The organism is Glycomyces sp. NPDC047010, from assembly GCF_040644205.1.
Classification (GTDB): domain Bacteria; phylum Actinomycetota; class Actinomycetes; order Mycobacteriales; family Micromonosporaceae; genus Glycomyces.
Genome location: NZ_JBEYVY010000011.1, coordinates 167,826 through 264,193, shown reverse-complemented (window position 1 = coordinate 264,193; position 96,368 = coordinate 167,826). Strand labels below are relative to the sequence as shown.

Genomic DNA, 96,368 nt, shown 5'->3' with positions numbered 1-96,368 from the left:
GCGCGACACCGTGTACCGGTCGTGGAACTCGGACATGTCGAGCTGGATGAGCGAGTCCTCGGAGCCGAACAGGAACTCCGCGAGCGCCTTCGCCAACTCGGTCTTACCCACACCGGACGGGCCGGCGAAGATGAACGAGCCGGACGGTCCAGGCGAGTGGCGCCCTTGGATGGTATGTGGATAAGGCGACCGCTAGTGTGCTGTATCCACAGGTAGCAGGCAATATTTCAAGCCATAGGTTCTCGGTTCGAGTCCGAGGGGGCCCACCATCTTGGACGGTGCGGGCGGTTGGCCCGCGCCTTTTTCTCTGCCCCCGGACGGGAGTCGCCGGGCGGCGGGTTCGGGGGCGGTCGGGTGTGACCGGCGGCATGATCGGCACCTCGGTGTTCACGAGGCTTGCCCGAGGGTTTCCTGGGGCGTAATGAGCCGGTGACACCGGACGGGCAGAGTAGTCGGCGAGGCCCCGGGGGACCGCGATCCGGTCGGGCCTTACGCCGCACCGGCGCGGCACGCGAATCTGCATCACCGCCCGGAAGGAACCACCATGGACCACTACGCGATTCTCGCCATCCCGATGATGAAGACCGAGGCCATGTCGGCCCTGCCCGACGCGCCCGTGGTCGAGGACCGTCCCACCCTCCTCGACCGCATCGTCGGCGGCTTCGCCGCCGCACGGCACGGGTTCATCGCCCGCGACCTGCGCGTCCGCGGCGAGTTCGCGGCGCTCCCGTCGCGCGCCGACGTCCGCCGCGCCGCCTAGGCGGCAACGCGGGGCGCCTCTACAGCGAACACGGCAAGGGCCCGGAAGGCATCGCCTTCCGGGCCCTTCCCGTTGCCTCAGTTGACCTGCACGCCGTCGATGTACGCGCGCTCCACGGTCGAGTAGTAGTCGAGCGGGTCGCCCGACCACACGCAGAAGTCGGCGTCCTTGCCCGCCTCAAGGGAGCCGAGCCGGTCGGACACGCCGAGGACCTCGGCGGGGTTGATCGTCACGGACCGCAGCGCGGTCTCGCGGTCCAGACCGGCCTTGACGCACTCCATGACCTGCACGATCAGGTACTGGATCGGCACCACCGGGTGGTCGGTCATGATGACGAGCTTGACGCCCGCCTCGGCCATCTTCACGGCGTTCGAGGGGAACCGCTTCGCGGTCTCGACCTTCGCGCGCGCGGTCAGCAGCGGCCCGAACAGGACCGGGATGCCCTTGTCGGCGATGACGTCGGCAAGCAGGTGCGCCTCGGTCCCGTGGTCCAGGACCAGGTCGTACCCGAACTCGTCGGCGACGCGGATCGCCGTGGCGATGTCGTCGGCGCGGTGGCAGTGCTGGCGCCAGGGGATCTCGCGGTCGAGGACCTTGACGAGGTTCTCCAGCTTCAGGTCCCGGTCGGGGTCCTCGGCGGCGCGGTGCTTCTCGGCGGCGATGAACGCCGACCGGAGCACGCCCGCGGTGCCCATGCGGGTCTTGGGGGTCTGGCCCTTCTCGCCGTAGACGCGCTTCGGGTTCTCGCCGAGCGCCGACTTGATCCCGGCGGGGGAGCGGACCACGAGGTCGTCGACGCGGCGGCCGCCGGCGGTCTTGACGACGACGCACTCGCCGCCGATGACGTTGCCGGAGCCGGGGTTGATGCACGCGGTGAGCACGCCGCCGGTGAGCGCGTCGGCGAAGCCGGGCTCGGACGGGTTGATGCCGTCGAGGGCCCGCACGTGCGCGGTGTTCGGGTCGGTCATCTCGTTCGTGTCGTCGCCCGCCCAGCCCTCGCCGGTCTCGTGGACGCCGAGGTGGGTGTGGGCGTCGATGAGGCCCGGGACGATCCACTTGCCGGCCGCGTCGATCACCTCGGTGCCCGCGGGGATCGCGAGGCCGGGGCCGCCGACGGCGCTGATGCGGCCGTCCTCGACGAGGATGACGCCCTGCTCGATCGGAGCCGACGTGATGGGGACGATCGTCGCGCCTGTGAGCGCGAACGCGGCATGGGACATGGACCCGCCTTCGGATTGGACAGCAGCTTGCCGCCCAATCCTGCCGCACGAACTAGCCGAGCGGCTAATTGTTGACCGTATTGTGACCGGGGCTCACCCGGATCAGTGAAGATCGCTCAAGGCGTCCGAGCGGCCGCCGCTCACGACGCCCACCGGATGATCTCCTTCGTCACCGTCTCCGGCGCCTCCTGCTGCGGGAAGTGCCCCACCCCGTCGAGGAGCTTCCACTCGTACCGCCCGTGCACGTACCGCCCCGAGCCCTGCGCCGTCCGCGGCAGCACGCACGTGTCGAGCGCGCCGTGCAGCTGGAGCACCGGGACCGGCGTCGGCCGCTGGAGCAGCTTCACGAACCGCCGCCCCGCCAGCCCCACCGACGTGCGGAACGGCCACCGGAACGCCTCCAGCGCGCAGAACGCGGCCTGCGGGATCTGGATGACGTCCCTGCACGCCCGCACGTACTCCTGGAAGTCCCGCGTCCCGCGCCAGCCCGGCCCCGACCACGCGTACATCAGGTCCGCCACTTTGCGTGCGTCCCAAGCGGTCAGCTTGTGCTCGTAGCGGGGCATCTGGAACGCGAACAGGTGCCTGGACGCCGACAGTTGCCCCTTCGGGTCCACCGCGAGCGCCGCCCGCTGGCGCAGCGGGTGCGCCGCGCCGAGGACCACCAGGGACTTGAACTGCCTGGGGTGGAACGCGGCCGCCGCGAACGCGAGGATGCCGCCGAGGTCGTGCCCGACCACCGTCGCCTCCCGCTCGCCGAGGGCCCGCACGAGCCCCACGACGTCCGCGGCCATCGTGTACGCGTCGTACCCCTTCGGGGGCTTGTCGGAGGCGCCGTAGCCGCGCAGGTCGGCGGCGACGACGCGGAAGCCCGCGTCGGCGAGCGCGGGCATCTGGTGGCGCCACGCCCACCAGAACTCCGGGAAGCCGTGCAGGAGCAGGATGAGCGGGCCTTCTCCGGCCTCGGCCACGTGGAAGCGCGAGCCGTTGGCGTCGACTTGCCGGTGGGTCCAGGGGCCCTGCTTCAGGGCGGCGCTGTCGGCGAAGGTCTTGCGGGTCACGCGGACAGCGTACGAGGTGACGGAAGGGTCACGGCGGGCCGCCGGGCGCGGGCGTGGCCCGGGCCGTGGTCCCGTCCCCTCCCGGAACGGGACCACGGCCCGGAGCGCCTAGTCCTCTTTGCCGCCTTGCAGGCCCGTCTTGATGCGGCTCATGACGGTGTTGTCGGCGAGGGTCGTCACGTCGCCGATCTCGCGGTCCTCGGCGATGTCGCGCAGGAGCCGCCGCATGATCTTGCCCGAGCGGGTCTTCGGCAGCTCGGCCACGATGATGACCTGGCGCGGCTTCGCGATGGCGCCCAGCGTCTTCGCGACGTGCGCGCGCAGCTCCGCGAGGTGCTCGGGGCTCGACTCGGACTGCCCGCGCAGGATCACGAACGCGACGATGCCCTGGCCCGTCACCGGGTCCGACGCCCCCACGACCGCCGCCTCGGCGACCGTGGCGTGGCTGACGAGCGCCGACTCCACCTCGGTGGTGGAGATGTTGTGCCCGCTGACCAGCATGATGTCGTCGACGCGGCCGAGGAGCCACAGGTCCCCGTCGTCGTCCTTCTTCGCGCCGTCCCCGGCGAAGTACATGCCGTCGAAGTGCGCCCAGTACGTGTCGAGGAACCGCTGGTCGTCGCCCCAGATCGTGCGGAGCATCGACGGCCACGGCTCGCGGATCACCAGGAACCCGCCGCCGCCGTCCGGCACCGACTCGCCCTGCTCGTCCACGACGTCGACGCTGATCCCCGGGAGCGGCCGCTGCGCCGAACCCGGCTTCGTGGACGTCACGCCCGGCAGCGGCGACACCATGATCGCGCCGGTCTCGGTCTGCCACCACGTGTCCACGACAGGAGTCTTCCCGCCGCCGATGTGCTCGCGGTACCAGACCCACGCCTCGGGGTTGATCGGCTCGCCGACCGACCCGAGGACCCGCAGGCTCGACAGGTCGAACTGCGCGGGGATGTCGTCGCCCCACTTCATGAACGTGCGGATCGCCGTCGGCGCCGTGTACAGGATCGTCACCCCGTACTTCTGGACGATCTCCCAGAACCGGCCGGTGTGCGGCGTGTCCGGGGTGCCCTCGTACATGACCTGCGTGGCGCCGTTCGACATGGGCCCGTAGACGATGTACGAGTGCCCGGTGACCCAGCCGATGTCGGCGGTGCACCAGTACACGTCCGTCTCCGGCTTCAGGTCGAACACCGCGTGGTGCGTGAACGACGCCTGCGTCAGGTACCCGCCCGAGGTGTGCAGGATGCCCTTCGGCTTCCCCGTCGTCCCCGACGTGTACAGGATGAACAGCGGGTGCTCCGCGTCGAACGGCTGCGCCTCATGCTCATTCGAGGCCCCGCCGACGGCGTCCTCCCACTTGACGTCGCGCTCGCTCCACGCCACGTCCTGCCCGGTGCGGGTGACCACGAGGACCTGCTCCACCGACGGGCACGACTCCAGCGCCTCGTCCACGGTGGGCTTGAGCGCGAACGCCTTCCCCTTGCGGAACCCGCCGTCGGCGCAGATCACGAGCTTCGCGCCCGCGTCGTCGATGCGGCTCGACAGCGCGTTCGCGCTGAACCCGCCGAACACCACTGAGTGCGGGGCGCCGATGCGCGCGCACGCGAGCATCGCCACCGCGGCCTCGGGGATCATCGGCATGTAGATGACGACCCGGTCGCCCGCGCCCACACCGAGATCGGTGAGCGCGTTCGCGGCCCGCTTGACCTCGTCGAGCAGCTCCGCGTACGTGACGGCGCGCGTGTCGCCCGGCTCGCCCTCGAAGTGGATCGCGACCCGGTCGCCCAGGCCGTTCGCCACGTGCCGGTCCAGGCAGTTGGCGGAGACGTTCAGCTCGCCGCCGGTGAACCACTTCGCGAACGGCGGGTCGTCCCAGTCGAGGACCCGGTCCCAGTCCTTCGCCCAGTCGAGCCGGCGGGCCTGGGCCTCCCAGAACGCGAGGCGGTCGGCGGCGGCATCGTCGTAGGCGGCCGCCGTGACGTTCGCCGCCTGGGTGAACTCGGGGGACGGCGGGAAGGTCCGGTCCTCCGACAGGAGATTGGCAAGCGTCTCTTGCGGGGTATCTGCCACTGGTATTGGCTCCTTACAGATCTACGCGCCTGTGCGCGACTGTGAGGCGGGTCTATGTCCGGTAACACTACCGCGAACAGGGCGACACGGAACGTGCCCCTGAGGCGCCACCGGCATCTGGGACCTGCCGGCGCCGAACGGCCCGCAGGCGGGCGCCCGGCGGCCGCCGAGCGGTCGGATTCGTTCACCTCGGGGACCCTTGCGCGCCGATTCGCCGGGTATCGTCGGAGCGGTGTCGACCCGCGAAGTCCGATACTGTTCTGTGACTGCCCTCTAGCCCGCCCGGTGCGCCGTTTGCGTGCTCCGCACTAAAGGTAAGGTTCCGCCCGTGGATCCTCTCGCGCCTCTCCTCGAACTCTCCGAGGTCGCCGACGCCCTCGAGAACGCCCGAGCCGGCGTCGACCGTATGCTCTGGCACGAGGCCCTGCGCGGCGGTGAGGCGGGCGAAGCCCTCGTCGAGGCCGAGGTCGCACTGCACTCGGCGTCCGCGACGCTCGCCCTCGACGGGTACGACTGCGACGTGGAGCGCCTGCGCGCCGGGGACTTCGACGACCCGGTCGTCTCCGGGGTCCTCGCCGTCACCGACGCCCTCCCGTCCCTCGCGGGCGTCTGGCCCGTCTCGCCCCGGTACGTCCTCGCGAAGCTCCACCTCCTCGCCACCCGCGACCTTCCCGACGCCGGCGTCGACTTCGAGCCCGGCCGCATCGAGGTGGACGAGTCCGGGTCCGCGCGCATCAACGCCCTCTGCGCCCTCGTTACCAACCCCACCAAGGAGATCCCCGCCGCGATGGCCGCCGCCGTCGTCCACGGCGAGCTCCTCTCGGTGCGCCCGTTCCCCGTGGCCAACAACGTGGTCGCCCGCGCCGCCGCGCGGCTCGCGCTGGCCAGCAAGGGACTCGACCCGAAGCTGCTCATCACCGTGGACGCCGGGCACCTGGAGCGCCAGCCGGAGTACGTGGGCGCGCAGCGCGCCTGGTCCACCGGGACGCCCGACGGGGTCCGGTCCTGGCTCAAGCACTACGGGAAGGCCCTGGAGGCCGGTGCGGGCGAGACGCTCCAGATCTGCTCCGAGCTGATGAAGGACGCGTAAGGACCCGGAAAGCCTTGTAAGGACGACGAAGGCGCCTCATGAGGTGAGTCCCTCACCCCATAAGGCGCCCCGAGTCCCTTACTCGCCGGCGAGTTCGGCGCGGAGCCGCTCCTTCTCCTCGCGGCGGCGCTTCACGCCCGCGTCGATGTGGTCGATCATGGCCTCGCGCTGCTTCTTCAGCAGCACGAACCCGAGGACCATCGACACGAGCAGGCCCGCGGCGACCGCGAGCAGCGCGTTGATGAAGAACATCAAGGGGATCGCGACGACGGCGACGAGCGCCACCCGTGCGAGGTAGAACTTGGCGACCGGGTTCATGCGGGCCGCTCCTCTCCGAAGGTGCGGGCCCCTGCGTACCACAGGGGCGCGTAGACGAGTGCTGCGGTGAGTCCGGCGAGGCCGCCGGCGAGCATCGGCGGCCACGTCGGGGGCAGCAGCACCCCGACGGCGAGCCCGGCGCCGAGGCCGAGGACGACGCCGACGAGCATGACGCCCCAGCGGGCCGCGCCGCCGTAGCGCCGGAACTGCTCGGTGTACGCCCACACGGTCGGCAGCGCGGCGATCCACCCGGAGGTCTCGCCGAACGGCCGCCCGCTGGGGAACACGAACAGCAGGTCGATGACGGCGAGGACGACCGCGCCCATCACGAAGTACGCGAGCGCGGTCCCCACCAGCTGGCCGAGCGTCGCGGCCGCCTTGGGCTCCTGCGGTTTCGGCTGCACCACTAGAACGCCCGCGCCACTAGAACTTCACGGACTGCGGTTCGGCCCGGCGCTCCGCGATCGTCTGGGGCCCTTCGTACTCGCGCACCACGTCGTAGCGGGTGTTGCGCTCGACGGGCTGGAACCCGGCGTCGCGGATGAGCTCCAGGAGGTCGTCGCGGGTCATCTTGTCGGGCGTGCCGTACTCGTCGGCGTCGTGGGTGATCTTGTACTCCACGACCGAGCCGTCGAGGTCGTCGGCGCCGAACGACAGCGACAGCTGCGCGACGTCGAGGCCGTGCATGACCCAGAAGCACTTGACGTGGTCGAAGTTGTCGAGCAGGAGCCGCGAGACGGCGAAGACCTTGAGCGACTCGGCCGGGCTCGCCATCGTGGTGCGCGCCTGGAGCTTGTTGCGGATCTTCCCGTCCTTGGAGTCGTGGAAGTCGTGCTGGTAGCGCAGGGGGATGAACACGGCGAAGCCGCCGGTCTCGTCCTGGAGCTCGCGCAGGCGCAGCACGTGGTCGACGCGGTGGCGGGGCTCCTCGATGTGGCCGTACAGCATGGTCGCGGGGGTGCGCAGGCCCTTCTCGTGGGCGAGGCGGTGGATGCGCGACCAGTCCTCCCAGTGGCAGGCGTGGTCGACGATGTGCTGGCGGATCTCCCAGTCGAAGATCTCGGCCCCGCCGCCGGTGAGCGACTCCAGGCCCGCCTCGATGAGCTCGTCGAGGATCTCGCTCGCGCCCAGGCCGGAGATCTTCTCGAACCACTGGACCTCGGTGGCGGTGAACGCCTTCAGGTTCACCTCGGGGAGGGTCTCCTTGAGCGCCTTGAGGACCCGCGGGTAGTAGCGCCACGGGAGGGTCGGGTGGAGGCCGTTGACGATGTGCAGCTCGGTGGGGGCGTCGCCCTTCATCTGCTCGGCGAGGGCCACCGCCTGCTCGACGCGCATCGTGTACGCGTCGGTCTCGCCGGGCTTGCGCTGGAACGAGCAGTACGCGCAGGACGCGGAGCACACGTTGGTGAGGTTGAGGTGGCGGTTGACGTTGAACATGGTCCGGTCGCCGTTCTTGGCGGTGCGGACCCCGTGCGCGAGGCGCCCGAGCCACGCGAGGTCGTCGACCTCGTACAGCCCGACGCCGTCCTCGAAACTCAGCCGCTCGCCCGCGGCGAGCTTCTCCTCGATCCCGGCCTTGAACCTGGCGGTGTCGTCCATGGCGCTCCCAACGTTGTCGCGTTCGGTGCCAGCGTAGCGCCGCCGCCACGCAGCGGCTTCCGGGCACGATTCGCTTGTGAGGCCGTGGGCGCGGCGCGGTTGCGGTGGGGGACGCGGCGGGGCGGCGCCGGAACGCGAACGGAGGGTCCCGGCATATCGGACACCCGGGGACCCCCATTTCAAATCTACCCGGAGGGTGTGACACGGGTGCGGGGCCGATTCGGGCGGTTTCGCCGGAGTGGTCCGAGATCGAGTGGCGGGCAACACGATCGGGGTCCGGGGGCAACCGTGGACGCGAGACTTGCGTGTCTTCGGTACAGTATCCGTGGCTTCCCCCACAGAAGGACACCTCACATGCGCGTTTCACGGTTCGGTGCCCGCATGATCGCCGCCGCCAGTGCGGCGGCCGTCGTCTTCGGCGGGGCGCTGCCCGCGTTCGCCGAACCCGGCGTGACGGTCCCCGACGACGGCTCGCGGCCCCTCGGCGGGGCGGGCGACGATACCCCCGTCACCAACCCCGAGACCGCCGACGGCCCCCTGGGCGACCAGGTCACCGCCGCCTCGATCGACCTCGCGCAGCTCGCCGAGGAGACCACCGCCGCGCAGGACGAGTGGACCGCCCGAGAGACCCGCCTCGCCGCCGCCCAGACCGAGTGGACCGCGACGACCGGCGAGCTCGCCGCCGCGCAGGACGCCCTCGACTACGCCGCGGGCGAGGCGTACGCCGACACCGCGGGCGTCCCCGCGGCCGAGCTCCCCGACCTGTCCGGGCTCGCGCCCATCGGCGGCGAGTGGGACCTGCCCGCGCTGTCCGCCGACCTTGACGACGCCGCCACCGCCGAGCAGGTCGCCCGCGCCGCCTACGACGCCGCCGTCCTCTCCGCCGACCGCGCCGAGACCCGCTACCTCGCCCTCGACACCGAGTTCGACACCGCCCAGGCCGCCCTCGACCTGCTCGTGGAGCAGAACCGCGAGGCCCTGGAGCAGCTCGAACGCGAACACGAGGCCGCCGCCGCCCAGTACTCCGACGACTTCTCGTCCGAAGTCGACGGCTGGGACGCCGCCCCCGAGGCGAAGAAGGCCGTCGAGTACGCGCTCGCGCAGCTCGGCGACCCGTACGTGTGGGGCGCCGAAGGACCCGACTCCTTCGACTGCTCCGGGCTCGTCCAGTCCGCGTACGCCTATGCGGGCGTGAGCCTCCCGCGCGTCGCCGCCGACCAGTACAACGCGACCCGCGACAAGCCCGTGGACGTCGAGAAGCTCCTCCCCGGCGACCTCCTCTACTGGTGGGACGACCCCGGCAACTGGCAGTCCGTCTACCACACCGGCATGTACCTCGGCGACGGCAAGATGATCCAGGCCCCGCGCACCGGCGACGTCGTGAAGATCTCCTCGATCTGGTTCACCAACTTCGCGGGCGCCCACCGGGTGGTCGACGCGATCCAGACCGACCCCGACGCCGAGAACCCCACCCAGACGCCCGGCGAGCCCAGCTCCCCGGACGACGACCCGACTTCGAGCACGCCGCGGCCGACGCCCAGCGAGACCGACTCGCCGAGCCCCGACCCCGAGCCGACCGACAGCGAGTCGCCGTCCGAGTCGCCCTCGCCGAGCCCCACCGACGACCCGCAGACGCCCACCGAGGACGAAGGCGAATCGCCGACGCCGACGCTGGCCGACACGGTCGCCGGGGTGCTCCTGCGCGGGACCGCGGCCTGAGGGGCGTCCCCGGGTAGTGGGAAGGCGTGCACGCGACGCGACCGGTTGATGGCACGATGGTCACCGAGGTGCCCGATTGACGACGCTCCAGCCCCGAGGAGGCTTCCGTGGACGGAAACAGCTGTAGCTCCTGCGGCCAGCGGCTCACGTCCGGGCAGCGCCGCTGCCCCCAGTGCGGCGCCCCCCTGCCGCCCCCGATGGGCGGCTTCGCCGCGGAGTCGAACTACCCGCCGCCCGCCGGGTACGGCGCGCCCAACTACGCGCCCCCGGGTGCGCCTCCCGGTGCGCCCCAGGCGTACGGCGCGGCCGCGGTACCCCAGTACGCCCCGCCCGGCGACCCCCAGGGCTACGCGCCCCCGCCCGAGCCCCAGTACGCGCCGCCCGGCGCCTACCAGCCGACCGCCCACCCTCCTCAGCCCGAACCGCCCCTGAACCAGGGCTACGCGGCCGTCCCGCCCCCGAACCAGCCGTACGGCGCCCCGCAGCAGCAGTGGGCCCCGCCGCCCGCCCAAGGCTCGGCCGCCGTTCCGCCGCCCATGCCCCCGCAGGGCCAGGCCGCGGTTCCGCAAGCAGCAGTCCCGCAGTACGGCTCCGCACCGGTCCCCCCGCCGCCCGCGTACGGCGCCGCGCAGGTCCCCGCCTACCCGCCGCCCCCGCAGCAGGGCCAGTACCCGCCCTACCAGCCGCCGCAGTCGCCCGGCCAGCCCTACCAGTCGGCCCCGCCGCCGTACCAGTCCTCGCAGTCGCTGCCGCCCGTCGCCGCCGCGCCCTCGACGGTCCCGCCGGTCTCCCCGCCGCCCCCGGCCTTCCCGCCGCCGGCCGCGAACCCGACGTTCACCGAGCCGCCCTCGGCGTCCTCCCCGGTCACCGGCCCGCCCTACGCGCCGCCCGCGAGCAGCGGCTTCAGCCTGCCGTCCGCCGACTCCGGCATGTTCGCGCCGCCCGGAGCCCCGCCCGCGCCGGAGCTCCCGGCCCCGGCTCCTGACGGCACCCAGATCCTGCGCCGCACCCCGCCGCCCCTCGAAGCGCCCTTCGCCGACCCGGGCCCGACCGCGCCCGCCGTCCCCGAAGCCGCCCCGCCCGGGTTCAGCGTGCCCTCCTCCGAGAGCAGCCCCGGCGCCGTGTACGCCCCCGGCTTCACCGTCCCTGGCGCCGAACCCGCCGAACCGGCGGTGTCGTTCAGCGCCCCGGCGTTCAGCACCCCGGCCGCGGAGACTCCCTTCAGCACCCCGGCCGCCGACAGCGCCGCGTTCAGCGCGCCCGCTCCCGAGCCCGCACCGGCGCCGCCCGCCGCACCGCCGGCCCCCGCGCCGCTCGCGGAGGACGACGACGAGGACGGCGCCTGGGACACCCTCCCCGACCCCGAGGAGCCCGACGACGACGCCGAGCTCAGCGAGGACGACGAGTCCGCGCTGGCGGGCCTCGGCGACGAGGTCCCCGGCGAGTCCCTGCCGCCCGCCCCGGCGGACGCGCCCGGCCTCGGCGACGACCCCGAGTCGGTCGTCGAACCGGAGCTGGAGGAGGCCCTCGCGGTCGCCGCGGTGGTGGAGGCCCCGAGCCCCGGCGCCGACCTGGTCGAGACCGCCGGTGCCGCCGCCGACCTCGCGGGCGTCCCCGTCGAGGACGTCCCCGAGCCGGTGATCGGCCTGGGCGCCAAGGCGTTCAGCGACGCCGTGATGAACGAGGCCGTCGCGAAGGCATCCACGGACCTCGAATCCGGGGTCACCGTCAACGAGCGCACCGCCGACCCGGTCGCCGCGGACCCGGCCCCCGAGCCGTTCCCGGAGCCGACGCCGCCGCAGCCCCTCCCCACCCCGCCGGTGCCCGACCCGCTCCCGCCGGAGCCGACCCCGGTCCCCGCGCCGGAACCGGTCCCGCACCCCGAGCCGACGCCGCCGCAGCGCCCCGAGCCCGGCCCCGTCCCGGACCCCGAGCCGGTGCCGCGCCCGGAGCCCACGCCGCCGCCGTCGTACCTGTACGCCGACGACAGCCCGTTCTCCGACGCCGCCCCGTACGAGGAGCCGCTCCCCGCGCCCACGCCCGCCGCGGCCCCCGAGGCCCCGGTGGAGGCCGACACGCCCCCGTCAGAGGCCCCCGAGGAGGGCCCGCCGACCGAGGCCGAGTCCTCGCGCAAGAAGATCGTGAACGCGCCCGACATCAGCCTCTTCGAGGAGCCGACCACCAAGACCGGCGCGCACAAGCTGCCCCCCGCGTCCTGGCCGCCCGCCGAGGACGAGGGCTACCGGCGCGGCCGCGCCCGCGTCCAGAACCACCTCGACCGCGCCGAGCTGCCCGACCACATCCCGCTCCCGCGGCCCACCGTCTACGGCGCCAAGCCCGAGGACGGCGAGCCCGAGGGCTGACCGCTCTGTCCCGCTTCCCGCTGCAATAGCCCGAAAACGCGCCCGCCGTCCCCGCGCCCGGTCCATGCTGTTGCTGGAGGGCCGCCGCGGCGGCCCCGCGGCGGCGACCACCAGGTCCGGGCGCCGCCGAACCGGGGGAGGGGAGCAGCATGGCCGAGCGCCGTGTGAAAGTGAGCACAGAGGTCGGGATCCAGGCGCGGCCCGCCACGGTGTTCGTGGAGACCGCGGCCTCGTCGCCCGGCGAGGTGACCATCGCGAAGACCGGCGAAGACGGGGCCCACGACGCGAAGTCGATCCTCCAGGTGCTCGTCCTCGACGTGCGCCCCGGCGACGAGATCGTCCTGACCGGCGACGACGAGGACGTCCTCGACCGGCTCGTCGCGCTCGTCACCGACGCCGAGCACGCCGGATCGGACGGCGGGAAGGACCTCGCGGACATCGACGAACGCTGAAGCGTTGGTGACGCCGGCGACGCCGCCGCCCTCTCGGGACCGTCCTAGGACTCCGAGGGGGGATACGGTCGGAACCGTGAACAATGCGCGACGCCCGAGGGTCGGCCACATCGCCTTCCTCAACTGCATGCCCATCTACTGGGGACTGGCCCGCACGGGCGCGCTGCTCGAATTCGAACTGCGGCGCGACGCGCCCGACGAGCTGAGCCGCCTCCTCGTCGAAGGCGACCTCGACATCGGCCCGATCACCCTCGTCGAGTACCTCAAGCACTCCGACGACCTGCTGCTCATCCCCGACCCCGCGGTCGCCGCCGACGGCCCGGTCCTCAGCGTCAACCTCGTCTCGAAGGTCCCGCTCGCCGACCTGCCCGCCGAGCCGCGCGTCTCGCTCGCGTCGTTCTCGCGCACCGGCGTCCTCCTCGGCAAGATGCTCCTGGAGGACCGCTACGGCCGCAAGCCCGCCTACCGGGTCACCGCGCCCGACGTGGACTCCGCGCTCGACGGCGCCGACGCGGCCGTCCTCATCGGCGACGAGGCCCTCCGCGTCCACCACGACCCGCAGGGCACCCACGTCCTCGACCTCGCCGCCGAGTGGAAGGACTGGACCGGCCTGCCCATGGTCTTCGCCGTGTGGGCCGTGCGCCGCGACTACGCCGAGGCCCACCCCGGGCTCGTCAAGGACGTCCACCTCGCGTTCCGCGACTCCGTGCGCCTCAGCCGCGCCGAGATCGACGCGGTCGTCGCCTCCGCCGCCCGCTGGGAGCCCTTCGCTCCCGCCGCGCTCGCCGAGTACTTCGACCGCCTCCAGTTCGGCCTCAGTGAGCGGCACCTCGCGGGCCTGCGGGAATTCGCCTCCCGCGCCGCCCGTTACACGGAAGTGAAGGACCTTTCGCCCGAAGGGCCCGAATTCTTCGAGAGCGATATCTGAACGACGGCGACATCTGCACGACAGCAATCGCTGCACGACGACGACGTCTGACCGGCAGAGACATCTGCGCGAGCGCAGCAACTGCGCGACCGCACCCGACCGACACCCCGCGCGACGAGAGGACCGCCCCGTGGCCATCGAGCTGAAGCAGCCCCGCAAGAACCGCCCCGCGTGGCACAAGCTCACCGTCAGCGCCGTCCGGGCCCTCACCGACGACGCCGTGGAGGTCACGCTCGCCGTCCCCGAGCACCTGCGGCCCGCGTTCGACTTCAAGCCCGGCCAGCACCTCACGTTCCAGCGCGTCGAACCCGACGGCGCCGAGGTCCGCCGCTCCTACTCCCTCGCCTCCACCCCGCGCGAACTCGCCGCACAAGGCACCCTGCGCCTGGGCATCCGCTCGATCCCCAAGGGCTCCTTCTCCGGGTACGCGAACCGGAGCCTCCTGCCCGGCGACGTCCTCGAAGTGCTCCCGCCGCTCGGGAACTTCTGCACCGACATCCGGCCCGAGCGCCACTACGGCTCCGTCGTCGCCGGGTCCGGGATCACCCCGATCATCGCGATCGCCACCGCCGCCCTCGAATCCGGCGCCACCGTGACCCTCCTGTACTCCAACCGCACCGAGGACACCACCATGTTCGCGCCCGAACTGCGCGAACTCGAACGCGTCCACGGCGACCGCCTGCGCCTCCACCACGTGCGCACCCGCACCGACGGCCCCACGCCGCTCCTCACCGGCCGCCTCACGCCCGAACGCCTCCGCGAGGTCCTCGGCACCGTCGTCGACGCCCGCGAGGTCGACGAGTGGTTCCTGTGCGGCCCCTACGAGATGGTCCTCGGCGTCAAGGAGGTCCTCGAAGCGGCCGGGACCGGCGAGATCCACACCGAGCTGTACACGGTCTAGGGGCACGGCCCGGCGGCACCGGCGGGGTAACCCACGAGTCAATCCGCTCGGGCGCACTGTCCCGGAGGGCCCCACGGCGGATACGCTTCGTGCATGGCCGAGATCGACGACATCCTCGCCCGCGCCGCCGACGGCGGCGCCATCAGCGCCGAGGAAGCCCTGCTGCTCTACACCGAAGCGCCCTTCCACCCCCTCGCCGAGGCCGCCGACACGGCCCGGCGGCGCGTCGTCGGCGACAACATCGTCACCTACATCATCGACCGCAACATCAACTACACGAACGTGTGCGTCACCGCGTGCAAGTTCTGCGCCTTCTACCGCGCCCCCAAGCACGACGAGGGCTGGGCCCACCCCATGGAGGAGGTCCTGCGCCGCTGCGGCGAGGCCGTGGGCCTCGGCGCCACGCAGGTCATGCTCCAGGGCGGGCACCACCCGGACTTCGGCGTCGAGTACTACGAGGAGCTGTTCTCCTCCGTCAAGCGCGAGTACCCGCAGCTGATGATCCACTCGATCGGGCCCTCCGAGATCGCGCACATGTCGAAGGTCTCCGGCGTCGAGATCGACGAGTCGATCCGCCGCATCAAGGCCGCCGGGCTCGACTCGATCGCCGGCGCTGGCGCCGAGATGCTCCCGGCCCGGCCGCGGACCGCGCTCGCGCCGCTCAAGGAGTCGGGCGAGCGCTGGCTGGAGATCATGGAGGCCGCGCACGGGCAGGGCCTCGAATCGACCGCGACGATGATGATGGGCACCGGCGAGACCGCGGCCGAGCGCATCGAGCACCTGCGGATGATCCGCGACGTGCAGGACCGCACGGGCGGCTTCCGCTCGTTCATCCCGTGGACGTACCAGCCGGAGAACAACCACCTCAAGGGCCGCACCCAGGCGACGACCCTGGAGTACCTGCGCCTGTTGGCGACGGCGCGGCTGTTCTTCCACAACGTGAAGCACCTCCAGTCGTCGTGGCTGACGACCGGGAAGGCGTCGGGGCAGCTCAGCCTCCACCTCGGCGTGGACGACCTCGGCTCGATCATGCTGGAGGAGAACGTGATCTCCTCGGCCGGTGCCCGCCACCAGTCGCGCCTCTCGGAGCTCATCGGCCTCATCCGCTCCGCCGACCGGATTCCGGCGCAGCGCGACACGCTGTACGAGCGCATGGCGATCCACTGGACGCCGGAGGACGACCCGACCGACGACCGCATCCGCTCCCACTACTCGACGATCGTCGCCGAGTTGCAGGTCAAGTAGGCGAACGCCCGAACGCGAACGGCGGTTCCGGGCAAATCGGACGCCGCGAGGCGCCCCCGGTTCAACAGTGCCCGAGGGGTGCGACAAGGCTGCGCCGCAGGCGAATGTGAGCAGCGGTGAATGTGAACGGCGATTCTTCGCGAATCGGACATCCGAGGCGCCCCCGAATCAAGGGTGCCTGCGGGGTACGACAGCGGAGTGCATACGACAGCGGCGGGGGGGGGGGGGCGGGGGCCCCCCCCCCGTCCGGGTTTCCTGGTGAGGCGAGGTCTGGGTCAGCGCTTCCCGGCGTGCGACTCCAGGTAGGCCGCGATGGCGGCGGGGTCGTCGGGCCCGGCCCAGCCGATGTAGCCGTCGGGGCGCACGACGCGGGCCGTGCCGTCGGGCGCAGCGGTGGCGAGCGCGCCGTCCGCGGCGCTGTCGAGGACCGCGAACCGCCCGGCGCGCAGGACCTCGTAGAGGCGCGTGCCGTCGGCCAGCGCGAGGTCGGCGGCGCGGGCGCCGGTGAGGCGGTGCTCGCCGTGGGCGTGGGGGTAGTGGACGTCGATGCCGCTGATGAGGCCGGTGATCTTGTGCTGCACCGGGTCGAGCTTCAGGGCGGTCCCGAGGACGGCGCCGCGCACGGCTCCGACGACGCGGGACTTGTTGGCGGCCACGCGGATGATGCGGCCGCTGGCGCGCAGGACGGCCTCGCCGACGGGGTGGCGCTCGGCCGCGTAGGTGTCGAGCAGTGCCGGGTCGGCGCCGCGCAGGACTGCGGCGAGCTTCCAGGACAGGTTCGCGGCGTCCTGGATGCCGGTGTTCATGCCCATGCCCCCGGCGGGCGAGTGGCAGTGGGCGGCGTCGCCCGCGAGGAACACGTTCCCGGCGCGGTAGGCGGTGGCCTGGCGCTCGTCGGAGTGGAAGCGCGAGGACCACTTCGGTTCGTGCATGCCGAAGTCGGTGCCGAACGCGAGCTTGAGGGCGGTGCGGATCTCGTCGGAGGAGACGGGCGCGTCGTCGTCCTGCTGGTCGGCGGCGTTCCAGCCGATGACGCGCCACAGGCCGTCGCCGAAGTCGGCGAGGAAGCAGAACGCGCCGTTCGCGCCGCTGACGGCGGGGCTGTCGGCGGGCGGCTCGTCGAGTTCGACGTCGGCGAGCATCATCGAGCGGAGCACGGCCTCGCCGGGGAAGTCGATGCCCACGGCCTGGCGGACGGCGGAGCGGACGCCGTCGGTGCCGACGACGTAGGCGGCGGTGAAGTCGCCCTGGTCGGTGCGGACGGTGGCGCGGCCTTCCTCCTGGTCGATGCCGGTGACCTTGCAGCCGAAGCGGAACTCGGCCCCGGCCGCGGCGGCGCGTTCGCGCAGGACGCGCTCCACGTTGTACTGCGGGGTCATGAGCACGTACGGGAAGCGGGAGTCGAGGCCGCTGAGCTTGACCTTGGCGCGGCCGAAGAGGAACAGCTCGCCGAGCTTGCGGCCGCCGAGGGCGAAGAGGTCGTCGGCGAGGCCGCGGGCGTCGAGGACTTCGAGGGTGCGGGCGTGGACGGCGAAGGCGCGGGAGAGGTTCGAGATCTCGGCGCCGCGCTTCTCCAGGACGGTGACCTTGACGCCCGCTGCGGCGAGGTCGCCCGCGAGGAGGAGCCCGGTGGGGCCCGCGCCGACGACGATGACTTCGGTCTGCTGCTCGTTCATGACGGTCTCCTCGGGGGTGGGCCGCGGCTGGAAATTCATCACTTGATGAATTCAATGTATGCGGAATTCCCGCGGAAGGGAAGGGGGCACGCCGCAGTGTGACGCAGGAGATGGTCGGGCGCAACGGATTCCGGGCCCTGGAACGCAGTTAGGGCCGCGAGAGGTGAGAGACTCGCGGCCCTAGTTCGAACTGCCGAGGATAGGTTAGCATAACCTAACTATCGACTCAAGGGGCCTTCACCAGCGGAGGAACGCCCCGACTCCCCCGGCGTCCTTCCCCAGGTCGACGCCTTCGCCGAGGATCGACACGCGGGCGTCGGACGCCAGCGCCATCTCGATCATCGCCTCGCCGAGCTGCGCCTCGGCGACGGCCGTGGCGACCTCCGGCTCCCCGGGCGCGACGGCGTCGGCGAGCACGGCGCCCTCGGGGATGCGGCGGGCGCTCCACACGGAGTCGCGCTCGATGAGCAGCCGGTCGACGCGCCCGCCTTGCAGCGCGTCGAGCACCTCCTCGGAACCGATGGCGGCCTTGGGGAGCGCTTCGGCGAAGTCGGCGGCGAGCCGCGCGTCCCTCGCGTGCCTGGCGGCGGCGATCTCGGGTGCGATCGCCTGCTGGATCATCGCGGGCGACTTCTGGCTGAGGACGAGCTGCGAGGGCACGACCTCGGCCTTGACGCCGTTGCGGAGGTGCTTGGAGGCGGCCTCCACGAGCTCGGGTTCGCCGGTGACGACCAGGAGCTCCCAGCCGTACTCGCCGACGTGCTCCTCCAAGGTGGCGTGCGCGGCGGACAGGAACTTCTGGAGGTGCTCGGCGACCCTGAAGTCGAACAGGTCGTACTGCGTGGACGTGCTGTGGAAGTCGCGCCCGCGCCCGCCGGGGCCCTTCATGACGCGCCAGTCCTCGGTGGCGAGCTCGAAGGAGAGCCCGGAGACCTCCTCGCAGACGCCGAAGCGGCTGTCGAGCAGGCGCATCCCCTTGCCGTCCACGACGGCGACGCCGACGGGCGAGCCCTCGGCCCACGCGCCGAACATCGGGGCGATGTGGGACCTGGGGGCGAGGGCGACGCGGTCGGTCAGGGGCGTCTGCAATGCGACGCTGTAGGTCTCGCCGGTGCCGAGGGCGACGAAGAGCGCCCGTCCGATCCCGGGCGAGCCGGGGTGGACGAGCGCTTCGATGTCGATCTTGAGGTCGTCGACGCGGCGGCCGAGCATGGAGCCGGTGCCGTTGCCGACGGCTTCGCGGAGCTGCTTGAGGCCCTGGTCGAGCCGGGTCTTCCAGGGCGGGGTCGTGCCTTCCTGCCGGGGGTCGGCATTGACGTAGAGCGAGAGCACGCCGGCGTCGTCCCGCAGGTTCACCAGCTTGAGCTGCGTCTCGCGATCCATGGGCATGGCTACCGCCTCCTCGTTGTCGGAATTCGCCTCAGGATATGCCGGGGCGCGCCGAATCGTGAAGGTTTCGCCAGTTCCGCCCCCTAAGTTGCGGGCTGCCTTTCGTCCCAGGCTTTTTCGAGGACTTCCGCGAACAGCGCGGTCGGCTGCGCGCCGGACACGCCGTACTTCTCGTCGATCACGAAGAACGGCACCCCGGTGGCCCCGAGCGCGGCGGCCTCGGCCTCGTCGGCGCGCACTGCCTCGCGGTACCGCTCGGGGTCGTCGAGCACGGCGACCACGTCGGCCTCGGCGAGCCCGGCGCCGACGGCCACCTCGATGACCCTGTCGCGCTGGAAGATCGACGCCTCGTCGGCGAAGTTCGCGGCGTAGAACGCCTTCCACACGGGAGCCTCAAGGCCCCGCTCGGAGGCAAGGTGCAGCACTCGATGCAGATCGAAGGTGTTGCCGTGATCGCGGCCTTCGGTCCGGTACTCCAGCCCCTCCAGCTTCGCCAGGTCCCCGAGCTTGTACTCGTTCGCCTGGGCCTGCGCGGGGCTGATCCCGTACTTCTTCGCGATCATCGGCACGACGGCGTCCACGTCCCCGGGTTCGCGGTCCGGGTCCAGCTCGAAGGACCGGTGCCGCACCTCGACGGCGACCTTCCCCTCCAGCTCCGCCACGGCCTTGTCGAACCGGGCCTTCCCGACATAGCACCAAGGGCAGGCGATGTCCGACCAGATGTCCACTCGCAGCACGTTCTGTAGCTCAGTCACCTCAAGGCCAACACTTGAAGCTTCCACTCAATTCCGCCTGTGCACCATCTCTCGCCGCGATTCCCCACGTAGACCCGCACTCGCGCCCAAGCCCCCGTTCAGGTACCCTTTCTCAGGCTCGGCGCGCCCCCCGCGCCCCAGGGTGCTTAGCTCAGCGGTAGAGCACCTCCCTTACAAGGAGGTGGTCACAGGTTCGATCCCTGTAGCACCCACCAGAAAACAGTTCGTCAGCCGGATTTGCGTTGCAGGTGGCGTTCCATTCCGTCCAGTAGCAGTCGCAGTCCGAGCTGGAGTCCGGCGAACATCTCCTCTTCTGGATCGAAGCCGCCGGGTGGCGGGTCTGTGGGGAGGAGGCCGTGCAGGATCGGGAAGCGGTCCGGGGTGGCGAGGCGGCGCAGGGCGTCGTTGGTCTCGGTGGAGAGGCCGGTCTCGCCGGTGGCGAGGTCGGCGGCGATGGCCGCTTGGCCGCGGGTCGATGCGAGGAGGTGCTGGGCGACCGCCATCACCTCGCCCCCTACGAGTCCGCCGCGGCTCAGGGATTGCAGGAGGGACTCGAACCACGCCATCTGATTGGGTCCGAGCGGGGCGTTCACCGGGGCCTTGAGGATCCACTTGTGCGCGCGGTAGAGGTCCCAGGTGGCGCGCACCCATTGCTCAACCCCCTCGCGCCAGCCGTCGCCCTCCTCCGGAGCGGGCGGCTCCGGTGTGGCGGCGTCGATCATGAGCTCGATCAACTGGTCCTTGCTCGGGATGTAGTTGTACAGCGACATGGTCGTGTACCCCAGGTCCTTGGCGACGCGCTGCATTGAGACAGCGCCGAGGCCCTCGGCGTCGGCGATCGCCAGCGCGGCGCGGGTGATGCCCGGTACGGACAGGCCCGGACGCGGCCCGCGGGCGCCGCGCGGCGAGCCCACTCCCCAGAGGAGCTCGATGGTGCGCGCCGTGCCACCCGTGTCGCGGGGCATCGCTTCTCCAATCGTCGCAGCTCGGTCCATCTTAAAACTCTGTATGCGATACACTGATTTATCTGCGACATACAGAGTTTTTGCTCGAACGAACGGAACCCCCATGAGCAGCACCGTCGAACGAACGCCCTCGAAGATCTCACCCCCGAACGCGCCCCGCACCCGCTTCTGGCGCCGCCCGTGGATCGGCCCGCTGATGCTCCTCGCGGCGACCTTCCTGGGGCTCGCCGTGCCCCGCTACCTCACCTTCGACCCCGCGCAGGCGAACGTGCCCGCACCGGAGGGCTTCGAAGCGCATTACGGGCTGCTGGTCGCACACGTCCTGTGCGGCACCGTCGCCATGGTCACGGCGTGCTTCCAGATCTGGCCCGCGTTCCGCGCCCGCCACCCCGGCGCGCACCGCGTCATGGGCCGGGTCTACGTGCTCGCGGGCGTGCTCCCGGGCGGCCTGCTCGCCATCGCGGTCGGCTCGCTGAGCCCGTTCGGGCCGGTCGTGCGCGCCGCCAACATCACCCTCGCCGTCCTGTGGCTCACGGTGACGCTCATGGGCTTCCGCATGGCCCGCCGGCGCCGGATCGCCGAGCACCGGCGCTGGATGGTGCGGAGCTTCGCGCTGACGTTCGCGATCATCACGACACGCGTGGTCGGCATGATCGTCGGGTTCGCCATGTACGGCGAGCAGATGGCCGAGATCAGCGGTCCGACCGACCCGCGGATGCAGATGTTCAGCGGCATCGGCGTCTGGGTCGGGATGATGCTCAACATCGTGATCGCCGAATGGTGGCTGGAGCGCGGCACCGCGTCCCAGCGCGCCGCACGCCGGAGACGCGCCGTCCAGCGGTAGCCGGGCGTCAGAGGGCTGCGAGGCCCTTGCCGATGAGGACCGTGCCGAGGACGAGCAGGACCGTGAACATGACGGCGGCGTTCTCGCGGGTGAGCCAGTCCTTGAGGCGGGCGAGGGGTTCCCTGATGCGGTCGCGGAGGCACAGGTAGACCGCGACCGGGACGAGGACCGAGCACGACGCGAGCAGCGTGAAGGCGATGAGCGCGCCGATCTGGGCGGCGCCGTCGGCTCGGGCGAGGGAGAGGCCCGCGGCGAGGGCCAAGGGGAGGTTCTTCGGGTTGAGGGCCGAGAGGCCCGCGCCGATCGCGAAGGCGGGGCCGGGCCTCATGCGGTCGACGCCGGACATCCACTTGGGAAGCTCGGGAGTGTCGCCCGGCTTCGGGCGCTTGCGCCACTGGCCCAGGGCCATCACCAGGAACAGCGCGCCGAGGGCGAGCTTGACGACCGCGACCGCGGTGCCTCCCCCGCCTTGGCCGGAGGCGGCCGAGGCGGGGACGAAGAGCATCACGGCGAGCGCGACGACGAGGATGCCGCCGGTCCAGCCCGCGGCGAAGGCGGGCGCGGTGCGCCCGGCGCGCGGGGACAGGAGCATGAGGATCGCCGCGATGATCGGGATCGGGCTGAGCGCGATCCCGATCGCGGGCGAGAGGACGTCCCCCAGGACCTGGCCGAACACCGAAGTGCCCTACCGGTCGGCGGGGACGCGGCGGAGGTCGCCGGGCTTCCAGGTGCCGTCGAACGCGGCCGCCTCGGGGCCGTAGATGCGGATGTAGGCGAACCAGCCGCGGCCCGGGACGGTCTTGAGCCACCGGTCCTCGGCCCCCGCGGGCGGATTGGGGCCGAAGTAGAGGTCGACCGGGGCGGCGGGGTCGGCGCCGGCGAGTTCCACGAGGGACCGCAGCGCGCCCTGGTCCTGGTCGGTCTGGACCTGGGAGCGGGTGCGGGCGTCGTAGGCGGTGACGGACCAGAACAGCTTCCCCGGGACGGGCGCGGGCAGGGTCAGTCGGTAGTCGGTGCCGCCGTCGAGGTACTCCCCGTCGGCGTCGCGGTGCCCGAGCCAGTAGAGGGACCCGGCGCCCTCGACGCGGCGGAACATCGCTGGCGAGGCGACGATCGCCTGGTAGAACCAGCGGTCGCGGGCGTCCAGGTCGAGGCCCTCGGGGGTCTCGAAGTTCGGGTCGTCGGCGACGAGGCCGACCCATTCCCAGCGGCGGTCGGGCCAGGCGATGCGGTCGGGGCGGTCGCTCGCGAACGCGGCGGCCCGCATCTGGTCGAGCCCGGCGCGGGCGGCGCGCTCCAGGAGGCGCGCGGTGGCCTCGTCGGGGTCGAACTTCTGGCCCTTGCCGATCCCGAGCGCGGTGAGGAGCCCGTACATGGGCCGGAACTCGTCGGTGACCGGCTCCTCGTTGACGACGCGGTTGAGCACCCGCCAGAATTCGAGGTCGTCCTCCCATTTGAGGCACGAGTTGTCGGAGGCGCGCTCGGTGATGTCGGTGTAGCCCATGAGGTCGCCGGGACGGTCGAGCGGATACACCTTGACCGCGCGCAGCGCCTCCAGGGCCTTGCCCATGTCGCCGCCGACCGGCAGCGCGCGGAGGGCGAGCAGGTTGATGTTCGTGTTGGACCGGGCCGCGTAGTACCCCTCGGGCACGTCCCCCGTGTGGCCGGGCGGGAGGACGAGGTGCCTGCCGCCCTTGCCGCCGTCGGGTCCGGGGATGCCCATGTCGAGGACCCACCGCTGGTGGCGGTCGTCGACCAGGCCGATGTAGGGGCCGGGCGGGAGCTCGATGACGACGGGGCCGCCGCGCAGGTCGATCGCGGCCGCGCCGTACGGCGTGTCGGAGTTGAGGGTGAAGCCGACCTGGCGGGGGCCGGTGGCGGCGATGCCGACGGTGGCGCCGTCCTCGATGCCGATGTCCCGGTTGCCCTGGAAGATGCCCTCGACCGAGACGGTCGGGTACCAGAACCGGTACGCGGTGACCGCGCGCTGGAACCGCGCGTCCTCCCGTACCGCCGCGACCTCGGCCTCCGCCGGGTATCCCCCGGCCTGCGCGGTCTCCCCGACCGAATCGACCCCGACCGTCTGCGTCATCGCGACCTCCCTGGTGCGGCCCCCAACCGGGCGACATCTGGGACTGTAGAGCACTCGCGTCCCAGTGGGAGTCGTATTCGCGAGCGTCGGTCGCTTTTTCGGCGAACGACCGGGAGGACCGGCCGCGACGCGGCGTCAAGCGTGCTCGGAGGCCGCGGGCCGGTCTGGCCCGCGGCTTCGGGGCTCGGTCAGTTGGCGGCCGGGCGGGCCGACCACTGGGTGCGCAGGGCCGCGAACATGGGCTTGCGGGACGGGGACTCGGTGAGGCCGCCGTGGAGCATCGCCGTGATCGCGGCGGTGGCCGCGGCGTTGTCGGCGGCGCTGACGCCCTGGGCGAACATGGTGAGGACCTCGTCGGCGGCGGCCGCCACGAGGTCGGCGTCGCCCTTGCGGGCCGCGCGCGAGAAGTCGACCGCGAGGTCCTTGTCGCCGTTGATGTTCCGCGCGGCGCACGTGTGGAGCCGCTGCCCGTAGCCGATGCCCTCGATCCAGCACTCGGCGAGGTAGACGAGCGTGCGGGCCGACTGGTCCCACCGCAGGTCGCTGCCGATCAGCTCCGACAGGGCCGGGAGCTGGCGCGCTTGGGGATAGGTCGATTCGAGGAGCGCGTCGGCGTCGGCGTCGGTCAGGTATCGATAGGTCATCCTTGAACGGTAGCCCGCCGGGAGCCCGCCGCCGCGCTGCGCCGGGGGTTATCTGCCTCGCGCGGGCGCGCGGGGCCGCCGAGATCACTCTCCGCGGCCGTGCCGGAGCGCCCCGGCGCCTCGCGGCGGTCGGTTTCGGATCGAATGACCGGGATACGATGAGTCGGTTTCGCGAACTAGAGGGAGAGCCCATGGCCGAGGCAGACGAGAACGCGCGGCGACTCGCAGAGGCGCGGGCCGCGCTCGCACAGGTGAGCGCCGCGCCAGAGGAGGCGCAGGCCGAGCCCGTGACGGTGGAGGCCGCGAAGGGCCGCATCCGGGTCACGCTCGGCGTCGACGGGCGGGTCGCGGAGATCTACGCGGACCCGAAGGCGATCAAGGAGGGCACCGACTACATCGCCGAGCACGTCCTCGCCGCGCTGAACGAGGCGCTGGACAAGCGCGCGGCGATGGTCGCCGCGCAGGACGCCGCGCCGGACCTGAACGCCCTCAACGAGTCCCTCGCCGCCGTGCAGGACGCCGGGGTGCGCCAGTTGCAGGCGTTCACCGCCTCCATCGGGCAGGTCATGACCAAGCTCAACCGGAACGCCTAGGGGGCCGCGTGTTCGGAGAGGACCAGATCGCGCAGCAGCTCTCGGCCACGCGCGACACGCTCGCGGAGGCGCCCGCCGCCGCGGGCGGCCAGGCCGGGCCGATCCTGACCGAGGGGGCCGACGGCCGCATCAAGGTCACCTTGGGCGCCGACGGCCGGTTCGAGCGGATCAAGATGAGCCTCAGCGCCCTCAAGGACGGGCCCGAGGCGCTCCTGGACCAGCTCGCCTTCGCGCTCAACACCGCGCTCGACCTGCGGAGCGAGCAGACCGCCGTGCCGGTACCCGCCGCCGGCATGGCCGACGTCAACGAGCGCGTCGCCCGCATGCAGGACGCCTCGCTCCGGCAGTTCAAGGACATGGACGAGTCGGTCCGCCAGCTCATGCGCCAGATCCACGGCCGCTGACCGCGCCGGGCGCCTCGCGCCCGGCGCCCCCGCAAATCGGATGCGGCCGCACCGCCCCGCATGGCACGATCACGGCTCCCCCACCGCAACGGAGACCGCATGACCGAGCCGACCGCGGACCTCGCCCGCGCCCTCGTCGCCGAGCAGTTCCCTCACTGGGCCGGCCTGCCGGTCCGGCCCGTCGAACGCCAGGGCTGGGACAATCGGACCTTCCGGCTCGGCGACGACCTCACCGTGCGCCTCCCCACCGGCGCCACGTACGCGCTCGCCGTCGCCAAGGAGGACCGGGTCCTGCCGCTCCTCGCCGCGCACCTGCCGCTGCCCGTCCCCGCGCCGGTCGCCACGGGCGCGCCGAACGCGGACTACCCGCACCCGTGGTCGGTGCGGCGCTGGCTCACCGGGACCGCCGTGCAGGACGCCGACCTCGACCGGACCGCGCTCGCACGCGACCTCGGCGCCGTCCTGACCGCGCTGCGCGCCGTTCCCGCCGCGGGCGGCCCGGCCGCCGGGCGCCACTCGTTCCACCGCGGCTGCCACCCGAGCGCCTACGCCGACGAAGTGCAGCTCGCCCTGCATCGCCTCGACGGCGAGATCGACACGGCCGCTTGCGAAGCGGTCTGGGACGCCGGGATGCGCACGGTCTGGCGGGGGTCACCCGTCTGGTTCCACGGAGACGTCTCCCCCGGCAACCTCCTCGCCGAGCACGGGCGGCTCTCGGCCCTCATCGACTTCGGCACGTGCGGCACCGGCGACCCCGCCAGCGACCTCCAGATCGCCTGGGGCTACTTCACGCACGAGGAGCGCCGGGTCTTCCGCGAGGCCGCGGGCCTCGACGCGGACACCTGGGCGCGGGCCCGCGCCTGGACGCTCTGGAAGGCGCTCATCATGATCGCCGAAGTCTCCGGCTCCGACCGCGACGGCGCCCAGCGGCGCATCCTCAAGGCGGTCCTGGACGATCCGCTAGACTAGGACGGACCGCAAGCGACGGAAGGGAGGTGGCACACGTGTCGAGTCAGAACGTACCGGTGTCCCCCTCCCGTAGCGTGCGCTGAAGCAGCGGCTCCACGGGCGGGAAGGCACCCGCGAACCTGGAGTACCGCATGAGACGCCAACCGGCGCAACATCAACCTGTCGACGAGCGCACCGCGCTCTCCGAGCGGCTGCGCTGGCAGCGCCAGACCGTCCGCAAGAAGGCCGAGGGGCTCGCTGAAGCCGAGGCCCACCGGTCCTACCTCCCGTCGCCGCTCATGACCGTGGCGGGGCTCGTGTCCCACCTGCGGTGGAACGAGCACGCCTGGTTCGAGGTGAGCCTCCTCGGCGAACCCGACCGCGGGCCGTGGACCGACGACGACCCCGACGCGGAGATGCGCGTCGACGGCGTGCCGCTCGCGCGGCTGCTCGACGAGTACGACGAGCAGTGCGCGCGGTCGGTCGCGATCGCCGACTCGCTGGCGCTCGACGCCCTGGAGAAGGGCGCGCCGCCGGAGAGCGAGCCGTGCTCGCTGCGGTGGGTCCTCCTGCACATGATCGAGGAGACCGCCCGCCACAACGGGCACCTCGACGTCATCAGGGAGCTCGCCGACGGCGTGACCGGGGAATAGCCGCGAGGGGCGGCGCGCCGTACGGCGTGCCGCCCCTTGTTCAGCCCACCGCCGCCGGGACGCGCGGCACCGGTTCGGGCGCCCTTGGTTCCGGCGTGAGGGCCCGGACTGCGGCGGCGCCCGCCAGGCCCACGGCGATGAGGGCGAGCCACGGTAGCGGGCCTCCCGTGCGGTCGAGGGCCGCGCCGATGAGGAGGTTGCCGCCCGCGATGGCGATGCCGGTGATCGTGGAGTAGCAGCCGTAGTAGGTGGCGGTGCGGCCGTTCGCCATGGCGGACACCGTGTCCATCTCGAACGGGTAGGCGATCATCGTCCCGGCCGCGAGCAGCGCCGCGCACAGCACCGCGGCCGCCGTGCGCCAGCCGAGTCCCGCATGGACGAGGAGGAGCGGCGGCAGGAACGCCGCGGCCATGACCGCGAGGCCGAGGGGCATCGCCCGCCGGTGTCCGAGGCGCCGCTTGCACCACGCGGTGGTGCGGGCCTGGCCGAGGATCGTGACCAGGGCCGAGGCCGCGAACAGCGCCGTGATGGCAAGGGGCGCGCCGCCGACGAGCCACGGCAGCGCGAGGTACACCTGGAATCCGAGCACGTAGGACGCGGCCATGGCGAGGCTGAACGCGAGGAAGCGCCGGTTCGCGGCGACGGCGCGCCAGTCGGCCCACACGGTGGTCGCCGGGCCCGCGGGGCCGGTGTCCTGTGCGGGGAGGCGGCGCACCTGGGCGACCGTGAGGACCGCGAAGACGGCGGCCGCGGCCAGGCACGCGTACCGGAAGTCGAAGGCCGTCAAGGCGACCCCGACGATCGGGCCCGCGAACAGGCCCGCCTGGTAGAACACGTTGAACAGTGCGAACGCCTCGACGCGGTCGTCCCCGGCGCGCGCGGCGATGTACCCGCGCACGGCCGGGTTGAACAGGGCCCCGGCGACGCCGGTGGCGGCCATCGCGGCCACGAGGACCGGGACGTTCGCGGGGAGCGCGAGGGCTGCGAACGCGGCCGTGCGCAGCGCGCATCCGGCGACGATCATCGGCTTGTGGCCCAAGCGGTCCGCGAGCGTGCCGCCGACGAGGAACAGGCCCTGCTGGCAGAGGTTGCGCACGCCGAGGAGGAACCCGGCCGCGCCCACGGCCATGCCGACGTCCCCCGTCAGGTACGCGAGGAGGTACGGCATGAGCATGTAGAAGCCCAGGTTGATGCCGAACTGGTTGACGCACAGGAGCCGCACGGTCGGGTCGGCGGCCCGCAGGCCCGCGGCGGGGCCCCTCACGCCCGGCCGCCGAGCGGGTCGACCACGGTGGCGCAGCGGGTCCATTGCAGCACTTCGCGTTCCGCGGGATGCGCGATCACCGCGGGTTCGGGCGGCGGGGTGCCGAGGAGCCCGTTGGCGCGGCAGTAGTCGTCGTTGAAGACGGTGTCGGCGTAGCGGTGCGGGCCGTCGGGGAAGACCGCGGCGATCACCGCCTCGGGCGGGAGGGTGCGCGCGAGCCAGTCGGCGGCGAGCGCGACGGCGCCGACGCTCCACCCGCCGGAGACGTACGCGCCGGAGGCGAGGCGGCGGCTGGTCGCGACCGCGTCGGCCGCGGGCACCCAGTGGACCTCGCTGAACGCGGCGTAGTCGACGTTGCGCGGGTGGATGCTGGAGCCGAGGCCGCGCATGAGGCGGGTCCGAGCGGGCTGGCCGAAGATCGTGGAGCCGCAGGCGTCGACGCCGACGAGGCGGCACCCGGGCGAGAGCCGCCGCAGCACCCCGAAGGTCCCGGCGGAGTGGCCGCCGGTGCCGACGGCGCACACGAGGACGTCGATGCGGCCGAGCTGGTGCGCGAGCTCCACGGCGAGGCGCCCGTACCCGGTGACGCAGTCGGGGTTGTTGTACTGGTCGGGGCACCACGAACCCGGTTCGGCCGCAACGAGTTCGGCGACGCGGCGGCGCCGGGCCTCCTGCCAGCCGCCGTCCGGGTGCGGCGCCGGGACGAGGTCCACGGTGGCGCCGTAGGACGCGAGAAGCCTGCGCATCGGCGGCTCCAGGCCCGGGTCGGCGACGATCGTGAGCGGGTGCCGGTAGGTCATGGCGGCCAGCGCGAGGCCGAGCGCGAACGTGCCGCTGCTGGATTCGACGATGGGTGCGCCGGGCGCGAGGTCGCCGCGCAGGCGGGCGCCCGCGACCATGTGGAGGGCGGCGCGGTCCTTGATGCCGCCGGGGTTGGCGCCTTCGAGTTTGGCCCAGTAGCCGCGGCCGGGCCCGGCCTCCATGCGGAGGACGGGGGTGTCGCCAACGAGGGCGACGGGCGTGTGGTGGACGCCGGCGCCGCGGACGGCGGGCAGCGTGAATTCGGTGGTGGACATGGAGATGCTCCGGTTTCGAGTGCTGGCGGATGGAAGGTCGACGCGGAGGTCGGCCTAGATCCGCCAGACGCAGAGCACTGCGGCGTCGGGGGCGAGGAGGGGGTCGTTCGCGGCGGGGCGGGCGCGTTCGGTCCCGGCGTGCGGCTCGGGTCCGGTGGTGCCGGAGTCGGGGAGGTCGGTGTCGTAGGCGTTGAGGAGGTTCGCGGCGGCGGCGGTGGCGGTCTCGTCGTGGCGCTGGTGGTGCTCGCCCTGGCAGTCGGCCTGCACGGCGGCCGCGGCGGGGGGGTGGGGCTCGGTGCGGTGGAGGCCGCAGAGGTCGGCGGCGGTGAGGAGCAGGAGGAGGACGGCGGCGAGGACGGCGAGGCGGCGGTGGGTGGGGTGGCGCGCCGCTGTCATGTGGCCGAGGCTAGCGGCCGCAGGGCGCGGATCGGGCCGACACGCCGTGGCGGGGCGCGGGAACGGTGCCGCGCGTTCGCGGATGCGGCCTCGGGCCGGACGTAGAATCGGCCCATGCCCGATCGCGAATCCACTGCTCCTGCAAGCGGCTTGCACCATGCCCCGAGCGGGGAGCAGTTCACGGCCGCGGCGTCGGTGTTCGCGCTGCTCGCCGATCCGACGCGGCTGCACCTGCTGTGGGAGCTCGCGGAGGGGGAGGCGGACGTGACGGCACTGGCGGAGCGGACGGGCGCGGCGCGTCCGGCGGTGAGCCAGCACCTGGCGAAGCTGCGGCTGGCGGGGCTGGTGCAGCCGCGGCGGGAGGGGCGCCGGGCGGTGTACTCGCTGACGGACGGGCATCTGCGGCGGCTGGTGGTGGAGGCGCTGAGCCGGGCGGACCACCAGGTGACCGGGGAGCCCTGGCACGCCTAGAAGCGTTCGACATGTGCGCAGGTGCGCACACGTATGGTACGGTCGGGGTCCTTGTCGCCCCGGACCTAGGAACTGCCCGTGCTCGCCGTGCTGCGCCACCGCACCTACCGCCGCCTGTTCACCGCGCAGGCGGTGGCCCTGGCCGGGACCGGCCTCGCCACGGTCGCGCTCGGCCTCCTCGCCTACGACCTCGCCGGGGCCCGCGCGGGCGCGGTGCTCGGCACGGCGCTCGCCGTCAAGATGCTCGCGTACCTGCTCGTCGGCCCCGCCGCGACGGCCCTCGCCGAGCGGCTGCCGCGCCGGACCCTCCTCGTCTCGATGGACGTCCTCCGGGCGCTGGTCGCCCTCGCGCTGCCGTTCGTGACGGAGGTGTGGCAGGTGTACGGCCTGGTCCTGGTGCTCCAGTCCGCGTCGGCCGCGTTCACGCCCACGTTCCAGGCGGTGATCCCGGAGATCCTGCCCGACGAGGCGGACTACACGAAGGCTCTGTCGCTCTCGCGCCTCGCGTACGACATGGAAAGCCTGTTCAGCCCCGCGCTCGCCGCGGTGCTGCTGTCGCTGGCCGGGTACCAGTGGCTGTTCACCGGGACCGCGGCCGGGTTCGCGGCCTCGGCGCTGCTGGTGGTCTCGGTGGTCCTGCCGAAGCTGCCGCCGCGAGGGAAGGTGAAGCGCGCCAACGGGTTCCGGCTCTATGCGGCCGTGCCGCGGCTGCGGGGCCTCATCCTCGTGCACCTGGCCGTGGCCGCCGCGACGGCGATGGTCGTCGTCAACACCGTGGTCCTCGTGCAGGACGGGCTCGGCCGCAGCGCCGGGGACACGGCGGTCGCCTTGGGCGCGTACGGGGTCGGGTCGATGGCCGCGGCGCTCGCGCTGCCGCGGCTCCTCGGGAGGATCGGGGACCGGTCCGTCATGCTCCCGGCCGCGGCCGTGCTCGCCGCGGGTTTGTCGGTCCTCGCCGCCGCACTGCGGTGGGAGCTGCTGGGCTGGACGGGCCTGCTGGCCCTGTGGGCGGTCCTCGGAGCCGCCACCGGTGCGATCCTCACCCCGACCGGGCGGCTCGTGGCCTCGGCCGCGGCGCCGCACGAGCGGCCCGCGGCGTTCGCCGCGCAGTTCTCGCTCTCGCACGGCTGGTTCCTGCTCACCTACCCGGCCGCGGGCTGGCTCGCGGCGCAGGCGGGGACGGGAACGGCCGCGGCGGCACTGGCCGCCGCGGCCGTCGCCGCATGGGTCGTCGGGGTGCTCGCGTGGCCCGCGGAGCCGGTTACGCCGACGCCTTGCGGCGCCGGTTCACCAGCACCGCGACGCCGATCGCGACGGCCAGCAGCACCAGGAGCGCCCCGGCGATGACCGCCGCGTTGTTCCCGGAGTCCTCCTCGGCCGCGGCGACCTCGGAGGTCGACTCGGTCTCGGCGGGCTCGGACTCCGCGGCGGTGGTCTCGGCGACGCTCGTCTCGGTCTCGACCGGGTTGAGCGACAGCTCGTTCGGGACCTCGGCGACGGTGAAGCTCACCGCGCCGTCGATGCGGTGGCCGTCCTCGGAGATGACCCGGTACGCGACGGTGTACTCCCCCGGCTCGCCGTAGAGCATCGGCTGTGTGAACGTGTCGCCGTCGAAGACCGGGTCCCCGGCCTCGATGACGGCCCCGTCCGGGCCGGTCACGGCGATCTCGGTGGAGGGCCCGTCGAGGTTCTCGGAGAACGTGGCGGTCACGGACGCGGGCGCAGTGTCGAGCTCGGCGCCGTCCTCGGGGTCGGTGCCGACCAGGCCCGCGTGAGCGGAGGCCGGGGCGGCGAAGGCCAGCGCGAGCGCGAGGCCGGAAGCGGCGGTGAGCGCGGCGCGCAGGGCGGATCGGTGGACTGCGGTCATGGTGTGCCTCAAAGGTCTCGGAGCGTTCGCCCGCCGCAACGGCGGGAGCGGTCGGCGGATTCGCGGGGCTAGGCCGCGAGCGCTCCGAGGGGCGGACCGCGCCGCGGTGCGGCGGCGGCGAAGAGGCGGGGCCGGGGACGGGGGGCCGCATGGACGGGGACGGTCCGCACGGGCACGGCCGGGACGGCGGCCACGAGCAGGGCCAGGGCCGGGGCGGCGAAGAGGGTGAGGAGGTCGGCGAGCGCGGCGAGGGCGGCGTCCCCGCGGGCGAGCCACAGGGCCGTGGCGGCGGCGGCGAGGAGGTGCACGCCGGTCATCGCGGCGCCGGGGTCGAGGTGTTCGAGGTGCCCGGAGGCGAGGGTGAACCACACGTGCAGGACCGCTTGGGCCGCAGTGCAGGCGGCGACGAGGGCGACGGGGCCGCGCTGGCGGCTCCCGAGCGGGACCGCGGCGGCGGTGACGGCCGCGACGGCGACGGCCAGGTGGCCGGGGGCGAAGACGTGCCCTCCGGCGGCGAAGTGCAGGACGGCGGTGACGCCGGTGCAGGCGACCGCGAAGACGAGGGCGCGGAACCCTCGGATCAACGGCCTGCCGACATGCACCGAGCGATTCTCGCACAACCTCGTGCCCGTGGCACGAAGCGACCGCTCCCTGTGAACGGGTCCGCCGGCCGGCTGAAGCGCCCCTCCTCGGGGCGCTCCCTCCCCAGCCGGTCCGGCGGGTTCCCCATCAGGAAGCGGTCGGGGCGCCGACCTTGGCCGCCGTCACCACGGGCGGGTCGAGCACGGTGTCGCTGTGGCTCTCCCGCCACCAGCGCACCAGGTTGCGGATGTAGATGATCTGGAGTCCGATCACGAGCGGGGCGAGGCCCCACACGTCCCAGACGACGATGAACGCGATCCAGGGAATGCCTCCGAGGACGCCGAGGAGCCAGCCGAAGTTGTTCTTGTTGCCCGCGAGCCAGTAGGCGACGAGTTGGTTGGCGCTGAGCAGTATGGCGACCGCTTGTCGGACGAAGTCGCCGTCGAAATCGAGTGCCATCTAGACCTCCTGGGTCCAGCAGGTCATGCCACCGGCGGGTGCCGCGGCGGTGGAGGGCGCCGGCGGTCCGGCGAGAGTCCGACCGGGTGTACCGGCGGAGGTGTTGGTGTCGGCCGGTCGGTGGACCGGCTCCGGCGGGGGAATGTTGGCGGGGACCATGATCGAATCCTATGAAGGATTCCGGAACGTGAGTGTCAGGTTACTCACTCCGGGTGATGTCGGATCATGGACGCAAGCCGTTCCGGGCATTTCGGGAGGGGCTTCGCTGCTGCCGCACGGGGCTTCTGGAGCCGCAGCCGTGACGTGCAGTCCTCCAACATGTGTTGTCGGAATGCGCAAGCAATGTGGATCAGCGTAACGCCCCCGGCCCCGAAAAGCGAGACCGGGCGGGGGTTATTTCGGGCCCGCCCGGAAGAGGCGTTCGACCAGGTCCTGCCAGGCGTCGGCGAGTCTTTCGGCACCTCCGTCACGGGCGTCGCCGGGGGCCCGCGGAGACGACACGTACAGCAGGAGCGGGCCTTCGAGCGCGGCGGAGAGCTGGAGGGCGAGGCCCTCGGTGTCGCGCACGCCGATGTCCGCCCGGTTCAGGAGCATCCGGATGTGGAGGCGCGTCATGTCGACCTCGACGGCGGGGGCCGCGATGTCGCGGTCCATGCCGGCGCGGGCGACGGCGAGGTTGTCGGCGAGGAACCCGATGCGCGCGCGCCCGTACGCGATGAGGCGCTCGGCGGGGCCCGCGCCGGGGCCGAGCGGCGGGGGCCCGGAGAGCACGAGCTCCTGGAAGCGGTGGGCCTCCTCTTCGAGGAGGGCCTTGAAGATCCCGGCGCGGGTGCCGAAGCGGCGGAAGACGGTGCCCTTGCCGAGTCCGGCGCGCTCGGCGAGTGCGTCCATCGTCACATGCTCGGGCCCGCACTCGTCGAGCATCTCGCGCGCGACGGCCAAGAGCCGCAGGCGGTTGCGCTTGGCGTCCGCGCGCTCGGCGCGCGGTCGGCCCAGGGGTACGACGGGTCGGTCCACGGGATCACTCTACCGGCCGGAAATATAAACGGGGTAAAGTCCGTTTAGTTGGCGAGGGGCCCGACGGCGTGCCCCTCCCGAGACGACCGCGACGCCCGCGAGCGCGGTCCACCCGCTTCAAGGAGCCATCCGCATGAACCTGTTCCGCCTGGACGCCAGCATCCTCCCCGGCGCCTCCACCAGCGCCGAGATCGCCGACCTCGCCGAGGCCGAGTGGTCCGCCGCCCACCCCGGCGGCACCGTCGTCCGCCGCCACCTGGGCACCGACCCGCTCCCCGCCGACGCGTGGACGAACGCCACCCTCGGGGCGTTCACGCCCGAGGACCAGCGCGCCGAGTCCCACGTGCAGGCCCTGGGCCTGGCCGCCGAGCTCGCCGAGGAGCTCCAGGCCGCCGACGCGGCGATCCTCGCCGTCCCGCTGTACAACTACGGCGTCTCGCAGCACTTCAAGACCTGGGCCGACCTGGTCATCTCCGGCGCCGGGCCGACCACCCCGGTGCTCAAGGGCACGCCCACCGTCCTCGTCACCTCGCTCGGCGGCGGCTACGGCCCCGGCGCGCCCCGCGAGGGCTGGGACCACTCCACGCCGTACCTCCAGCGCGTGCTCGGCGACATCTGGGGCGCGGACCTGACGATCGTCAAGCGCGAGCTCACCCTCGCCGCCACGACCCCGGGCATGGAGGCGCTCCGCGACCTCGCCGCCGACCAGCACCGCCAGGCGCTCGACGCGGGCCGCGAGGCCGGCCGCGCGCTCGCCGGGAACTGAACGGGAGCATCAGGAGCAGGGCCCGGCGGGTGCTCACCCGCCGGGCCCTGCCGCGTCCCCAACCGGCACAACAGGACCGGCAACACAATATCGTCCATTGTGCTCAAACAGAACATGAACTGCCACAAGGGATCTGGGCGGCTTCATCTGGCATCGGCGGTTTATCCTCTTAGCAGCCCCTTCGCCGATGCCTGACAGGGACGGAGACCCCCCTTGACTGACACCGACCCCCCGCCGCCGACACACACCAGCGCGGACGGCGGCGTCACCGTCGTCGACGGCAACGGCACCCCCGTCGTCCACCTGACGGCCGACGCCCTGCGCCTGCCCGCCCGCGAACTCGCCGAGCTCGTCACCTGGACCGCGCGCGAGGCCGCCGACGCCGTCAGGGCCGCCGAGGCCCACGAGTCCCGCTCGGCCGCCGACGCCCTCGCCGAGCTGAAGAACCTCCGCGACGGCCTCCGCCAGGACGGCCTCGAAGCCGTCATCGAGCGCAAGCGCGCCGAGTACGGCGCCGACCAGGACGACCTGCCGCCCGAGGACCCGAGGGCCATGTCCCGCATGGGACTCGCGGGCGAGATCCCCACCGCGGGCCTCGACGCGGCGATCCGCGTCCTGGAGCGGTTCCAGCCCCGCCCCGGCGCCCCCACCGAGCTCGTGCCGGTCACCGGGCGCGCCACCGGCCCCGAGGAGACCGTCACCGTCGAGTCCACCGGCGAGTACCCGATCGCGGGCGTCCTCCTCGGCATCCACGCCCGCGCGCTCGGGCCCGAGGCGCTCGGCAAGGAGATCACCGAGACCGCCGCCAAAGCGGTCGCCGACCTGAAGGACCGCCAGCGCACCCAGATCGACGGGCTCGACCTGCCGCTCACCATGGACCAGGTCGACGGCCTGCCCGGGGAGATGGACGCCTACGGGCAGAAGGTCCGCGGCCAGTACGAGTACCTGCGGCGCCAGCACGACGACATCATCCGCCGACTGCACGGGAAATGAGGACGCCATGACCAGGATCGACCCCGCCGCGCTGCGGCAGCTCGGCACCGACATCCAGGCGAACGTGACGCCGACCCTGGAGGAGGCCAACGAGATCCTCCCCAACCTGCGGAGCATCGACCAGACGCTGTACACCTCGGTCGCGCCGTCCCTCGCGATGGTCTACACGACCGCGGTGAGCTACATGAACGAGATGGTGCAGGGCGCGGCCGAGTGCTTCACCACGATGAACGAGAACCTCGACGCCTGCGCGACCACCTGGGAGGACACCGACCAGGCGTGCGCCTCCCAGTTCAAGTGACCGCCCGAACCCGATCTCTCCGAGCCGCAAAGGAATCCGCGCAATGTCAATCGGCGCACCCGATCCCAAGAGCTTCCAGGGCATGATGGACACGTTCGCGATCGTCGCCCCCGCCGCGGCCGTCGAGATCGTGCTGCCCGCCTTCACGTTCGGGCCCTCCTGCACGCAGATCGCCCGCATCGTCTACATGAACCAGTGCAACCCCGGCCAGCTGATGATGGTGGGCGCGTACTGGTTCCAGCTGGCCGAGAAGTACATCACCGCGGGCAAGGGGCTCGACGAGGAGGTCTCGGCGATGGACGCCGAGGCGTGGGAGGGCGACGACTGCGAGGCGTTCCGCGAGCAGTCGGGGAAGGTGGGCACGCAGCTGTTCACGATCGCGGCGTTCGCGATCGAGGTCGGCGTGGGCCTGTTCACCATCGCGGCGCTGCTCGCGGTCATGGTCACCGCCTATGCGGCGCTCGCGACCTGCCTCATGGCGATGGCCGTCGTGTACTGGCCGCTCCAGGCCGTCCCGTTCACCGCCCCCGCGGCCGCCGCGGTCCGGACTGCGGCGATGTCGATCGCCGCGATGGGGCTGGGGGTGCTGCAATCGCTCGACAACGCGCTCAAGGTCACCGGCAACGCGATCGCCGCGGCCATCGGCGGCGGCATGACCGTGTCGTGGACCGTGCTGGCCTCCCAGGGGAACGTCGTCAACCCCCTGGAGATGGTGGGCCCCACGGCGTTCAACATGATCCAGGGCCTCGCCCAGCTGGGCCTGCGCAACGCGGCCGCGCCCTCCGGCGGCCGGCACGTCGCGGGCGGCCTCGGGCACCTGTTCGTCGGCGGCCAGGGCGCGTACAACTTGGGGCTCAACGCGAACGACATCGCCGGGGACGGGGACGTCAACGGCGCCGAGGACCCGCGCTCGAAGTACGGCCTGGACCCGGGGAACCTCGACTTCATCCCCGCGATCGACCCGCCGGAGTGGGCCGACGACGACGCGCCCGACTGGGGCGGGCGGTAGCAGTGGCGTTCGCACTGGCCTGCGGCGTGCTGCTCCTGGCCTGGCCGGTGCTCCCGGGGCTGCGGCGCCTGGCCCCGTTCAAGGTGTTCCCGCCGTTCCGCGCCTGGGCCGCGCGGCCGCATCCCGATGCGGCCGTACCGGTCCGGGCCGGGCGGCGGTTGGACGAGCGCACCGACGCCGCGGCCGCGGTCGTGGCGGTCCGGACCGCGTGGCGCAACCAGGACTCGCGGGAGGCGCGGCCCTCGCTGCGCGCCTCCCGGCCGCTCGTCCCGGTGGTGGCCGTCGACGGCGTGCCCGCCTCGTGGGGCTGGGGCGCGACGGAGCTGACGCTGGCCCCCGGGCCGCATCTCATCGCGGTCGCCGCGGGCCACTCCCGCTGCTACCGGCGGGTGGACCTCAAGGCGGGCGACCGGCTCGAACTCGACCACGCGGGCGTCCTCGGCGACACCGCCGACCGGTTCGCCCTCGCCGGGGAGCTGCGGGACCCGGTGTCGTTCAAGGAGCGGCGCCGCCCTGAGGCGGTCGGCCGGTACTACCTGCTGCTGCTCGGCGGCGCCGCCGCTGCCGCCGCACTGACCTGGACCGTCCTGGCGAGCCCCAGTGTCCTGACCGCAGCCCCGGCCGCCGCGATCACGATCGGACTCGGCATCGGCGCCATCGCCATCGCCGCGGCGCTGCGGAAGCAGGCCCGGCTGCGGCGCGTCGTCGTCGCCGCTCCCCCGGCCCCGGGCGATGCGCCATTGGTCCTCGACGCCGACGAGCCCGCCCGCACGGCCCCCGCCCCCGGCTGGGCCGGACTCGGCCTGCACCTGCGGTACACGCTCGACCGGTACCCGCCCGAGGCCGTCGCGGCCCTGGCGGGCGGGAAGCCGAACCTGTTGCAGCGCTGGCGGACCGTCAGGATCGGCGAACCCGAGGCGCCCGCGTGCCGCCCCTGGGTCCCGGCCCCGGAGGTGCTCCTCGACGGGCGGCCGCTGGACGCGGGCTGGACGCGCTCCTGGACGCAGCTCGCGCCCGGCGAGCACGAACTCCTCGTGCGCGTCCCGGCCTCAAGCCAGGCCGGGCCGGGCACGGCCGTGGACCTGAGCCGCGCCGAGCACCGGAGCGTGTTCCTCGCCGAGGCCGGGGAGACCACGTGGATCGCCTTGCACGCCAACGTGAGTGCGGTACCCGGCGCGGACGGTCCGCACCTCGCGTCCTACGCCCCGGTGCTCCACTAGCAGACCCGCGGCCATACCCGGCCAGGGTATCGACGCCGCAACCGTTCGCACACGTGTGCTTGAATACGCCCGTGCATGGAGAGAAACTCGGAGCCGTGATCGGCTTCATCGGCGGCCTGGTGTTCGTCCTCGTCAACGCGGGCGGGCTCCCCGGCCCGCTGCCGCTCATCGCCCGGATCGCCGGCGTCGCCGCGTTCATCGCGGCCGTGTGGGTCGTGATGCGCCGCAAGCTCCCCGCGGGCCGGCCCCCGGCGCGCGAGTCGCTGCGGACCTACTGGATCGCCGTGGCCGCCGAGGTCGTGGCGATCATCGCGGGCGCCAACGTCATCAACCGCGTGTTCGAGCAGCCGGACCTGACGGTGTGCTGGGTGGTCCTCGTGGTGGGCGTCCACTTCCTGCCGTTCGCGAAGGCGTTCGACGCGCCCGTGTTCACGCCGCTCGCATGGACCCTCATCGCCCTCGGCGTCGCGGGCGGGGCCCTGACGCTCGCGACGACGGCGACCGCCGCCGCGGCCACCGCGGTCCTCGCCGGGTTCGTGCTCCTCGGGTTCTCCTCGCTCGGCTCGCTCCGCAAGGCCCCCGGCGCGGCCTAGAGCGCGGGCAGGACCCGGGTGGTCACCAGGCCCACGTCCCGCATGAACCGCTCCAGGGCGACCGCGGCGATCCCCTCCATGCCGGAGCTGCGCGAGAGCTCGATGCCGAGCTCGGCCGCGGCGTCGCCGGGGGCGTCGGCGCGGACTCGCTCGCGCACGGCCGGGAGCAGGCGCTCCCCGAGCGGGAACGTGGTCCAGCCCGCCAGCGCGAGGTGCTCGGGGTTGACGATCGCGACGAGGTCGGCGAGCGCGGCCCCGAGGTACTGAGCCGTGCGGTCGACGGCCGCGACCGCGGCCGCATCGCCCGCGTCGGCGGCGGCGCCGAGCGCCTCGACGAACTTCGCGCCCTGCACGTCGGCGACCGGGTGCCCGGGCTCGATCTCGGTGAGGGTGCGCCGGATGCCCGGCACGCCCACGTACGCCTCCACGCAACCTCTGCGGCCGCACTGGCATTCGCGCCCCTCGAACGCGAGCAGCGAGTGCCCCCACTCGCCCGCGGTGCCGGTGGCGCCGCGCATGACCGTGCCGTCCTGGACGATCCCGGCGCCGACGCCCTCGCCGAGGTTGACGACGACGAGGTTCGCGTGGCGGCGCCCCGCGCCGAGCCACAGCTCCGCGGTGGCGACGGCCTTGAGCGGGTTGTCGACCACGACGGGCAGGCCGAGGCGGTCGCGGAGGCGGTCGAGGTGGAGCCAGATCGCGTCGGAGGCGAGCGCGGACTTGACGGGCCGCTGCATGCCGCCGGGCAGGAGCACGCCGACGCCGAGGAGGTCCTCGCGGGAGGCCGCGGCGTCGCCGAGGGCCGCGTCGAGGATGCGGCCGGTCCAGTCGATCACGGCGTCGGCGGTGTCGACGGGCTCGGTGGCGCGGATGCGGACGTTCGCGAGGCGCTTGAGGGACGTGTCGAACACGGTGGCCTGGAAGTAGCGGTCCTCGACGTAGACCCCGGCGACGAGGCCGCGGTCCGCGTTGAGCCGCAGCCCGGTCGTGGGGCGGCCGATGCCGCTGCTGAGCAGGCCGGTCTCGGCGGCGATCCCGTACTTGAGGAGGTCGCCGACGACGGTGGAGACGGTGGCGGCGCTGAGCCCGGTGTCCTCGGCGAGCTCGTTGCGGGTGGTCTCGCCCGCGGCGAGGAGCGCGCGCACGACGATGAGGCGGGACTCGCTGCGGATGTCGCGGGACGTCCGCCTGGCGACGGGCATGAGTGCTCCACATGGCTCGGTTCGCGGTGACGGGGAAGCCTAGCAAACCGCGTGGGAGCGCGGCGCCGCTCGCGCGACTCCGTCGGGGGACGCCACTTGGGGGCGGACCGGGCCGACCGGGTACAAATAGGGGGAGCGGATCAACCGTCAGGTGGGGGGAAGCGAGCACACCAATGCACGGCATCGGCGAATTCAGAGACCACTTCGGCGACGACCGGTACCGGACCCCGGTGCGCCCCACGTACGCCCCCCCGCGCCGCGTCCCGCTCGACGACGAGCCGGAGCGCGAAGCGCGCCTCGGGGACGCGCAGGTGCGGGCGCGGCGCATCGCCGCCGCGGCGGCGGCCGTGTGGAACCACGACGGGGTCCAGCTCGGCGGCGCCGACTACGCGCACCCGGTGGACCGGTCCTGGGCCATGGAGGCCACCGGGCCGGTGGTCGCGGACCTGCTCGCCGTCCTCGAAGAGCACGGCTGCGACGTTGACGACGAGCAGATCCAGGACGCCGCGGGCGCCTTCGCGATCCTCGCGGCCCGCAACTCCGCCGACTGACCCCCGCTAGCCCTCGATCGCCCGCTTGAGGATCGCGACGCCGCGGTCGATCTCCTCGGGCGTGATGACCAGCGGCGGCGCGATGCGCACGGTCTTGACGTGGGTCTCCTTGCACAGCAGGCCGAGCCGCGCGGCCCGCTCGCACACCTCGCGGGCGCTGGGGCCGTCTGCGGCGAGGTCCACGCCCGCCCACAGCCCGCACACCCGCACCTCGTCCACTGTGGCCGGATCGAGCACCGCGAGCGCGCCTTCGAGGTGCTTGCCGAGGTCGCGGGCGCGGGCCTGCCACTCGCCGGTGGCGAGCATGGCGACGACCTCGGTGCCGACGGCCGCGGCGACCGGGTTGCCGCCGAACGTGGACCCGTGGGTGCCGGGCGTGAACACGTCCATCACCTCGCGGTCGGCCACCACCGCGGAGACCGGCACGACCCCGCCGCCGAGGGCCTTGCCGAGCAGGTAGACGTCGGGCACGACGTCCTCCCGGTCGCAGGCGAACGTGTGGCCGGTGCGGGCCAGGCCCGACTGGATCTCGTCGGCGATCATCAGCACGTCGTTCTGGTCGCAGGCGGCGCGGACGGCGCGCAGGTACCCCGCGGGCGGGACGAGGACCCCGGCCTCGCCCTGGATCGGCTCGATGAGCACGGCCACGGTGTTCGGCCCGATCGCCGCGTGGAGGGCCTCGATGTCGCCGTAGGGGACCGAGTCGAAGCCGCCGTCGTAGGGACCGAAGCCCTCGCGGGACTCACGATCCGAGGAGAAGCCGACGATCGTGGTCGTGCGGCCGTGGAAGTTCCCGTCGAACACCACGATCCGGGCCTTGCCCGCGGGCACGCCCTTGCGGGTGTAGCCCCATTTGCGGGCCGCCTTGATCGCGGACTCGACCGCCTCGGCTCCGGTGTTCATCGGCAGCACCGCGTCCTTGCCGCACAGCTCGGCGAGTCCGGCGAGGAACGGGCCCAGCACGTCGGTGTGGAACGCCCTGGAGGCGAGGGTGATCCGGTCGAGCTGGGCCTTCGCCGCAGTGATGAGCCGCGGGTGCCGGTGCCCGAAGTTGACCGCCGAATAGGCGGCGAGCCAGTCGAGGTACCGGTTCCCGTCGGTGTCGGTCACCCAGGCGCCCTCGCCCTCGGCGAGGACCACCGGCAGCGGGTGGTAGTTGTGCGCGCCGTAGCGGTCTTCCAATGCGGTCGGGTCGGTCGCTTCCATGTACTCCCTTTCGGTCAGCCTTGCGGCGCTTCGATGTCGGACAGCGGCTCGGCCGCGACCATGTGAAACAGGCCGCGCACCGCCTCCCGCCGCTCCCCCGTCCGGAGGGTCTCGGCGACCACGACCACCGAGACGGTCATCGAACGGCGCCCCCGCCGCTCCACGACCGCGGTCGCCTCCACGAGGTCGCCGGGGCTGATCGGCTGCGAGAACTCGATCCCGTCCGCGCCCGCGCACACCACGTCCCCGCGGGCCTCGCGGCTCGCGGCCACGAACGCGGCCCGGTCCATGAGCGCCATCGCGGCCCCGCCGAACAGCGTGCCGCGGTGGTTGAGCTGCTCGGGGAAGACGACGTCGGCGATCGTCGGCCCTGCTGCGGTCATGGCGGCCCCTTCCGGTCGGCCCTCAGTATGCGCAGCGGGGAATCGCACCGGAAGCGTTGCGAATGAGGTTTGTTGTGGAATCTTTCCGCGCGTGTTGTCAACGTTGTGAACGCCGCGACCCCGGGCCTATCCCGCGGTGAGCCGCTCCAGGGCCGCGTCGCCCGCGGGGAGCCAGGTCGGCTTGCCCCAGTGCCTGCCCTCGACGCCGGCGCGCCCGATGTGCTGGAGCCCGAGCGCGCGGCGCAGGGCCCAGCCGCGCGAGCGGCGGACGGTGGCCTCGTCGGCCTCGTAGTGGTCGAACATCGCGAGCGGGTCCGGGAGGAGCAGCCAGGCCGCGCACAGGTCCGTGGCCGGGTCGCCGGTGCAGAGGTCGCCGAAGTCGATGACGCCGCTCAGCGCGCCGTCCGCGGTGACGACGTTCGCGGGGTGCAGGTCGGCGTGGAGCCACACCGGCGGGCCGTCCCACTCGGGCGCCGCGAGCGCGTCGTCCCAGATCGCTTGCAGCGCAGGGTCGTCCAGCTCCATCGTGAACGTCTTCAACGGCACGCCCCGGTCCGAGTCCACCGCGGCCTCCTCCGGCGCGGGCCGGTGCAGCGCGGTCAGGAACGCCCCGAGCACCGCCGCGGAACCGGCGTCGGTGACCGGCGCGAAGTCGGCCGGGGTCCCGTCGACCCACGTCGTGACGATCCAGTTGTTCGGGAACGCCTCCGTCGGGGCGCCGAGGAACTCGGGGACCGGCACCGGCAAGGGCAGCAGCGGCGCCAGGCCCGGCATCCAGCGGTGCTCGCGCTCGATCAGCAGCGGCGCGTCCTCGGTGCGCGGCAGGCGCAGCGCCAGGTCCGGGCCGAGGCGCCACATGCGGCAGCCCCAGCCGCCGTCCACGAGCCGCAGCTCCAGGTCCGCGAGGTCCGGGCGCTGGTCGTGCAGCAGCGAGCGGACCACCGCCTCGTCGGTCGTCAAGTCGTCCAAGGCGAACCCTTTCTCCGGAGTCCCGCCGAGCCTACTTGCGTAGGCTGGGGCCATGGGAGAGCAGCACGAGCCGACCAAGGGCACTGAGTACTCGACCGCGGGCGCGTACGTCACCGGCGGCGAGTTCACACGGGACACCAACTACATCGAGGACCGGATCGTCGCCGACGTCGACGCGGCGCTGGCCGCGCCCGTCGAGGCGGCCTCGCCGATCGGGGACCCGCGGATCACCGGCCTCACGGAGGGGTCCGCGGCCTGGCCGGTCGAACCGGACCGGTACCGCCTGGTCGCGGCGCGGGCGTGCCCGTGGGCGCACCGCTCGATCATCGTGCGGCGCCTCCTCGGCCTGGAGGACGCGATCTCGCTGGCGACGCCGGGCCCGGTCCACGATGTGCGGTCGTGGACGTTCGACCTCAACCCCGACGGCCGCGACCCGGTGCTCGGCACCGAGCGGCTCCAGGAGCACTACTTCAACCGCTTCCCGGACTACCCGCGCGGCATCACCGTGCCCGCGATCGTGGACGTCCCGTCCGGGCAGGTCGTCACCAACAACTACCCGCAGATCACGTTCGACCTCTCGACCCAGTGGCGCCCGTTCCACCGCGAGGGCGCCCCGGACCTGGTGCCCGCCGGGCTGGTCGAGGACATGCTGCCGGTGATCAAGCGGGTCTTCACCGAGATCAACAACGGCGTGTACCGGGCCGGGTTCGCCGGTTCGCAGCGCGCGTACGAGCTCGCGTACAAGCGGCTGTTCGCGGCGCTCGACTGGCTGGAGGACCGGCTCGCGGCGAGCCGGTACCTCATGGGCGCGCACCTCACCGAGGCCGACGTGCGGCTGTTCACGACGCTCGTGCGGTTCGACCCGGTGTACCACGGCCACTTCAAGTGCAACCGCAACAAGCTCACCGAGATGCCGAACCTGTGGGCGTACGCGCGGGACCTGTTCCAGACCCCCGGGTTCGGCGACACGGTGGACTTCGACCAGATCAAGCGGCACTACTACGTCGTCCACGAGGACATCAACCCGACGCAGGTCGTCCCGGCCGGGCCGGACCTCGCGAACTGGCTGACCGAGCACGGCCGCGAGCGCCTCGGCGGCTCCCCGTTCGGCGAGGGGACGGCGCCGGGCCCGGTGGCGGCCGCAGAGCGGCCGCCGGGGGCGAACCCGCTCTACAGCGCCCCCTAGGACAGCGACGCGAGGTAGGTCTGGAGCTCGGCGGCGTACTTCGCGGGGTCCTCGTTCCAGGTCGCGGTGTGGCCGGACGCGGACTCCACGAGCGTCGCGTCGTCGAGCATGCCCGCGAATTCGAGGGTGGCCGTGTGGTCCACGGTCTGGTCGGCGGTGTCCACGAACAGGAGCACCGGCATCCCGAAGTCGCCGGCGAAGTTCCGCTGGTCCAGGTCGTGCATGCTGATGTCGGCGCGGAACTCCACGACCCGCTTGGCGGCCCAGGTGATCGGGTCGATGACGTTCCGGTCGGCGGCCTGCATGTCGAGGGTCGAGTTCCAGTCGACGCACGGGGAGTCGAGCACGAGGCCCTTGATGACGGACGGGTCCTCGATCTTGCGCGCGGCCGTGGCGACGGTGGAGCCGCCCATGGAGACGCCGTGGAGGATGACGTCCTTCGCGCCGTTCGCCAGCGCGTAGTCGATCGCGGCGATGACGTCGTCGGCCTCGTACTCGCCGAGGCTCATGAGCCCGTTCTCGGCGGCGGGCGCGCCCTCGTCGTTGCGGTAGGTCACGTCGAGCACGGGGTAGCCGAGGCCGTGGTAGATCTCGGTGGAGCGGAGCATCTCCTCGCGGGTGGCGTTGCGGCCGTGGACGCCGATGACCCAGGTGTCGCCGTCGGCGGGCACGAGCCATGCGGGCGCGTCGCCGAGGTCGGTCGGGATCTGCACCTCCTCGAACGCGAGCCCGAGCGCGACCTGCGGGTCGCCGCGGTAGCCGTACATGTCCATGCGGACCTCGGTGCCTTCGGCGAGGTCGCCGAAGAGGACGCCCTGGAGGGTGCGGGTCACCGTGCCGTCGTCCTCGGAGACGATGTCGCCGACGACGGCGTGCCCGTCGTCCCAGGACAGGCCCCACACGCCGCCCTTCTCGGAGTCCTCGTCGCGGGTGATCGTCACCGTGGCGTCGTCCAGGGACTCCACCGTGAGCGGGTACTCCGAGGGCGAGTGGTCGGGGACCAGGACCTCGTTCGAGAAGTACCACCCGGCGCCGCCGAGCCCCGCGACAGCGAGCACGAGCACCACCCCCAAGGCGATGAACGTACCGCGCAGCCACTTGCGTCGCTTCCGGACCGGGGTTTCGGGGGTGTCAGTGTCGGTGGCGGTCACGTCGGGTCCTCGGGGCTCGAAGGGCGGTGGTCGCTCGATCCTAATGCGCGCGCGCCGCGTCAGGCGGCCTCGGCCTCCGCGGGGACGAGGCGGTGTTGTTCGACGACGCCGTAGACGACGAGGCCGGTGAGGGCGAGGGCGGTGACTACGGCCGCGCCTTGGATCGTAATGGCGGGGGCGAGGAGGGCGGCGCCGATCGCTATGGCGGAGGCGGTGAGTTTGGCGGCGACGTGGCCCGGGGCCATGCCGTGCTCGCTGACGGTCTCGATGAGGAGGGTGACGAGGAGGAGGATCGCGACGGCGACGGCGGGGATGAGGGCGACGGCGCGGTCGCCGAGGTAGACGTGGTGCGGGTCGGTGATGCGGGCGACCGCGAGGGCGATCCCGGCGCCGAGCGCGGCGACGGACGCGAAGACGAGGTAGTGGGCGTACGCCCACACGTAGACGGTGCGGGGTCCGCGGTCGAAGGCGTGGCCGCCGCTGAAGTCGAAGTAGATCCACCACAGGGCGAACACGGTGACCAGGCCCGCGGCGGCGAGCGTGAGGAGCGGGGCGGTGTCGAAGTCGAGGCCGGAGTCCACGGCGCCGGAGACGGCGATCGTCGCGGCCGAGACGGCCTCGCCGAGGACGATGATCGTGAACAGGCCGTACCGCTCGCGGATGTGGCCCCAGTGGCCGCCGAGGCGCGGGTCCCAGCGGGCGATCACGGGGACGGCGAGGTCGAGCGCGAACCACACGATCCACGCCTCGACGCGCAGGTCCATGGGCACCAGGAGGAACGCGACCCAGCCGAGCTGGACGAACGTGGTCCACACCATCATCTTCATGGCGAGCGGGCGCATGGCGGGGTCGCCGGTGCGGTAGACCCGGGCCCACTGCGCGACGTACGCGAGGCGCATGACGACGTAGGACACGACGAAGATGCGGAAGTCGAGGTGCGCGGCCTGCGGGACGCCCGCGGCGAGGCCGAGGGACCCGGCGATCATGACCATCATGAGGAGCCGGTAGGGCACGTCGTCGGTGTCGAAGAAGTTCGCGAACCACGTGAACGAGACCCAGATCCACCAGATCGCGGCGAACGCGAACGCGTACCCGAGGAGCCCCTCCCCGACGTGCCCCTCCGCGGCGGCGTGCTCGAACTGGAGCGCGGCCTGCGCGACGGCGACGACGAACGCGAGGTCGAAGAACAGCTCCAGCCAGGTCGCCTGGCGGTGGCCCTCGGTGTGGTCGCGGGTCGCGATCGGCACCCTCCAGCGCTTGGCCTCCACCATGGCCCGTCCTCCCTGTCGCAACGCACGGTCAGCGCACAGTATCCCTCGCGCGCACCGGGCTCCTCCCCCGTGGCCGGTAAACTTCCGCCGGAGAGAGGGAGGGTGCCGTGGCCGCAAAGCTGAGGCCGCTCGCCATGGGCGACCAGATCGCGCACCGCCTGCGCGTGGACATCATCACGGGGGCCGTCGCCGACGGGACCCATCTGGCCGAGGACGGCCTCGCGGACCGGTTCGACGTGAGCCGGGGCCCGGTGCGGGACGCGCTGCGGCAGCTCGAATCCGAAGGGCTCGTGGAGAACCGGCGCAAGCGCCTGTACGCGCGGTCGCTGGGGATGCGGGACATCGAGGAGCTGTACGAGCTGCGGGAGTCCCTGGAGTCGCTGGCGCTGCGCCTGGCGATGCGCAACGCCGAGCCGGAGGACTGGGACGGGATCCAGCTGGTCGTGGACGACATGGCCGCGGCCGGGGAGCGGGACGACTTCGAGCGGTTCGCGAACGCGGACATGGACTTCCACACCGGGTTCTACCGGCTGTCGCAGAACCGGCGGCTCATGGAGGCGTGGCGGCCGTACCAGCGCACGTTCGCGATCCTGTTCGAGCTGAGCTACACGCCGGACATCCCGGCGGCGGTGGAGGACCACCAGGAGTTCCTGGACGTGATCCGCTCGGGCGAGACCGGGGCGGCCGTCGAGCGGCTCCACGGGCACCTGGCGCACGCGAAGGCGCACCTGCGCGAGATCCTCAGCAAGGCCGGATAAGCCCCGGACCGCACGTTTTCGCAGGTGGACGAGTCTGCCTTGCGCTTCTGTCAACAGTTACCGGATTGTCATCGGCGCCGATTGCCGCAGTGTGACCCCGGTGATATGTTCTCTGTTAACAGTTCACAGTTGAGCAGAAGGCGGTCCCTCCATGTCAGCGCAATCCCCCGTCGGCGCGGGCCGCACGGTCGTCGTCGGCCCGGTCCGGTACCCCGAGCTCTGCGCCGACGGCCGCCGGCTCCTCCTTGACGCGGGCTTCACGCTCGTGGAGAACGAGACCACCGTCCCGTGGGAGCCCGCCGACCTCGAACCGCTGCTCGCCCACGCGGATGCGGCGGTCTGCGGCGTCGAGGTGTACACCGCCGAGACGCTCGCGAAGGCCCCGAACCTGCGGGTCATCGCCCGCCTCGGCGTGGGCCTCGACAACATCGACCTGCCCGCCGCCCGCGAGCACGGGGTGGACGTGGCGAACGTCCCCGGCGGCAACGCCAACGCCGTCGCCGAACTCGCGGTCGGGCTCATGCTCGCCGTGCTGCGGAAGATCCCCGCCATGAACGGGGACGTGCGCGCCGGGCGCTGGGACCGGTACGTCGGCGCCGAGCTCACCGGGAAGACCGTGGGCCTCGTCGGCTTCGGCGCCACCGCGCGCCAGGTCGCCAAGCGCCTCCAGGGCTTCGACGTGCGCCTCAAGGCGTTCGACCCGTTCGCCGACGAGGCGCAGGCCGCGGCACTCGGGGTCGCGCTCACGACCCTCGAAGAAGCAGCCGACGCCGACGTCGTCAGCGTCCACGCCCCCCACACCCCCGCCACCCACCACATGGTCGGCGCGGACTTCTTCGCCGCGATGCGGCCCGGCGCCGTCCTGGTCAACACCAGCCGCGGCGGGGTCGTGGACGAGGCGGCGCTCGCAGATGCACTGCGGCGCGGGCACCTCGGCGGCGCCGGGGTCGACGTGTGGGAGCACGAGCCCGTCGCGGCCAGCCACCCGCTCCTCGGCTTCGACTCGGTCGTCGCCACGACGCACGCGGCCGCGGACAGCCGCGAAGCCTACACTCGCATCGGCCTCGCCACGGCAAGGGCGATCATCGACGTCTTCTCAGGTCGCAGGCCCGAGCACCTCGCCAACTGAAGACGGCCCCTACAGGAAGGAACAACGATGTTCTCCACACGCCGGGCGGTCCTCGCACTGCCCGCGCCGATCGCGGCGGCGTCCGTGCTCGGCGCCTGCTCGGGCGAGAGCGATCCGAACGCCCTCACGATCGTGACGTTCGCCAGCCCCTGGACCGAGGGCCTCAAGGACCTCGTCGAGGACTACGAAGCGGCCGAAGGCGTCAGGGTCCGCATCGAGACCTACGGCAACGAGCAGCTCAACGCCACCTACCGGACCCGCCTCAACGCCAGGTCCACCGATTTCGACCTCATGGTGTTCCAGACCCAGGACGTGCTGCGCGACTACTCGCGCAACCTCTGGCTCGCCGACCTCACCGAGCGCGTCGAATCCGACGCCGCATGGGACTGGGAGGACTTCCAGGCCCAGGCCCGCGACGCCGTCAGCCTCGACGGCAGGGTCTTCGGCGTCCCGGTCATGACCGAGCGGCACATCATGTACTACCGCTCGGACCTCCTCGACGCCGCCGGACTCGACGTGCCGCAGACGTTCACCGAGCTGCGCGAGGCCGTCGCGGCCCTCCACGACCCGGCGAACGGCGTCCACGGCATCGCCCTGCGCGGCGCCCGCGTCCCGCTGGTCACCCAGTTCTCCTCGTTCCTGTACGGGTTCGGCGGCGACTTCCAGGACGGGGACGGGAACGCGGCCGTCGACACCCCCGAAGCGATCGAGGCGTACCGGTTCTACGGGGACCTGCTCCACGACTTCGGCCCGCCCGGGGCCACGAACATGGGATGGGTCGAAGCCTCGGCGATCTTCGCGCAGGGCGGTGCCGCGTTCTACCTCGACGCCGACAGCCAGGCGTACACGTTCCTGGACGAGACCGCCAGCGCCGTGGTCGACACCGTGGCCTACGCGCGCTTCCCCGCCGGGCCGGCCGGGTCGCACCCGTACAACATCGTGCCCGCCGCGGTGGGCGTCAACGCGTTCTCCGAGAAGCAGGACCAGGCGTGGGCGTTCCTCAAGTGGGCCACCGGCGCCGAGAACTGCATCCGGCTGCTCGCCGAGGAGACCGCGCCGTCCGCGCGCCAGTCGTCGTGGGACGACCCGGCCGCGGCCGCGGCCTACCCGGCCGGGCTGGTCGAGATCATCCGGGACGTGGACGGCGACTACGTCGGCCACGACCGGCCGCGGCTCGAACAGGTCGCCCGCGCCCGCGAGTACGTCGGCGGCCCCGCGGTCACCGCGATCGAGGGCGGCGACGTCGAGGCGGCCGCGAAGGACGCGAACGAGGACTTCCAGACCCTTTTGGACGACGAGTCATGACGTACCGACGCACCTTCACCGACCGGGTCGACGCGAACCTGAAGTGGATCCTCACGGCCCCCGCGGTCGCCTTCGTGGCGCTGCTCATCGCGTTCCCCATCGGGTACACGCTCTTCCTGTCCGTCACCGACTCGCGCGGCGCGGTCACGCGCCCGTACGAGTTCATCGGCTTCGGGAACTACGCGCACTGGCTGGCCGACACCGAGCGGTTCTGGCCCGCGGTCGGGCGCACCGCGTACTTCACCGGGCTGGCGCTGCTCCTGGAGCTGGTGCTGGGCCTGGCGATCGCGCTGCTGCTGCGCCGCACGTTCCGCGGGCAGGGGCTCGTGCGGGTGTTCATCCTGCTGCCGCTGGTCGCGACCCCGGTCGCGGTCGGCATGATGTGGCTGCTGGTGTTCGAGCCGTCGATCGGCTTCGCGAACACGGCGCTGGAGGCCCTCGGCCTCCCGGCGCAGGGGTGGCTGGCGGACAAGGACACCGCGCTGAACACGCTCGTGTTCATCGACGTGTGGCAGTGGACGCCGATGGTGGTGCTCATCCTCCTGGCCGGGCTCGGGACGCTCCCGGAGGAGCCGGACGAGGCGGCCCGCGTGGACGGCGCGAACGCGTGGCAGCGGTTCCGGCACATCACGCTCCCGCTGCTGGCGCCGGTGATCACGGCGGCGGCGATGCTGCGCGTCATCGACGCGTTCAAGACCTTCGACATCATCTACGCGACCAAGGGCCGCGGCGGCGGCTCGAACTACGAGGCCGAGACGCTGAACATCCTCGCGTACGGGGAGGCGTTCGAGTACTCGCAGTACGGGCGGGCCTCGGCCCTGCTCATGCTGTTCTTCGTCCTCATCGTCGTCGTCCTCGCGGCCCTGGCGATCCTGCGCAAGAAGGGGGACCGGTCATGACCGCCCTGCCCCGCACCCGCCGCCCCGTCAAGGCCGGGTCGGTCGCCCGCGCGGCCGGCATCCTCCTGGTGGTCGGCGCGTTCCTCGCGCCGCTGCTGTGGATGGCCGCGGCGAGCCTGAAGTCGAACCTGGAGATCATCGACCCGGACCGGATGTTCGCGTTCACGCCGACGTTCGACAACTACCGGAACGTGTTCGAGACGCAGGCGTTCGGGCCGTTCATCGTGAACTCGTTCCTCGTCGGCGCGGGCGCGACCCTGGTGGCGCTGGTGATCGGCGTCCCGGCCGCGTACGGGATCGCGCGCTACCGGATCAGGAACGCGACGGCGTTCGTACTCCTCGCCCGCGTCATCCCCGGCGTGAGCCTGCTGATCCCGTGGTACTTCCTGTTCTCGCAGATCCAGCTGGTCGGGACCTACACGGTCCTGGTGCTCACGCACGTGTTCGTGACGATGCCGCTGGTCGTGGCGATCATGACCGGGTTCTTCGAGGGCATCCCCGAGGAGCTGGAGGAGGCCGCGCGCGTGGACGGGACGAGCCGCGTCGGCGCGTTCGCGCGGGTGGTGCTGCCGCTGTCGGTGCCCGGCGTCGCGACGGCCACGATCCTCTCGTTCATCTTCTCCTGGAACAACTTCCTGTTCGCGCTGGTCCTCTCGGACCAGGACACCCGCACGCTGCCGGTGGCGATCGCGAACTTCACGTCCTATGCCAGTGTCGACTGGGGCGGGCTCATGGCGGCCTCCGTGGTCATCACGATCCCCGTCATGGTGATCGCCCTGGTGGCCCAGCGGTACGTCGTCAGCGGCCTGACCGCGGGCGCGACCAAGGGCTGACCTCCGCACGTCTTTGAAGGAGCACGCATGACCACTCCCGACATCATCACCGCCGTCCCGGTCGCCTTCGGGGCCGACGGGGCGCTCGACCTCGACGGGTCCCGCGCGATCCTGCGGCACGTCGCGGCCTCCGGCAACGAGGGCGCGTTCGTCCTCGGCACCACCGGCGAGTTCCCCGCCATGAGCATCGAGGAGCGCAACCTCGTCGCGAAGGCCAGCGTCGTGGAACTCGCCCCGCACATGCGGGTCATCGTCCACGTCGGCGCGCCGAGCCTCCACGAGGTGCTCCAGCTCATCGAGGGCGCCCGCGCGGCGGGCGCGACCGAGATCGCCGTCATCACCCCGTACTACCTGCCCGCCACCGACAACGCGCTGCGGGAGTTCTTCGGCGCGGTGTCCGCGGCCTCCGACGGGCTCGACGTGTACCTGTACGTGTTCCGCAACCGCACCGGGAACTTCGTGTCCGCCGAGCTCATGGCGGAACTGGCGCTGCTGCCGAACGTCAAGGGCGCCAAGGTCAGCGAGGAGTCCTTGGACGTGATCGCGGCGTACCGCGCGGTCGTGCCCGAGGGGTTCGCGCTGTACACGGGCGCGGACCGGGACCTGGGGCGGGCCGCGGAGTTCGGCGCGCAGGGCGTCATCTCCGGGGTCAGCTCGGTGTTCCCGAAGCCGTTCCGGGAGCTGGCCGCCGCGGTCGAGTCCGGGGACAAGGAGTCGATCGCCGAAGCGCAGTTCAAAGTGGACGACGTGGTGGCGACCGTGAAGGGCGACATGACCCGCATGAAGGCCGCGTACGCCATGATGGGCGTCCCCGCCGGGACCGTGCGCATGGCGGTCGAGGCGCCCTCGGACGAGGCCCTCGCGGACCTGCGCCGCGCGGTGGACCTGTACGCATGAGCGTCGTCGTCCTCGGCAGCGCGAACATGGACCTGGTCGCGCGCCTGCCGCGGCCGCCGGCGGTCGGCGAGACCGTGTTCGGGTCCGACCTGGTCCAGGTGCCGGGCGGCAAGGGCCTGAACCAGGCCGTCGCGGCCCGGCGGGCCGGGGCCGACGTGGCGTTCGCGGGCGCGTTCGGGCGCGACGCGCACGGCGACGCCCTCGCCGCGGTCCTCGCGGCCGAGGGCATCGGCGCGGGCGCGGTGCGCCGGGTCGGGCGGCCCACCGGGGTCGCGCTCATCGAGGTGTTCGCCTCGGGCGACAACGCCATCGTGGTCTGCCCGGGCGCGAACGCGGCCGTGCAGGACCTCGGCGATGCCGACCGCGGCCTCATCGCCGGGGCTGACTTCCTGGTCATGCAGTTCGAGCTGGACCCGGCGGTGCTGCTGGAGGCGGCGCGGTTCGCGCGCGGGCACGGCGTGCGGACCGTCCTCACTCCGGCGCCGGTGGTCGCGCACGACCCGGAGCTCATCGCCCTCACCGACCTCCTCGTCCTGAACGCCGGGGAGGCGGTGCAGCTCAGCGGGATCGACGACCCCGCGGACGCGGCGGCGGCCCTGTCGGAACGCGCGGGCGCCGTCGTGGCGACGCTCGGCGCCGACGGGTCACTGCTGGCACGGGACGGCTCGGTGGCCGAGCGGCTCCCGGCCCGCCGCGTGCAGGCGGTGGACACGACCGCCGCGGGCGACACCTACGCGGGCGTGCTCACCGCGCGCCTCGACGCGGGCGACGACCTGCCGGAGGCGATGCGGTGGGCGACCGCCGCGGCCTCGATCGCGGTCACGCGGCCGGGCGCGTCGAGTTCGATGCCCGGCGAAGCGGAGATCCGGGCGGTCCTCGAAGGCTGACCGGGGAGGGGCCGGCGTGGGACGATGGAACCGGCCCCTCCCTTCGGCCCGAAGGACTTCCCATGCCCGATGTCGAACAGGTCGTCGACCGTCCCCAGTGGTGCGACGCGGCGCGCACCGCCGCGGGCGCGGGGATCGCCGCCGGGGCGGTCGCCGCCGCGGCCGGGAGCACCTCCAACAGCTGGCCGCTCGCGCTCATCGCCGCCGCGGCCGCCGCGGGCTGGCCGCTGAGCCGCTGGCGGTCCATCTGGAAGCGCCAGGTCGTGGCCGAGTTCGACCGCGGCGGCGTGCGGCTCTACCCCGAGACCTCCCAGCGCAACCGCAGCCTCACCCCGGCGGCCGAGCTGCCGTGGACCGAGATCCGCGGGATCTACTTCTGGCGCAAGCGCACCGGCCTCTACTGGACCACGATGCTCGGGATCGAGCCCGTGCACGCCGACCCGCGGAGCCCGGCCGGCGCGCGCGACGGCGTGCCGCCGCACGTCCCGACCGCGCTCGCGGTCCGTTCGGTGCCCTTCAGTGCCTCGGGCCGCGCCCGCGTCGAGGCCGCGGCGAAGCGCTTCACCGCGCGCGCCAGAGTGGTCGACGCCCGCAAGGCCCCGGTCCAGCGGCGGAAGGTCTACTGAGGCTTCAGCTCCAGCTCCCAGTCCTGACCCGTGAGGTCGTGGCCGAAGCGGCGGAACGACTCCTCCTTGCCGAGGGCGAACCCGGCGGCCTGGTAGATGCGGCGGGCCGAGTCGAGGACGTTCACGGTCCACAGGACCACCCGCTCGTACCCGGCGTCCCGCGCGAAGCCGAGGCACTCCCCCACCAGGCGCGAGCCGAGGCCGAGGCCGCGGGCGGAGGGGTCGACGTAGAGGATGCGGAGGCGGGCCGTGCCCGGGGCGCCGTCGTCCACGAGGGCGACGCTCCCGGCGCGCTCCCCGTCGACGTCGGCGATCCAGACCGCCTCGCGGGCGGGGTCGAGGTCGGCGAAACCGGACACGATCTTGGCGACCATGGCCTCGTACCCGGCGTCCCAGCCGAGGGCCTCTGCGTAGTACACGCCCTGGGACTGGACGATCCAGCCCAGGTCGCCGGGCCGGTCGGCCCTGCGGATGTCGATCTGCGCCATCGGAACGCCTCCTGGCTCGCGATTCCACTGAAACGAGTGTTTCAGTAGTCCTATGCTAGACCCGTGACCCAGGACCGCACCGGCACCTCCGCCCGCCGGGCCGAACTGCTCGAAGCCGCGTACGCGTACGTGCTCGCGCACGGCCTCACCGACATGTCCCTGCGCCCGCTCGCCGCCGCGATCGGCTCCAGCCCGCGCGTGCTGCTGTTCCTGTTCGGCAGCAAAGACGGCCTGATCAGGGAGCTGCTGGCCCGCGCCCGCGCCGAGGAGCTGGCGCTCCTGGAGAGCTTCGGGGAGCCGGTGGGCCTCGCGGCCGCCGCGGAGCGGCTGTGGGCGTGGGCCGCCGAGCCGGGGCACCGGCCGGTGCTGCGGCTGTGGACCGAGGCGTACGCGCGCTCGCTCGTGGAGCCGGACGGCGCCTGGTCGGGCTTCGCGAAGGCCACCGTGGACGACTGGCTCGCGGTGCTCGCCGCGTGCGACCCGGATGCGGACGAGGCGCACCTGACGCTCGCGCTCGCGGTCCTGCGCGGGGCGATCCTCGACCTCATCGCCACGGGCGACGAGGAGCGGACCGGCACCGCGGTCCGGCTGCACCTCGACCGGCTGGCCCGGATGTGAGATACACGAGTATTCCTATCGTTTAAGTTGACATTCCTTGAGGGTGGCGATAGCGTTCGGGACGTGCCATAGTGCACATCCCCCCATACCATCCCGAAAGGCACCTGCAATGCCGAAGACCCAGGCGCCGACCCGCGGCGCTTCGACAAGAATGCTCGCCGCGGTCGCGGCCGCCCTCACCCTGGCGGTCGCGGGCTGCGGCGGCGGCAGCGAGGCCGACGCGACCGGCGTCGGCTTCGAGGACTGCATCACCGAGCCGACCACCTGCAACTCCGGGGAGCGCGCCGACGGCGGCGACCTCGTGTGGGCCGTCGACGGCAAGTGGGAGGCGTGGGGCCAGGCCGACATCTACGGCTCAAGCCTCGCCACCTCGATCATCAACCAGCCCCTGCGTCCCACGGTGTTCTCGTTCGACCAGGACGGCGTGATCCACTACAACGACGGCATCTACGCCGAGGCCCCCGAGCTCCTCGCCGAGGCGCCCCTGACCGTGGCCTACCACCTCAAGCCCGAGGCGACCTGGGGCGACGGCGTGGCGATCGGCATCGACGACTTCCTGTGGCACTGGCGCGCGACCTCCGGCGACGAGGCGCAGTGCCAGGGCTGCACGCCCGCGAGCAGCTACGGCTCCACGGTGGCGTCCATCGAGGAGACCGAGGCCGACACCGTCGTCGTCACGTACGTGGACGGCTACCTGGACTCCGAGTGGTACTCCGCGGGCGTCATCACGCACCCCGCGCACATCGCCGAGGCCCGCGGGCACGCCGAGTGGCGCACCGACCCGGCGGTGATGGCCGCGTCCGTCGCGGACTTCTCCGAGAACCCGCCCCTGGACTACAGCGCCGGACCGTTCAAGATGGTCGAAGGCGTGCTGGGCGACTACGCGAAGTACGTGCCGAACCCGGAGTGGACCGGCTCGCAGCAGACCACGCTCGACTCGCTGACGCTCAAGTACATCGGCAGCGCAGACGCGATGGCGACCGAGCTGCGCCAGGGCACCATCGACGGGGCCGCGCCCTCCAGCTTCGACCCCGAGGTCCTCGACCAGCTGGCCTCGGACGAGAACCTGAAGTACAGCGTCGCGCCGCAGTCGGGCTGGTCCCACATCGACGCGAACCTGAAGAACCCGTTCCTCGCCGACGAGGCGCTGCGCGAGGCGGTCTTCACCGCGATCGACGCCGACGACGTCAACCAGCGGGCCTACGGCGCCGCGTACCCGGACATCGAGACGATGCAGAACGTGCTGTTCCGGCCCGGCTCGGAGTACTGGACCGACCAACTCGGGGACTCCGCGCTCGGATCGGGCGACGTCGAGGCGGCCCGCGCGATCCTGGAGGACGCCGGGTACACCTGGCAGGACGAGCAGCTGCTCACGCCCGCGGGCGAGCCCGTGACCCTGCGGTACCGCACCGGCATCGAGGGGAACGCGTTCACGCCGATCATCCAGGACCTCGTCATCACCTACCTCGCGGAGATCGGCATCGAGCTCCAGGTGGACCCGATCCCCAACGGCGAGCTCAGCTCCGTGCTCGACGAGGGCGACTGGGACCTCATCCAGTTCTCGTGGATCGAGACCCCGCTGTTCGCGGCCTCCGCGGCCGACTACTGGGGCGAGGGCAACCACACCGGGTTCCAGGACGACGAGGTCGACGCGATCGTGGACGAGCTGGCGACCACCATGGACCGCGACCGGGCCGCCGAGCTGAACAACCAGGCGGCGCAGATCTCCCTCGACCGGGCCGTGCAGCTGCCGCTGGCGTGGACGCCGGCGCTCGTCATGGTGGACAAGGACGTCGTGAACGTCCGCGACAACTGGGCGACGACGATGCGCGTCTTCTCCAACGTGGGCGAGTGGGGCTTTCTCGACGAAAGCGCTTAAGAATTGACAGTGACGGCCGGGGCGCACCGCGTGCGACCCGGTCGTCACGCGTTCAAGAGTTTGCGTTCCCCCTGTTCAGCAAGGGGACCGATCCGTCTCATGAGGATTGGATAATCAGGCGTTGATCAAATCTACATAGCTCGATATGTTGATGTCTAGTGTCCGCTGAGTCCCGTCGCAAGACGAGAGGTGGGCAACGATGCCTGCAAACTCAGCAATGCACACGCCCGCACGCAGGCAGGCCCGGGCACGTGCGCAACTCACCCGAAGACTCTTCCTCACCGGCGTCGGCGCCTCCGCCGCCGCAGCCGCCGGGATCGGCGCCCTCGGCCTCGCCGAGGCCCAGACGCAGCCGACCCCCGCCGACCGGTTCGGGCGCATGTTCCCGAGCCTCCCCCCGTACGTCCCCGCCGACGAGCGCTGCCGCCAGGCCATGCTCTCCATCGGCGCGGTCGGCGGCATCATGGACGCCGACGACGACCTCGCCGCCGGACCGATCCAGCTCATCCTGGACCCCGCGCTCAGCGCCGGGAACCCGGACAACCCCAACCACACCGCCGGGATCACGTTCCTCGGCCAGTTCCTCGACCACGACATGACCTTCGACCAGACCTCCCCGCTGGGCACCCCCACGCGGCCCGAGGACTCCCCCAACGACCGCACCCCCGCCCTCGACCTCGACACGGTCTACGGCGGCGGCCCCGGCGTCGACCCCGAGCTCTACGAGAGCGACCGGCGCCACCTGCGCATCGAGTCCGGCGGCCTCTTCGAGGACGTCCCCAGGCAGGGGAACGGCACCGCGATCATCGGCGACCCCCGCAACGACGAGAACGCGATCCTCTCCGGACTCCACGCCGCGTTCATCCTCTTCCACAACCGCACCGTCGACCGGCTCGTCGCCACCGGCTTCGGCGGCGACGTCTTCGCCGAGGCCCGCCGCCTCGTCACCTGGCACTACCAGTGGATCATCGTCCACACGTTCCTGCCGCTCGTGTGCGGACAGCCCGTCGTCGACGACGTCCTCGCGGGCGGACGCGACTACTACCGGCCCGAACCGGGCCCGGCGTTCATGCCGATCGAGTTCCAGATCGCCTACCGCATCGGCCACAGCATGGTCCGCCCGTCCTACCGGCTCAACCTCCAGGGCGACAACGGCGGACCGTTCTTCGGCTTCATCTTCGACCCCGCCGCCCAGTTCGAGGCCGACCCCAGCGACCTGCGCGGCGGCGTGCGCAAACCCCGCCGCTTCGTCGGCTGGCAGACGTTCTTCGACTTCGGCGACGGCCAGGTCAGGCAGAACAAGCGCCTCGACACCGTCCTCTCCACCCCGCTGTTCCGGCTCCCCCTGGGCACCATCCCCGGCGGCCAGCCGCCCATCTCCCTGGCGCAGCGCAACCTGCTGCGCCACATGACCTGGAGCGTCCCCGCGGGCCAGCGCATCGCCCAGACCATGGGCAACCAGATGCTCATGCTCCAGGACGCCATGGCGCCCTACGGGATCGCCCTGGAGAACCAGACCCCGCTGTGGTTCTACGTCCTCGCCGAGGCCGAGCAGCTCTCCGACGGGCTCCGGCTCGGACCCACCGGCGCCCGCCTGGTCGCCGAGGTCTTCATCGGCCTCATGCAGCTCGACCCCACCTCCTACCTCGCGGTCGCCCCCACATGGCGGCCCACCCTGCCGAGCACCGCCGCCGGCCGGTTCCTCATGCAGGACCTCCTGCGCTTCGCCGGGGTGGACCCGGCCGCGCGCGGCCAGTAGGCCGACGCCCCCGGCGGGCCCGGTTCGGTCCCGTCGGGGGCGTTCGCTCGCATAGGCTTCCGGGGTGAGCGATGCGGGCGGAGTGAAGTCGGAGAGCGTCCTGACCGTGCTCGTGGCGGGCCTGATGAACCTCGCCATCGCGGTCGCGAAGCTCGTCGCCGGGATCCTCTCGGGGTCCGCGGCGATGGTCTCGGAGGCCGCGCACTCCGCGGCCGACACGGTCACCGAGATCATGCTCTACATCGCGCTCCGCAACAGCGCCAAGCGCCCCGACGAGGCGCACCCCTTCGGGTACGGCTCGACCGCGTACATGTGGGCGGCGCTGGCGGCGGCGTTCACGTTCGTCGCGGGCGGCCTGTTCTCGATCACCCACGGCTTCCACTCGATGAACAGCGGCGGCGAGGCGGACTTCCTGGTGTCCTACGTGGTCCTGGGGATCTCGTTCGTGCTGGAGGCGGTCTCGTTCGGGCGCACCATCGTGCAGCTGCGCTCGGAGTCCCGGGAGTGGGACGTGCGCCCGCGCCGGTTCCTGAAGTACACCCCGGACACGTCCCTGAAGGCGGTGTTCCTGGAGGACGCCGCGGCCCTCATCGGCCTGCTCCTCGCCGCGGGCGGCCTCGCGCTCACGGAGGCCACGGGCGACCCGCGCTACGACGGCGGCGCCTCGGTCCTCATCGGCCTGCTGCTCCTCGTGGTCGCGGTCCTCCTCGGCCACGCGAACCTGTCGCTCCTCATCGGCCGCAGCCTCCCCCCGAAGTTCCGCGCCGCGGTCCTCGCGGAGCTGGAGTCCGGCGACGAGATCACGGCGGTGCAGGAGCTCCTGACGCTCCAACTCGGCCCGACCTCGGTCCTCGTCGCCGCCCGCATCGACTACCGCGACGGCGCGGACGGCGCCCACATCGAGGCGACCAGCCGAACCGTGGAGGCGCGCCTGCGCGCCAAGTACCCGATGGTCACGTACGTCTTCCTGAGCCCCTGGGGCGACGCCCCGCTGGACCGCTAGCCCCCGAGGACGGCCTGGGCCGCGGCGAGGAGGTCGCGCATCTCCTCCTGCCACGCGTACACCGCCCCTTCGGTCTCCAGGTAGTAGCGGAGCTGCACCTGCTGCCAGGCGTGCTCGGCGGTCTCCCGGAACCCGGTCTCGTCGCCGCACTCGGCGAACACCACCGCGAGGTCGCGCTCGAAGTCGAGCCAGCCCTGCGTGTCGTCGGCGTCGGGGACGTCGTCGGCCGGGTCGGGCCATGCGCCGCCGCCGTCCTCGAAGGACAACCGGGGATTCGAGCCCTCGCCCGACTCGTAGAGGTAGTCGTGGATGCGCAGGTGGCCGCGGAAGAACTCCCAGCCGACGGGACCGCGCTCCTCGATGCAGTCGATGAGGTCGCCCTCGGCGTCGGCGGTGCGGTCGGCGTACCCCTGGTCCATGGCCTCGCCGTCGCCGAAGGGCATGGCGGGCCGGTAGTCCCAGTCGGCGAAGTCCTCGTCCCGGGCCTCGGCGACATCGGCGTAGACGGCCGCGACCATCTCCCCGCGGCAGCCCTCGGCGGGCGGCTGCCCGCCCTCCTGGTTCCCGTCCTCGTCGACCTCCGGCTCGATGCCGATCAGGTCGCCCTGCCGGTAGCGGGCCTGGTCCTCGCCGACGTACGCGACCCACCAGTCGAACTGCTCCTGCGGGTCGAGCCGGTAGAACTCGGGGATCTCGGTGTCCTCGTCGAACGACATCACGAGGTGTTCGTTCGCGCCCTCGTCCGCCTGGTAGGCGGCCCAGGGGACGCCGTCCTCGATCGTCTCGGCGCCGTCGAGGTTGGTCCACTGCCACACGCCCCGCAGCTCGGCCTCCTCCACCGTGGGGAGGAACCACGCGTACGGCGCCTCGTCCAGGAACGTGTCGCGCTGCTCGGAGCCCCAGCTGATGAACTCGTTCGACTCGTGGACCGTGAAGCCCTGCGCCTCCAGACACTCCTGGACGATCCGGGTCTCGGCCGCGTCGAGCTCGCCGGTGAGGCGGGCGCTCTCGTTGCGCACGTCCGTGAGCTGCTCGGCGTACTCCGCGAAGTCGAGGTCCTCCTCCTCTTCGCGCTCGAAGAAGGCGCAGCCCGAGGCCGCCAGAGGGAGGGCGAGGACGAGGGCGATTCGCTTGCGCAACACGGCGGGTCCGTTCTCCGAGGGGGAGCTTCCACCATAGACAACGCGGGCGCACCGGGAGACCGGTGCGCCCGCGTCGCGGTGCTAGCCCTGGAGGTCGGTGAGGGCCTTCTGCCACTGGGACTGGTCGCGGGCCTCGCCGGGCATGTTCATCTCGGCGAAGCGGACGACGCCGTCCTTGTCGATGACGAAGGTGCCGCGGTTGGCCATGCCCTTCTCGTCGTTGAAGACGCCGTAGGCCTGGGCGACGGCGCCGTGGGGCCAGAAGTCGCTCAGGAGCGGGAACTCGAAGCCCTCGCGCTGGGCCCAGACCTTGTGGGCGAAGGGGGAGTCGACGGAGACGGAGAGGACCTGGACGTCGTCGGTCTGGTAGGCGTCGAGGTTGTCGCGGATGCCGCAGAGCTCGCCCTCGCACGTCCCGGTGAACGCGAACGGGTAGAAGACGAGGAGGACGTTCTTCTCGCCGCGGAAGTCCGCGAGGGAGACCTCCTGGTTGTTCTGGTCCTTCAGGGTGAAGGCGGGGGCTGCGGTTCCGGGTTCGATGGGCATGCGCGCTCCTTGCGACGGGCCCTCGCGGAGGAGGGCCTGCGGGTGTTGACGCGCTGAACGTTAGCGGCGGGCGACGACCATCCGCGACGCGACCCAGTCGGGGGAGGCGTTCAGTGTCTTCGTGGACTTGAGGCCCGCGAGCGCCGCGGACTCCTCCACGTCGGCGGGGTCGATGTGGCCGGGCCGCCCGGCCTTGGGGGTCAGGAGCCACACCACGCCGTCGTCGGCGAGGGGGTCGCGGGCGTCGAGGAGGACGTCGACGAGGTCGCCGTCCTCGACGCGGCACCACAGGAGGACGGCGCCGACGATCTCGTCGGAGTCCTCGTCGAGGAGCTCCCCGACCGCCTCGATCACCGCCGTGCGCAGTGCGGCGTCCACGTCGGTGTCGAAGCCGATCTCCATGACCGCCTCGACGCCGTCGAGCCCGAGTCGCTGCACCACGCTCGACACGTCCACCGGGCTGCTCGAAGCGTTCACCTTGTCCCCTCCAGAGGTCGGTTGCCAGAGCGTTCGCTCTGTGAACCACAGCATATGGAGTAGAGCATATTCGGTGGGGCATATGGCCGAGTCGCGCGCCCGTTCGCGAGCCTTCCTCGGCAAACGGTCGCACCCCCCGGGCCTGCGGGAGCGCAGAGTGTGGGCACCGTCGCATCAACCCGGGTGGGCGGCCGAGCGTCGCGGTAGATTCGGGGGAAGATGGTAGCGAACGACGACACTCTGCTGCCTGAAGAAACCCTGCAAAGCCGCAGTCTTAGAACGAGGGATCGCCCGTGACCACGGAACAGAACCGGCCGCCCATCAGTGACGGATTGCCGACCCAAGTACCGGACACTGACCCCGGGGAGACCAGCGAGTGGCTGGACTCCCTCGACGGCCTCCTCGACGCCGGCGGGCGCACCCGTGCCCGCTACGTCATGCAGCGGCTGCTCGAACACGCCCGCAAGCGCCAGATCGGCGTCCCGGCGTCCACGAGCACCGACTATGTGAACACCATCCCCGTCGAGGCCGAGCCGCACTACCCCGGCGACGAGGCCGTCGAGCACCGCATCCGCGCGTTCGTGCGCTGGAACGCGGCGATGACGGTCCACCGCGCGCAGCGTCCCGGCATCGGCGTCGGCGGCCACATCTCGACGTACGCCTCCGCCGCGAACCTGTACGAGGTCGGCTACAACCACTTCTTCCGCGGCCGCGGGCATGAGGGCGGCGGCGACCAGATCTTCTTCCAGGGCCACGCCTCCCCCGGCATGTACGCCCGGTCCTTCGTGGAGGGACGCCTGACCGAGGACGACCTCGACGGCTTCCGCCAGGAGGTGTCGCGCCCGCAGGGCGGCCTGCCCTCCTACCCCCACCCCCGCCTCATGCCGGACTACTGGCAGTTCCCGACCGTGTCGATGGGCCTGGGCCCGATCAACGCGATCTACCAGGCATTGTTCAACCGGTACATGGACGACCGGGGCCTGAAGGACACCAAGAAGCAGCAGGTGTGGGCGTTCCTCGGCGACGGCGAGATGGACGAGGTCGAGTCCCGCGGCGCGCTCCAGTTCGCGGCGGGCGCCGAGCTCGACAACCTCACGTTCGTCGTCAACTGCAACCTCCAGCGCCTCGACGGGCCGGTGCGCGGCAACGGCAAGATCGTGCAGGAGCTGGAGTCGTACTTCCGCGGCGCCGGATGGAACGTCATCAAGGTGATGTGGGGCCGCGAGTGGGACCCGCTCCTGGCCGCCGACCACGACGGCGCGCTGGTGAACCTCATGAACACCACGCCCGACGGCGACTTCCAGACGTTCAAGGCCGAGTCCGGCGCGTTCATCCGCGAGCACTTCTTCGGGCGCGACACGCGCACGAAGGCGATGGCGCTGCCGATGACCGACGACGAGATCTGGGACCTGCGCCGCGGCGGCCACGACGACCGCAAGATCTTCGCCGCGTACAAGGCCGCGATGGAGCACGAGGGCCAGCCCACCGTGATCCTCGCGCACACCGTCAAGGGCTACAAGCTCGGCTCGACGTTCGAGGGCCGCAACGCGACCCACCAGATGAAGAAGCTCTCGCTCGACGACCTCAAGGGCTTCCGCGACGCCCTCGACATGCCCGTCACCGACGAGCAGCTCGAAGCGAGCCCGTACCTGCCGCCGTACATCAAGCCGGAGGCCGGCTCGGCCGAGCACGAGTACCTCCAGGAGCGCCGCGCGGCGCTCGGCGGGTCGATCCCCTCGCGCCGCAACACCGTGATCCCGCTGTCGCTGCCGGGCGAGGACGCGTACAAGTCCGCCAAGCGCGGCTCGGGCAAGCAGAAGGCCGCCACGACGATGGCGCTCGTCCGCCTGCTCAAGGACCTCATGCGGGACAAGGAGATCGGCCAGCGCTGGGTGCCGATCATCCCGGACGAGGCGCGCACGTTCGGCATGGACGCGATGTTCCCGACGGCGAAGATCTACTCCCCGCACGGGCAGCAGTACCTGTCGGTGGACCGGGACCTGTTCCTCTCCTACAAGGAGTCCGAGCAGGGCCAGCTCATGCACGTGGGCATCAACGAGGCCGGGTCGGTCGCGGCGTTCACCGCGGCGGGCACCGCCGGGGACACGCTCGGCGTGCCGATGATCCCGTTCTACATCTTCTACTCGATGTTCGGGTTCCAGCGGACCGCGGACGCGATCTGGGCCGCCACGGACCAGCTCGCGAACGGGTTCCTCATCGGCGCCACGGCCGGGCGGACCACGCTCAACGGCGAGGGCCTCCAGCACGAGGACGGGCACTCGCTGCTCATCGCGCACACGAACCCCGCGGTCGTCTCGTACGACCCGTCGTACGGGTACGAGATCGGGCACATCATGCAGGACGGCCTGAAGCGCATGTACGCCGACGGCGAGCACGTCTTCTACTACCTGACGGTGTACAACGAGCCGATCGTGCAGCCCGCCGAGCCCGAGGGCGTGGACGTGGAGGGCATCCTCCGCGGCATCCACCGGGTGTCGTCGGCCGAGGTGTCCGGGCCGCGAGTACAGCTGCTGACCTCCGGTTCGGCGATGTCGTGGGCGCGCAAGGCCGCCGACCTCCTCGCCGAGGACTGGGGCGTGGCCGCCGACGTGTGGTCGGTGACCTCGTGGTCGGAGCTCAACCGCGACGCGATTGAGGCCGAGCGGCACAACCTGCGCCACCCGGAGGCCGAGAAGAAGGTCCCGTACGTGACCGAGAAGCTCTCGGGCGCCGAGGGGCCGTTCGTGGCCGTCAGCGACTACCAGCGGTCCGTGCCGGACCTCATCAGCCGCTGGGTGCCGGGCGACTACACCTCGCTGGGCACGGACGGCTTCGGCCACTCCGACACCCGCGGGGCGCTGCGCCGCCACTTCAACGTGGACGCCGAGTCCGTGGCCGTGGCCGCGCTCCAGCAGCTCGCCGCCCGCGGCGAGGTCAAGCCGGAGCTGGCCGCGCAGGCGGCGGCGAAGTACCAGATCACCGACCCGACGGCCGCCGAGGCCGGCGAGGCGGGCGGCGACTCCTAAGCCGCAGTGACATATGAAGGGCCGCAGGCGGATCGCCTGCGGCCCTTCGCTGTGCTCCCTGAGGGTCAGGCGTCGACCACGAGCCGTCCCTTGGCGCGGCCCACGCACGGGTAGAACAGGGCCGCCCCGTCGGGCGCCAGGGCGCCGGGGACGCGGCCGGGGTGCTCGGGGCGGCCCTCGACGACGCGGAGGCGGCACGTGCCGCACACGCCGTTCTCGCAACTGGAGGGGACCTCGACGCCCGCGCCGACGAGGGCGGCGAGCGCGGTGCGGTCGGGGCCGACGGTGACCTCGACGCCGCTGCGCTTGGCGAACAGGGGGAACGGGGCGGGTCCGGCGGGCGCGGCGAACTTCTCGGTGTGCAGCTCCAGCTGGGGCGCGACGCGGCGGACGGTGTCGGCGAGGGCGTCCATGAGGGGCACGGGCCCGCACGCGTACAGGCCCGTGGTGGCGGGGAGCCCGGCGAGTTCGGCGACGTAGTCGGGGCGGCCGTACTTGGCGGTCGGGTAGAGGACGACGTTGCCGGGCCAGGTGGTGGCGAGCTGGTCGGCGAAGGCCATCGTGGAGCGGTCGCGGCCGGTGTAGACCAGGCGCCACGGCATTCCGGCGCGTTCGACCTGGAGGATCATCGGCATGATCGGGGTGATACCGATGCCTCCGGCGATGAACAGGTACCCGGAGTGGAGGCCGAGCGGGAACTGGTTGCGGGGCGGGGAGATCCGCACGAGGTCGCCTTCGCGGAGGCGGTGGGCCTCGCGGGAGCCGCCGCGCCCGGCGTCCTCGCGCAGGACCGCGATCCGGTAGAGGAGGCGGTCCCCGGCGTAGGAGCACAGGGAGTAGTGGCGGACGGTCCCGGAGGGCAGTTCGATCTCCAGGTGCGCGCCGGGCTCGAACGGCGGGAGGAGGCGGCCGGTGAGGCCGACGAGTTCGAGGGCGTGGACCTTCGCGGCGACGGGGACGACGCGGCGCACGCGCACCTGGATGCGGCCGTCGGCGACGGGCCGTTCGGTCCTCAGGCGCCCGATGCGGCCCCAGGGGCGCAGGTAGGAGACGGCGACGGCGAACCCGAGGCTGATGGTGCCGAGGGCGGTCCCGGCGGTCAGGGCCGCCTGGTCGGCGCCGGTCCCGGCCCCGGCGGCGAGCGCGGTGAGGCTGGGGCGCAGGAACGCGAGGCCCCCGGCGATGACGGCGAGGGCGGCGGCGAGTTTCGCGGCGGTCCACCAGTGGCGCAGGAACCCGCCGGAGGCGGCGAGGACGATCCCGGTGCCGAGGACCGCGAAGCTGATCGCGCCGGTGCCGAGGCCGTTGAACATCCCGGCGACGGCCCACGCCGCGTCGGCGGTCCCGGGATCGGACGAGGCGAGGACCCAGGCGCACAGGGCGAGCACGAACGCCATGTAGGCCAGCCACACGACCGAGAGGACGACGTGGCAGGCGGTGAGCGCCCGGCGCGCGGCGGCGCCGAGCAGGGGGCGGGTATCGGGGGCGGTGTCGGCCGGCACTGCGCGTCTCCTCGGGGAGTCGACCCTGCTGCTGTCCCCAACCGAAGCTCAACGTAGCACGCAAATTGGACGGACAAAAGAGGGCGAGCGCGTCGAAACGCGCTCGCCCTCAACAGGTCTCCGGAGCAGTGCCCCCGAAGGACTAGGCCTCTTCGGCCTCTTCCTTCTCGATCTCGGCGCGGACGGCGTCCATGTCGAGCTCTTTCACCTTGCCGATGATCTCCTCCAGCGCGGCCGGCGGCAGCGCGCCCGGCTGGCTGTAGAGGAGGATGCCGTCGCGGAACGCCATGAGCGTGGGGATCGACTGGATCCCGGCCTCGGCGGACAGCTGCTGCTGGTCCTCGGTGTCGATCTTCCCGAAGACGACGTCGGGGTGCTGCTCGCTCGACGCCTCGAAGGTCGGGGCGAACATCTTGCACGGCCCGCACCAGTCGGCCCACCAGTCGACCAGCACGATGCCGTTGCCGGTGACGGTCTCCTCGAAGTTGTCCTTGGTCAGTTCAACGGTGGCCATAGGACCGCCTCTCGTACTCGGGTGATTTCGTCCTCTCCCGGGCAACAGTAGTGGCGCCGGTGGTATTCCGTCCGACGTCGGTGCGCGGCGCGCGCCACGTCTGGCAGGCTATAGGGCATGGACCTGGCCACGACCATTCAGAACATCGAACGCTCCTCGTCGGCGCTGACGACCCAGTCGCTCACCCGGATGGACGAACGCCTCCCCTGGTTCCGCGACCTCCCCGCCGAGCAGCGCTCGATGGTGACCCTGGTGGCCCAGGCCGGCGTCCGTCAATTCCTGGAGTGGCTGCGCTCCTCCGGGGACGACCTCGGCACCTCCGACATGGTGTTCGAGGCGGCGCCGCTCGAACTCGCGCGCGCGATCTCCCTCCAGCACACCGTCGCCCTCATCCAGGTCGTCATCGACGTCGTCGAAGAGCAGGTCCCCCAGCTCGCCGCCGACGGCGAGGACGACCAGCTCCGCGAGTCGGTGCTGCGCTTCAGCCGCGAGATCGCGTTCGCGGCCGCCCGCGTGTACGCGCGCGCCGCCGAGACCCGCGGCGCGTGGGACGCCCGCCTCCAGGCGATGCTCGTCGACGCGCTCCTGCGCGGCGACAACCCCGACGAGCTCATCAGCCGCGCCGCCGCGCTCGGCTGGTCGGAGACCCAGACGATCACCGTCGTCTGCGGCGCCACCCCCGGCGGCGAGGCCACGCTCGTCCTCCACTCGGTGCAGCGGGCCGCCCGGCGGCTCGGGCTCGACATCCTCGCGGGCGTCCACGGCGCCCGCCTCGTGCTCCTCCTCGGCGGCGTCGCCGAACCCGTCGAGATCGTCGAGAAGCTCACCGGCCAGTTCGGCGAGGGCCCGATCGTCGTGGGCCCCACCGTCACCGGACTCGCGGACGCGTCCGCCTCGGCCCTCGCGGCCGTCGCCGGTCACCGCGCCGCGCCCGCCTGGCCCGACGCGCCCCGCCCCGTCACCGCCGTCCAGCTCCTCCCCGAGCGGGCCATCGCCGGGGACGAGGCGGCCCGCCGCGGCCTGCGCGAAGGCGTCTACATGACGCTGCGCCGCGCCGGGGGCGAGCTGCTGGAGACCATGGACGCGTTCATCTCCTCCGGCGGCGTCCTCGAAGGCACCGCGCGCGAGCTGTACGTCCACCCGAACACCGTCCGGTACCGCCTCCGCCGCATCCAGGAGGTGACCGGTTTCTCCCCCACCGATCCGCATGAGGCGTTCGTGCTCCGTGTGGGGTTGACCATAGGCCGCCTGGAGAGCTCACCGGCGACCCGGCGTCCTCGCAGCTGACAACGAGTGTTGTAGATTCCCTACAAGAACCGACCGGGATCTCAGTCCCCTGACTGCTCCCGGATACCGTGCCGCCGATGCGAAAGTTCTAGTGTGCTTGCCATTCTCGCCCCTGGGCAGGGCTCCCAGAAGCCCGGGTTCCTCACCCCGTGGATCGAGGCCGACCCCGACGCCGCGGCGAAGCTCCGCGACTGGTCCGACCTCATCGGCCTCGACCTCGTGCGCCTCGGCACCGAAGCCGACCAGGCCGAGATCACCGACACCGCCAACACGCAGCCGCTCCTGGTCGCCGCCGGCCTCATCGCCGCCGACTACCTCCCGCTCGACGCGTTCGGCGCCGTCGCCGGGCACTCCGTCGGCGAACTGACCGCGCTCGCCCTCGCCGGGGTTCTCACCCCCGAGGCCGCCGTCCGCCTCGCCGCCGTCCGCGGTCGCGAGATGGCCGCCGCGTGCAGCATCGAGCCGACCACCATGGCCGCCGTCCTCGGCGGGAACGAGGACGAGGTCCTCGACCGCATCGAGTCCTCCGGCGCCTGGCCCGCCAACCGCAACGGCGCCGGCCAGATCGTCGCCGCCGGGCCCGTCGCCGCCATCGAGAAGCTCGCCGGGAACCCGCCCGAGAAGGCCCGCGTCATCACCCTCAAGGTCGCCGGGGCGTTCCACACGCCCCACATGGCGCCCGCCCAGGAGGCCCTCGAAGCGCTCGCCGCCGAGATCCCCACCGCCGACCCCGTCCGCACCCTCCTGTCCAACCGCGACGGGAGGCCCGTGACCTCCGGCGCCGCCGCCTTGCAGCAACTCGTGGCCCAGGTCACCTCACCCGTCCGATGGGACGCCTGCATGAGTACGCTTGGAGAACTGGGCGTCACGGCGGTCGCGGAACTGCCGCCGGCGGGCACGCTCACCGGGCTGGCCAAGCGGGCGCTCACGGGCGTGGAACGACTCAACGTCAACACCCCCGCCGACCTCGCGGCCGCCGCCGCCCTCGCAGGGAACGAAGGAGCCGAGTGAGCGTCAACGGAACACGCGTCGTCAGCGTCGGGCACTACCAGCCCGAGAAGATCCTCACCAACGAGGACCTCTCCAAGATCGTCGACACCAACGACGAGTGGATCGTCTCGCGCGTCGGCATCAAGGAGCGCCGCATCGCCGCCGACGACGAGAAGGTCGCCGACATGGCGATCCACGCCGCCAGGCAGGCCCTGGAGAACGCGGGCCTCCAGCCCGGCGACATCGACATGGTCATCGTCGCCACCGTCTCCGCCAAGGACGTCTGCCCCAACACCGCCTGCCGCGTCTCCGAGGCCCTCGGGATCAACGCCCCGGCGGCCATGGACATCAACACCGCCTGCTCCGGCTTCGAGTACGCACTCGCCCAGGCCGACATGGCGATCCGCATCGGCAGCGCCACCCGCGCCATCGTCATCGGCGCGGAGAAGCTCACCGCGGTCACCGACTGGGAGGACCGCACCTCGTGCGTCCTCTTCGGCGACGGCGCGGGCGCCGTCGTGGTCGAGGGCACCGACGACCCGGCGCTGGCGATCAGCCCGGTCGTGTGGGGCTCCGAGCCGTCGATGGCCGACGTCATCCGCATCGAGGAGGACGTCCCGTTCATCAAGCAGGCCGGGCAGACCGTCTTCCGCTGGGCCACCACCCAGCTCGCGCCGCTCATCGAGAAGGTCGCGGAGAAGGCGGACGTCAAGATCTCGGAACTCGCGGCCTTCGTGCCGCACCAGGCGAACCTGCGGATCATCCAGGGCATCGCCAAGCGGCTGGACTTCAGCGACGACTGCGTCGTCGCCGAGGACATCGTCTACTCCGGCAACACCTCGGCGGCGTCGGTGCCGCTGGCGCTGTCGAAGTTGGTACAAAGTGGCAAGGTGGCCTCCGGCGCCCCGATCCTCCTGTTCGGATTCGGCGGCGGGCTCACCTACGCCGGGCAGGTCATCCGCTGCCCGTAACTATCGAGAGGAAAATAACTCATGGCTCTGTCTCGTGACGAGATCCGCGAAGGCCTGTCGGACATTCTCGAAGAGGTCGCGGGCGTCAACCCCGACGATGTCGCCGACGGCAAGTCCTTCACCGACGACCTTGACGTCGACTCGCTCGCCATGGTCGAGGTCGTCGTGGCCGCTGAAGAGAAGTTCGGTGTGAAGATCCCCGACGACGAGGTCGCCAACCTGAAGACCGTCGGCGACGCCGTCTCCTACATCGAGAAGGGTTAATGTGACTGAGGTAGTCGTGACCGGGCTCGGCGCGACCACTCCCCTCGGCGGGGACGTGGCGTCGACCTGGGAGGCACTCGTCGCCGGACGCTCCGGCGTGCACCTGCTCCAGCACGAGTGGGCGCAGGAACTCCCGTGCCGGATCGCCGCCGAGCTGGCGGTGGAGCCGTCCGAGGTCCTGCCTCGGGTCCGGCTGCGCCGGCTCGACCGCTCCGAGCAGATCGCGCTCGTCGCGGCTCAGCAGGCGTGGGACGACGCGGGGCTGAGCGACGACCTCGACAAGGAACGGCTCGGCGTCGTCTTCGGCTCCGGGATCGGCGGCGCGCTCACGCTCCTCGCCCAGGACGACATCCTGGAGGAGAGCGGCGCGCGCAAGGTCTCCCCGTTCACCGTGCCCATGCTCATGCCCAACGGGCCCGCCGCGGTCGTCGGCCTGGAGTTCGGCGCCCAGGCGGGCGTGCACGCCCCCACCAGCGCGTGCGCCACCTCGGCCGAGGCGATCTCCTGGGCCGCCGACATGATCCGCGCCGGCCGTGCCGACGTGGTCGTGGCGGGCGGCGCGGAGGCGGTCATCGGCGGCCTGCCGATGGCCGGGTTCTCCTCGATGAAGGCCATGTCGACCCGCAACGACGACCCCGAGCACGCCTCCCGGCCCTGGGACCGCGACCGCGACGGGTTCGTCATGGGCGAGGGGTCCGGCGCGCTCATCCTGGAGCGCCGCGACCACGCCGAGGCCCGCGGGGCCCGGATCTACGCGGTCGTCGCGGGCTCCGGCCTGACCTCCGACGGCTACGACATCGTCCAGCCCGACCCGGAGTGCCGGGGCGGGGGCCGGGCGATGCGGGCGGCGATCAAGCAGGCCGGCATCGACCCGAAGGAGATCGGGCACGTCAACGCGCACGCCACGTCGACGCCCGTCGGCGACATGGCGGAGGTCAAGGGCATCAAGCGCGAGGTCGGCGACCACGTGGTGCTCACCGCGACCAAGTCGATGACCGGGCACCTGCTCGGCGGCGCGGGCGCGGTCGAGTCCATCGCGGCCATCCTGGCGATCACCGAGGGCGTCATCCCCCCGACGATCAACCTGGAGAACCCCGACCCGGCCCTGGACCTCGACGTCGCCGCGAACGAGGCCCGCAAGGTGGAGCTGAACGCCGCGCTCAACACGGCCTTCGGCTTCGGCGGCCACAACGCCGCGCTTTTGTTCACGAAGCCGTAGGCGGAGTGAACTAGAAGCGCAGCGCGAAGCCTTAAGGGACGCAAGCGAACAGCAGGGCCCCGTCGCGAAAGCGGCGGGGCCCTGCTGCGTGTCCGTCGATTCGGGAGCGTCTCGGCGAGTCTCGGAGCGCCTATCACAAACCGGACATCAAGAGGGTCCCCTGGGTCAAAAATACTACCAAGGTATGACACCCCACGAATGCGATCGTTCCTCAGAACGAGACGGAACGGTACCGCAGGCGGGAGCGGGGCACGGAGGCTGGCACTACCGTGAAATGGACGCGATTTTCCTAGACTGAGGACGCGGACCCCACCGCGGATGGAAACCAGGAAGCCCGTCCCGACCCGAAGGAGCCCGACGTGACCGCCACCCCCTATGCGACCGCCGACCCGCCGAAGGCGGGCCCGCCGGCGCCGATCACCAAGGCCGAGCGGTCGCTCGCGCCCGACATCGCGCGCGGCGGCATGCTGCTGTTCATCGCGCTCGCGAACGTCCCGATCCACCTGTGGGGCATGGGCGTCGACAAGTACGGCCACAACACCGGCCAGTCGCTCGCCGACCACATCGCCCTCTTCATCGAGCAGCTCGTCATCGCCGAGCGCTCCCGCCCGATGTTCGCGATCCTCTACGGCTTCGGCATCGCCGTCATGGCCTCGCGCATGTTCGCGCGCGGCATGGAGCCCAAGGCCGTCCGCAAGCTCCTGCGCCGCCGCTCCTGGTGGCTGCTGCTGTTCGGCTTCATCCACGCGGTGTTCCTGTTCATGGGCGACATCCTCGCCCCGTACGGCGCCATGGGCCTCATCGTCCTCGCGTTCGTGCACCTCTCCGACAAGGCCCTGAAGCGCTGGCTGTGGGGCTCCATCGCGTACGTCGTGCTCATCGGCAACGTCATGATGGCGTTCTTCTTCACCGCGGGCAGCGGCACCGGGCCGCCGCCCGCCGACCCCGGCCTGCCGCCCTACGTGGAGCAGATGATCCTCGGCGCGCTCGCCTCGCCGGTCGGCTCGCTCGCGCTCGTGGTGACCGGGACGTTCTTCCCGCTCATCATCGCGGGCATGATGCTCCAGCGCGCGGGCTGGCTCAACCACCCCGAGGACCACCTGCCGCAGCTGAAGAAGGTCTTCCTCTCCGGCATGGCCGTGAACGTCCTCAGCTCGCTCCCCGTGGCGCTCATCGCCATCGGCGCCTGGGAGCCCTCGACGGGGCTGTGGCGCGGCGCGGTGTACCTGACGCTCCTCGGCGGCCTGTACGCCGGACTGGGCTACATCTGCGGGTTCGCGCTCCTCGCCCACAAGCTCCGCGGCTACGGCCGCAAGGGCCTGCCGGGGGCGCTCGCCGCGGTCGGCGAGCGGTCGCTCACCAGCTACCTGCTCCAGTCGATCATCATGGCGCCGCTGCTCACCGCATGGGGCTTCGGCCTCGGCGAGGACCTGGGCTACCTCGGCGCGTTCGGCGTCGCGTTCGCGGCCTGGGCGACGACCGTGGTGATCGCGGTGCTCATGGACCGGGCCGGGAAACGCGGGCCGTTCGAGGTGCTCCTGCGGCGCCTCACGTACGGCCGCAAGCGCTCCTGATCCTCGGACCGCTTGCAGCGCCCCCGTGTCGGATGACCGACGCGGGGGCGTTTCCGCGTCCCGGGGCGTGACACAATACGGCCGTGCAGATGAGCTGGACTCCCCTCCGGGCGCTGCGGGCCGCCGTGTTCGCCGCGGTCTCGGGGTCGGCGTCGCTCCTGCTGCACCTGTGGAGCGGCGGGCACGCGCCCGGCCCGCTCCAGTCGGCCGCCGCCTTCGCGCTCCTCTTCACCGCTGCGTTCCTGGCCGGAGGCCGCCAGCGCGGCTTCCCCGTCCTCGCGCCGCTGTGCCTGGCGGCGCAGTGGGGCCTGCACGAGCTGTTCCAGGCCGGTGCGGTCGAGGCGCTCCACGCGCACGGCTCGGGCGTGTCGATGTGGCTGGTCCACGTCGCGGCGGCCCTGGCGCAGGCGTCGTGGCTCGCGCGGGGCGAGTCGGCGACGGCGGCGCTGCTGGACCTGCTGACGCTGTTCGCCGCGCGCCTGGTGCGCGTCGCGGGCGTCGGCGCCGTGGTCGTGGTGCGGCCGCGCGGGTTCCTGCCGCGGGCGCGGGCGCCGCGTCCGGCTCCGGTCGCTGCGGCGGCCATCTCGCGGCGCGGACCGCCGCGGTTCGCTTTCTGATTCCTGTCGTCCCCCGGCGCCGGTAGGCGCTTCCCCCTGCCCTGGGCGCAGTGCGTCCCTGGGGCTGCTCAGAAAGCGAACCATGTCCAGACTTCCGGCTGCCCTGCGGCAGCTCCTGCTCCGGCTGCATTTCTACGCCGGCATCTTGATCGCACCGTTCGTGCTGGTGTCGGCCCTGACGGGGCTGGCCTACGCGCTCTCGTACCCGTTGGAGGACTACCTCTACCAAGACTTGAAGACCGTCGAGCCCGACGGTGAGGCGCTGACGCTGGCGGACCAGGTCGCGGCCGTCACTGCGGCGCATCCGGACTGGGCGGTGACGGCGGTGCGGCCCGCGGCCGGGGCCGCGGACTCGACGGGGGTGCTCGTCGACGACGGGACGGTCCGCGAGTCGGGCGCGGTCGCGGTCGTCTATGTGGACCCGTACACCGGGGAGGTGCTCGGGGACTCGACGTCGTACGGGTCGTCGCAGGCCGGGCCGGTCCGCGAGTGGGTCTCGACGCTGCACCGGAACCTGCACCTGGGCGAGCCGGGGCGGCTGTACTCGGAGCTGGCGGCGTCGTGGCTGTGGGTGGTGGCGCTGGGCGGGCTGGTCCTGTGGATCGCGCGGCGCCGCAGGAACGGCGGGTTCTGGCGGCCGAAGCCGGAGGGCAGGGGTCGCGGGCGGACGCTCGCGTGGCACGGTCCGGTGGGGCTGTGGCTGGTGGCCGTACTGCTGTTCCTGTCGGTGACGGGCCTGACGTGGTCGCGGTACGCGGGCGAGAACGTGTCGGAGCTGCGGGCGGCGCTCTCGTGGACGACTCCCGCACTCGCCGTGGAGCAGGGCGCGGCCGCGGGCGACCATGCGGAGCACCAGCATTCGGGCGGCACGGGGTCGTCGGTGTTCGGGGTGACGCTCCTCGACGGCGTCTACGGTGCGGCGCTGGACGCGGGCATGTCCGGGCCGGTGCAGATCGCGCTGCCGACCGGGTCGGGCACGGAGTACCTCGTGACGGGTCAGCAGCGGTCACTGCCGTTGCAGCAGGACCAGGTCGTCGTCGATACGGCGTCGGGTGCGCCGGTGGTGACCGAGGAGCTGCGGTTCGCGGACTGGCCGGTGATGGCGCAGGCGACGAACGTGGCGATCGCGCTGCACATGGGCATCCTGTTCGGCCTGGCGAACCAGATCCTGCTCGCGGCGGCGATGGTCGCGCTGGTGTGCATGATCGTGTGGGGCTACCGGATGTGGTGGCTGCGGCGCCCGCGCGGCTCGCTCGTGGGGCGCCCGTATCCGCGCGGCGGGCTGCGGCGGCTGCCGTGGCCGCTGATCGCGGTGGTCGTCGCGGTCGCGGCTGGTGTGGGCTGGTTCTTCCCGCTGCTGGGGATCTCGTTGGCGGTCTTCGTGGTCGCGGACGTCGCGGTCGGGTTGTGGAAACGGGTGGAGCGTCCGCCCGCGGACGGGGACGACGAGCCGTCGGTGACGCGCCGGACGGCCCTGGCGACGGCGACGCTCGCGGCGGCGGTCGGCGCGGGGGCCGGGAAGGCCCTCGGGTCCGGGGGCCACGACGAGGGCGAGGCGGGGCACGAACACGCGGCGCCGGGTGTCGAGCCGTTCTTCGGGGAGCGGCAGGCGGGGATCGCGACCGCGGTGCAGGGGCACGCGCTGTTCGCGGCGTTCGACCTGGCGGCGACGGATCTCGCCTCGGGCGAGGCGCTCGATGCGGCCGCGGTTGCGGCGAATCTTGAAGCGCTGCTTCGGGACTGGTCGGCGGTGTCGGCGGCGCTGGCGGCGGGCGAGGCCCCGCCGAAGGCCGCGATCGACGGCGCGGACCAGTTCGACGCCGAGGCGGTGGCGGCGGGGCTGGACCCGGCGCGGTTGACGGTGACGTTCGGGATCGGCCCGGCGGCGTTCGCGAAGGCGGGCCTGGAGGCGGCGCGGCCGTCGAAGCTCGCGGAGCTCCCGGAGTTCGACGGGGACCGGTTGAATCCGGCGTGGTCGGGCGGGGACCTGCTGGTCCAGGTGTGCGGGGACGACCGGCAGGTCGTGTCGGGCGCGTTCCTGGAGCTGCGCAAGCGCGCGGTGGGCCGAGGGACGCTCCTGTGGATGCAGGAGGGGTTCTCGTCGGCGCCGTCGGGCGGGACGCCGCGGAACCTCATGGGGTTCAAGGACGGCAGCGCGAACCCGGAGTCGGGTTCGGAGCTGTTCGACGAGCGGGTGTGGGCGGTCGACTCGGAGCCGTCGTGGTTCGAGGGCGGCACGTACCAGGTGTTCCGCAAGATCCGGATGCGCCTGCCGGACTGGTCGATGCTGACGGCGGAGGACCAGAACCTGACGTTCGGGCGGGAGCGGGACTCGGGTGCGCCGCTGAGCGGCGGCGGCGAGTTCGACCACCCGGACTTCGAGGTCATGGACGCCTCGGGCCTGCCCGCGGTGCCCGCCGATTCGCATGTGGCGGTCGTCCACGACGCGGCGATGGTGCGGCGCGGCTTCAACTACGACTACGGGTTCCTGACCCAGGGCGACGTGAGTTCCGACGCCGCCGGTGACGGGCACCTGGACGGGCACATGCACGCGGCGCACCCGTACGACGCGGGGCTGCTGTTCGTGTCGTTCCAGGCCGACCCGCAGGTGTTCATCGACGCGCAGGAGAAGATGGCGGCCGGGGACCGGTTGACGGAGTTCATCACCGCGGAGGGCTCGGGCGTGTACGCGGTGCCGCCGGGCGCGGCCGACGGCGGCTTCGTCGGCGAGGCTTTGTTCAGGTCGTAGGGGAAAGGGGCGGGCGCGAGTGGGCGCCCGCCCCCTTCACGTTCGCCTTACTGCCAGCGCCGCCCGGTGAGCAGCCGGTACGCCTCGATGTACCGGTCCCGGGTCGCCTCGACGATGTCGGCGGGGATCTCGGGGGCCTCGGCGTCGTCGGGCTTCCAGCCGGTGGACCGGGCCCAGTCGCGCACGAACTGCTTGTCGAAGGACGGCTGGGTCTGGCCGGGCTTCCAGCCGTCCGCGTCCCAGAAGCGGGAGGAGTCGGAGGTGAGGACCTCGTCGGCGAGGGTGAGGACGCCGTCCTCGTCGAGGCCGAACTCCAGTTTCGTGTCGGCGATGATGATGCCCTTGGCGAGGGCGATCTCGGCGCCGCGGCGGTACACGTCGAGGGTGAGGTCGCGGACGCGGGCGGCGAGGTCGGGGCCGAGGCGGGCGGCGGTCTGCTCGTACGTCTCGGGGGCGTCGTGGTCGCCGACGTCGGCCTTGGTGGTGGGGGTGTAGACGGGCTCGGGGAGTTTCGAGCCGTCTTCGAGGCCCGCGGGGAGGGGCACGCCGTTGACGGTGCCCGTGGTGCGGTAGTCGTTCAGGACCGAGCCGGTGAGGTAGCCGCGGACGACCGCTTCGACCTTGACCATGTCGAGGCGCTTGACGCGGACGGCGCGCCCGGCGAACTCGGCGGGGACGTCCTCTGCGGAGACGACGTGGTTGGGGACGATGTCGGCGAGGCGCTCGAACCACCACAGGCTGAGGGCGGTGAGGAGGGCGCCCTTGCCGGGGATCTCGGTGGGGAGGATGACGTCGTAGACGGAGACGCGGTTGGAGGCGACGAGGATCAGGTCGCCGCCGTCGGCGTAGACGTCGCGGACCTTGCCCTGGTGGATGAGTTCCACTGCTGCTCCTTCGTGTGCGCCCCGGCTGTGCTGCGTCGATTACATCAGCGGCGGCGTCATCCTACGTGTGGCGCGGCGGGCCGCTGTGCCGAGCGACACCTGCCGGTGCGCGGTGTCGCGGCGTAGGCTGGGGCGGTGACTTCCGTACAGCCTGAAGGACGCCGGATGCTGCGCCTCGAAGTGCGCAACGCCCAGACCCCGATCGAGAAGAAACCCTCCTGGATCAAGGTCAAGGCCAAGACCGGACCGGAGTACACCGAGCTGCGGGGCCTCGTCAAGAGCGAGGGGCTGCACACGGTGTGCCAGGAGGCCGGGTGCCCCAACATCTACGAGTGCTGGGAGGACCGCGAGGCGACGTTCCTCATCGGCGGCTCCCAGTGCACGCGGCGCTGCGACTTCTGCCAGATCGACACCGGCAAGCCCGGCCCGCTCGACCGCCTGGAGCCGATGAAGGTCGCCGAGTCGGTCAAGACCATGGGCCTGAAGTACGCCACGGTCACGGGCGTGGCCCGCGACGACCTGGACGACGGCGGGGCGTGGCTCTACGCCGAGACCGTCCGCCAGATCCACGCGGCGATCCCCGGGTGCGGCGTCGAGCTGCTCATCCCCGACTTCAACGCCGAGCCCGACCAGCTGGCCGAGGTGTTCTCCTCGCGTCCGGAGGTGCTCGCGCACAACGTGGAGACCGTGCCGCGGATCTTCAAGCGCATCCGCCCCGGTTTCCGCTACGAGCGGTCCCTGTCGGTGATCACCGAGGCCCGCGCGGCCGGGCTGGTCACCAAGTCGAACCTGATCCTCGGCATGGGCGAGACCCGCGAGGAGATCTCGCAGGCCCTGCGCGACCTGCACGCGGCCGGGTGCGAGCTCATCACGATCACCCAGTACCTGCGCCCGACCAAGCGCCACCACCCGGTGGACCGGTGGGTCAAGCCCGAGGAGTTCGTGGAGCTGTCCGCCGAGGCCGAGGAGATCGGCTTCGCGGGCGTCATGAGCGGCCCGCTCGTGCGGTCCTCGTACCGGGCCGGGCGCCTCTACCGACAGGCGATCGAAGCGCGGGGAGAAGCCCGCAGCGAAGCGCTCGCGTAACCCGCCGGTAGACTTGAGTACATGGCAAAGCAGCAGGAAAAAGAGACGTTCGGGTCGCGCCTGAAGACGATCGGGATGGCGATCAAGTTCACCAACCAGCGGGACAAGCTGTTCCTGCCGTTGGAGGCCGCGGCGATCCTGCTGCCGTTCGTCATCGTGACCGCGCTGGTGATCTTCGCGAAGTTCTCCCTGCTGTGGTACATCTCGGCCCTGTTCGTGGCGCTCCTGGCGGGCCTGATCGTGCTCAACATGCGCACGAGCAAGGTCGTGAACAAGGAGGCCGTGGGCAAGCCCGGCGCGGCGTACGCGCTCATCGACGGCATCCGCGGCTGGACCGTGACGCCCGGCGTCGCGGCCCTCTCGGAGACCCAGATGGTCCACCGCGCGGTCGGCAAGGCCGGCGTGGTGCTCCTGGGCGAGGGCGGGCAGAAGACCCGCAAGCTCCTCGGCCAGGAGAAGAAGCGCATCTCGCGCGTCGTCGGCTCCACGCCGGTGTACACGTTCCTCGTGGGCGAGGCCGCCGGTGACGACTTCTCGGTGACCGAGGTCCGCAAGCGCCTCATGAAGCTGCCGAAGAACATCGACTCCAAGGACGCCAACCACATCGCCAAGCGCCTCGACGCGCTCGGCATCGGCATGGCCATCCCGAAGGGCCCCATTCCGACCAGCGTCAACCAGGGCCGAGCCGCCCGCCGCGCCATGCTCCGCGGCCGCTAGACCTGGAGACGCCTGCACGCGACGCCACGGCCCGACGGGGGAACCCGCCGGGCCGTTCCGCGTCCCCCGCTCGGCCGCGGTTCGCGCCTCATGCCTCGCGGAATGTCACACCTGTAAGCCACTCTTGAAGCCGGGGGCGGCCCGGTGGCCGCCGGCAGCGGCGTGCCCGCGATCCGCCCGCCTCCCGATCGCATCGGCGTGCCCTCCGGCCGCCGCTCCGGGCACGCGAAGACGGGCCCGCCCTCAGGCGCGGCCCGTCGCTCGCGTGCGCTTACTCGATGCAGGTCAGAAGATGTCGCCGTTGTCGCGGCGGCGGCGCCAGCGCTCCTCCATCCGGGAGGTGAACCCGCCGGGTTTGGTGTTCTTGCCCGAACCGCCGCCGGTCGAGCGCGTGGTGCCCTTGCCGTCGACGGCCTTGAGCTTCACGTTGGTGCCGCGGCGCTGGGCCCACAGGCCCAGGATGAGGCCGCCGAACATGAGGACCGCGCCGATGGGGGCGCCCCACTTGGCCGCGTCCCCGCCGGCGATCACCGTGCCGATGACGGCGGCGATGCCGATGACCGTGACGACCCCGGCCAGGATCAGCCTGCGCCGGGTCACATGCGCCGGATCGTGGGCGCGCACCGCATTGGCGAACTGCGGGTCTTCAGACAAGGACTGCTCGATTTGCTCGAACAGACGTTGCTCGTGGTCGGAGAGCGGCACGACACTCCTCCTGCACTAGTCTCGACGGGGCCCGTCAAGGCCCCGGTGCTTGTTAGTCCAAGTCTACGAGGCTTTCGCCCGAGGCGGAAGGCAGTTCGTCCTTGAATCGGTCCGTTCTGGCCTCGCATCCCCAGGCGGGGACCGCCGGTGCGGCGGCGCTCACCGGCCGGGGTTCCCCGAGTCGCGGGTGTCTACACGCGAGTCACGCCGAGTGAGCCTCCCCGCGGACCCGACGGCCCCCTTCCCGAACTTCTCGCGGGCCTTGTCCATCACCGTTTCTATGTCGCGCCAACCGTGTTCGGGTTCGCCGAGCGCGACCTGGCGGCCGACCGCGGCGGCCTCCACGAGGTGGTCGAGCTTCACTCCGATGAGGCGCACCGGCGCCGTCGCGGCCGCGTCGGCCATCTCGCGGGCCGCCTCGTAGATCTCCCGGCCGACGTCCGTGGGGGCCGCGAGCATACGGGAGCGCGTGATGGTGCGGAAGTCGCCGAACCGGATCTTCACGGTCACCCCGCGCCCGGCCCAGCCCGCCGCCCGCGCCCGCGACGCGACCTTCCGCGACAGCTCCAGGAGCACCGGCCCCCACACGGCGCCGTCGGGCGCGTCGCGGTCGAACGTGGTCTCGTTGCTGATGGACTTCTCGATGCGCCCAGGGTCGACCGGCCGCGGGTCGATGTTCCGGGAAAGCGCGTACAGGTGTTCGGCGCTGGCCGTGCCCACGGACGACGCGAGGCTGTCGACGTCGAGGCGCGCCAGGTCCCCCACCGTGCGCATGCCGAGGCGCTGGAGCTTCTCGGCGGTCTTCTCGCCGATCCCCCAGACCGCGCGGATCGGCAGCCGGTGCAGGAATTCGAGCTCGGTCTCGACGGGGACGACGCCGAGGCCGTCCGGTTTGACCGCCTCGGAGGCGAGCTTCGAGAGGAACTTCGTGGACGCGATGCCCACGGTGCAGGTGATGCCGTGCTCGGCGCGGACGCGTTCGCGGATCGCGCGGGCGATCTCCACGGGCGAGCCGATGAGGCGCCGGGCCCCGGCGACGTCGAGGAACGCCTCGTCGACGGAGATCGGCTGCACGTGGGGCGTGTACTCCCGGAAGATCGCCATGATCTCGCGCGAGACCTCGCCGTAGGAGGTCGTGGGCGTCATGAACACCCCGTGCGGGCAGCGGCGGCGCGCAATGGCCATCGGCAGCGCCGAGTGGACCCCGAACTTCCGGGCCTCGTACGAGGCGGCCGCGACGACGCCGCGCGCGCCGAGCCCGCCGACGATCACGGGCTTCCCGCGCAGCGACGGGTCGCGCGCGACCTCCACGGACGCGAAGAACGCGTCCATGTCGACGTGCATGATCCCGAGCCCGTCGTCGGACAGGTCGGGACCGATGAAACGGGTGAGGTCGCTGGCCACCACCGAAGCGTAGCCACCGGGTCCGACAGAACGGCGGCGCTCAGCCCGTGCGGTATGTCCAGAGCGGGACGGCCATCTCCGCGGCCGTGAGGCCGCCGTGCTGGCCGATGAGGCGCGCGACGTGCGGCGGCTCGCCCTCGATCCCGACGACCGCGAACGTGCCCTTGCAGGCCACGACCAGGTCGCCGATGCGCTCGCGGGCGGCGTCGGTGACCTTCGGGCCGAACCAGCCGCGGTCGACGGCCTCGTCGCGGTCGATGAGCTCCGCGCGGTCGCCCACCGCGGCCGACCAGGCGGCGCGCACGTCCTCGACCGCGCCCGGCAGGGCGTACAGGTACCGCATGCGGCCGTCGCCGCCGATGACGTCGACGCCGTGGAGCAGGTCGGGCCGCTCGTCCACGTGGAGGCGTTCGGTGACGTTGACCATGCCGTGGTCGGCGGTCACGAACAGGGCCGCGTCGCGCGGCAGGCCCGTGAGGATCCCGTCGATGGCCTCGCTGACCTCCGCGACCGCTTCGAGCCAGTCCGGGGAGCCGACGCCGTGGAAGTGCCCGGCCGTGTCGACGTCGGGCAGGTACGCGTACACCAGGCTCCGGTCGCCGCGCGCCAGCGCCGCCACGGCGCCCTCGGCGACCTCGCGCGGGCTGGTCGCGGGGAGCCAGTCGGCGCCGCGGTAGATCGCGCGGGTGAGGCCGGTGGCGCGGAACGCGCCGTTGGAGACGATCGTGCACTCGACGCCGTCGGCGCTCGCCCGCTCGAACGCGGTCGGCGCGGGCTGCCAGGTCTCGGGGTCGGGGCTGGAGCCGTCCCAGCGGATGTGGGTGACGAGGTCGCCGGTGTCGGGGACGCGCACGGTGAACCCGATGATGCCGTGCTCGCCGGGCGGGAGGCCGCACGCGAGGGACGCGAGGCTGATCGGCGTGGAGGACGGGACGGTCGCGGTGATGGAGGTGAGGGTGCCGAGTTCGCCGTGGTGGACGGCGCCGATGGTGGCGCTGGCCTGGGCGGCCTGGCCGAGGAGGTGGTAGCCGAAGCCGTCGAGGAGGAGGACGGCGATGCGGCGGACGCCGTCGAGTTCCCCCGCACCGTTCGCCCCGCCGCCGCGCAGGAGCACCGCGGGGCTGTCCGCCGGTTGCGGGACTCCAAGGGCCGCAAGGGCGGTGGGCATGACATCGGCGAGGGTGCCGGTGCCGTAGGCGGGTCGGGTGTCCGCCGTGTACGGGCTCGAAGGCATGGCAAGAGGCTAGCCGGTTTCGTGTCGTTTCGGCCACAACCGGGTCCGGTATACCGGAATGGCGCCCGGAACGGACGAGCGGCGGCCGGGACTGGGTCTAGGTCTCGGGGATGTCGAGGCCCGAGCGGTAGGCGATGGCGACGAGGCCGGCGCGGTCGCGGGCGCCGAGCTTGGCGAGGAGCTTGCCGACGTGCGTGCGGACCGTGGCGGGGCTGATGAACAGGCGCTCGCCGATCTCGTCGTTGGGCAGGCCGGTGGCGACCCAGCGGAGGATCTCCTGCTCGCGTTCGGTGAGGTCGCCGAGGTTGGGGTGGGGGCGGGCGCCGCCGGTGCCGCGCTCGGCGTAGGCGTCGATCACTTTGCGGGTGACGTCGGGGCTGAGGAGGGAGTCCCCGGCGGCGGCGAGGCGCACGGCGCGCAGGAGGTCCTCGGGCGGGGCGTCCTTCATGATGAACCCGGCGGCGCCGCCCGCGAGGGCCTCGAAGATGTACTCGTCGATCTCGAACGTGGTGATCATGACGACCCGCGTGCCGGACAGCGACGGGTCCTTCCCGATGCGGCGCAGCACTTCGAGGCCGTCGAGGCCGGGCATGCGGATGTCGAGGAGGGCCACGTCGGGCCTGATGCGGCGGATGACCTCCCACGCCTCGCGGCCGTCCTCGGCCTCGGCGGCGACGTGGATGTCGTCCTCGTCCTTGTAGAGGTTGCGCAGGGCCATCCTGATGAGGCTCTGGTCGTCGGCGATCACGAGTTCGATCATCGCGCCTCCTTACGGTCGTAAGGGATGTGGGCTTTCACGGCGAAGCCGCCGCCGGGCCGGGGCGCGGCGGTGAAGGCGCCGCCGCCAGCCTGGACGCGCTCCATCATGCCGGTGACGCCCTGGCCCATCCGGTCGGGGTGGAGGGGGCCGCCGCGGCCGTCGTCGAGGATGTGGACGCGCAGGGCCCCGGGGTCGCAGGCGACCTGGACGACGGCCTTCGTCGCGCCGGAGTGGCGGATGACGTTGGTGAGGGACTCCTGGACGACGCGGTACGCGGTGGCGGCGACGTTCACGGGGACCGCGGCGGGGTCGCCGGTGAGCTGGTACTCGACGGGCAGGCCGCCCTTGCGGACGCCGTCCACGAGCGCGGCGATGTCGCTGACGGCGCCGGTGGGCCGCAGTTCGGGGGCCTGGCCGCGGCGCAGGGGCGCGAGGGTCGCGCGGAGGTCCTGGAGGGCCACGTTGGAGGCTTCGCGGATGGCGCGGAGGTTCTCGACGACCGCTTCGGGGGTGCCGTCGTGCTTCTCGGCCATGTGGAGGGCGACGCCCGCGTTCATGGAGACGACGGCGAGGGAGTGGCCGACGACGTCGTGGATCTCGCGGGCCATCTCGACGCGCTCGTCGGCGCGGTAGCGCTCGCGTTCGGCCTCGCGTTCGCGGGTGCGGGCGCGGCGGGCCTCGCGGACGATGCGGCCGCCCACGGCCGGGATGCCCAGCCACAGGACCGTCAGGGTGGCGATGAACCACAGGCTGCGCCCGGGGTCGACGACTTGATGGAGGGCGACCGTGTAGACGAAGAGGACGCCGAGGGCGATCGCGAGGGCGCGGACGGACCTGGTGAACGCGTAGAAGAACACGGCGAGCGCCGGGAGCATGAACACCGGGCCCTGCGGCAGGTCGAGGTACAGGTAGACCGAGAGGCCCGCGACGGTGCCCGCGAGGGCGGCCTCGGGCGAGAGGCGGCGCAGGGCGAGGAACGCGGCCATGGCCCAGATGAGGGCGAACGCGACGGGCTCGGGCCGGTGGCCCTCGTTGGCGCCGACGGTCCCGCCGGAGGCGAGGACCGCGAGGAGGACCGCCAGGCCGATGTCGAAGACGGGGGCCGGGAGTCGGGGCCGGGTCGCGTTGGTGGTGCTCACAGGCTCAAGGCTACGGCCGCGGCGCCGCTCCGGCGTGGTCCCGGCGGCGTAATCGCGTCTACGTCGCTGAGCGTAGGCGCAGGCCCGGGGGCCGCCGGTCAGCGCATGGGCTTGCGGGCGAGCAGGTGGATGCGGGTGGCCATGTCGCGGAAGGGGACGCGGGCGGCGGTGGCGAGCTCGAACTCGCGCAGCGCCTCCCCAGCGGCGTTCTCGGGGACCTGGACGAGGTCGCCGACGACGCCCACGCCGTGGACCTGCTCGGTGACGAGCCCGGAGCCGCCGACGAGCGCGGTGAGCGTGGCGGTCTCGAAGCGGCGCTTGAGGGTGTCGCGGCCCTCGGCGACGCCGTCGACGTCGGCGAGGAGGTCGAGGGCGGTCGCGAACTGGCCGGAGAGGGCCTTGCCGAGGACGGCGGCGATGCGGTTGGCGACGAGCACGGAGACGGCGCCGCCGGGCGCGCAGGTCTTCGCGAGGGCGTCGAGGGCGGTGTCGGGGTAGTCGACCATCTCCAGGACGTTGTGGCAGAGCACGAGGTCGGCGGAGGCGGGTTCGGCGACGTCGGGGAGTTCGTCGGCGTCGGCCTGGACGGCGGTGAGCCGGTCGGTGACGCCCGCATCGGCGGCGCGCTGGCGCAGCGACGCGAGGGCGTTGGCGCTGGGTTCGACGACGGTGACGTCGTGGCCGAGTTCGGCCAGGGGGACGGCGAAGCCGCCGGAGCCGCCGCCGACGTCGAGGATGCGCATGGTCGCGCCGGTCCCGGCGGCGAAGCGCTCGATCTCGGCCGACAGGACGGACCACACGACGGCGATGCGGGGGTGGCGGGGCGCCTTGGCGCTCTCCTTGGGCATGTTGTCGACCATGCGGCACAGCCTAGCGTTTCTCGGGCGGACGGGGCAGTGAGAAGCCCCCGGGCCTCGGCCCGGGGGCGCTCGCTAGTCGTCGCGCAGGAACGGGGGGCGTTTGCGGATCTGGCGCAGGTAGGCCGGGTTGTTCTGGAAGTACCTGCGCCACAGGCGCTTCGGTTCCTTGGTGAGGCGGTAGAACCATTCGAGGCCGTTGCGCTGCATCCACGGCGGCGCCTGCGGGACGAGGCCCGCGTGGAAGTCGAACGCGGCGCCGACGCCGAACAGCGCGGGGGCGTTCAGGCGGTCGCGGTGGGCGGCCATCCAGCGCTCCTGCTTCGGCGTGGACAGGCCCACCCAGACGAGCTGGGCGCCGGAGTCGTTGATGCGCTTGACGATCGCAGCGTCCTCCTCCTCGGTGAGGGGGCGGAACGGCGGGGAGTACATGCCTGCGAACTTGACGCCGGGGATGCGCTCGGCGAGCTTCTCGGCGAGGAGCTCGGGAACGCCGTCCTTGCCGCCGTAGAGGAACGAGGTCCAGCCGCGCTCGGCGGCCCGGGTCAGGACGTTGAGCATGAGGTCGGGCCCGTAGACGCGGTCCATCCAGTCGGCCCCGGCCTTGTGCCCGGCCCACACCATCGGCATCCCGTCGGGGGTGGTCAGGCCGGAGGCGTTGTGGATGGCGAGGAGCTCGGGGTCCCGCTGGGACTCCATGACCCCGTGGACGCCGGTGACGCACACGTAGTGGCGCTCACCGGCGTCGACCCAGCGGGTGACCTCGTCGAGGGCCATGGCCTGGTCGACGGTGGAGACGCCGACGCCGAGGACGTCGACGCGGCGGAGCTGAGGGTCGGTCATTACGCGGCGAGCTTGGCCTTGACCTGGTCGTAGACCCACTCGTAGGTCTTCGCCATGCCCTCGCGCAGGGAGATCGAGGGCTCCCAGCCGTAGTACTTCTGGATGAGCGTGTTGTCCGAGTTGCGGCCGCGCACGCCCAGGGGGCCGTCGATGTGCTTGAGCTCGATGTCGATCCCGGCGATGTCGGCGACCAGGTAGTACAGGTTGTTGATCGTGGTCAGCTCGGAGGAGCCGAGGTTCAGCGGCTCGGTGACGTCGCCGCGGGTGAACATCTTCGTGCCGTGGACGCAGTCGTCGATGTAGGTGAACGAGCGGGTCTGCTCGCCGTCGCCCCAGATCTCGACCTCCTTCTGCCCGGTGAGCGCCGCGACGGCGATCTTCCGGCAGGTCGCGGCGGGGGCCTTCTCGCGGCCGCCGTCCCACGTGCCCTCGGGGCCGTAGATGTTGTGGTAGCGGGCGATGCGGGTCTGGAGCCCGAAGTCCTCGCGGAAGTGGCGGCACATGCGCTCGGAGAACAGCTTCTCCCAGCCGTAGCCGTCCTCGGCGTCCGCGGGGTAGGCGTCCTCCTCCTTCAGGGGCGCGATGTTCGCCTCGGTCTGCTTGTACCCGGCGTACACGCACGCGGAGGAGGAGTAGAAGAAGCGCCCGACCTCGGCGTCCTTGGACGCCTGGAGCATGTGCGTCGAGGGGAGGACCGAGAGCATGCACAGGGCCTTGTTGTTCTCGATGAAGCCCATGCCGCCCATGTTGCACGCGAGGTTGTAGACCTCGCCGGCGCCGTCGCCGACGGCCTCGCGGCAGTTCGCGAGGTCGGCGAGGTCGCGCTGGAGGCTCTCGACCCCACCGTGGACCTGGTACCACTCGTCGAGGGGCTTCACGTCGACGGCCCGGACGGTCTTGCCCTCGGCGAGGAGGCTCGCCACCAGGTGCCCGCCGATGAAGCCACCGGCTCCCGCCACTACCGCGTCCACGCTTGCCGCCATCGTCACTCCTCATGGTTCCGGGTACGGGGAAGAATCGCTTCAGCCTACCCGTCGCGTTTCCGCGCCCACCAGCCGGGAAATGGGGTGTAAGTCACCGTCGGGGGTGGATTCGGGCGTTTCATTGTCCGCGGTCGCAAGGAGTGCCGAGGACGTGACGACGCCGAGCCCCGGGTCCGGGTCCTCGCCGATGGCCGGCTCGAAGCGGGACGCCACGCAGTACAGCCGCACCGGCGGGTCGCCGAGGAGCCGCTTGACGTAGCGCAGGCGCTTGAGCTGGCGCTCGACCATCCGGAACCGCCACCTGACGGTCCCCAGCGCGAGCGCCTCGCCCTCTTCGTCCCAGGCGGCGAGCTCCAGGGTCCGCATCTGGCGGAACCGCGGGTCGGGGACGGTGATGCGCGTCGCCGACGCGGCGCCGGTCTCGCCCAGGACCCATTCGCGGGTGAGGTTGAGGAACTCGGGGCGGCCGACGTACCGGTCGAAGCGGGCCCGGTTGCGGCGCCACAGCGGGTCCGCGATGCGGCCCCGCCGCCACCGGTCCAGGTGCGGGCGCAGGACCGCGTAGTGGAAGCGCGCCGAGCGGTCTGTGAAGACCCAGAACGGGTTGTCGGGTTCGAGGGGGTTCTCGGCGGTCGCGATGAGCCCGGCCGCTTCGAGGCGCGGCAGGAGCGCCGTCAGGTCCGCCTCGCTGAGGCGGGTGCCGGTCTGGAGGTCGTAGACGGTGCGCGGGCGGACCACGATGAGCGCGAGGACCGCGTCCTCGGCGGCGTCGGGCTCCTCCCCCAGCGCGGCGGCCGGGGCGGCGTCCACGGCCGCGAAGTGCGGGGCCTCGGGGGTGAGGAAGCCCTGCATGAGCCAGCCGTCGACCTGCTCGTACCGCTGCGGGAGCGGCGCGGGGCCCTGGAGCAGGACCGGGTCGGCGCCGGTGACGGCGTGGACGGCGACGGCGGTCTCGGGGTCGGCGATGCCGAGGGAGCGGATCGACTCGCGCAGCTCGTTCATGTGCGGCTCACAGTTCCTTGAACATCAGGTGCATGTCGACGCGGCCCTCGACCGGGTGGTCGAAGCCGCCGGGGATGAGCGCGAGCGTCGCCATGCCGAGCGAGTGCCACAGCTTCACGGCGTGGACGTTGGTGGCGACGACGGCGTTGAACTGCATGGCGCCGAACCCGTCCGCCTTGGCGCGGGCGAGCGCGGCCTCCCCGAGGGCCCGGCCGACGCCGCGGCGCCCGAACGCCGGGTCGACCATGAACCCGGCGTTGGCGACGTGCGCGCCCTGGCCGGGGAGGTTCGGGTGGATCTCCACGGTCCCCGCGATGCGCCCGTCGATCTCGGCGACGAGCCGGGAGGCGGGTGCGGGCCGCTCCATCCAGTAGGCGCGCGTCCACGACTCGGTGGTGTCCGGGGGCCACGGGTACGTCTCGGCCGCTTCGATGATCGGCTTCATGAAGGCCCACATGGCGGGCCAGTCGGCGGAGCGGGCGTCGCGGATCTGCATGGGAGCGAACCTATCGGGTCAGCGCGGCGGCTGCCAGTCCGCGAGGGACGCGGCCTGGCTCTGCACCCACGAGTCGGGGACGGCCCGCAGGAGGCCGCGCGTGACGCCGCGGCCGCCCGAGGCGATCGTGTGGACCCGGCGCGACAGCCGCGCGACGCGCTTGAGGCGCGGCAGGCGGGCCCGATCGTAGGAGGCGAGGGCGTCCGGGATGGACTCGGGGGCGCGGCGCAGCGCCCACCCGAGGGTCACGGCGTCTTCGAGGGCGAGGCTGCCGCCCTGGGCGAGGACGGGCGCCACGCCGTGCGCGGCGTCGCCCATGAGGACGAGGCCGCCGTTCCCGGCGGCCTGGTGGAGCCGGGACGGGACGGGCCAGACGTAGCGGACGGACTGCTGCGTCAGCTCCGAGGGCCGGGTGGCGGCGATGTACTTGCCGACGGGCGCGGGCCAGTCGGCGAACCACCGGTTGATGAGCTCGTGCTGGATCTGCGGGGACTCCGGGCGCATCCCGCCGGGGACCGTGGCCCACCAGCAGGCCCCGGCGTGCCCGAGGTCGCCGTAGCCGAAGCGGCGCCGGTCGGGGCCGTAGATCTCCACGGCCTCGGCGCTGCGCTCGGGGGCGCGGTGCGCGGGGATGGTCCCGCGGAACACCACCACCCCGGCGTCCACTGTGGGCGAACCGGGGGCGATGAGGGGACGGGTCGGGGAGTCGATGCCGTCGGCGGCGACCACGAGGTCGGCGTCCCAGCGGCGGGTCTTGTCACCCGCGGCGGGGTCGACCATGTCGATCCGGTCGACCTGCACGGCCGGGTGGACCTCCACGGAGTCGCCGAGGCGCGACACGAGCGCCTCGTAGAGCATCGCGTTGTGGACCATGACGGACGGCGTGCCGTCGTCGGCGCCGAGCATCGCCCCGGCGAACGACGAGGAGAGGCGCTCCTCGTTGCGGATCTCGAAGCGGTCCACGGGGGTCCCGGAGGCGTCGAGGGTCGCGTCGACCCCGAGCGCGCGCAGCGCGCGCACGCCCGAGGCCCACAGGATCATGCCGAGGTCGTCGCCTTTGAGGCGCTCGCGCCGCTCCAGCAGCGCCACCCGCCAGCCGAGCTTCGACAGCACGATCGCGCTGGCGAGCCCGGCGACGCCGGCGCCGACGACTACGGCTCTACGGTTGTGCATCTGGACCTGCCCGGGGGGAAGCGGTGTCGGTCAGCCGTCGTCGCGGGTCTTGCCCGCTTCGGCCTGGGGTTCGTCGGACGGCTCGTCGGCGACGCCGTCCTCCTCGGGTCGAGTGTCCTCGGTTTCGTCGGGTTCGGGGGTCCCGGCGCCCTCGTCGGCGTCGGCGGGGGCGGTGAGCAGGACGCCCTTGGGGAGGGCGCCGTCCACGTACCCGGCGTCCTCGGCGGCGGCGGAGTCCCAGTCGACGGCGACGCGCTCGGCGCCCTCGTAGACGAAGACCTGGCGGGTGCCGCGGGCGAGCAGCAGGTAGGCGACGGCGGCGACGACCACGATGATGCTCATCCACTGGTTCAGGCGCAGCCCGAACATTGCCTCGGCGGGGTCGATGCGCAGGCCCTCGATCCAGAAGCGGCCGATGCCGTAGAGCGCCACGTAGAGGGCGACGGCGCGCCCGGCGCCGAACTTGAAGCGGCGGTCGGAGAGCCACACGACGAGGGCGACGCCGAGGTTCCACAGCAGCTCGTACAGGAACGTGGGGTGGAAGGTCGCGTAGTTCGCGTACCCGGCGACGCGGTGGTCGGGGTCGATCTGCACGGCCCACCAGGCGTCGAGCGGCCTCCCGTACAGCTCCTGGTTGAACCAGTTGCCGAGGCGGCCGATCGCCTGGGCGACGGGGATGCCCAGGATGATCGAGTCGGCGACCATCGTGAACGGGAGCTTGAGCTGGCGGCAGCCGAGCCACACGCCGACGCCGCCGAGGAGGATCGCGCCGGGGATGCCGAGGCCGCCCTCCCAGACCGCGAGGGTCTTCCACGGGTCGCCGTCGGGGCCGAAGTAGGCGTCGGGGCTGGTGAAGACGTGGTAGAGGCGGCCGCCGACGATGCCGAAGGGCACCGCCCACACGGCGAGGTCGAGGACGGCCCACTCGGGGGCGCCGCGGCGGCGCATGCGCGCCTCGGCGATCCAGCAGGCGACGACGATGCCGGCGATGAGGCACAGCGCGTAGGCCCGGATGGGGACGGGGCCGAGGTGCCAGACCGATTCGGAAGGGCTCGGGATTGAAGCGAAGTCCACGATGCAGAACCTATCGGGTGGAGGCGGGGCGGCCGGGCGCGGGCCTGGCCGCGCACGCGGGATGGGCGCAGAACGGCCCCGCGGGCACCGCCCGCGGGGCCGGGTCGTCTAGCGGCGGACGCCTTCGGCGAGGTCCGCCGTGAGGTCCGCGAGGCGCTGGTGGCCTGCGGGAACGTCCTCGGCGTCGAGGTAGCAGTTGACCATGGCGGAGCCGACGATGACGGCGTCGGCGTACGCGGCGATCTCGGCGGCCTGGTCGCCCGAGCGGACGCCGAGGCCGACGCCGATCGGCAGGTCGGTGTGGGGCCGCGTGCGGCGCACCAGCTCCGGGGCCGCGACGGAGGTCGCGGCGCGGGCGCCGGTGACGCCCATGACGGACTGCGCGTACACGAACCCGCGGCAGGCCGCGACCGTGGACGCGATGCGCTCCTCGGTGGAGGAGGGCGCGACGAGGAAGACCCGGTCGAGGTCGTGCTCGTCGGAGGCGCTGATCCACTCCCCGGCCTCGTCGGGGATGAGGTCGGGCGTGATGAGCCCGGCCCCGCCCGCGGACTTGAAGTCGCGCGCGAACCTGTCGGTGCCGTAGCGCTCCACGAGGTTCCAGTAGGTCATGACGAGGATCGGGACGCGCCCGGAGACGGCCTCGGTGACCTCGAAGACCTGCCTGGTGCGGAACCCGGCGGCGAGCGCCTGGTCGGCCGCGCGCTGGATCGCGGGGCCGTCCATGACCGGGTCGGAGTAGGGCAGGCCCAGCTCGATGACGTCGGCGCCGTGGTCGATCATGATGTCGACGGCCTTGATGGAGTCGGCGAGGGTCGGGAACCCGGCCGGGAGGTAGCCGACGAGCGCGGCGCGCCCCTCGGCCTTCGACTTGGCGAACGCATCGGCGGCGCGCATCTACTGTGCTCCCTTGTCGTAGCCGTAGTACTCCACGACGTTGCCCATGTCCTTGTCGCCGCGGCCCGAGAGGTTCACCAGGACGCGCGCGCCCGGCTCCAGGCCCTTCGCGAGGCGCAGGGCCCCGGCGAGGCCGTGGGCCGACTCGATCGCGCAGATGATGCCCTCGGTGCGGGCGAGCTTCTCCAAGGCGGCCATGGCCTCGGCGTCGTCCACGGGCTCGTAGTGCGCGCGGCCGGTGGCGGCGAGGTGCGCGTGCTCGGGGCCCACGCCCGGGTAGTCGAGTCCGGCGGAGATCGAGTGGGACTCGATCGTCTGGCCGTCCTCGTCCTGGAGGACGAACGTGCGGGCGCCGTGGAGGACCCCGATCTGCCCGGCGGTGATGGTCGCGGCGTGGCGGCCGGTGTCGTACCCGTCGCCCCCGGCCTCGAAGCCGAACAGCCGCACGTCCTCGTCGCCGAGGAACGCGGTGAAGATGCCCATGGCGTTGGAGCCGCCGCCGACGCACGCGGCGACGACGTCGGGGAGGGTCCCGGTGCGCTCCAGGAACTGGGCGCGGGCCTCGTCGCCGATGCCGCGGCAGTAGTCGCGCACGAGCATCGGGAACGGGTGCGGGCCGCCGACCGAGCCGATCAGGTAGTGGGTGCCGTCCACGGAGGCGACCCACTCGCGCAGGGCCTCGTTCATGGCGTCCTTGAGGGTCCGCGAACCGGTCGTGACGGGCACGACCTCGGCGCCGAGGAGGCGCATGCGGGCCACGTTCAGGGCCTGGCGGCGGGTGTCCTCCTCGCCCATGTACACGGTGCATTCGAGCCCGAAGTAGGCGGCGGCGGTCGCGGAGGCGACGCCGTGCTGGCCCGCGCCGGTCTCGGCGATGATCCGGGTCTTGCCCATGCGCTTGGTCAGGAGCGCCTGGCCGAGCACGTTGCGGATCTTGTGCGCGCCGGTGTGGTTGAGGTCCTCGCGCTTGAGCCAGACCTCGACGCCGGCCTCCTCGGAGAGCCGCTCGGCCAGGTACAGCGGGGACGGCAGGTTGCCGTACTCGCGGCCCAGCTTGTCGAGCTCGGCCAGGAACTCGGGGTCGGCCATCGCGGAGGCGTGGGCCGCTTCGAGCTCGTCGAGCGCGGCGATGAGCGCTTCGGGGACGAACCGCCCGCCGAATTCGCCCCAGTGGCCGCCGGGATCTGGATTGGGCACGGTTCTCCCCTTCGCGTACTAGATGGGTCTGGGCGTCGCCGGGTGCGATCCGGCGGTGACCAGTTCGCGGACGGCGTCGCGCGGGCTCTTCTGCTTGACGACCCCTTCGCCGACGAGCACGGCGTCGGCGCCGGCGCTCGCGTAGCGGATGAGGTCGCGGGTGCCGCGGACGCCGGACTCGGCGACCTTCACGACGTCCCGGGGCAGGCCCGGCGCGATCCGCTCGAACACCGAGCGGTCCACTTCGAGCGTAGTCAGGTCCCGCGCGTTCACGCCAATCACTTTCGCCCCGGCGCGCATCGCCCGGTCGGCCTCGTACTCGGTGTGGACCTCGACGAGCGCGGTCATGCCGAGCCCGGTGATCCGCTCGTGCAGGGACACGAGCGTGTCCTGGTCGAGCGCGGCCACGATGAGCAGGACCAGGTCCGCGCCGTGGGCGCGGGCCTCCAGGACCTGGTAGGGGGAGACCACGAAGTCCTTGCGGAGCACCGGGATCTGGACCTTCGCGCGCACGGCGTCGAGGTCGTCGAGGCTGCCCTTGAAGTAGGACTGCTCGGTGAGCACGGAGATCACCGAGGCGCCGCCCGCGGCGTACTCGGCGGCCAGGACGGCCGGGTCGGGGATGTCGGCGAGCGCGCCCTTCGAGGGCGAGGCCCGCTTGACCTCGGCGATGACGCTCACGCCGCCGGTCTTGAGGGCGGCGTACCCGTCGAGCGGGGCGCGGGCGGCCTCGGCGCGCTCGCGGATCACTTCGATGGGGGTCTCGCTCTGGCGCCGTTCGAGATCGGCGCGGACTTCGGTGATGATCTGCTCCAGCACGTTCATCTACGCGGTCCTTTCTCCGGCGCCGATGCCGTGATATTAGGCGACGAGGGGTCCCGGCCCGAGTCGAGGGCGTTCCACAGGGACACCGGGTCCTCTGCTATGGCCTGGTCCCCGGACGTCTCGTACCGGTCGGTGGCGGGCCAGCCGCCCGCGCGGGCGGTGGTCCACGCGCCCGCGGCGGCGAGGACCAGGGCGGCGGCGGCGAGCGCGATCGGCCACGCGCCGGACGTCAGGTGCAGGAGGCCGCCGAGCGCGGCGGCGAGCCCGGCGAGCGCGGCGACGGCGCCGAGGACGCGGCGGGCGCGGTTCCCGGTGGCGAGCATCGCGAGGAACGCGGCGCCGCCCGCGAGCGCGCACGGCAGCGCCCACGAGGCCAGGTCGGTGCCGGACTGGACGGTGGTGGCGGTGATCCCGGCGTGCCCGGTCTCGGCGGTGGAGGTCCAGCCGCGGGAGGCGGCGAGGGCCGCGAGGCCGGCGGCGAGGACCCCGGCGAGCATGGTGCGGGTGCGCTCGGCGGCGCGGTCGGGGGCTTCGGGCGCCTCGGCCTCGGCGGTCTCAGGGGCGTCGTCGCTCATGCGATCTCCCTCCCGGTGAAGCAGGTGCGGGTGCCGGTGTGGCAGGCCGGGCCGGTCTGGTCGACCTGGAGGAGCACGGTGTCGGCGTCGCAGTCGACGGCGACGGAGAGCACGGCCTGGTGGTGCCCGGAGGTCTCGCCCTTGACCCAGTACTGCCCGCGGCTGCGGGACCAGTAGGTGGCCTTCCGGGTGGCGAGGGTGCGCCGGAGCGCCTCCGCGTCCATCCACGCGAGCATGAGCACTTCGCCCGTGTCGTGCTGCTGCGCGATCGCGGGCACGAGACCGTCGGCGTTGAACGCCAGCTTCGCCAGGACCTCTTCTCGACCTTCCACGGTTATCGATTGTGATCGCACCACGGCGCGCGGTGCCACCCGGGCCCTTCGGAGAGTGAATCGTGGGATTCTCGGGGGCATGGAGCGCCCCTATGTCATCCTTTCGGCCGCGGTGAGCCTCGACGGGTTCCTGGACGACGACTCGCCCGAGCGGCTGATCCTGTCGAACGCGGAGGACTTCGACCGGGTGGACGCGGTGCGCGCGGACGTGGACGCGGTCGCGGTGGGGGCCGGGACGGTGCGCGCGGACGACCCGCGGCTGCTGGTGCGGTCCGCGGAGCGGCGGGCGGGGCGGGTCGCGGCGGGGCGGCGGGAGTCGCCGCTGCGGGTGGTGTTCTCGCCCTCGGGCGAGCTGGACCCGGGCGCGCGGCTGTTCGCGGGCGGTGACCCGGTGGTGGTGTACACGTCGGCGGCGGGGGCCGCGGTGTTCGCGGTGGGCCGGGAGGCGGCCGAGGCCGTGGTCACCGGGGACCGCGAGGTGGACCTGGGGGCGGCGCTCGCGGACCTGAGGGCGCGGGGCGTGTCGCGGCTGCTGGTGGAGGGCGGGGGCACGGTGCACACGGCGTTCCTGGCGGCGGACCTGGTGGACGAGGTGCACGTGGCGGTGGCGCCGTTCCTGCTCGGGGAGCGGGGGGCGGCGCGGTTCACGTACCCGGCGTCGTTCCCGCAGTCGCCGTCGCGGCCGCTGCGGCTGGTGGAGGCGCGGGCGATCGGGGCGGTGGCGCTGCTGGTGTACCGGCGCGACTGATCCGCCGGGAAAAGCCCTCCGGAGTGAGATTCGGCCGGATCTGACGGATTGGTCCCTTATGGTGGCGTGAGTCCCCTGTCCGATCCGCGAGAGGAGCCGCGCCATGGCCGTGAGCGACACGCCGACCGATCCCGAGCACGTCGAGCAGGAGGAGGCGGAGGCCCCGCCTCCGGAGCGGCCGATCGAGGCTGAGTCCAAGGCCGAGGCCGTGGAGCGGCAGGCGACGCTGCCGGTGGACAAGCCGGTGTTCTGGACCGGCGCGATCGTGACGCTCGCGGTGATCGTGTTCGGGGCGGTCTTCCCCGACCAGTTCGAGTCGGGTTCGACGGCGGCCCTGAACTGGGTCATCGGGAACTTCGGGTGGCTGTTCATCATCGCCGCGAACATCTTCGTGGTGCTGGCGATCTACATCGCGGCGAGCCGGTACGGGAACATCAAGCTCGCGGCGTCCTCGGACGAGGAGCCGGAGTTCGGGACGCTCCCGTGGATCTCCATGATGTTCGCCGCGGGCATGGGCATCGGCCTCATGTTCTACGGCGTGGCCGAGCCGCTCTCGCACTACGTGGAGCCGCCCCCGCCGCTCCAGCTCAACCCGGACAACCCGTTCTACACCGACCAGCTGCAAGAGGGCGCGCTGGTCTACTCGTTCTTCCACTGGGGACTGCACCCGTGGGCGATCTACGCCGTCGCCGGCCTGGCCCTGGGGTACTCGACGTTCCGCAAGGGCCGCGGCAACAACATGAGCGACGCGTTCGAACCGCTCACGGGCGGGCGCCGCTGGGGCCCGGCCGTGGGCCGCACCGTGGACCTCCTCGCGGTGTTCGCGACCGTGTTCGGGACGGCCGCGAGCCTGGGCCTG

The 96,368-nt window shown here is 72.4% G+C and carries 97 protein-coding genes, 1 tRNA gene and 2 pseudogenes (1 of these 100 only partly in view); 49 read left to right on the top strand and 51 right to left on the bottom strand.

The features are described from left to right. Positions 1–147: pseudogene (locus AB0A65_RS22215) on the bottom strand (AAA family ATPase); the annotation flags it as partial. A gap of 397 nt (positions 148–544) precedes the next feature. Here AB0A65_RS22215 and AB0A65_RS22210 point away from each other — a divergent pair. Next, positions 545–760 (top strand): hypothetical protein, encoded by a 216-nt coding sequence (locus AB0A65_RS22210; RefSeq protein ID WP_359953924.1) that lies wholly within the window; start codon positions 545–547, stop codon positions 758–760. 77 nt (positions 761–837) lie between these two features. On the opposite strand, the gene AB0A65_RS22205 is transcribed toward AB0A65_RS22210, so the two are convergent. From AB0A65_RS22205 to acs, 3 genes are all read right to left on the bottom strand, one after another. After that, on the bottom strand, positions 838–1,980 hold the full coding sequence (locus tag AB0A65_RS22205) for an amidohydrolase (protein WP_359953922.1): 1,143 nt from the start codon (positions 1,978–1,980) through the stop codon (positions 838–840). A 140-nt stretch (positions 1,981–2,120) separates the two neighbouring features. Beyond that, positions 2,121–3,041 (bottom strand): alpha/beta hydrolase, encoded by a 921-nt coding sequence (locus AB0A65_RS22200; RefSeq protein ID WP_106364114.1) that lies wholly within the window; start codon positions 3,039–3,041, stop codon positions 2,121–2,123. Between the two features lie 108 nt (positions 3,042–3,149). Next, positions 3,150–5,108: an acetate--CoA ligase gene (gene acs / locus AB0A65_RS22195; RefSeq protein WP_359953920.1), complete on the bottom strand. Its 1,959-nt coding sequence runs from the start codon at positions 5,106–5,108 to the stop codon at positions 3,150–3,152. A 328-nt stretch (positions 5,109–5,436) separates the two neighbouring features. Here acs and AB0A65_RS22190 point away from each other — a divergent pair, with 328 nt between their 5' ends. Then, positions 5,437–6,198: an oxidoreductase gene (locus tag AB0A65_RS22190; protein ID WP_359953918.1), complete on the top strand. Its 762-nt coding sequence runs from the start codon at positions 5,437–5,439 to the stop codon at positions 6,196–6,198. A 78-nt stretch (positions 6,199–6,276) separates the two neighbouring features. Here AB0A65_RS22190 and AB0A65_RS22185 read toward each other — a convergent pair whose 3' ends face one another. The 3 genes from AB0A65_RS22185 to mqnE are packed head-to-tail and all read right to left on the bottom strand — an operon-like array spanning position 6,277 to position 8,115. Then, entirely contained in the window at positions 6,277–6,516 is a 240-nt protein-coding gene (locus AB0A65_RS22185; protein WP_359953916.1) for a DUF4229 domain-containing protein, read from the bottom strand. Further along, positions 6,513–6,923 carry a hypothetical protein gene (locus AB0A65_RS22180; protein WP_359953914.1) on the bottom strand — a complete coding sequence of 137 codons (411 nt, stop codon included), beginning with the start codon at positions 6,921–6,923 and terminating at the stop codon, positions 6,513–6,515. The genes AB0A65_RS22185 and AB0A65_RS22180 overlap by 4 nt, the downstream gene beginning before the upstream one ends. Positions 6,924–6,939: 16 nt before the next feature. Continuing rightward, a complete protein-coding gene (gene mqnE / locus AB0A65_RS22175; RefSeq protein ID WP_359953912.1) occupies positions 6,940–8,115 on the bottom strand; it encodes an aminofutalosine synthase MqnE in 1,176 nt (391 codons plus the stop codon). Positions 8,116–8,469: 354 nt separating this feature from the next. Between mqnE and AB0A65_RS22170 the strand changes: the two genes are divergently transcribed. The 6 genes from AB0A65_RS22170 to mqnC all read left to right on the top strand — a co-directional run bounded on the left by AB0A65_RS22170 (position 8,470) and on the right by mqnC (position 15,723). Then, complete coding sequence (locus AB0A65_RS22170; RefSeq protein WP_359953910.1) at positions 8,470–9,834, top strand: NlpC/P60 family protein; 1,365 nt, start codon at positions 8,470–8,472, stop codon at positions 9,832–9,834. 107 nt (positions 9,835–9,941) lie between these two features. Further along, a complete protein-coding gene (locus AB0A65_RS22165; RefSeq protein WP_359953908.1) occupies positions 9,942–12,197 on the top strand; it encodes a hypothetical protein in 2,256 nt (751 codons plus the stop codon). A gap of 149 nt (positions 12,198–12,346) precedes the next feature. Next, positions 12,347–12,649, top strand: coding sequence for an HPr family phosphocarrier protein (locus tag AB0A65_RS22160; protein ID WP_359953906.1), 303 nt, complete (start codon positions 12,347–12,349; stop codon positions 12,647–12,649). A 76-nt stretch (positions 12,650–12,725) separates the two neighbouring features. Further along, entirely contained in the window at positions 12,726–13,577 is an 852-nt protein-coding gene (locus tag AB0A65_RS22155) for a menaquinone biosynthesis protein (protein WP_359953904.1), read from the top strand. Between the two features lie 130 nt (positions 13,578–13,707). Next, entirely contained in the window at positions 13,708–14,478 is a 771-nt protein-coding gene (locus AB0A65_RS22150; RefSeq protein WP_359953902.1) for an FAD-binding oxidoreductase, read from the top strand. A gap of 93 nt (positions 14,479–14,571) precedes the next feature. Continuing rightward, the gene (gene mqnC, locus AB0A65_RS22145) at positions 14,572–15,723 is read left to right on the top strand and encodes a cyclic dehypoxanthinyl futalosine synthase (protein WP_359953900.1); all 1,152 of its coding nucleotides are present in this window, start codon (positions 14,572–14,574) and stop codon (positions 15,721–15,723) included. A 275-nt stretch (positions 15,724–15,998) separates the two neighbouring features. Here the strand turns inward: mqnC and AB0A65_RS22140 are convergent, their stop codons facing one another. The 3 genes from AB0A65_RS22140 to AB0A65_RS22130 form a co-directional block, all read right to left on the bottom strand. Beyond that, positions 15,999–17,438: an FAD-dependent oxidoreductase gene (locus AB0A65_RS22140; protein ID WP_359953949.1), complete on the bottom strand. Its 1,440-nt coding sequence runs from the start codon at positions 17,436–17,438 to the stop codon at positions 15,999–16,001. A 198-nt stretch (positions 17,439–17,636) separates the two neighbouring features. Next, the gene (locus AB0A65_RS22135; protein WP_359953898.1) at positions 17,637–18,788 is read right to left on the bottom strand and encodes a VLRF1 family aeRF1-type release factor; all 1,152 of its coding nucleotides are present in this window, start codon (positions 18,786–18,788) and stop codon (positions 17,637–17,639) included. A gap of 83 nt (positions 18,789–18,871) precedes the next feature. After that, entirely contained in the window at positions 18,872–19,522 is a 651-nt protein-coding gene (locus AB0A65_RS22130; protein WP_359953947.1) for a DsbA family oxidoreductase, read from the bottom strand. 161 nt (positions 19,523–19,683) lie between these two features. On the opposite strand from AB0A65_RS22130, the gene AB0A65_RS22125 reads away from it, so the two are divergent. Continuing rightward, positions 19,684–19,758: transfer RNA gene (locus AB0A65_RS22125), tRNA-Val, on the top strand. Positions 19,759–19,770: 12 nt separating this feature from the next. On the opposite strand, the gene AB0A65_RS22120 is transcribed toward AB0A65_RS22125, so the two are convergent. Next, positions 19,771–20,508, bottom strand: coding sequence for a TetR/AcrR family transcriptional regulator (locus tag AB0A65_RS22120; protein WP_359953896.1), 738 nt, complete (start codon positions 20,506–20,508; stop codon positions 19,771–19,773). Between the two features lie 103 nt (positions 20,509–20,611). Here AB0A65_RS22120 and AB0A65_RS22115 point away from each other — a divergent pair, with 103 nt between their 5' ends. Beyond that, a complete protein-coding gene (locus tag AB0A65_RS22115; protein ID WP_359953894.1) occupies positions 20,612–21,352 on the top strand; it encodes a DUF2306 domain-containing protein in 741 nt (246 codons plus the stop codon). 7 nt (positions 21,353–21,359) lie between these two features. Here the strand turns inward: AB0A65_RS22115 and AB0A65_RS22110 are convergent, their stop codons facing one another. The 3 genes from AB0A65_RS22110 to AB0A65_RS22100 form a co-directional block, all read right to left on the bottom strand. Then, positions 21,360–22,028: a GAP family protein gene (locus tag AB0A65_RS22110; RefSeq protein WP_359953893.1), complete on the bottom strand. Its 669-nt coding sequence runs from the start codon at positions 22,026–22,028 to the stop codon at positions 21,360–21,362. A 9-nt stretch (positions 22,029–22,037) separates the two neighbouring features. Next, entirely contained in the window at positions 22,038–23,444 is a 1,407-nt protein-coding gene (locus tag AB0A65_RS22105) for a DUF1254 domain-containing protein (protein ID WP_359953892.1), read from the bottom strand. A 188-nt stretch (positions 23,445–23,632) separates the two neighbouring features. Continuing rightward, the gene (locus tag AB0A65_RS22100) at positions 23,633–24,088 is read right to left on the bottom strand and encodes a hypothetical protein (RefSeq protein WP_359953890.1); all 456 of its coding nucleotides are present in this window, start codon (positions 24,086–24,088) and stop codon (positions 23,633–23,635) included. A gap of 191 nt (positions 24,089–24,279) precedes the next feature. Between AB0A65_RS22100 and AB0A65_RS22095 the strand changes: the two genes are divergently transcribed. The 4 genes from AB0A65_RS22095 to AB0A65_RS22080 all read left to right on the top strand — a co-directional run bounded on the left by AB0A65_RS22095 (position 24,280) and on the right by AB0A65_RS22080 (position 26,686). Further along, positions 24,280–24,681, top strand: coding sequence for a YbaB/EbfC family nucleoid-associated protein (locus tag AB0A65_RS22095; protein WP_359953888.1), 402 nt, complete (start codon positions 24,280–24,282; stop codon positions 24,679–24,681). An 8-nt stretch (positions 24,682–24,689) separates the two neighbouring features. Continuing rightward, positions 24,690–25,085 carry a hypothetical protein gene (locus AB0A65_RS22090; protein ID WP_359953886.1) on the top strand — a complete coding sequence of 132 codons (396 nt, stop codon included), beginning with the start codon at positions 24,690–24,692 and terminating at the stop codon, positions 25,083–25,085. 99 nt (positions 25,086–25,184) lie between these two features. Beyond that, positions 25,185–26,054: an aminoglycoside phosphotransferase family protein gene (locus tag AB0A65_RS22085; protein WP_359953885.1), complete on the top strand. Its 870-nt coding sequence runs from the start codon at positions 25,185–25,187 to the stop codon at positions 26,052–26,054. 131 nt (positions 26,055–26,185) lie between these two features. Continuing rightward, a complete protein-coding gene (locus tag AB0A65_RS22080) occupies positions 26,186–26,686 on the top strand; it encodes a DinB family protein (RefSeq protein WP_359953883.1) in 501 nt (166 codons plus the stop codon). Positions 26,687–26,726: 40 nt separating this feature from the next. Here AB0A65_RS22080 and AB0A65_RS22075 read toward each other — a convergent pair whose 3' ends face one another. Genes AB0A65_RS22075 through AB0A65_RS22065 form a run of 3 tightly spaced genes read right to left on the bottom strand, consistent with a single transcriptional unit; the run spans position 26,727 to position 29,422 of the window. Continuing rightward, complete coding sequence (locus tag AB0A65_RS22075; RefSeq protein WP_359953881.1) at positions 26,727–27,950, bottom strand: MFS transporter; 1,224 nt, start codon at positions 27,948–27,950, stop codon at positions 26,727–26,729. Next, positions 27,947–29,026, bottom strand: coding sequence for a PLP-dependent cysteine synthase family protein (locus AB0A65_RS22070; protein ID WP_359953879.1), 1,080 nt, complete (start codon positions 29,024–29,026; stop codon positions 27,947–27,949). The genes AB0A65_RS22075 and AB0A65_RS22070 overlap by 4 nt, the downstream gene beginning before the upstream one ends. A 54-nt stretch (positions 29,027–29,080) precedes the next feature. Beyond that, positions 29,081–29,422 (bottom strand): hypothetical protein, encoded by a 342-nt coding sequence (locus tag AB0A65_RS22065; RefSeq protein ID WP_359953877.1) that lies wholly within the window; start codon positions 29,420–29,422, stop codon positions 29,081–29,083. Between the two features lie 114 nt (positions 29,423–29,536). Here AB0A65_RS22065 and AB0A65_RS22060 point away from each other — a divergent pair, with 114 nt between their 5' ends. Both AB0A65_RS22060 and AB0A65_RS22055 read left to right on the top strand, forming a co-directional pair. Next, on the top strand, positions 29,537–29,893 hold the full coding sequence (locus AB0A65_RS22060) for a metalloregulator ArsR/SmtB family transcription factor (RefSeq protein WP_359953876.1): 357 nt from the start codon (positions 29,537–29,539) through the stop codon (positions 29,891–29,893). Between the two features lie 78 nt (positions 29,894–29,971). Continuing rightward, positions 29,972–31,240 (top strand): MFS transporter, encoded by a 1,269-nt coding sequence (locus tag AB0A65_RS22055; RefSeq protein WP_359953874.1) that lies wholly within the window; start codon positions 29,972–29,974, stop codon positions 31,238–31,240. On the opposite strand, the gene AB0A65_RS22050 is transcribed toward AB0A65_RS22055, so the two are convergent. From AB0A65_RS22050 to AB0A65_RS22035, 4 genes are all read right to left on the bottom strand, one after another. Beyond that, positions 31,155–31,760, bottom strand: coding sequence for a copper resistance CopC family protein (locus tag AB0A65_RS22050; RefSeq protein WP_359953873.1), 606 nt, complete (start codon positions 31,758–31,760; stop codon positions 31,155–31,157). The two genes, AB0A65_RS22055 and AB0A65_RS22050, sit on opposite strands and share 86 nt — an antisense overlap. Before the next feature lie 68 nt (positions 31,761–31,828). Further along, positions 31,829–32,362, bottom strand: a complete 534-nt coding sequence (locus AB0A65_RS22045; RefSeq protein ID WP_359953871.1) for a hypothetical protein — start codon at positions 32,360–32,362, stop codon at positions 31,829–31,831. Positions 32,363–32,489: 127 nt separating this feature from the next. Next, positions 32,490–32,801 (bottom strand): hypothetical protein, encoded by a 312-nt coding sequence (locus AB0A65_RS22040; RefSeq protein WP_359953869.1) that lies wholly within the window; start codon positions 32,799–32,801, stop codon positions 32,490–32,492. A gap of 393 nt (positions 32,802–33,194) precedes the next feature. Next, a complete protein-coding gene (locus AB0A65_RS22035; protein ID WP_359953868.1) occupies positions 33,195–33,818 on the bottom strand; it encodes a helix-turn-helix domain-containing protein in 624 nt (207 codons plus the stop codon). A 133-nt stretch (positions 33,819–33,951) separates the two neighbouring features. On the opposite strand from AB0A65_RS22035, the gene AB0A65_RS22030 reads away from it, so the two are divergent. The 6 genes from AB0A65_RS22030 to AB0A65_RS22005 all read left to right on the top strand — a co-directional run bounded on the left by AB0A65_RS22030 (position 33,952) and on the right by AB0A65_RS22005 (position 38,700). After that, positions 33,952–34,584 (top strand): NAD(P)H-dependent oxidoreductase, encoded by a 633-nt coding sequence (locus AB0A65_RS22030; protein ID WP_359953866.1) that lies wholly within the window; start codon positions 33,952–33,954, stop codon positions 34,582–34,584. 213 nt (positions 34,585–34,797) lie between these two features. Then, positions 34,798–35,577 carry a hypothetical protein gene (locus AB0A65_RS22025; RefSeq protein WP_359953865.1) on the top strand — a complete coding sequence of 260 codons (780 nt, stop codon included), beginning with the start codon at positions 34,798–34,800 and terminating at the stop codon, positions 35,575–35,577. Positions 35,578–35,584: 7 nt separating this feature from the next. Further along, positions 35,585–35,878, top strand: coding sequence for a hypothetical protein (locus AB0A65_RS22020; RefSeq protein WP_359953863.1), 294 nt, complete (start codon positions 35,585–35,587; stop codon positions 35,876–35,878). A gap of 43 nt (positions 35,879–35,921) precedes the next feature. Then, entirely contained in the window at positions 35,922–36,887 is a 966-nt protein-coding gene (locus AB0A65_RS22015) for a hypothetical protein (protein WP_359953861.1), read from the top strand. A gap of 2 nt (positions 36,888–36,889) precedes the next feature. Continuing rightward, positions 36,890–38,107 (top strand): hypothetical protein, encoded by a 1,218-nt coding sequence (locus AB0A65_RS22010; RefSeq protein WP_359953859.1) that lies wholly within the window; start codon positions 36,890–36,892, stop codon positions 38,105–38,107. Positions 38,108–38,178: 71 nt separating this feature from the next. Then, entirely contained in the window at positions 38,179–38,700 is a 522-nt protein-coding gene (locus tag AB0A65_RS22005; RefSeq protein WP_359953858.1) for a hypothetical protein, read from the top strand. Here AB0A65_RS22005 and AB0A65_RS22000 read toward each other — a convergent pair. Continuing rightward, a complete protein-coding gene (locus AB0A65_RS22000; protein ID WP_359953856.1) occupies positions 38,697–39,902 on the bottom strand; it encodes an ROK family transcriptional regulator in 1,206 nt (401 codons plus the stop codon). The two genes, AB0A65_RS22005 and AB0A65_RS22000, sit on opposite strands and share 4 nt — an antisense overlap. A gap of 173 nt (positions 39,903–40,075) precedes the next feature. Here AB0A65_RS22000 and AB0A65_RS21995 point away from each other — a divergent pair, with 173 nt between their 5' ends. Beyond that, positions 40,076–40,453 carry a hypothetical protein gene (locus AB0A65_RS21995; protein WP_359953854.1) on the top strand — a complete coding sequence of 126 codons (378 nt, stop codon included), beginning with the start codon at positions 40,076–40,078 and terminating at the stop codon, positions 40,451–40,453. A 6-nt stretch (positions 40,454–40,459) separates the two neighbouring features. Here AB0A65_RS21995 and rocD read toward each other — a convergent pair whose 3' ends face one another. From rocD to AB0A65_RS21980, 3 genes are all read right to left on the bottom strand, one after another. Next, entirely contained in the window at positions 40,460–41,659 is a 1,200-nt protein-coding gene (gene rocD / locus AB0A65_RS21990) for an ornithine--oxo-acid transaminase (protein WP_359953853.1), read from the bottom strand. Positions 41,660–41,673: 14 nt separating this feature from the next. After that, positions 41,674–42,042, bottom strand: coding sequence for a hotdog domain-containing protein (locus AB0A65_RS21985; RefSeq protein ID WP_359953851.1), 369 nt, complete (start codon positions 42,040–42,042; stop codon positions 41,674–41,676). Positions 42,043–42,168: 126 nt separating this feature from the next. Further along, entirely contained in the window at positions 42,169–43,011 is an 843-nt protein-coding gene (locus tag AB0A65_RS21980; protein ID WP_359953849.1) for a phosphotransferase, read from the bottom strand. A gap of 52 nt (positions 43,012–43,063) precedes the next feature. On the opposite strand from AB0A65_RS21980, the gene AB0A65_RS21975 reads away from it, so the two are divergent. Further along, positions 43,064–44,197, top strand: a complete 1,134-nt coding sequence (locus tag AB0A65_RS21975; protein ID WP_359953847.1) for a glutathione S-transferase C-terminal domain-containing protein — start codon at positions 43,064–43,066, stop codon at positions 44,195–44,197. Here the strand turns inward: AB0A65_RS21975 and AB0A65_RS21970 are convergent. Then, the gene (locus AB0A65_RS21970; protein ID WP_359953845.1) at positions 44,194–45,348 is read right to left on the bottom strand and encodes an alpha/beta fold hydrolase; all 1,155 of its coding nucleotides are present in this window, start codon (positions 45,346–45,348) and stop codon (positions 44,194–44,196) included. The two genes, AB0A65_RS21975 and AB0A65_RS21970, sit on opposite strands and share 4 nt — an antisense overlap. Before the next feature lie 59 nt (positions 45,349–45,407). After that, positions 45,408–46,619, bottom strand: a complete 1,212-nt coding sequence (locus AB0A65_RS21965; RefSeq protein WP_359953843.1) for a low temperature requirement protein A — start codon at positions 46,617–46,619, stop codon at positions 45,408–45,410. Positions 46,620–46,726: 107 nt separating this feature from the next. Between AB0A65_RS21965 and AB0A65_RS21960 the strand changes: the two genes are divergently transcribed. From AB0A65_RS21960 to AB0A65_RS21925, 8 genes are all read left to right on the top strand, one after another. After that, on the top strand, positions 46,727–47,377 hold the full coding sequence (locus tag AB0A65_RS21960) for a GntR family transcriptional regulator (protein WP_359953841.1): 651 nt from the start codon (positions 46,727–46,729) through the stop codon (positions 47,375–47,377). Between the two features lie 151 nt (positions 47,378–47,528). Further along, complete coding sequence (locus tag AB0A65_RS21955; RefSeq protein WP_359953839.1) at positions 47,529–48,506, top strand: phosphoglycerate dehydrogenase; 978 nt, start codon at positions 47,529–47,531, stop codon at positions 48,504–48,506. A 27-nt stretch (positions 48,507–48,533) separates the two neighbouring features. Beyond that, positions 48,534–49,811: a sugar ABC transporter substrate-binding protein gene (locus AB0A65_RS21950; protein ID WP_359953838.1), complete on the top strand. Its 1,278-nt coding sequence runs from the start codon at positions 48,534–48,536 to the stop codon at positions 49,809–49,811. Continuing rightward, a complete protein-coding gene (locus AB0A65_RS21945; protein WP_359953836.1) occupies positions 49,808–50,710 on the top strand; it encodes a sugar ABC transporter permease in 903 nt (300 codons plus the stop codon). Before AB0A65_RS21950 ends, AB0A65_RS21945 begins: the two co-directional genes overlap by 4 nt. Then, entirely contained in the window at positions 50,707–51,543 is an 837-nt protein-coding gene (locus AB0A65_RS21940) for a carbohydrate ABC transporter permease (RefSeq protein WP_359953835.1), read from the top strand. Before AB0A65_RS21945 ends, AB0A65_RS21940 begins: the two co-directional genes overlap by 4 nt. 27 nt (positions 51,544–51,570) lie before the next feature. Then, entirely contained in the window at positions 51,571–52,440 is an 870-nt protein-coding gene (locus tag AB0A65_RS21935; protein WP_359953833.1) for a dihydrodipicolinate synthase family protein, read from the top strand. After that, complete coding sequence (locus AB0A65_RS21930; RefSeq protein ID WP_359953832.1) at positions 52,437–53,327, top strand: ribokinase; 891 nt, start codon at positions 52,437–52,439, stop codon at positions 53,325–53,327. Before AB0A65_RS21935 ends, AB0A65_RS21930 begins: the two co-directional genes overlap by 4 nt. A gap of 62 nt (positions 53,328–53,389) precedes the next feature. Then, positions 53,390–53,953 carry a hypothetical protein gene (locus AB0A65_RS21925; protein ID WP_359953830.1) on the top strand — a complete coding sequence of 188 codons (564 nt, stop codon included), beginning with the start codon at positions 53,390–53,392 and terminating at the stop codon, positions 53,951–53,953. Here AB0A65_RS21925 and AB0A65_RS21920 read toward each other — a convergent pair. Next, the gene (locus AB0A65_RS21920) at positions 53,947–54,441 is read right to left on the bottom strand and encodes a GNAT family N-acetyltransferase (protein WP_359953829.1); all 495 of its coding nucleotides are present in this window, start codon (positions 54,439–54,441) and stop codon (positions 53,947–53,949) included. The genes AB0A65_RS21925 and AB0A65_RS21920 overlap by 7 nt on opposite strands. A gap of 63 nt (positions 54,442–54,504) precedes the next feature. Here AB0A65_RS21920 and AB0A65_RS21915 point away from each other — a divergent pair, with 63 nt between their 5' ends. From AB0A65_RS21915 to AB0A65_RS21900, 4 genes are all read left to right on the top strand, one after another. After that, positions 54,505–55,059 carry a TetR/AcrR family transcriptional regulator gene (locus AB0A65_RS21915; protein ID WP_359953827.1) on the top strand — a complete coding sequence of 185 codons (555 nt, stop codon included), beginning with the start codon at positions 54,505–54,507 and terminating at the stop codon, positions 55,057–55,059. A gap of 109 nt (positions 55,060–55,168) precedes the next feature. Next, on the top strand, positions 55,169–56,938 hold the full coding sequence (locus AB0A65_RS21910) for an ABC transporter substrate-binding protein (protein WP_359953825.1): 1,770 nt from the start codon (positions 55,169–55,171) through the stop codon (positions 56,936–56,938). Between the two features lie 217 nt (positions 56,939–57,155). After that, positions 57,156–58,697 (top strand): heme peroxidase family protein, encoded by a 1,542-nt coding sequence (locus AB0A65_RS21905; protein WP_359953823.1) that lies wholly within the window; start codon positions 57,156–57,158, stop codon positions 58,695–58,697. Positions 58,698–58,761: 64 nt separating this feature from the next. Further along, positions 58,762–59,700, top strand: coding sequence for a cation diffusion facilitator family transporter (locus AB0A65_RS21900; RefSeq protein ID WP_359953822.1), 939 nt, complete (start codon positions 58,762–58,764; stop codon positions 59,698–59,700). Here AB0A65_RS21900 and AB0A65_RS21895 read toward each other — a convergent pair. The 3 genes from AB0A65_RS21895 to AB0A65_RS21885 all read right to left on the bottom strand — a co-directional run bounded on the left by AB0A65_RS21895 (position 59,697) and on the right by AB0A65_RS21885 (position 61,865). After that, positions 59,697–60,842 carry a hypothetical protein gene (locus AB0A65_RS21895; protein ID WP_359953820.1) on the bottom strand — a complete coding sequence of 382 codons (1,146 nt, stop codon included), beginning with the start codon at positions 60,840–60,842 and terminating at the stop codon, positions 59,697–59,699. The genes AB0A65_RS21900 and AB0A65_RS21895 overlap by 4 nt on opposite strands. 81 nt (positions 60,843–60,923) lie before the next feature. Continuing rightward, entirely contained in the window at positions 60,924–61,388 is a 465-nt protein-coding gene (locus AB0A65_RS21890) for a peroxiredoxin (protein ID WP_359953818.1), read from the bottom strand. A gap of 60 nt (positions 61,389–61,448) precedes the next feature. Continuing rightward, positions 61,449–61,865, bottom strand: a complete 417-nt coding sequence (locus tag AB0A65_RS21885; RefSeq protein WP_359953816.1) for a DUF3052 domain-containing protein — start codon at positions 61,863–61,865, stop codon at positions 61,449–61,451. A 293-nt stretch (positions 61,866–62,158) separates the two neighbouring features. On the opposite strand from AB0A65_RS21885, the gene aceE reads away from it, so the two are divergent. Continuing rightward, a complete protein-coding gene (gene aceE, locus AB0A65_RS21880) occupies positions 62,159–64,891 on the top strand; it encodes a pyruvate dehydrogenase (acetyl-transferring), homodimeric type (RefSeq protein WP_359953814.1) in 2,733 nt (910 codons plus the stop codon). A 65-nt stretch (positions 64,892–64,956) separates the two neighbouring features. Here the strand turns inward: aceE and AB0A65_RS21875 are convergent, their stop codons facing one another. Both AB0A65_RS21875 and trxA read right to left on the bottom strand, forming a co-directional pair. Next, positions 64,957–66,393: a PDR/VanB family oxidoreductase gene (locus AB0A65_RS21875; protein WP_359953812.1), complete on the bottom strand. Its 1,437-nt coding sequence runs from the start codon at positions 66,391–66,393 to the stop codon at positions 64,957–64,959. 142 nt (positions 66,394–66,535) lie between these two features. After that, positions 66,536–66,907: a thioredoxin gene (trxA, locus tag AB0A65_RS21870; RefSeq protein ID WP_106362343.1), complete on the bottom strand. Its 372-nt coding sequence runs from the start codon at positions 66,905–66,907 to the stop codon at positions 66,536–66,538. A 117-nt stretch (positions 66,908–67,024) separates the two neighbouring features. On the opposite strand from trxA, the gene AB0A65_RS21865 reads away from it, so the two are divergent. From AB0A65_RS21865 to AB0A65_RS21830, 8 genes and pseudogenes are all read left to right on the top strand, one after another. Next, positions 67,025–68,194: a helix-turn-helix domain-containing protein gene (locus AB0A65_RS21865; protein ID WP_359953810.1), complete on the top strand. Its 1,170-nt coding sequence runs from the start codon at positions 67,025–67,027 to the stop codon at positions 68,192–68,194. A 93-nt stretch (positions 68,195–68,287) separates the two neighbouring features. Then, positions 68,288–69,172: pseudogene (locus tag AB0A65_RS21860) on the top strand (ACP S-malonyltransferase); the annotation flags it as partial. 29 nt (positions 69,173–69,201) lie between these two features. Then, positions 69,202–70,155 carry a beta-ketoacyl-ACP synthase III gene (locus AB0A65_RS21855; protein ID WP_359953808.1) on the top strand — a complete coding sequence of 318 codons (954 nt, stop codon included), beginning with the start codon at positions 69,202–69,204 and terminating at the stop codon, positions 70,153–70,155. A 27-nt stretch (positions 70,156–70,182) separates the two neighbouring features. Beyond that, complete coding sequence (locus tag AB0A65_RS21850; protein ID WP_030159099.1) at positions 70,183–70,419, top strand: acyl carrier protein; 237 nt, start codon at positions 70,183–70,185, stop codon at positions 70,417–70,419. A gap of 1 nt (position 70,420) precedes the next feature. After that, positions 70,421–71,638, top strand: a complete 1,218-nt coding sequence (gene fabF / locus AB0A65_RS21845; protein ID WP_359953806.1) for a beta-ketoacyl-ACP synthase II — start codon at positions 70,421–70,423, stop codon at positions 71,636–71,638. Between the two features lie 359 nt (positions 71,639–71,997). After that, on the top strand, positions 71,998–73,212 hold the full coding sequence (locus AB0A65_RS21840) for a DUF418 domain-containing protein (protein WP_359953804.1): 1,215 nt from the start codon (positions 71,998–72,000) through the stop codon (positions 73,210–73,212). An 89-nt stretch (positions 73,213–73,301) separates the two neighbouring features. Then, positions 73,302–73,829, top strand: a complete 528-nt coding sequence (locus tag AB0A65_RS21835; protein WP_359953802.1) for a hypothetical protein — start codon at positions 73,302–73,304, stop codon at positions 73,827–73,829. A gap of 82 nt (positions 73,830–73,911) precedes the next feature. Continuing rightward, positions 73,912–76,578, top strand: coding sequence for a Dyp-type peroxidase (locus AB0A65_RS21830; protein WP_359953800.1), 2,667 nt, complete (start codon positions 73,912–73,914; stop codon positions 76,576–76,578). Between the two features lie 47 nt (positions 76,579–76,625). On the opposite strand, the gene AB0A65_RS21825 is transcribed toward AB0A65_RS21830, so the two are convergent. Next, positions 76,626–77,462, bottom strand: coding sequence for a phosphoribosylaminoimidazolesuccinocarboxamide synthase (locus tag AB0A65_RS21825; protein ID WP_359953798.1), 837 nt, complete (start codon positions 77,460–77,462; stop codon positions 76,626–76,628). Positions 77,463–77,627: 165 nt separating this feature from the next. On the opposite strand from AB0A65_RS21825, the gene lipA reads away from it, so the two are divergent. Further along, positions 77,628–78,548, top strand: coding sequence for a lipoyl synthase (lipA, locus tag AB0A65_RS21820; RefSeq protein ID WP_359953945.1), 921 nt, complete (start codon positions 77,628–77,630; stop codon positions 78,546–78,548). Between the two features lie 21 nt (positions 78,549–78,569). Beyond that, a complete protein-coding gene (locus AB0A65_RS21815; protein WP_359953796.1) occupies positions 78,570–79,265 on the top strand; it encodes a DUF4191 family protein in 696 nt (231 codons plus the stop codon). A gap of 285 nt (positions 79,266–79,550) precedes the next feature. Here AB0A65_RS21815 and AB0A65_RS21810 read toward each other — a convergent pair whose 3' ends face one another. The 17 genes from AB0A65_RS21810 to hisI all read right to left on the bottom strand — a co-directional run bounded on the left by AB0A65_RS21810 (position 79,551) and on the right by hisI (position 94,767). Next, positions 79,551–79,970 (bottom strand): DUF3040 domain-containing protein, encoded by a 420-nt coding sequence (locus tag AB0A65_RS21810; RefSeq protein ID WP_359953795.1) that lies wholly within the window; start codon positions 79,968–79,970, stop codon positions 79,551–79,553. Between the two features lie 159 nt (positions 79,971–80,129). After that, positions 80,130–81,314 carry a DNA polymerase IV gene (gene dinB / locus AB0A65_RS21805; protein ID WP_359953943.1) on the bottom strand — a complete coding sequence of 395 codons (1,185 nt, stop codon included), beginning with the start codon at positions 81,312–81,314 and terminating at the stop codon, positions 80,130–80,132. Positions 81,315–81,414: 100 nt separating this feature from the next. Further along, positions 81,415–82,608: a nucleotide pyrophosphatase/phosphodiesterase family protein gene (locus tag AB0A65_RS21800; protein WP_359953793.1), complete on the bottom strand. Its 1,194-nt coding sequence runs from the start codon at positions 82,606–82,608 to the stop codon at positions 81,415–81,417. A 97-nt stretch (positions 82,609–82,705) separates the two neighbouring features. Further along, a complete protein-coding gene (locus AB0A65_RS21795) occupies positions 82,706–83,368 on the bottom strand; it encodes a response regulator transcription factor (RefSeq protein WP_359953792.1) in 663 nt (220 codons plus the stop codon). After that, positions 83,365–84,507, bottom strand: a complete 1,143-nt coding sequence (locus AB0A65_RS21790; protein WP_359953790.1) for a sensor histidine kinase — start codon at positions 84,505–84,507, stop codon at positions 83,365–83,367. Before AB0A65_RS21790 ends, AB0A65_RS21795 begins: the two co-directional genes overlap by 4 nt. Positions 84,508–84,605: 98 nt before the next feature. Next, positions 84,606–85,367, bottom strand: coding sequence for a methyltransferase domain-containing protein (locus tag AB0A65_RS21785; RefSeq protein ID WP_359953789.1), 762 nt, complete (start codon positions 85,365–85,367; stop codon positions 84,606–84,608). Positions 85,368–85,439: 72 nt separating this feature from the next. Continuing rightward, positions 85,440–86,207 carry a WecB/TagA/CpsF family glycosyltransferase gene (locus AB0A65_RS21780; protein WP_359953787.1) on the bottom strand — a complete coding sequence of 256 codons (768 nt, stop codon included), beginning with the start codon at positions 86,205–86,207 and terminating at the stop codon, positions 85,440–85,442. After that, entirely contained in the window at positions 86,207–87,190 is a 984-nt protein-coding gene (locus AB0A65_RS21775; protein ID WP_359953785.1) for an NAD-dependent epimerase/dehydratase family protein, read from the bottom strand. The genes AB0A65_RS21780 and AB0A65_RS21775 overlap by 1 nt, the downstream gene beginning before the upstream one ends. Positions 87,191–87,229: 39 nt before the next feature. Beyond that, positions 87,230–88,192, bottom strand: coding sequence for a hypothetical protein (locus AB0A65_RS21770; RefSeq protein WP_359953783.1), 963 nt, complete (start codon positions 88,190–88,192; stop codon positions 87,230–87,232). Positions 88,193–88,199: 7 nt separating this feature from the next. Further along, positions 88,200–88,688, bottom strand: a complete 489-nt coding sequence (locus tag AB0A65_RS21765; RefSeq protein ID WP_359953781.1) for a GNAT family N-acetyltransferase — start codon at positions 88,686–88,688, stop codon at positions 88,200–88,202. An 18-nt stretch (positions 88,689–88,706) separates the two neighbouring features. Further along, positions 88,707–89,861, bottom strand: a complete 1,155-nt coding sequence (locus AB0A65_RS21760; RefSeq protein WP_359953780.1) for an NAD(P)/FAD-dependent oxidoreductase — start codon at positions 89,859–89,861, stop codon at positions 88,707–88,709. A 30-nt stretch (positions 89,862–89,891) separates the two neighbouring features. After that, positions 89,892–90,935 (bottom strand): prolipoprotein diacylglyceryl transferase, encoded by a 1,044-nt coding sequence (lgt, locus tag AB0A65_RS21755; RefSeq protein ID WP_359953778.1) that lies wholly within the window; start codon positions 90,933–90,935, stop codon positions 89,892–89,894. 108 nt (positions 90,936–91,043) lie between these two features. Further along, positions 91,044–91,832, bottom strand: a complete 789-nt coding sequence (trpA, locus tag AB0A65_RS21750; protein WP_359953776.1) for a tryptophan synthase subunit alpha — start codon at positions 91,830–91,832, stop codon at positions 91,044–91,046. Further along, positions 91,833–93,029: a tryptophan synthase subunit beta gene (gene trpB, locus AB0A65_RS21745; protein WP_359953774.1), complete on the bottom strand. Its 1,197-nt coding sequence runs from the start codon at positions 93,027–93,029 to the stop codon at positions 91,833–91,835. 18 nt (positions 93,030–93,047) lie between these two features. Continuing rightward, positions 93,048–93,854, bottom strand: a complete 807-nt coding sequence (gene trpC / locus AB0A65_RS21740; protein ID WP_359953772.1) for an indole-3-glycerol phosphate synthase TrpC — start codon at positions 93,852–93,854, stop codon at positions 93,048–93,050. Then, complete coding sequence (locus tag AB0A65_RS21735; protein WP_359953770.1) at positions 93,851–94,429, bottom strand: Trp biosynthesis-associated membrane protein; 579 nt, start codon at positions 94,427–94,429, stop codon at positions 93,851–93,853. The genes trpC and AB0A65_RS21735 overlap by 4 nt, the downstream gene beginning before the upstream one ends. Continuing rightward, entirely contained in the window at positions 94,426–94,767 is a 342-nt protein-coding gene (hisI, locus tag AB0A65_RS21730) for a phosphoribosyl-AMP cyclohydrolase (protein WP_359953941.1), read from the bottom strand. The genes AB0A65_RS21735 and hisI overlap by 4 nt, the downstream gene beginning before the upstream one ends. Before the next feature lie 73 nt (positions 94,768–94,840). On the opposite strand from hisI, the gene AB0A65_RS21725 reads away from it, so the two are divergent. Continuing rightward, the gene (locus AB0A65_RS21725) at positions 94,841–95,509 is read left to right on the top strand and encodes a dihydrofolate reductase family protein (protein ID WP_359953768.1); all 669 of its coding nucleotides are present in this window, start codon (positions 94,841–94,843) and stop codon (positions 95,507–95,509) included. A 103-nt stretch (positions 95,510–95,612) separates the two neighbouring features. Beyond that, positions 95,613–96,368 carry the start of a BCCT family transporter gene (locus AB0A65_RS21720; RefSeq protein ID WP_359953767.1) on the top strand. Its footprint extends 1,026 nt past the window's final position, so 756 of the gene's 1,782 nt are visible here — the first part of the coding sequence; its start codon is at positions 95,613–95,615; the stop codon falls past the right edge of the window.

What these genes read in the sequence shown, in the direction of transcription:
- AB0A65_RS22210 (WP_359953924.1), top strand. Translation starts at nt 545, where the DNA reads ATGGACCACTACGCGATTCTCGCCATCCCGATGATGAAGACCGAGGCC.
- AB0A65_RS22205 (WP_359953922.1), bottom strand. Translation starts at nt 1,980, where the DNA reads ATGTCCCATGCCGCGTTCGCGCTCACAGGCGCGACGATCGTCCCCATC.
- AB0A65_RS22185 (WP_359953916.1), bottom strand. Translation starts at nt 6,516, where the DNA reads ATGAACCCGGTCGCCAAGTTCTACCTCGCACGGGTGGCGCTCGTCGCC.
- mqnE (WP_359953912.1), bottom strand. Translation starts at nt 8,115, where the DNA reads ATGGACGACACCGCCAGGTTCAAGGCCGGGATCGAGGAGAAGCTCGCC.
- AB0A65_RS22170 (WP_359953910.1), top strand. Translation starts at nt 8,470, where the DNA reads ATGCGCGTTTCACGGTTCGGTGCCCGCATGATCGCCGCCGCCAGTGCG.
- AB0A65_RS22160 (WP_359953906.1), top strand. Translation starts at nt 12,347, where the DNA reads ATGGCCGAGCGCCGTGTGAAAGTGAGCACAGAGGTCGGGATCCAGGCG.
- mqnC (WP_359953900.1), top strand. Translation starts at nt 14,572, where the DNA reads ATGGCCGAGATCGACGACATCCTCGCCCGCGCCGCCGACGGCGGCGCC.
- AB0A65_RS22140 (WP_359953949.1), bottom strand. Translation starts at nt 17,438, where the DNA reads ATGAATTTCCAGCCGCGGCCCACCCCCGAGGAGACCGTCATGAACGAG.
- AB0A65_RS22135 (WP_359953898.1), bottom strand. Translation starts at nt 18,788, where the DNA reads ATGCCCATGGATCGCGAGACGCAGCTCAAGCTGGTGAACCTGCGGGAC.
- AB0A65_RS22120 (WP_359953896.1), bottom strand. Translation starts at nt 20,508, where the DNA reads ATGCCCCGCGACACGGGTGGCACGGCGCGCACCATCGAGCTCCTCTGG.
- AB0A65_RS22115 (WP_359953894.1), top strand. Translation starts at nt 20,612, where the DNA reads ATGAGCAGCACCGTCGAACGAACGCCCTCGAAGATCTCACCCCCGAAC.
- AB0A65_RS22105 (WP_359953892.1), bottom strand. Translation starts at nt 23,444, where the DNA reads ATGACGCAGACGGTCGGGGTCGATTCGGTCGGGGAGACCGCGCAGGCC.
- AB0A65_RS22100 (WP_359953890.1), bottom strand. Translation starts at nt 24,088, where the DNA reads ATGACCTATCGATACCTGACCGACGCCGACGCCGACGCGCTCCTCGAA.
- AB0A65_RS22095 (WP_359953888.1), top strand. Translation starts at nt 24,280, where the DNA reads ATGGCCGAGGCAGACGAGAACGCGCGGCGACTCGCAGAGGCGCGGGCC.
- AB0A65_RS22085 (WP_359953885.1), top strand. Translation starts at nt 25,185, where the DNA reads ATGACCGAGCCGACCGCGGACCTCGCCCGCGCCCTCGTCGCCGAGCAG.
- AB0A65_RS22080 (WP_359953883.1), top strand. Translation starts at nt 26,186, where the DNA reads ATGAGACGCCAACCGGCGCAACATCAACCTGTCGACGAGCGCACCGCG.
- AB0A65_RS22070 (WP_359953879.1), bottom strand. Translation starts at nt 29,026, where the DNA reads ATGTCCACCACCGAATTCACGCTGCCCGCCGTCCGCGGCGCCGGCGTC.
- AB0A65_RS22065 (WP_359953877.1), bottom strand. Translation starts at nt 29,422, where the DNA reads ATGACAGCGGCGCGCCACCCCACCCACCGCCGCCTCGCCGTCCTCGCC.
- AB0A65_RS22060 (WP_359953876.1), top strand. Translation starts at nt 29,537, where the DNA reads ATGCCCGATCGCGAATCCACTGCTCCTGCAAGCGGCTTGCACCATGCC.
- AB0A65_RS22050 (WP_359953873.1), bottom strand. Translation starts at nt 31,760, where the DNA reads ATGACCGCAGTCCACCGATCCGCCCTGCGCGCCGCGCTCACCGCCGCT.
- AB0A65_RS22040 (WP_359953869.1), bottom strand. Translation starts at nt 32,801, where the DNA reads ATGGCACTCGATTTCGACGGCGACTTCGTCCGACAAGCGGTCGCCATA.
- AB0A65_RS22030 (WP_359953866.1), top strand. Translation starts at nt 33,952, where the DNA reads ATGAACCTGTTCCGCCTGGACGCCAGCATCCTCCCCGGCGCCTCCACC.
- AB0A65_RS22020 (WP_359953863.1), top strand. Translation starts at nt 35,585, where the DNA reads ATGACCAGGATCGACCCCGCCGCGCTGCGGCAGCTCGGCACCGACATC.
- AB0A65_RS22015 (WP_359953861.1), top strand. Translation starts at nt 35,922, where the DNA reads ATGTCAATCGGCGCACCCGATCCCAAGAGCTTCCAGGGCATGATGGAC.
- AB0A65_RS22000 (WP_359953856.1), bottom strand. Translation starts at nt 39,902, where the DNA reads ATGCCCGTCGCCAGGCGGACGTCCCGCGACATCCGCAGCGAGTCCCGC.
- AB0A65_RS21995 (WP_359953854.1), top strand. Translation starts at nt 40,076, where the DNA reads ATGCACGGCATCGGCGAATTCAGAGACCACTTCGGCGACGACCGGTAC.
- rocD (WP_359953853.1), bottom strand. Translation starts at nt 41,659, where the DNA reads ATGGAAGCGACCGACCCGACCGCATTGGAAGACCGCTACGGCGCGCAC.
- AB0A65_RS21985 (WP_359953851.1), bottom strand. Translation starts at nt 42,042, where the DNA reads ATGACCGCAGCAGGGCCGACGATCGCCGACGTCGTCTTCCCCGAGCAG.
- AB0A65_RS21975 (WP_359953847.1), top strand. Translation starts at nt 43,064, where the DNA reads ATGGGAGAGCAGCACGAGCCGACCAAGGGCACTGAGTACTCGACCGCG.
- AB0A65_RS21965 (WP_359953843.1), bottom strand. Translation starts at nt 46,619, where the DNA reads ATGGTGGAGGCCAAGCGCTGGAGGGTGCCGATCGCGACCCGCGACCAC.
- AB0A65_RS21955 (WP_359953839.1), top strand. Translation starts at nt 47,529, where the DNA reads ATGTCAGCGCAATCCCCCGTCGGCGCGGGCCGCACGGTCGTCGTCGGC.
- AB0A65_RS21950 (WP_359953838.1), top strand. Translation starts at nt 48,534, where the DNA reads ATGTTCTCCACACGCCGGGCGGTCCTCGCACTGCCCGCGCCGATCGCG.
- AB0A65_RS21945 (WP_359953836.1), top strand. Translation starts at nt 49,808, where the DNA reads ATGACGTACCGACGCACCTTCACCGACCGGGTCGACGCGAACCTGAAG.
- AB0A65_RS21940 (WP_359953835.1), top strand. Translation starts at nt 50,707, where the DNA reads ATGACCGCCCTGCCCCGCACCCGCCGCCCCGTCAAGGCCGGGTCGGTC.
- AB0A65_RS21935 (WP_359953833.1), top strand. Translation starts at nt 51,571, where the DNA reads ATGACCACTCCCGACATCATCACCGCCGTCCCGGTCGCCTTCGGGGCC.
- AB0A65_RS21930 (WP_359953832.1), top strand. Translation starts at nt 52,437, where the DNA reads ATGAGCGTCGTCGTCCTCGGCAGCGCGAACATGGACCTGGTCGCGCGC.
- AB0A65_RS21925 (WP_359953830.1), top strand. Translation starts at nt 53,390, where the DNA reads ATGCCCGATGTCGAACAGGTCGTCGACCGTCCCCAGTGGTGCGACGCG.
- AB0A65_RS21920 (WP_359953829.1), bottom strand. Translation starts at nt 54,441, where the DNA reads ATGGCGCAGATCGACATCCGCAGGGCCGACCGGCCCGGCGACCTGGGC.
- AB0A65_RS21910 (WP_359953825.1), top strand. Translation starts at nt 55,169, where the DNA reads ATGCCGAAGACCCAGGCGCCGACCCGCGGCGCTTCGACAAGAATGCTC.
- AB0A65_RS21905 (WP_359953823.1), top strand. Translation starts at nt 57,156, where the DNA reads ATGCACACGCCCGCACGCAGGCAGGCCCGGGCACGTGCGCAACTCACC.
- AB0A65_RS21890 (WP_359953818.1), bottom strand. Translation starts at nt 61,388, where the DNA reads ATGCCCATCGAACCCGGAACCGCAGCCCCCGCCTTCACCCTGAAGGAC.
- trxA (WP_106362343.1), bottom strand. Translation starts at nt 66,907, where the DNA reads ATGGCCACCGTTGAACTGACCAAGGACAACTTCGAGGAGACCGTCACC.
- AB0A65_RS21865 (WP_359953810.1), top strand. Translation starts at nt 67,025, where the DNA reads ATGGACCTGGCCACGACCATTCAGAACATCGAACGCTCCTCGTCGGCG.
- AB0A65_RS21835 (WP_359953802.1), top strand. Translation starts at nt 73,302, where the DNA reads ATGAGCTGGACTCCCCTCCGGGCGCTGCGGGCCGCCGTGTTCGCCGCG.
- AB0A65_RS21830 (WP_359953800.1), top strand. Translation starts at nt 73,912, where the DNA reads ATGTCCAGACTTCCGGCTGCCCTGCGGCAGCTCCTGCTCCGGCTGCAT.
- lipA (WP_359953945.1), top strand. Translation starts at nt 77,628, where the DNA reads ATGCTGCGCCTCGAAGTGCGCAACGCCCAGACCCCGATCGAGAAGAAA.
- AB0A65_RS21815 (WP_359953796.1), top strand. Translation starts at nt 78,570, where the DNA reads ATGGCAAAGCAGCAGGAAAAAGAGACGTTCGGGTCGCGCCTGAAGACG.
- dinB (WP_359953943.1), bottom strand. Translation starts at nt 81,314, where the DNA reads ATGCACGTCGACATGGACGCGTTCTTCGCGTCCGTGGAGGTCGCGCGC.
- AB0A65_RS21800 (WP_359953793.1), bottom strand. Translation starts at nt 82,608, where the DNA reads ATGCCTTCGAGCCCGTACACGGCGGACACCCGACCCGCCTACGGCACC.
- AB0A65_RS21795 (WP_359953792.1), bottom strand. Translation starts at nt 83,368, where the DNA reads ATGATCGAACTCGTGATCGCCGACGACCAGAGCCTCATCAGGATGGCC.
- AB0A65_RS21785 (WP_359953789.1), bottom strand. Translation starts at nt 85,367, where the DNA reads ATGGTCGACAACATGCCCAAGGAGAGCGCCAAGGCGCCCCGCCACCCC.
- AB0A65_RS21780 (WP_359953787.1), bottom strand. Translation starts at nt 86,207, where the DNA reads ATGACCGACCCTCAGCTCCGCCGCGTCGACGTCCTCGGCGTCGGCGTC.
- AB0A65_RS21775 (WP_359953785.1), bottom strand. Translation starts at nt 87,190, where the DNA reads ATGGCGGCAAGCGTGGACGCGGTAGTGGCGGGAGCCGGTGGCTTCATC.
- AB0A65_RS21770 (WP_359953783.1), bottom strand. Translation starts at nt 88,192, where the DNA reads ATGAACGAGCTGCGCGAGTCGATCCGCTCCCTCGGCATCGCCGACCCC.
- AB0A65_RS21765 (WP_359953781.1), bottom strand. Translation starts at nt 88,688, where the DNA reads ATGCAGATCCGCGACGCCCGCTCCGCCGACTGGCCCGCCATGTGGGCC.
- AB0A65_RS21760 (WP_359953780.1), bottom strand. Translation starts at nt 89,861, where the DNA reads ATGCACAACCGTAGAGCCGTAGTCGTCGGCGCCGGCGTCGCCGGGCTC.
- trpA (WP_359953776.1), bottom strand. Translation starts at nt 91,832, where the DNA reads ATGCGCGCCGCCGATGCGTTCGCCAAGTCGAAGGCCGAGGGGCGCGCC.
- trpC (WP_359953772.1), bottom strand. Translation starts at nt 93,854, where the DNA reads ATGAACGTGCTGGAGCAGATCATCACCGAAGTCCGCGCCGATCTCGAA.
- AB0A65_RS21735 (WP_359953770.1), bottom strand. Translation starts at nt 94,429, where the DNA reads ATGAGCGACGACGCCCCTGAGACCGCCGAGGCCGAGGCGCCCGAAGCC.
- AB0A65_RS21725 (WP_359953768.1), top strand. Translation starts at nt 94,841, where the DNA reads ATGGAGCGCCCCTATGTCATCCTTTCGGCCGCGGTGAGCCTCGACGGG.